Here is a 115,343-nt window from a genome sequence, read left to right as displayed (position 1 = left end):
AATTATCGCATTTGTCATTGGCTCGGTGATCCTTATTGATACCGAGGTGCCCGGTTTTGGTATCTCACTTCCCCTAATCGGTGCTTTCGCCCTCGTCAGCGCAGCTTTGCTCGTGTTGATTGTCGGTATGGCAATCAAGTCGCATCGACGCTCTGTAGTCAGTGGTGCTGAGGAGCTCGTGGGGATGCAAGCCGAGGTGCTGGAAGATTTTCTTGGTAAAGGACGGATTCGTGTTCATGGGGAACTGTGGCAGGCTCGTAGTCCTGTTCAAGTAACCAGGGGAGAGCAGGTACGTGTGACTGGCTTGGATGGTTTGATTCTGGATATAGAACCGGAAAATAAACAGGAGGATAGTTAAATGATCGCTTATCTAAGTTATATGGTTTTCGGCTTTATTGCACTGCTGGTGCTCTGGGCGATTTTTATTCTTCGTGAGTACGAACGAGGAGTGATCTTCACGCTGGGACGTTTCTGGAAGGTCAAGGGTCCCGGCCTTATTATCGTCATCCCGATAATCCAGCAGATGGTCCGGGTGGACCTGCGCACAGTTGTAATGGATGTACCTGAACAGAATGTTATCTCGCGTGACAATGTCTCGGTGAAAGTGAACGCGGTTATCTACTTTCGTGTCATCGACCCGGAGAGGGCGATTATCCAGGTAGAGAACTTCTACGAGGCAACAAGCCAGTTGGCACAGACAACACTGCGTTCCGTACTGGGACAACATGAACTGGACGATATGCTGGCCGCTCGTGAGCAGCTCAATGCTGATATCCAGAACATTCTTGATGCAGAAACGGATGCATGGGGTATCAAGGTGAGTAATGTCGAGCTGAAACACGTCGACCTGGATGACAGGATGATTCGTGCCATGGCGAAACAGGCCGAGGCTGAGCGTGCACGTCGTGCCAAGGTGATTCATGCTGAAGGCGAACGTGAAGCTGCTGAACAACTGACCGATGCTGCCGAAATCATGTCGCGACAATCAGAGTCACTACAGCTGCGATACCTGCAGACCCTGACCGAAATCGCCGGGGACAAGAATTCTACGATCGTATTTCCTGTGCCTATGGAAGTGATTGAAGCGGTAATGAGAAAATTGAAGGGTTGAACTCTGTCTCAATTGTTTCATCTGGAAGCTCGCGTTTTACGACGCACTTCGCCTGATTTATCTTGATAGGGACTTGCAAGGTGAGATGTGGTCTATACGCAAGGTGCTGGAGTATAGAGACGGGATTTATTTGCGTCTTTCTGCGTGTCTCTTTGCTCCATTATTTGTAAAGCCACAACTTTATGGCTTCATCAACATCTTCCATACTGATCGGCTTGGCCAAGTGTCCATCTATGCCGCTTTCATGATACAGCTCAATGTCATCAGGCATGGTATAGGATGTTATGGCGAGAATCGGTTTGTGTTTCCCCGTCGCAGATTCTTTCTCACGAATATTTCTGACCATTTCACAACCATCCATCATGGGCATGTTGATATCTGTCAGAATCATTGCATAGTGCTCCTCCTTCAAGAGTTCCAGTGCTTCTACGCCGCTATTAGCACCAACTCCTTCCAGTCCGAGGAATTCCAGGTGCTCCAGCAAGATAGACAGGCTGATATTATCGTCATCTACGACAAGTATCTTTGCATCCAGATTGTGCATATTCGCTTCTCCAAGTCTTTCGCTTGCTTAGATACAATACTATAGTCTAATAAATTTAGTGGTGATTCATAATTCAGAAAAAATGATCTTATTAAAATTGTATGCCTCAGGATATGATCATCCTGAGGTATTTTTTTTACAGTATGAGTAAAGCTACGGACCGTTCAAGATCTAAAAGATGATTGGTATTGTGTACAAGAAACGTGTACTAGAGTGGCAAATAAAAAAACCGCTAAGATATTGAATCTTAACGGGTTTATATATATGGTGCCGAGAAGAGGACTTGAACCTCCACTCTTCACGTTCGTGTGCGTAACCCTTTGTTTTATTGTATATACCATAGCCAATATAATCGGCCGGTGTAGTAGTAAAATGTAGCAGTAGCCAGGATATTAATCTACCGCCTGTAAAAAAGAACTGAACGTAATTTTGCAAATACTGGTTTGAAATATTGATTTTGAAATTCCTGATCTTCTGAGGTCAATTGCAACACATACATAGGTACTAGTTGCATGAGACTATCATGCCACTCTCTTACATTCTCATTATCTGCTTTTGCTACTGTCTGGAATGCTTCAAATCCATTTTACTTTTGAGGCGTACCAGATGCCGGATGAGATATACGGTGGTTATTTGATGTTCCTCCGGTACTCCAAGCTACCCGCAGTCGTTGAAATCATGTTGATACTCATAACAATTTGATACCAGCAGCTTTGTTAAAGGCGCCAGAAGACATCGGGTATTTTTTGCGTAAAATCAGAAATATAGAGCACTGCAACATAGCTGATTTTTATTCTAAACATAAAAGAACTGATTACCTGAATGGGTAGTGTGGCATCTAGACTCATCCTAGATGATCTCAGTCTGACATGTTTTTTAAAGACTGAAATTACTCATAAAAATATACTTATTTGGAGTAGAAGATGTCGGAGTATCTGATTTTTGCACTTGTTTGTGCGCTTATCGCCATCGCCTATGGCGTATGGTCTATCAGTTGGTTATTAAAGAAGCCCGACGGTAATGAGGAGATGCGTTCCATTGCCAGCGCAATTCAGCAAGGTGCTTCCGCCTATCTGAATCGCCAGTACACAGCAATTGGCCTGGTTGGTGTCGTGCTCTTCATTGCTATCTGGTATTTACTTGGTGCGACAACAGCAATCGGTTTTTCTGTTGGCGCAATTCTTTCAGGTGCAGCCGGCTTTATCGGTATGCACGTTTCTGTACGATCAAATTCACGTACAACAGAAGCAGCAAAAGGGGGGCTGAATGCTGCCCTGGCTGTTGCTTTCCGTGGCGGAGCGATTACCGGTATGCTGGTGGTTGGTCTCGGACTGATAGCAGTGAGCGGTTATTACGCAGTCCTGATATATATCACACCTGCTGGTGAATCAGTTCAACTCAGTCCACTTGTTGGCTTGGCTTTTGGCGGTTCACTGATCTCGATTTTTGCACGTCTTGGTGGTGGTATCTTTACCAAGGGTGCTGATGTTGGTGCTGATCTTGTCGGTAAAGTCGAGGCGGGCATTCCTGAAGATGATCCACGTAATCCGGCAGTTATTGCAGATAACGTTGGTGACAATGTTGGTGACTGTGCCGGAATGGCAGCTGATCTGTTCGAAACATATGCAGTGACAGTTATTGCCACCATGATGCTTGGTGCACTTGCTTTCGGCAGCACTGATGGCAATGCTGTCTTCTTTCCACTGGTTCTTGGTGGCGTATCGATTTTGACCTCAATCGTGGGATCCTTTTTCGTCAAGGTTAAAGAGGGTGGCAATATCATGGCTGCGCTCTATCGTGCCTTGATCGTTTCCGGTGGTTTATCAGCGATTCTCTTCTATCCTGTTACCAGCTTTATGATGGGAGATAATGCACAGTATTCTGTGATGAATCTTTACTATGCAGCACTTATCGGCCTTGCCGTAACTGCAGCAATTGTTGTCATTACTGACTACTACACTTCGACAAGTTACTCACCGGTGAAAAATCTGGCCGCAGCCTCAAGCACAGGTCATGCAACCAATATTATCGCTGGTCTTGCACTGTCGATGAAATCGACCGCAGCGCCGCTGCTGGTGATCTGTGCAGGCATTCTGTTTGCCTACAATGTAGCTGAACTGTACGGTATCGCGATTGCGGCGACCTCCATGCTGAGTATGACCGGTATTATCGTTGCTATCGATGCCTACGGTCCAATTACAGATAATGCGGGTGGTATTGCCGAGATGGCTGAATTGCCAGCCGATATTCGTAATACAACGGATGCGCTTGATGCTGTTGGTAATACAACCAAGGCTGTTACCAAAGGCTACGCAATTGGCTCAGCCGCACTTGCTGCACTTGTACTCTTTTCTGACTACACGCGTGAGTTGGCGATCCATACTGGCGGTGAGACAAGTTTCGACCTGTCGAATCACATGGTCATCATCGGCCTCTTCATCGGTGGCTTGGTGCCTTACCTGTTTGGCGCCATGGGCATGGAAGCTGTCGGACGTGCAGCCAGCGGTATCGTGCATGAAGTACGTCGCCAGTTCAAAGAGATTCCCGGCATCATGGATCGGACTGCAAAACCGGACTATTCAAGAGCGGTTGATATGCTGACTCGTTCAGCCATTCGTGAAATGATCGTGCCATCACTGCTTCCTATTGCAGTGCCACTTCTGGTTGGATTGATTTTGGGTCCTGTTGCTCTTGGTGGCGTTCTGCTCGGTTCTATTGTGACCGGTCTGTTTGTTGCTATCTCAATGACAACAGGCGGTGGTGCATGGGATAACGCCAAGAAATATATCGAAGACGATAATCATGGTGGTAAGGGTTCTGAAGCACATAAGGCATCAGTCACAGGCGACACAGTTGGTGACCCCTACAAGGACACTGCTGGTCCGGCAATCAACCCGTTAATCAAGATTATCAACATCGTGGCCCTGATGATGGTGCCGCTGCTTTAGTGCAATGCAATTGGAAATATTCATCAAAATAGCGTTCACTGAATCATATAGGGGAAAGAAACATGAGTAAGATACGCGTACAAATGGCGCCGGAAATTGAATTTAAAATGGATATCGAGGTGCCTGATGTTGAGGCAGACAGCCGCGATTATGACGTACAGCAACACAAGGCTGAGGTCTATGCCGAGTTCGAACGTCGTCTTAGATCAGTATTTCCGGAAGGATTGAAGTGCCACACTTTCGAGTTCGGACTTGATACCGGTTGGCACGAAGGTCTCGGCGAAGACTAGAAAGTGTCGTGTGTGCAGGCCAGATGATGGTCTGCACACATTCGCTTTACCTGGATTTGCAAGTCACTCATCATCATATGATTTCTGGCAATTATGACATTGCCGGGAGCGTGATTAATGTGTTGTTTGTAATGGTTGAAAGTTAATCTGGGATGCCACATAAAAAACCCTTTAGCGATCAATCACTAAAGGGTTTTTTATGTATGGTGCCGAGAAGAGGACTTGAACCTCCACGAGCTAATGCCCACTAGCACCTGAAGCTAGCGCGTCTACCAATTCCGCCACCTCGGCTAAGTGCGGTGCGAACAATAACAGCGACAAGAGCCTTCTGTCAACGTACAATAGTATAAATAATATAGCCTTAATGGAAAAATTGATTGAGTAATCAGAATCGGTCAAAGCGCAAATCCAAGCGTGACCCGAATTTCGCACGTGAAGCGAAGAAGTATGACAACCCCATCCCCAGCCGCGAATTCATTATGGAATCCATTAATGAAAAGGGCTGCCCCATCAGTTTTGCAGAAATTGCCAGTGTCCTGGCTATCAAGGATGAAGATCAGTTAATTGCTCTCGATCGTCGTCTGGGCGCTATGCTGCGTGATGGCCAGCTGATCAAGAACCGCAAGAAGGGTTTTTGCGTTATTGATAAAGAAGAGCTGATTGTTGGCCGTGTAACTGGCCATGCTGACGGTTTTGGCTTTCTGATCCCCGAAGAGGGCGGTGACGACCTGTTTCTGACGCATCGCGAGATGCGCAAGCTGATGCATGGCGACCGTGCCGTGGTGCGGGTTGCCGGTATCGATAATCGCGGACGCCGCGAGGGTACCATTGTCGAGGTGCTTGAGCGTGCGCATGAAAAAATCGTCGGTCGCCTGGCGATCGAGGGCGGTGTCGGTTTTGTCAGGCCTGACAACAAGCGCATGACGCAGGAGATTATCGTCCCCGGAACCGAGCTGAATGGTGCCGAAAAGGGCGATATCGTCGTTGTTGAGCTGATTGTACAGCCAAGCCGACGTACACAGCCGGTCGGTAAGATTGTCGAGGTGCTGGGTGAACACCTGGCCTCAGGCATGGAGACGGATATTGCAATCCGCAGCCACGAAATCCCGGTCGAGTGGCCCGCTGAGGTTCAGCAGGCTATTGCAAAGCTCTCCGAGAAGGTGCCGGAAAAGGCCAAAAAGGGCAGGGTCGACCTGCGTAAATTGCCGCTGGTCACAATCGATGGTGAAGATGCGCGTGATTATGACGACGCTGTCTACTGTGAAGCGACGCCAAAAGGCTGGAAGCTAATCGTCGCGATTGCCGATGTCTCACATTATGTTAAGCCCGGTAATCCGCTTGATAAAGAGGCGTCTTCACGCGGCACCTCGGTCTATTTTCCGGGACGTGTTGTACCCATGCTGCCCGAGATTCTATCCAATGGCCTGTGTTCGCTTAATCCTAAAGTCGATCGCCTCTGCATGTGCTGCGAGATGCTGATCAGCCGCGAGGGCAAACTGCTGCGCTCACGCTTTTATGAGGGTGTGATGCACTCACATGCGCGGCTGACCTATGACAAGGTTGCTGCCATGCTGGTTGATCGCGATAAAAAGCTGATCAAGGAGTATGCAGAAATTTTGCCACATCTTGAGGAGCTTTATGCGCTCTACCATGTGTTGCAGGCATCAAGGCGCGAACGTGGTGCGATTGACTTCGAAACTGTCGAAACACGTATCATTTTCGACGAGGGGAAAATCGCTGATATTGTTGCGGTGACACGCAATGATGCACACAAGATTATTGAAGAGTGCATGCTGTCCGCCAATGTCGCTGCGGCTCGCCTGCTTCAGCGCAAGAAGATTCCTGCGCATTTCCGTGTGCACGAGGGGCCTTCTGCCGAGAAGCTTATTGATCTGCGCCAGTTCCTTGGCGAAATGGGTCTGTCACTGCCGGGTGGTGCTAAACCCACCGCGGGGGACTACGCGAAGCTGCTTAACCAGGTGCGCGAACGTCCAGATGCACAGCTGATCCAGACGGTACTGCTGCGCTCACTGTCGCAGGCGGTTTACACCACTGACAATCTTGGGCATTTCGGTCTCTCTTATGATGCCTATACCCACTTCACATCCCCGATTCGTCGTTATCCTGACCTGCTGGTCCATCGCGCTCTTAAACACGCCGTGAATGGCGGCAAGGCGAGTGATTTTCACTACTCGAAGGGTGAGTTGCAGAGCTTCGCCGAACACTGTTCGACGACTGAAAGGCGCGCCGATGAAGCGAGTCGTGATGCACTCGATACGCTCAAGTGCGAGTACATGCTCGACAAGGTGGGTGAGAAGTTCGACGGCATCATTACCAGCGTGACCTCGTTTGGCCTCTTCGTGATGCTCGACGGCATCTACGTCGATGGTCTTGTGCATATCACGGCGCTGGATAAGGATTACTTCCATTTTGATCCTGTTGCACACAGGCTCAGTGGCGAGCGCACCGGCAAGAGCTACCGTCTCGGTGATCCGTTGCGTATCCAGGTGGCAGCAGTCAATGTGGATGAACGTAAAATCGATTTTGTGCTGCATGATGCGGCATCCAGAAAAGGGGCGGACTCACGTCCCGGTGGCAAAAAACGCAGTTCCGGCAAACGTCGCAAGGATGGCGGTGACAAGTCAAAGGCTCCACGTTCAAGACGTCGTAGTGGCGGCAAAAAGCCACGTAAACAGGGTAAATGAGCCGCTCAGAAACTCGCCTTGTTGGCGGTATCCACAGTGTCAGGAATATTCTGCGCCACGGCGCAGAGGCGATTCTTGAGGCGTGGATTGACAGCGGGCGTCGCGACCGCCGCCTGCGTGAACTGATCGATGAGTTTAACAAGCTGGGTATTGCGTTCCATTCCAGTGATCGCGACGAACTGGATCGTCTCGCCTCGGATCTGAATCACCAGGGTGTCCTGGTGCGTGCACGGGCACCGGCTGCGCTGGATGAAAATGCGCTGCGCCAGCTGCTCGACAGGATTGAGCCTCCCTATCTGCTTTTAGTCCTCGATGGTGTGCAGGATCCACACAACCTCGGCGCCTGCCTGCGAACTGCAGATGCTGCTGGTGTACACGCAGTGATAGCACCGAAAGATCGTAGTGTTGGCCTGACTCCGGTGGTCTGCAAGGTGGCAAGTGGTGCGGCCGAGAGTATGCCGTTTGTGCAGGTGACTAACCTGGCGCGCACACTCGAAATGCTCACGCAGGAGTTCCAGGTGTGGGTGACAGGTACCGCAGGCGAGGCCGATATGGGCCTTTATGACGCCGATTTGCGCGGATCGACGGCGATTGTCATGGGTGCCGAAGAGAAGGGCATGCGACGCCTGACCCGCGAGCATTGTGATCAGCTCATCTCGCTGCCGATGGCTGGTTCAGTTGAGAGCCTGAATGTCGCCGTGGCAACGGGTGTGACACTATTTGAAGCGATACGCCAGAGAAATGTAGCGAAATAGTGCAGAAAAAGCTCAGCTAAAGTAACAAATTGGGCTCCATTCCTAGTATAATGCTCCGCTAAATTTCATCTACTGCGGAATGTGACGACCATGCTGAGAATTGCCGAGGAAGCCCTCACTTTTGACGACGTACTGCTTCTGCCTGCCTACTCGAACGTTCTGCCCAAGGATGTCTCGCTGGCAACCAAGCTGACACGTGAAATCGACCTGAGTATTCCGCTGGTTTCAGCCGCGATGGACACGGTCACAGAATCGCGACTCGCGATTGCCATGGCGCTTGAAGGCGGTCTTGGCATTATCCACAAGAACATGACTGCAGAACGCCAGGCGTCTCGCGTGCAGAATGTTAAGCGCTACGAGAGTGGTGTGATTCACGATCCGATCACTGTTTCACCAACAACCTCGATTGGCGAAGTAATCCAGCTGACCCGCAAGCGCAAGATTTCAGGTGTTCCCGTTGTCGACGGCGATGCACTGGTCGGCATCGTTACTGGACGAGACCTGCGTTTCGAAACCCGTGTTGATGAGCCGGTCTCTTCAATCATGACGCCCAAGGATCGCCTCATAACGGTCAAAGAGGGTGCCAGCCGTGACGAAATCAAGGCACTGCTGAACCAGTATCGCATTGAGAAAGTTCTGGTTGTTAATGACAATTTCGAACTGCGCGGACTGGTAACCGTCAAGGATATCCAGAAAGCAACTGACAACCCATATGCATGCCGCGATGACCAGGAGCGTCTGCGTTGTGGTGCTGCTGTTGGCGTTGGTGCAGGAACCGACGAGCGCGTCGAGGCACTGGTAGCTGCAGGTGTCGATGCCATCGTTGTAGATACCGCACATGGTCATTCGCAGGGTGTGCTAGACCGCGTTGCATGGGTCAAAAAGAATTTCCCGCAGGTACAGGTAATCGGCGGCAACATTGCAACCGCATCTGCCGCCAAGGCGCTGGTCGAGGCCGGTGCTGATGCCGTCAAGGTTGGTATCGGACCGGGTTCAATCTGTACCACGCGTATCGTTGCCGGTGTCGGCGTACCGCAAATCACTGCTGTTGCCAATGTATCGGCTGCGCTCGATGGAACCGGTGTCCCCGTCATTGCTGACGGCGGTCTGCGTTACTCAGGCGATATTGCCAAGGTCATCGTCGCCGGTGCCAACTCGGTTATGATCGGCGGCCTGTTTGCCGGTACCGACGAGTCTCCGGGCGAGGTTGAGATTTTCCAGGGTCGTTCATACAAGTCTTACCGCGGCATGGGCTCACTGGGCGCCATGTCAGGACAGCAGGGATCTTCTGACCGTTACTTCCAGGAAGATACCAAGGATGCCGACAAGCTGGTTCCTGAAGGTATCGAGGGACGCGTTCCTTACAAGGGTCCACTGCTGAATGTGATTACACAGCTGACCGGTGGTGTGCGTTCAAGCATGGGTTACACGGGTTGTGCAAGCATCGAAGAGATGCGTACAAGGCCTGAATTTGCACGTGTGACAAGTGCCGGAATGCTGGAGTCACATGTGCATGATGTGACCATCACCAAGGAAGCACCAAACTACCGCCGCGATTAACAGCTAATCAGCTCCAGGAACGATACGCATGTCTGATATCCACGCGCACCGAATTATTATTGTCGATTTCGGTTCACAATATACGCAACTGATCGCGCGTCGGGTTCGCGAAGCCGGTGTCTACTGCGAAATCTGGCCATGGGATAACTGTGTTGATGCAATCAGCGCACAACAGCCTGCCGGAATTATCCTCTCGGGTGGCCCTGAATCAACAACCGGCGACGATGCACCTGTCGCACCCGGTATGATTTTTACCCAGGGTGTGCCTGTACTGGGCATCTGCTATGGCATGCAGACCATGGCAGCACAGCTTGGTGGTGAGGTAGAAACCTCCGACAAGCATGAGTATGGCTATGCCCAGGTACGTGCACGCGGCCACTCCAAACTGCTGAATCATATTGAAGATCACACATCACCTGAAGGCTACGGTCTGCTGGATGTGTGGATGAGCCACGGCGACCGTGTTGCGAAGATGCCAGACGGTTTCAAACTGATGGCCAACACTGATGATGCGCCAATCGCCGGCATGGCTGATGAAGAGCGCGATTTCTATGGTATCCAGTTCCATCCCGAGGTGACACACACGCTGCAGGGTGGACGTATTCTCGAACGCTTCCTGTTTGAAATCTGCGGTTGTGAAGCACTGTGGAATCCGGGCTCGATTATCGAGAATGCAATCCACACCATAAAAGAGCAGGTTGGTAACGGCAAGGTCGTACTTGGTCTTTCAGGTGGTGTCGATTCATCTGTTGTTGCCGGCATGCTGCATGAAGCGATCGGTGATCAGCTCACCTGCGTGTTTGTCGATAACGGCCTGTTGCGTCTCAATGAAGGTGACCAGGTGATGGCAACCTTTGCCGAGCACATGGGCGTCAAGGTGATTCGTGTCGATGCCGAGCAACGTTTCCTCGATGCCTTGAAAGGCGAGGCCGATCCGGAAAAGAAACGTAAAATTATTGGTAATCTCTTTATCGATATTTTCGAGGAAGAGGCAGGCAAGATCGAGGGTGTAGATTTTCTCGCGCAGGGAACCATCTATCCCGATGTGATCGAGTCAGCCGGTGCAGCATCTGGCAAGGCACACGTCATCAAGTCACATCACAATGTTGGTGGCCTGCCTGACTACATGAAGCTCGAACTGGTCGAGCCACTGCGTGAACTCTTCAAAGACGAGGTACGCCGTATCGGTGTGGAACTCGGCCTACCGTACGACATGGTTTACCGCCACCCGTTCCCGGGTCCTGGCCTTGGTGTACGTATCCTTGGCGAGGTCAAGAAAGAGTACGCCGATCTGCTGCGAGAGGCCGATCATATCTATATTGAAGAGCTGCGCAAGCACAAGCTCTACGATGAAGTGAGCCAGGCGTTTGCGGTTTTCCTGCCGGTTAAATCGGTCGGAGTCGTTGGTGATGCACGCCGCTATGAATATGTCGTATCATTGCGCGCGGTGAAGACGGTTGATTTCATGACGGCGCATTTTGCACATTTGCCGTTCGAGTTTCTCGAAACCGTTTCACGCCGTATCATCAACGAGGTGTCTGGCATTTCACGTGTGGCTTACGATATTTCAAGCAAGCCGCCTGCCACCATCGAGTGGGAGTAACATCCAACAGTTTTTTGCCCCGGTAGCTCAGCTGGATAGAGCAGCCGCCTCCTAAGCGGCAGGTCGGACGTTCGAATCGTCTCCGGGGCACCATTTTCTCAATATGTGCCATAATCTGTATAGAGCAGATCGATAGTCGACTAGCAAGAATTCGCAGGATAGATATGTCATGAATATGAAGCAATTTCTATTTACGCTTCTGATCGTTCCACTTGTAACGCTGCAACCAACTGTTGCGGTAGCAGGCAGTGATGGAATTGTCGGCGGCATCGTCGGCGGTATCGTCGGTGGTGCTGTGTCGGGCCACATCATAAAAAAGGACATGCAGAAACAGCAGAAGAAGCAGCAAAAGAAGCAACAAGTACAGACCGTTTATGTTGCAGACCGTACCGAGAATAAATCGATTCAAAATGCGCTGAACTACTTCGGCTTTCCTGCCGGTAGTGCAGATGGTGTTCTTGGCCCTTCTTCTCGCAATGCGATTTCGCAATACCAGGTCTACATGGGTTTTCCTGCGACCGGTCAGTTGAGCCAGTTTGAGAAAGATTATCTAATCAATTCTCATAACAAGGCTCAGGCTGGTGGATTTAACACCATGCAGAAGGTTGCCTCAATGCCTGAAGGCTCCAAAGGATTGTTGCTTGAATATCGCGTTGAGATGACTGGCGGCACGACTGCTGCAGCTTCGCAGCCGGTTCTGTTTGGCTCTGCATCTGTTCCGTCACAGTTCCAGGGTAGCTGGAAGGATGACTGTACCGGCGAAAGTGCCCAGCAACTTATGATTGATGCGAATGGGTTTAATGACGGCGTGAACAGCTGTTCAGTATCACAAGTCATCGCGTCTGAAGGTGATTCCTTTTCTGCCGAGTATGCATGTGGTACCGGGGATTCCCAATCCATGCACGAGGTAGAACTTGAGGTTGTTGGTGACAAGCTGATTACCAAGAGCCAGGATCCGAATGCAGGTGCAATGATCTTCGTTTACAGTAGTTGTGAATGAGTCATTCTTGAACGTTGGTGAAAAAGGGCCTCTCAGAAGGCCCTTTTTTGTGGAAAATGGTTAACCCTTAAAACCGACTTCTGCATGTGTTCCATCACAGAAGGGTTTGTTTTTTGAATGCCCGCAGCGGCACAGTGCGACCCTGTTACGGATTTCCAGGGGCGTATTGTCTGAACGGATGATCTTTATACCGCCTGTCACCCAGATTGGTCCGTTAGGCATCAGTGCGATTGACCTGGATAGCGCCGGTTCTATGCTTTGCCATGCCGCCTCACCGGTTTCATGATGTTTCCGTGCATTATCCAGTGCATAGGTGAGTGCACCGGAAGGGCAGTGTTCTACCATTGCGATGAGCTCGGTTCTTGCCTGGATATCGTCAGTTTTTCTGGATAGCTCCCATGCGTTCGTGGCACGGTTGCTGCAAAATCCTGCGTGGAAACAGAGGGAGCGCACGTCTTTCATCAGAATGCCCTTGCCGGGATACTCTTTTTGGGATTCCGAATAGCTTTTTCTATCTGCAGTTTCCGAGCCGTCAAATTCAATAGTCGCATGACTTCCGTCACAAAAGGGTTTGTTCCTCGAAGCACCACAGCGGCAGAGTGCATAGTCGGGCATCGTTTCAACATCACCATCCATAGACCATGCGAGTGATTCTCCACCCTCGGAGCGCATGATGCTTTTCCTGGTCAGGGGTATTTTCCCCTGGATGGCATAAGGACCATCGGGTAAGATTTTGATGCAGTAGTCACCGCCTGAAACATTGGCCGCAACATACTTCAAATCAATCTTCGTGGTCATTTGCAGCAACTCTATGGCATCCTGCTTGAGTTCATACATTGCACCGACAGAGCGACAAATCGATTTGGAATCACCATTGAAACCCTGTTCGATGAATCGCAATATCTCGCTGTACCTGCGGCAGAAGATCTCGTTTTGAGATTTAATCTCCTCCTCATGGAATTCGTCTGCGATGATGTCAGATGGTTTGTATACTGCCTCCCAGTCGACTTCGAACGCTTCTCCAGTGGGGCCTGATTGAGGCGTATCACCACGCTGGTAGAAGCGTCCCTCGAGAATTTGATTGAGTCTGAAATAGTGGCCAACTTCTTCCCGCTCGTGATGAAACATATTCTGGTCGCCATCCCAGATGGTGTCGAAAGACATACCTTCGCCCTGGTGCATGATTTCGTTGAGGGCAGCCAAGGCCGAATCAAGATCGGTTACGGGGACGATACTTCCACTTCCTGCATAGACAACAGTATCCGGATGAATCTGGCGGGATGGGTCACCGGTGAAAACAGCCTCTTCTCCAAGTTGCTGCGCGACTTCTTCCAGGCCAAGTTTGATCGCCTCGTAAAACTGACCGATTGTTTCATATTGCTCATCTTCAGGAGGTGCACCGGCTTGTTCCGGTCGTTCGATTTTCATCAGGGTAGCGATGGTTTCAGGGGAAAATCCCGTCAGGGGAACGATGAACGAATGGTCACTGTATGGAAGAAAGGAAGGGTAGGAGGGGATGAAATCAGGGGAGTCGAGAACAGGTGTGCCTCCAACTGCATTTAACACGTTTGCAGCCAGCGTCATATGCAACATCTCTTCCATAAAGATGCTGCGCAGAATTTCAGCTGACTCGGGATTATGCCCCTCTTTGATTGAATAGAGGGCACACAGGTAAGGTGTTAGCGTTGCATGCTCAAGCTCAATCGCCCATTGAAGGTGTTGCTGCAAGCTGGATATATCTTTGATAGACATGAACCAGTCTCCTGTTATGTGATTATCCGGGCGCCTGTTGGGTTGTTTTCCTTATAGGCACTAAGTATAGATAACAAAATCACCATGCGCGCACTCTTTACTACATTCTCACTACAGCTCATTATTAGCGTTAATTCAGCAATTTATTAATTATCGGCTCAAGAGGCGAGTTGTAAATTGAAGCATCATTGCCTACTTTCAATGTAGAGGGTACTTAATCTTACGGATATTATTGCCCCGGAGGATTTAATGGTTTTATCTCCGCTTTTGATAAAGAAAACGTTCACTTCCAAATGGGGGGTGCAATTTCTCCTCTGCATGGTCCTGGTGATGATTGCATCAGCAGGGCTGGCAACTGACGAGTACGCCGTTATGCGTGAAAATATGCTGAAGGAAATCGGTGCAGAAGCGCGTCTTACTGCTTCATATATTAAAAAGTCAGCGTTCGATGAGCGCGTGATGGAAGCCATGGGAAACGTCCCTCGACATCAATTCGTGCCAGAGGAGCAGCTTGATAACTCCTATAAGAACAGGCCGTTGCCGATTGGCCACGGGCAGACGATTTCCCAACCCTACATCGTCGCCCTGATGACCGACCTGCTTGAGATCAAGCCGGGTGATCGTGTGCTGGAAATCGGTACCGGCTCCGGCTACCAGGCTGCTGTCCTGTCGCAACTGGCCAAAGAAGTCTACACAATAGAAATTATCGAGCCCTTGCATCAACGGGCAACGCAAGTGTTTGAGCAGATGGGCTATGCAAATATTCATTCACGTCATGGTGATGGCTACTACGGCTGGAAAGAACATGCGCCGTATGACGCAATTATTGTGACCGCGGCTGCGGGCAATATACCGCCGCCATTGATTGAGCAGCTGAAGCCGGGTGGCAGCCTGGTTGTGCCGGTTGGCGGTGCATTCCAGACGCAACAACTGGTACTGGTGAAGAAGGGTGATGACGGAAAACTGCGTACGCGCCAGGTTCTGCCCGTCGTATTTGTTCCTCTTACCGGAGATCAGGGCCAGCGATAATGACAGGGGGCTGACAGGAGTATCAATATGGACACCAGTGCCAAACCTCCTGTCATTTCCATCATGCTGGTGTCTGCCTCGGCGCTCGCATTCGAAGTACTCCTGATTCGCCTCTTCTCGATCATCCAGTGGCATCATTTTGCCTACATGATTATCAGCCTGGCACTGCTTGGGTATGGCGTCAGCGGAACCATAATGACTCTTTTACGGGAAAGGGTGATGCCGCATTATGTGACCGCGTATATCGTCAACGGCATCGGTTTTGCACTTACGATCATCGCTAGTTTTCTGTTGGTACAGAAATTGCCATTCAATGCACTGGAAATCCTGTGGGACTCGGCACAATGGGGATACTTGCTTGCTGCATACCTGCTGTTGCTACTGCCTTTTTTCTTTGTAGCGAACTGTATCGTCCTGACGTTTGGTGCTTTTAGCGAGCAGATTCCCCGGATCTATGGTTTTGACCTGTTTGGCGCTGGTGTCGGTTCGCTTGTGTTGATCTATTCCCTTATGTTCTTGCAGCCTCAGCAGGTATTGCTGCTTATCTCTTTTACGGTTCTGATTGCGGTCGTCGTTGCGATGCTTGAGATGCGAACCGACTATCGTCTGACTGCAGTTGTCATTGTTGTCATCTCAATTGCAACTCTCTTAATGTTGCCGAAAGGGTGGTTGTCACTGCAGATGTCACCAAACAAGCCATTGAGCCAGTACATGCAGGTATCCGGTTCACATGTAGAGCGCGTGCTCTCGGGGCCGCATGGCGTTGTTACTGTGCTTGAAAACCGGCAAATCCCGTTTCGACTTGCATCAGGTATCAGTCTTAACAATAGTGCAGAGCCACCAACCCAGTACGCACTATTTGTCGACAGTGATGGCCCAAGTGCGCTGACCCGCTATGATGGCGATCGTTCGAAATTGATCTATCTCGATTACCAGACATCGGCACTGCCGTATCACCTTTCAAATCCGGCTCGCGTCCTGATTCTTGGTATGGGAGGAGGAAGCGACATACTGCAGGCGGAGTATCACGATGTGGGCAATATCGAAGCGGTTGAGATGAATCCACACCTGGTCGAGCTGTTGCAGGATGACTATGCAGATTTCGCCGGTTGGGCATTTCTGCAAGATCATACCCGGATTCATTTGTCGGAAACGCGTGCCTTCCTGGCGCACAATCAATCGACTTATGATCTTATCCAGATGTCGCTGCTGGATGCAGCAGGCGCATCTAGTGCCGGGCTTTACGCACTAAGTGAGAACTACCTTTATACAACCGAGGCTCTGGGGCTCTATTACCGGAGACTGCAGCCGGGAGGCATGCTTTCGATTACCCGCTGGATCAAGGTTCCACCACGTGATGCATTAAAACTCTTTGCTACGGCTGTGACTGCATTGAGGGAGGAGGGGGTAAGTCATCCGGAAAACCAGTTGGCAATGATTCGTGGCTGGAATACCAGCACACTGCTGATCAAACATGGTGTATTTACTGCGGAAGATATCCGCTCACTGCAGTAGTTTTGCGATGAACGCTCATTCGATGTGGCCTGGTACCCGGGCATCACAGATTCCGAGGTGAATCTTTTCAATGCTATCGATAAACCCTACTTTTATGAAGGCGCTCGCGCACTGCTTGGGAAGAGTGCGGCTGCATTTATAGATGACTACAAATTCTCTATTTCACCTGCTACTGATGACCGTCCCTATTACTTCAACTTTTTCAAGTGGGAGTCACTGGCCGAAATTCTTTCGCTGCAGCGCAGGGCCGGTTTTTCACTGATTGAACTCGGTTATCTCGTGTTGGTATTTACACTGATACAGGCACTGCTTGTCAGTGTTCTTTTGGTACTGCTACCGCTTCGGTTTGTGCCACGAGAGAATAACGCTCCAGATCGTCCGTACATTGCCGCTGTCATGCTCTATTTTGTGCTGATTGGCCTTGCTTTGCTGTTCGTCGAGATCGCATTTATCCAGCGCTTCATACTTTTCCTTGGTGATCCTGTCTATGCAGTGGCAGCTGTACTGTGCGGCTTCCTGGTCTTTTCAGGGCTTGGCAGCTTCACGGCTCCGTTTGTCAGGCGTTGTTGCAGGATAAATCCGGTGGTGCTCGCAGTTACCGGTATAACGATTGTCATACTTGCTTCGTTATGGCTTCACCCATTGGTTTTTCAGGCCTTGGCGATTCAGACAACTGCAATCAAGCTCATCGCATCCGTTGCTCTTATTGCGCCTCTCGCTTTTTTCATGGGAATGCCGTTTCCAATTGCATTGAATAGCGTATCTGAAAGGGCAGGATGGCTTTTACCGTGGGCATGGAGCGTTAATGGTTTCGCATCGCTTATGAGTGCAATTGTTGCAACCCTTATCGCAGTCCATTTCGGTTTCACTTCAGTCATGCTTCTGGCAGTACTGTTCTACTCTCTTGCAGCGCTGGTTTTTGCGTTGAATCTAACCAAACAGGTGCATTCTGACTCGGTAAATGCCTCATCATGAGGCAAATTAAAGAGAGAAACCCTGTAAATTAGCTTTTTAATGGCTGGCACGCATATTGCAGTAATTAAAAGCAGAGGGTTTGAGTGTCCACTTTCTGTGTCTGGAACTCAGGTTCTCGAGGTTAAGTCATGATCTCTTAACCTTTCCTTATTTAGAAACACTTCTCCTAGTTTTTGTCCCGGCTCCTCGCCGGGACTTTTTTTGATATCAACCGATTTTTCGGATGAATATCCGAACGCCTAAATGACTTTTATCTGCCTGTAGATATTGCACTATGCCGTTATGCTTACTAACCTATTAATAGGAGCGTTATCGCTTCTAAGTGCTTTGTTGCGGTAGCGCTCAATTGGCCATTTGGCTGGAATACAGATCAAGGTGAGCGCTATGAAATCAAAATCACTGATTGTCGGTGTCATCATTGGTTTCCTTCTCATGGGTGTTGCAGTGTGGTTTTCGATGCCACCGATGATGATCAACATACATAAAAGTACACAGGGATTCGATGAAACTGTCGCCGCAGTAGAGAGTGCAGTTGCTGCACAACCTGGCTGGAAAGTGGCAAAAGTCTTCGACATTCAGAAGAACATTACTGATGCAGGCCACGAGGGGATGGCTCGAGTCAAGATTGTCACCTTGTGTAATCCACATTATGCCAATCGCATTCTGACAGACGACAAAGACAAGGTTGTAACCACGATGATGCCGCTGGGAATTGGCGTATATGAGACTGGTGACGGCTCTGTTTACATGTCTGAAATGAATGTCGGTCTCGTAGGCATGATGTTTGGCGGAACCATTGCTGAAGTGATGGGGGATGCATCTGCTGATATTGGCAAGATGATGACAGCTGTTAGCCAGTAACGAACAGGTTTAATAACTGAAGCTATTGTTCAGTACGTTCAACTGGTAAGCCGGCTCTTTGCCATTCAGGAAAGCCGTCTTCAAGTCTTCTGGCCCTGATTCCGGCTGAGCGCAGATTGGCAACGGCGTCGAATGCGAGAATGCAATGAGGTCCCCGGCAGTATGCAACGATTTCCTGCCGGTGATCGAAATCATCCAGATGATGCATCAGTTCATTCAGAGGGATATTTACGGCCCCTGTGACATGGCCGTTGTTGTATTCCTCTACCGGACGCACATCTATCACTGTGACCAGTCCATCTTTCACCCGGGATAGCAATTCTTCGCGCGGAATGGGTTCAAGATCATCACGTGTTGTCAGGTAGGTTGTTACAAGCTGATCAACTTCATCCAGGTGGCGTTCTGCGACCTGGCGCAGGTGTGTCATCAGGTCAATTATATCATTTCCGCTCAGTCGATAGATGACCCTTTGGCTCTCTTTTCTACATTCGACCAGCCCTGCCTGGCGCAGTTGCTGCAGGTGTTGTGAGGTATTGGCAACCGTCAGTCCGGAAACCCTGGCAAGCTCATCGACACTGCGCTCGCCCTGTGCGAGAAATTCGATCAGTTCAAGTCGGTTGCCGTGACCCAGTGCCTTGCCGACGCGGGCAAATTGCGCAAACAGATCCTGCTTGAAGTGGTTTCTTGACATGTTTTCCTTATCCTATATGCTTTATTCAAGTAATTACTTGAATAATAGGTTGTGCTTAGTATAGCAAGTTCTTGTTATTTTGCTGAGGGGGTCTGATGGAATTTGTTGACTGGGTCGTTGCCAATGAAAAAGTGGTTCGGATGAGCTGTTTTTTCGGCATGATCGTGATCATGGCGAGCTGGGAATACCTCTCGCCATGCCGTGCTTTGTTGGTTCCAAGAGCAGTCCACTGGGCCAATAATCTAGGCATCGTGTTTCTTAACAGCTTCCTGCTGCGCCTCGCTTTCCCTGCGGCAGCTATCGGTGTTGCGATGACTGCGGTCGAACAGAACTGGGGGCTTTTCAACTACTACTCGGTCTCACCTGTTCTCGCGATTATTGTGTCGATCGTGGTGATGGATCTTGTTATTTATCTGCAGCATGTGATGGTGCATGCGGTGCCGCTGTTGTGGCGTTTGCACAGGGTGCATCATGCGGACATTGATTACGATTTCACTACCGGCGCACGCTTTCATCCAATCGAGATATTCCTGTCGATGCTGATCAAGTTCGCCACCATCATTTTGCTGGGACCACCGGTTGTTGCGGTCATCCTGTTTGAAGTGATTTTAAACCTGATGGCGATGTTCAATCACGGTAACGTACGCTTGCCGGCAGCTGTTGACCGGTTTGTTCGTTGGTTCGTCGTGACACCGGACATGCATCGAGTTCACCACTCGGTTAATGATGACGAGGCAAACAGTAATTTCGGTTTCAACCTGTCACTGTGGGACCGCCTGTTCGGAACCTACCGTGACCAACCACGTGACGGCCATGTCGGGATGACGATCGGTATTCGGAAATACAGGGACGCACGTGACGTCACCTGGCTTCCTGGTATGTTATGGCTGCCATTCCGAGGCAAGATCAGTGACTACGCGATCAATCGCCGTCAGTGGAGTGATGATGAATAAACGCATCACACAGGTTCTGTTGCTGCTGCTGATTGCTGCCGGTATTGCGCTCGCCGTGGTTTACCGTGAGCAATTGAGCGGAGATGCCCTGCAGGAGTGGGTGATAAGCCTGGGCAGTGCAGGGCCTGTCGTTTTCATGCTCATCTATATCGTTTCGACGCTGGTGTTCCTGCCCGGTTCTGTCCTTACTCTTGCCGGTGGCGCTCTGTTCGGACCTGTTTGGGGAACCTTTTACAACCTGACCGGTGCGACAATCGGCGCAACACTGGCATTTATCATTGCCCGATACATTGCCTCTGAGTGGGTCGAAAAGAACAGCGGAAAGAGAGTTGCAAAGCTGAAGGAGGGTGTCGAGGCGGAAGGATGGCGATTCGTTGCTTTCGTGCGTCTTGTTCCCCTGTTTCCTTTCAACCTGTTGAACTATGCGCTTGGACTGACCCGCATACGATTGCTCGACTATATACTTGCCACCTATCTGTTCATGCTTCCGGGGGCCTTTGCATATACTTATCTCGGTTACGCGGGTCGTGAAGCAATCTCAGGTGGTGAGTCCTTCATACAGAAAGGGCTGCTGGCTCTCGCCTTGCTTGCCGTTGTTGCATTTATTCCGCGCCTGGTGGGAAGGCTTCGCCAGGGTCCGATGATAGATGTTTCTGAACTTGCCAAACAGTTAAAAGAAAATGATCCGCCACTGATTCTTGATGTTCGCACAGTAGAAGATTATGTCGGCAAGCAAGGATATATCATTGGTTCATTTAATATCCCGCTTGAAGAGTTAAAGCAGCGTATTGCAGAGATATCCGATCATAATGACTCGCCAGTTGCGATCGTCTGTCGAACGGACAAACGCTCTGTAAAGGCTGCCAGGATACTAGCCCGAAATGGATTCTCGAATGTCCATGTTGTCAGAAATGGTATGACAGCCTGGAATTCGGCTGGGGAGCCTGTTTCACATGAGCCACCCGTGTAAAAGAGGGTAAAGATAATGTCTACACTGATTATTCTGAATGATCCACCATATGGAACCGAGCGCAGCTATAACGGCCTGAGGCTGGCCAAGTCCCTGCTCGGCAAGGATGAAAATGTCACGCTGTTTCTGCTTGCTGATGCAGTTTTCTGTGCGAAGGCGGGGCAGACGGTGCCACAGGGTTTCTATAATGTCGAACTCATGATCAATGCAGTTGTTCGCAAGGGCTCGGTTTTATTGTGTGGGACCTGTATGGATGCACGCGGTCTGAAAGAGAGCGAGGTCATTGCGGGTTGCAAGCGCAGCACGCTCGATGAACTGACCGAAAATACCCTGAATGCTGATAAGGTACTGACTTTCTGATTTTTGCCCGGCTGTACGTAGTAAAATCAGCTGATAAGTGAAAGATTACAGGCGTTTTTGTAAATGATAGATGTATTGCCAAAGCTCAACCCGGGCAAGAGCGATTTTCCTGTGTTGCACAGAAGCAGGCTGGAAACACTCCAGGTCAACCTAGGCTACAAGTGTAATCAGCAGTGCCAGCATTGCCATGTGAATGCCGGGCCAAACCGGACAGAAGAGATGTCTGCCGAAACAGCCGGAGATATTCTCAATTTTCTCGAGTCAGGCACAATCAGGCAACTTGATCTGACCGGCGGTGCACCAGAAATCCACGCGCCATTTCGGCAGCTTGTTGAGAAAGCGAGCGCACTGGGTGTACATGTTATTGATCGCTGCAACCTGACCGTTCTTTCCGAACCGGGGCAGGAGTCACTTGCTGAATTCCTGGCGCAATACAAGGTCGAGGTTGTCGCTTCCTTGCCATGCTACCTCGAAGAGAATGTCGATTCACAACGTGGCAAGGGTGTCTTTACCAGGAGTATCGATGCGCTCAGGCAACTCAACTCACTTGGTTATGGTGTTCCTGGCAGTGGGCTTGAACTGACCCTGATGTACAACCCTGTGGGTTCGCACCTGCCACCGTCACAGGAGAGCCTGGAAGATGATTACAGGCAAAAACTGAGAGCACAATATGGGGTTGAATTCAGTCGCCTCTTTACGCTTGTTAACATGCCGATACAGCGATTTGGCAGCATGCTGGTTTCAAAAGGGGAGTTTGACGGATACATGCAGCTGTTGCGCAGTTCCTTTGCAGCGGAGAATCTGCAGAGTGTTATGTGCCGTACATTGATCAGTGTCGATTGGCAGGGCTATGTCTATGATTGTGATTTCAACCAGATGATCGGTTTGCCATTGGGCAAAGAGAGACTTCACATCAAGGATATCGACACCGAGGGTTTGACCGGCAGTGATATCACGATGGCAGATCACTGCTACGGCTGTACTGCGGGGCAGGGAAGCAGCTGTGGTGGGGCGCTGGCCTGACTGCAGGGCCATCCAATCCGATACAGCATGCCCGCAATTTCGATTATCATTCCTGCCTTGAACGAGGCAGAAACAATTGAACAGACACTCTCTTGCCTGCAGATGATGAGAGGCCGAAACTGTGAGGTGATTCTTGTCGATGGGGGTAGTAATGACGCCACCATGGATTTGGCAGGGCCCCTGGCAGATAGAATTCTCACCTGCGAAAAAGGACGGGCTAACCAGCTCGAGCATGGTGTCAAACACTCAACTGCACCGCTGATCTGGTTTCTCCATGCCGATACACGTGTTCCTGAAAATACAGATGAAGTGATCGAGATTGCACTGGAGAAACAGGATGCGACATGGGGACGTTTCAACGTCAGGCTTGATGGACGGCACCCCCTGTTTCGGATTATCGAGAAGATGATGAACTATCGCTCCTGTATTACCGGTATCTGTACAGGCGACCAGGGTATTTTCGTGCGCCGCGATACACTTGAAGCGATTGGAGGTGTGCCTCGGCAGGCACTGATGGAAGATATTGAACTCAGCAAGCGTCTTAAAACAACAGCATCACCACTCTGTATGAAGCAGGTGCTGGTGACTTCCAGCCGACGGTGGCAGGAGAAGGGGGTTATCAGGACGGTTTTGTTGATGTGGTATCTGCGCGCCGCCTATGCATTCGGTGTCCCTGCCGGAAAGCTGGCAAGGTTGTACCGTTAAATGAATTGCAATAATAGTTCAGGCGGCGTTATCCAGGTTTTCTGCAAGGCCCCTGTGCCGGGCAAGGTAAAAACACGCCTGATTCCCGAGTTGGGTGCGGAGGGCGCGGCCAGGCTGCATGCACATTTGGCTAACAGCACTTTTACTAAAATCAGCGAGAGAATGACAGGTGTTGCCGAGCTCTGGTGTGCCCCGGATACATCCGATCCTTTCTTTCAGGAGGCAGGGGAAACACATGATTTTTCCCTGCATGAGCAGCACGGCAAGGATCTTGGTGAACGCATGGCATTTGCACTCTGCCAGGCGGTTGAAAAATACCAATGGGCCATATTGATCGGTACGGATTGCCCGGAATTGCACGCCGGAATCATTGACGAGGCAAAACGGAAACTCGAAGGTGGAGAAGAGATTGTATTTGGCCCAGCTGCTGATGGTGGTTTTTACCTTGTCGGGCTGAGGAGGTATCCGCAAGGTCTCTTTTCGAATATGCAGTGGGGAGATGAGAACGTGATGAAAGAGATTGAAGCGCGATTAGAGAGATCCGCTCTATCCTGCTGTATGCTAGACACCCTGAATGACCTGGACAGGCCAGAGGACCTGGCCCGTTTTCCTGAATTAATGCAACAAACTGGTATCAAGAACTATGAACTGGATTGATCGAATCCCACTCTCATCACTACTGCTTATTGCAGTTTTTCTCGGACTGGCACCATTTTCGCCCGAACCGCATTTATGGGAGAAGCTCAAGATGCTGGCAGCAGGAACCCTGTCACGTCCCATCGATATATTCGACCTGCTTATGCATGGTTCACCATTGATACTGGTCGGTATCAAGCTGGTTCGAATGAGAAGTAACGATGGTGAAGAGAATGTCTGACACGAACAGGCAGCTCGTTTTTGTTTACAACGCCGACAGCGGTATGTTCAACACGCTGAAAGACATCACCCATAAAATCGTTTCGCCTGAAACCTACGAATGCAATCTTTGCAGTATTACGCATGGCAATTTCAGCATGCACAGCGAGTGGAAGAGTTTTATCAACGAGATCGATTTTCCGGTCTTGTTCCTGCATCGAAACGAGGCAAGGGAACAGTATGGCGTGACTGACCAGTTGCCTGCGATCTACATGGAGTCTCCTGACGGGCTCGAATTACGCCTCGATGCCAGTGCAATCAATTCTTGCGAGAGTATCGAGGAGCTGAAAGAGAGGTTGCTCGAGTCCATTTCTGGATAAGTACGGCACCTGCAGACGACTATAGAATCAGGGTAGTACCAGTTAGCGTGACTCGACGTCGGCGTAGCCCATTCGTTCCACTGAAGAAGCGAAAGGTTGTTTGAGCAATCGGAGATTGCGAGTTCCTTTCGCGCTGTGGGGCGAATGATCAGGCGCAGCCGTGGAGAGGCACGCTAACTGGTACTGCGCACCACACCTGGTTTGTTGTTTCCATTGATGACTGGTGCGGGGCAGGTTGGTACAATGCAACGCTATCATTAGAGATTGAGTCTATTATGTCCGGGAATACAATCGGCAAGCTTTTCACAGTCACTTCATTTGGCGAAAGCCACGGTACGGCTATCGGCTGCGTCATTGACGGCTGTCCGCCGGGAATGGAGCTGAGTGAGGCAGATATCCAGGGTGACCTGGAGCGTCGCCGCCCGGGCAAAACACGCCACACCACGCAGCGTCGTGAACCCGACGAAGTGCAGATTCTTTCCGGTATTTTCGAGGGCAAGACCACGGGCACACCGATTGGGCTGGTTATCTTTAACCAGGATCAGCGCTCAAAAGACTATTCCGATATTTCTGACCGTTTTCGCCCCGGTCATGCCGATTACACCTATTTACAGAAGTACGGAACGCGTGACTATCGTGGCGGTGGCCGCTCCTCTGCACGCGAAACGGCAATGCGTGTTGCTGCCGGTGCGGTTGCCAAGAAGTATCTGAAGGAGAGCCTAGGTATCGAGGTGCGTGCCTGCCTGTCAGCATTGGGCCCGCTACGCCCTGCAAAGTTCGATTGGGATGTTGTCGAGAATGACGATAATCCCTTCTTTGTTCCGGATCTGGATGCCATTCCAGAGATGGAAGCCTATATGGATGATTTACGCAAAGAGGGTAATTCTGTCGGTGCGGAGATCACTGTTGTTGCAAGCGGCATGCCGCCTGGTCTTGGCGAGCCGATTTTCGATCGTCTTGATGCCGATCTTGCCCATGCATTAATGAGTATCAATGCCGCCAAGGGTGTTGAGATCGGAGCCGGTTTCAACTCGGTTGCGCAGAAGGGCACGGAACATCGCGACGAGATGACGCCTGAGGGTTTTCTGTCGAATAATGCCGGCGGCATCCTCGGTGGTATCTCCAGTGGTCAGGATATTGTTGCGCGGGTCGCCTTCAAGCCAACCTCGAGTATCAGGATTGGCGGCAATACGATCAATAAAGAGGGTGAACCTGTCGATGTCGTGACCAAGGGGCGTCATGATCCCTGCGTTGGTATTCGTGCAACCCCGATTGTTGAGGCGATGACTGCTATCGTACTGCTTGATCACCTGCTCAGGCAGCGTGGTCAGAACGCTGATGTCACTCCACCTGTTCCGGTAGTTCCTGCAGGCGAAAGCTGATTTCTCGATGCCATACTGGCGCCTCTCGGCATTCTATTTTTTCTACTTCTCGGCACTCGGTGTTCTTGCACCTTTCTGGGCGCTATACCTGAAAGATAGCGGTTATACTGCGATTCAGATCGGTGAGCTGATGGCGATACCGATGGCGACCAAAATGATCGCACCCTTCGTGTGGGGCGTGATTGCCGATCACACCAATAAGCGCATGCAAATAGTACGCAGCGGTGCACTCGCTGCATTTCTTACTTTTCTGCTGGTTTTCTGGGTATCGGGTTTCTGGCCCCTGGCAATTGCGATGACCCTGTTCAGTTTCTTCTGGAACGCTGTGTTGCCACAGGTAGAAGCGGTTACTTTCCGCCACCTGGATCAGGAAAGCGCCATGTACAGCAGGGTGCGTGTGTGGGGCTCAATCGGTTTTATCGCCATGGTTGTCGGCGTTGGTTATCTCATCGACCATCATGGCAGCAGGGTGATTCTCTACACGCTTGCAGTACTCTATGCCGGTATCTGGGTGGCGACACAACTGGTGCCTGAAGAGAGCACACCGGCTGAGCACGAGCACCAGCACCAGCCGCACTCATTTTTCTCGCTGCTGAAATCGCCGCCAATACTGACATTTGTTGCAGCCTGTTTCCTGATGCAGTTCAGTCACGGTGCCTATTACACCTTCTATACGATCTACATGCAGGGTTTTGGCTATTCGGAGACCCTGATAGGTGAGATGTGGGCACTCGGTGTGATTGCTGAGGTGGTGCTCTATATCTTTTTCATGCACAAGCTGCTTGAGCGTTTTGGAGCGCGCACGCTTTTAATCGCCAGCCTGGCTATTGCCGGCCTGCGTTGGTTGCTGATCGGCCATTTTGGCGATTCCCTGGCAATATTGCTATTTGCGCAGTTATTGCACGCAGCGACTTTTGGTAGTTTTCATGCGGCAGCAATTCACTATGTGCATCATGCATTTACACACAAATTGCAGGGTCGTGGGCAAGCACTGTACAGCAGCATCAGTTTTGGTGCGGGCGGGGCAGCCGGAAGCGTTGCCAGTGGCGCTACCTGGGAGCTTTGGGGGGCAACGACGGTTTTCTCTATTGCCGCAGTTATCGCTTTTTCAGGTATGCTGATTACAATAATAGGCATGGACAGACGCGGCGGGTGAGTCTATGGTTCTATATAATAATTAGAAGGTTGAAGTAAGAGATAAGCTGAGGAGTCTTCTTGATGATGTTGATGGCTGTGAATAGATGGTTTTCGGTAAAAGGGGCAATAGTTTCTCTCGTGTCTCTGTTGCTGCTCAGTGCTACAGCGCAGGCTGATAATAAGGCGGTATCCAGCAAGCCTGTTTTAAGTGATGAGGCCATCGAACTCAAGCAGGCAGTTCAGAAAGTTCGACCCAAAAAGCACAGGAAACTCCTGCAGAGTTTCTATACTCTTCGAAATTATCAACCAACATGGAAGAACTACTCCCAGGTAAGTGCACTGCTAAAGAATCTTCGCGAATCCGACAAGGAGGGTCTTAACCCTGCAGATTACCGGCTTGACGAGATCAAGCAGGCTTCCGGATTGCAGCAGGAGTTGATACTGACAGATGTATTACTCTCTTATGCCCACGACCTTCGTGATGGAGTCCATTCACCTCAGCAGGTCGATCGCAGGTGGCATATCAGGAAGCCGAAATTCAACCTGGTTGGAGAAGTATCAAAAGCCGTTGAATATGGCAGATTACGGGCTTTCCTCAAGGATCTGGCGCCTCCTCATGAAGAGTATGCTGCTCTTCGCGCACAGTTGCGTGAACACCGCAAAGTAGCCAAGAGAGGCGGTTGGCCCGATTTTCCTGCAAGGGGACCGAGACGTCTGGACCCTGGAGATCGACATCAGCAGGTTGAATCGCTTCGGGCGCGCCTTGCTGTGACCGATAAAGCGGCTTCATCGTCTGCTGATTCACAACTCTATGATGATGCGCTGGTGGAGGCCGTGAAACGTTTCCAACGTCGCCATGGACTTAATGACGATGGTGTTGTCGGCGGTGCAACCCGTGCGGCACTTGCCGTTCCAATTGAACAGCGTATCGAACAGATTATTGCCTCAATGGAGCGCTGGCGCTGGATGCCAAGAGAACTTGGCAGCAGCTACGTTATTGTCGATGTGCCTGCCTATCGCCTGTGGTTTCATCAGCCCGGAAAGAAGCCGCTGACGATGCGAACCATTGTCGGGGATTACAAAAACCAGACCCCGAGTTTTACCCAGAAAATGAAGTACCTGGTGATGAATCCCAACTGGTATGTTCCGAACTCAATTGCTTCCAAGGAGCTGGCACCGAAGATTAGCGAGGATCCGGACTATGTATACCGTGCAGGTTTCAAGGTGTATGACAAGCAGAGCAAGCAGCAAATCGATCCAGCATCGGTCGACTGGGCTAGCCTGGGCACCGGTTCTGAATTTCCCTACAGGATAGTTCAGTCATCGGGCAACACAAATGCACTTGGCGACATCAAGTTCATCTTTCCGAATCGGCATGGTATCTACCTGCACGATACCAGTGCGCCTTCGCTTTTCAGGAAGGACAAGCGTGCGCTGAGCCATGGTTGTATCAGAATCGAGAAGCCCTTGGAACTGGCAGCGAGAATACTCGGTACGAGTTCACCTGATGAAATAGCCAGTATGATCCAGTCATCTTCACACAATCGCCATGTCAATCTGAAAGGTGAGATTCCAGTTTACCTGGTCTACATGACAGCCTGGAGCGAAGGAAAGGGTGATATCTCTTTCTTTAATGATATCTACAAGAGGGACCGCCGCTTATTGGCGGCGAAATAAACGGCGAAAAACACGATAAGTTAATCCTTAATTAATCAATGGGTTACATTGGTATAAGCTTATACTATAGTTGCCCCTTGAAACTTTTTTCTATATCATTTGTCGAAATTTTTCGAATGCCACCAATTAACGCATGGAATTTATGACTAAAGAGACAGCTGTACATCTCCCTAGACGCCGATTCATACAGACAGCCTCACTTCTTGCTGGAACAACCATCGTTCCTCAGGCTATGGCTGCCCCGACTGATCTGAAAGAAATCAGTTCTTCTCTGCGCAACCTGTTTACTCTGCTGACCAAGGGTCCTGAGGCTGAACAGGCGGCAATTGAAAAAGCCAGGCCAAAAGATGTTCGCTCAATTTCACTGCACAACCTGCATACGGGCGAAAAGAGCAGTGTCGATTACTGGATTGACGGTCAGTACGAGAAAGATGCGCTGGCTGAGATCAACAAGGTATTGCGCGATCATCGCAACGATGCTGTGTGTGAAATCAATTGTGAGCTCATCGATTATCTCAGCAGCCTGCAACGCAAGCTTGGTGTGGAAGATAAGACTCTGGAAGTCATCTCAGGCTATCGTTCACCTGCAAGTAACGCAAAACTGCGTCAGAAGAGCAGGGGAGTTGCCAAGGAGAGCTTTCACATGAAAGGCATGGCGGTTGATATCCAGATTCCCGGTACATCTTCCGACCTGGTTTTCAATGCAGCCAAAGATCTCAAGACCGGTGGCGCAGGCTATTACGGCAAGAGCCGCTTCGTCCATCTCGACGTTGGTGGTGTACGCTCCTGGAGGAGTTGATCAACTCTTATCCTGTAGCTCATTATTCACCAGAAAAACCCGGTCTGACAGACCGGGTTTTTTGTTCTCCGGATTCGCCCTAAGTCCACACCGGGACAGTGCTTTTTTACCCAAATAATGGTATGATTTTCGAGCTGAAATTACAGCCAGACGATGGATAAGAAAAACAGCTAAAAACCATTGGCTGAATCGATCAACCAGAGAGGGTTTGTAACATCCCCCATGAGTGAATTTGCCAAGGAAATACTCCCCATCAATCTTGAGGAGGAGATGCAGCAGTCGTACCTCGACTATGCAATGAGCGTTATTGTCGGGCGTGCACTGCCTGACGTTCGTGACGGACTCAAACCTGTTCACCGGCGCGTTCTTTACGCCATGAACGTACTCAACAACGACTGGAACAAACCCTATAAAAAATCCGCCCGTATCGTCGGTGACGTGATCGGTAAATACCATCCGCATGGTGACACCGCGGTCTACGATACGATCGTACGTATGGCGCAGCCATTCTCAATGCGCTATATGCTCGTTGACGGACAGGGTAACTTCGGTTCGGTTGACGGCGATTCGCCGGCAGCGATGCGTTACACCGAAGTGCGCATGGCGAAAATCGCCCACTCCATGCTCGAGGATATCGACAAGGAGACGGTCGACTTCATCGCCAACTACGATGAATCAGAACATGAACCGGCAGTTCTGCCGGCGCGCCTGCCAAACCTGCTGATTAACGGCTCTGCCGGTATTGCTGTTGGCATGGCGACCAATATACCGCCGCACAGCCTGACCGAGACGATTAATGCCTGCGTGGCAATTATCGATACGCCTGATATCGATATCTCCGGTCTGATGGCGCATATCCCGGGACCTGATTTTCCTACAGCCGGCCTCATCAACGGTGCACGCGGAATTGTTGACGCCTATAACACCGGGCGTGGCAAGGTCTACATTCGCGCACGTACCGAGTTCGAGGAGCACGATAACGGCCGGGTTCGCATCGTCGTAAATGAATTGCCATACCAGGTCAACAAGGCGCGCCTGCTGGAAAAAATTGCCGAACTGGTAAAAGAGAAGAAGCTCGAGGGTATCAGTGCCCTGCGTGACGAGTCCGATAAGGACGGCATGCGTATGGTCATTGAGCTCAAGCGCGGTGAAGTGCCAGAGGTGGTGCTGAATAACCTGTTCAAGCACACGCAGATGCAGAATGTCTTCGGCATCAACATGGTGGCACTGGTTGACGGTCAGCCACGCACGCTGAATCTGAAGCAGTGCCTTGAGTATTTCCTGCGTCACCGTCGCGAAGTGGTGACACGCAGAACACTCTTCGATCTGCGCAAGGCACGTGATCGCGCCCACATTCTTGAGGGGCTCGCGGTTGCACTTGCCAATATCGATGAGATCATCGAACTGATCAAGACGGCTCCAACGCCTGCAGAAGCCAAGCAGAAACTGGTCGCGCGTACCTGGAAGTCTGGTGCTGTCGAGGCGATGCTAAAACAAACAGGCGCTGAATCAACGCGTCCTGAAGGGCTTCCTACCGAATTTGGCCTGACGGCTGATGGATATCAGCTGACAGAGATACAGGCACAGGCAATTCTTGATCTGCGCCTGCAAAAACTGACAGGACTCGAGCAGGAAAAAATCCTCAAGGAGTATGAAGAGATTCTCGCCAGGATTGCAGCCCTGTTGAATATTCTCTCAAGCCCGGATCGCCTGATGAAGGTAATTCGAGAGGAACTGGTCGCTATCAGGGAGCAGTTCGGAGACGAACGACGTACCGAGATCATCTTTAATCGGCTTGATCTGACGACCGAGGATCTGATTCCGGAAGAGGATATGGTCGTGACTATCTCGCACCTTGGTTATGCGAAATCTCAGCCACTTGCTGACTACCAGGCACAGCGCCGTGGTGGCAAGGGTAAGTCTGCGACAAAGACCAAGGAAGAGGATTTTGTCGACAAGCTGTTTGTTGCCAACACCCACGACACCATTTTGTGTTTTACCAGTCGTGGCAGGGTGTACTGGCTCAAGGTCTACGATTTGCCCCAGGCAGGGCGCACAGCACGTGGTCGACCAATGAACAACCTCTTGCCGCTCGAAGAGGATGAGCGCGTCAACGCTGTTCTGCCGGTACGTGAATATGACGAGAATCTGTTCGTCTTCATGGCGACCAGTTCAGGTGTAGTCAAAAAGACCTCCCTCGAAGCCTTCTCGCGTCCGCGTGCCAGCGGCATTATTGCTGTTGAGTTACGTGATGACGATAAGCTCATCGGGGTTGATATCACCGATGGCAGCATGGACGTGATGCTCTTCAGCACTGAAGGCAAGGCGATGCGTTTCAGCGAATCACAGGTTCGTAGCATGGGACGTACAGCAACAGGTGTACGTGGCATCAAGCTGGGCAAAGATCACCAGGTCACGTCCCTGATTATTGCGCGTGAAGGTTCACGCATTCTGAGTGCATCGGAAAACGGCTATGGCAAGTGTACGCCGGTTGAGGATTATCCTCAGAAAGGTCGTGGCGGCATGGGTGTGATCTCGTTGAAGACTTCAGAGCGAAACGGCAAGCAGGTGGGTGCTGTTATTGTTGATGAGGATGATGAGATTATGCTGATCACCGATGGTGGCACTCTTGTGCGCACACGTGTGTCGGATGTTTCAGTTACAGGTCGAAGCGCACAGGGCGTGAAGCTGATCTCGCTGTCTGCCAAGGAGCATCTCATCGGAATTGAACCTGTTGTCACGCTGGAATCTGATGAAGATGAGCTTGACGAGACTTCTGAAGAGGCCTCTGAGGAGACAGGCGCAGATGAATCAACAGGTGACGAAGCAGCGGAATAACAGGTTTCGTCATTTCCAATACATTTAATTAAATATCTAGCAGGATTAACTATGTCACGTGTTTTTAATTTCAGCGCCGGTCCGGCTGCTCTTCCTCAGGCTGTTCTGGAACAGGCGCAGGCCGAAATGCTCGACTGGAACGGCAGCGGCATGTCTGTCATGGAGATGTCCCATCGCGGCAAGGAGTTTATGTCGATTGCAGCTGAGGCAGAAGCCGATCTGCGTGAACTGATGGCAATTCCTGACAACTACAAGGTACTGTTCTTGCAGGGCGGTGCATCATCACAGTTTGCGATGATCCCGATGAACCTGTTGGGCGAAAAGAAAGGCGCTGACTATATCAACACCGGTGCTTGGTCAAAGAAAGCAATTGCCGAGGCCAAGCGCTATTGTGATGTCAACATTGCAGCGACAACCGAGGGAACTTCCTTCTCAAGCACGCCAACCCAGGCGGAACTGAACCTCTCTGCTGATGCTGCCTACGTGCACTACACGCCAAATGAAACTATTGGCGGTGTCGAGTTTCCATATATTCCGGAAACCGGCGACGCGCCACTGATCGCTGATATGTCATCCACTATTCTGTCGCGTCCAATCGATGTCAGCCGTTACGGCATGATCTACGCAGGCGCACAGAAGAATATTGGTCCGGCTGGCCTGACTATTGCCATCATTCGTGATGATCTGATTGGTGATGCACTGGAATCCACGCCGAGCATGTTCCGTTATGCAACACATGTCGACAACGATTCCATGTACAACACGCCACCCACTTACGGATGGTATCTTGCAGGGCTCGTCTTTAAATGGCTAAAGGGCCTTGGCGGACTCGAAGCGATGGCTGGTATTAACCAGGCCAAGGCGCAGCTGCTTTACGATGCTGTCGACGGCTCTGATTTCTACGCAAACCCTGTTGAAAAGGAGAGCAGGTCGTGGATGAATGTTCCGTTCACACTGGCCAATCCTGATCTCGATGCTGAGTTCCTCAAGGGAGCGCAGGAAGTCGGGCTGATGACTCTAAAGGGTCACAGGTCGGTTGGTGGTATGCGTGCCAGTATTTATAACGCCATGCCGCGTGAGGGTGTCGAGCGACTGGTTGAATATATGCAGGAATTTGAAAGCAAAAACGGCTGACAGGCTGATTTAACACAATATAACAAAAGACGTAAAAAAATAATGTATAAGATACTGACTTTAAACAATATTTCTGTTGCTGGGTTGGAGCGACTTCCACGTGATGCCTACGAGATTGCATCTGAAATAACACATCCGGATGCGATTCTGGTGCGCTCCTCGAAAATGCACGATATGGAGTTATCCGAGTCGGTCAAGGCGATCGGCCGTGCCGGTGCAGGTGTCAACAATATTCCTGTTGATAAGATGACAGAGCTTGGCATACCTGTGTTCAATGCACCGGGTGCCAATGCTAATGCGGTCAAGGAGCTTGTTCTTGCCGGCATGTTGATGGCTGCGCGTAATATCGGCCAGGCGTGGAGTTTTGCCCGTTCGCTCGAAGGCGATGATGCTGTCATCGGCAAGTCTGTCGAAGCGGGTAAAAAGAATTTTGTCGGATTTGAATTGCCCGGACGTACCCTCGGTGTCATCGGCCTCGGTGCGATTGGCGTCAAGGTTGCAAATGCCGCACGCTCGCTGGGAATGAACGTGGTTGGTTATGATCCAACTATAACAGTCAAGAGTGCCTGGGCACTGGAGGCTGGTGTCGAGCAGGCGATGAGCGTTGATGACCTGTTGTCACGTTCCGATTTTGTGACCTTTCACGTACCGCTTAACGAAGCGACCAGCAATATGATCAACGCAGAGCGTATCCGACTAATGCCGGACAACGCCGTCCTGCTCAATTTTGCCCGCAACGGCATCATTGATGATGAAGCGGCTGTTGAGGCGCTCGACAGTGGTAAGCTCTATGCCTATATATGCGATTTCCCAAGCAACCTGCTGAAGGATCATCCAAAGTGTCTGACCTTACCGCACCTTGGCGCGTCAACACGTGAGGCGGAAGAGAACTGTGCCATCATGGTCGCAGACCAGGTGCGTTGTTATCTCGAAGATGGCAATATCAGCAACTCGGTTAACCTTCCGGAGATCAACCTGCCACGTAATGGCGGACACAGGATGGCTATTGTTAACCGCAACGTTCCGAACATGCTCGGCCAGATCTCAACTCTGCTTGCAGATGACGGACGCAACATCGTAGATATGCTCAACAAGTCACATGACGAGATTGCTGTTACTCTTGTTGATGTGGATGATGAGCCAAGTGCAGGTCTGATCGACGCAATGGTCTCAATTGAGGGCGTACTCTCGGTTCGCTGTCTTGGATGCACTAAAAAGTGATTGAATGAGATGATGGAAAAACAGCAACTCGACGCAATTCGGCAGCAGATTGATGCAGTCGACGAGGAGATACAGGCGCGAATCAACAAGCGTGCTGCGCTTGCACAGGAGGTTGCGCGTATCAAGCTTGCCTCGGGTGATGATGCGCTCTTCTATCGTCCTGAGCGCGAGGCGGATGTTTTACGCACAGTCAAGGAGCGTAACCAGGGACCGCTGGACGGCGAGGAGATGGCGCGCCTGTTCCGTGAAATCATGTCAGCATGCCTGGCGCTTGAAAAGCCGATGTCGATCGCTTTTCTTGGTCCTGACGGTACCTTTACCCAGGCTGCTGCGCTCAAGCATTTTGGCCACTCCGTCACCACGACTCCATTTAATTCTATTGGCGATGTATTCCGCGAGATCGAATCCGGTTCATGTGATTACGGCGTAGTCCCGGTCGAAAATTCGACCGAGGGCGTCATCAGCCACACGCTGGATATGTTTCTCAATTCACCGCTGGTTATTTGCGGTGAGGTTGTCCTGCGCATACATCATAACCTGCTGTGTTCACCTGGCTATGACTGGAAACAGGCAGAAACAATATACAGTCATCAGCAGTCACTCGGGCAGTGCAGGCACTGGCTTGATCAGAATCTGCCGCATGCTGAGCAGATTCCTTATCCGAGCAATGCCGAGGCGGCACGTCATGTTGCCGAGTCGGGTAAAGATGTCGCAATTGCCAGCTCCGAGGCAGCAACAATCTACCAGCTGGATATCGCAACGCCTAATATCGAAGACGAGCCAGGTAATACCACGCGCTTCCTCGTTATTGGTAAACAGCAGGCGGCGCCGAGCAGTCAAAACAAGACCAGCCTGCTGCTGTCGACAAAGAACGAGGCGGGTGGCCTGCATCGTCTGTTGGCACCACTTGCAGAGCAGGGTATCAGCATGTCGCGGATTGAATCTCGCCCGTCACGTCGTGGCGTTTGGGATTATGTCTTTTTTGTCGATATCTGTGGGCACATCGATGATCCGCAAGTTGCTGAAGCACTGAAAATACTCGAAACCGAGGCTGGCATGTGTAAAGTGCTTGGCTCATACCCCGTAGCAGTTCTCTGACACATCATGAAAGAAACTACCTGGCTTGAAAAAGCAGCCCCCGGTATTGCCGATCTGCACCCCTATATTCCCGGTAAACCGATCGAGGAACTCGAACGCGAGTTAGGTCTGGTCGAAACAATCAAGCTCGCTTCGAACGAAAATCCACTTGGCCCGAGCCCACTTGCCTGGTCACAGGCGCAGATGGTGGTGGGTGATGTGAACCTCTATCCGGATGATTCTGGTTTCAGGCTGAGGAACTGCCTCGCAGAATTCCATGCGATCAGCCCAGATGCTTTCATTCTTGGCGCAGGCTCAAGTGATGTGCTCAACATGGTGGCACGCGCTTTTCTCAGCCCAGGTGTTAACGCGGTCTTTTCCGCACACAGCTTTGCTATGTATGCCATCTATACGCAGGCCTGTGGTGCAACCGCAAAGGTTGCCGATCCACTACCTGCTGATCATGCCGAGATGCCTTATGGTCATGACCTGGATGCGATGCTGGCCCAGGTAGATGAAAATACCCGCGTGATCTTTATCGCTAATCCGAATAATCCGACCGGCACCTGGCTGCAACGAGACGAGCTGAAACGGTTTCTCGACAGGATTCCTGCTGATGTTGTTGTGGTTCTCGACGAGGCATATACGCAATATGTCGAAGATGAACGCTTTCCTGATGGAATCGAGTGGATAGCAGACTATCCCAACCTGATCGTCACGCGTACCTTCTCTAAAATCTACGGACTTGCCGGACTGCGCGTAGGTTACGGTATCGCGTCGCCTGATTTACTTGGTGTTATTGGCAGGCTCAGGGCGCCTTTTAATGTTAGCCTGCCGGCACTCGCCGCTGCTGAGAAGGCGCTCGAAGACGTTGAGTTTCTCAAGCAGAGCATCCTGACAAACAGTGAAGGTATGCAGCAGCTCGAAGCAGGCTTTGATGCACTTGGTCTGAAAACGATTCCCTCGGTGGGTAATTTCCTCTGTGTCGAGTTTGAGCGTCCAGGTGGTGAAGTTTACGATGCCCTGTTGAATAAGGGAGTGATCGTGCGCCCGGTAGCGAATTACCAGTTACCCAATCATCTGCGCATTACCATCGGCAGCAGAAATGAAAACGAGGTGCTTCTTGAAGCACTTCGCGAGGTACTCTGAAGATGAAAATAGAACGTCTCGCGATAATCGGTGTTGGCCTGATTGGCGGCTCCCTGGCACGTGCCCTGAGAGAGAAGGGTGTGGTCGGTGAAGTGATAGGCTGTGGACGTGGTAAGGAAAACCTTGAGAAAGCCGTTGAACTCGGTGTGATCGATCGTTATACCCATGATATCGGTGAAGCAGTTGAAGGTGCCGATGTGGTTTTTCTAGCCGTTCCCCTGAGCGCCATGCGGACCACTTTTGCAGCGATGAAAGGGCATTTGTCAGACAATGCAGTGGTGACAGATGGCGGCAGCGCCAAGGGAAGCGTTATTGAGGACTGTAGTTCTGTGTTCGGTGAAGCGCTGCCAAACTTCGTGCCTGGTCACCCGATTGCCGGTACGGAAAATAGCGGTGTCGAGGCCTCTTTTGCCGAGCTCTACAAGGATCGCCGCATTATCCTGACACCTGTTAGCCAGACGGATGAGAGCGCAATTGCACGCGTAGAGACAATGTGGCGAGATTGCGGTGCAGAAGTGACGCGCATGTTGGTGGTCGACCACGACCGTATTCTTGCAGCAACCAGTCATTTGCCGCATATGCTGGCTTTTGCACTGGTCGATATGCTTAGCAGGCTTGGGGATACAGAGGATATTTTCCGATATGCAGCAGGTGGTTTTCGTGATTTCACACGCATTGCATCGAGCAATCCGGCGATGTGGCGGGATATCTGTATTGCCAACAGCGATGCTGTATCGACTCTTGTTGACAACTATGCAGAGGAGATGAAAGAGCTTGCCAGTGTGATACGTTCACGCGATGGAGAGAAGCTCCTGGCGCTATTTGACAACGCCAAGCAAGCGCGTGACCGTTATGTTGACGGTCTGAATCAGCAAGCAGAACCCCTGCCTACAGAATAACTATTTTTAATCGTATTCTTTCTCAATCGAGAAAATTAAAAATTATCATATTTACTACGGTGCAGATAACGGTAGAATGATTTTATAAGTCCTGATGTACATAAGTCAGGCGCAGCCGACAGGCTGTAAACAATACCGATAATCATACTGGAGTAAAATATGAAGCATCCATTTTTTCCACTTGCGATTCTTGCTGTAGCCCTGACTGCATGTGGACAGGCACCTGAATCAACCCAGACTACCGAACAGGCGGCACCTGCTGAAACACCGGCAGCAACAATGGCTGAAAAACCTGAAGCTACAACCTCTGAAAAGATTGATAAGGCAGCTGAAGCCACAAAAGAGGCAGCAATTGCCGTTAAGGATGATGTCGTCAAGGCTACAAGCGAAATGGTCGAAAAGGTCAAAAGTGACGAACGTGTCGAGAAAGCGACTGAAAAAGCCGCATCAATGGTCGACAAGGCAAAAGTTGCTGCAGCCGATATGGCAGTTGCAACAGGCATCGTTGATGACCCGATGGTTTCACATACCACAAGAGCTGTGGCAGGAATCAAGAAATTCGCAAGGACCCTGCAGGGTGAGCTGAAAGCAGCAATGTCAGCTGGTGGTGCAACAAATGCAATCCAGGTCTGTAATGAAAAGGCAGGGGGAATCGCCAGTGATATCTCTGCTGAAACAGGTTACAACCTGGGCCGTGTTTCTCTGAAGAACCGTAATCCTGACCAGGCAGCATCCGGTTGGAACAAGACAGTTCTTGAAGAGTTCGAAGCACGTCTTGCCAATGGTGAGCCAATCGACAAGCTGGTGTTCAAAACCATCGTTACCCGGGAAGATGGCAGCCAGGAGTTCCGCATGATGAAGGCGATTCCGACTGGTAAGGTTTGCCTCAACTGTCACGGTAGCGAGATCAAGGACGAAGTCACTTCGAAACTTGATGAGCTCTATCCTGACGACAATGCCCGTGGTTACAAGGAAGGCGATATTCGTGGTGCATTTGTTGTAACGAAGACTCTTTGATAAGCCACGAGTCATAGCTTTTGCAGGCATTCAGCCTGCATCTGAGACCCCGGTTCTGCCGGGGTCTTTCTGTTTCTGAATCTATTAGTAAGAATGGCGGTACACTCTATCGCCATGGTCAGAATTGATTATTTACTCTGACTCTTCAAAAGCGTAGGGCAGGTCAAGGAACCTGAGCACAGGCCCATTTTCATCAAGCAGTCGTACATCGCCTGATTCTGCACTGCTGACCTCGGTCACAATGAGCGCCTCGCACTTGTCGTCAGAGGCAGGAGCACTCATGACTATCTTGCCCGCACCCTGCCTGGACTGGCTGCCGGGAGCGTAGAGATCAGTTCCTGGAACAGGGCAATCGCCATCAATCTCAACCCGGTACATGCGGCGTTTCAACTTGCCGAGGTACTGCATGCGTGCAACAACTTCCTGTCCCGTGTAGCAGCCCTTGGTGAAACTGATTCCGTTTATCAATCCCATGTTGGTCATTTGCGGAACAAAGGCCTCAACAGTCGGCTCTTGAATCAGGGGTAAGCCAGCCCGAATATCATCGAGTTGCCATGTCGCATCATCGGCTGATTCAGCAGACTCCTGTAGTGACTGGCGTCTTGCCTCTATGGCATCAGCAGGGCCAACGATCATGTAGCGCGGTGATTCACCTGCGACACGAACAAGGGTACAGCCGTCATCGGCAAGTACGGCCTGGTCTGCTTGTGTCAATTGTGCAGCTTCCGGCAAAAGCTCTGCAGCTTCACCGCTAACACCGAGAAGGGCATAGTCATCACTGCCGGAACTGATAGTGACCTTTGAGCGCAAGATAAACATCCCGAGACGTTTCTGAATCGCTTCTGCAAGCTCTTTTGCCAGAACCAGGTAGTAGCGACTGTCACCTGGAAACATGCGCATGTTGGCGAGCATGCGTCCCTTGGGTGTGCAGATGCCGGTCAGTTGGCTCTCTCCCTGGGTAACCTCACGAACATCATTTGTCAGCTGTCCCTGCAGGAAGGTTTCACGCTCTTCTCCCTCGATGATGAGGATGGCGAGGTGTTTCAGTTCGTGTAGTTGTATGTTGCTCATGGTTGCCCGTATTGAAAAACTGTTGACTCGATTTTAACTCAGTATGGTGATGCGTGAGAGTTTTTCAAGCGTACATTTAGCCTGCTTTTGAATCCCGCTATTGCTGGCGCGGTAGCAGGGGCTCACGTTCGCTGTTGCGACCACGAGCAGCATTGATCCACCAGTTCTCATGTGAACCCTCGCTGTTGACTGATTCATGCGGTGTGAAACTCTCTTGGCTATTACCAATATTTGTCAGAAAGCCCCAGTCCTTGTGCTTTTTGCTGTGAGCAAAAAAGGTCCATGCCTCGCGCTGGTGTGGCAGCACGACACGATGGAAATCCGTGGCGGTGATCCTGTTGATAGCACCGGGCCCGAGGCTGCGTGTCACCACCTTGTTCTCGTCCAGACGCTCTTCCGTGTATCCGCCAGCCAACACCATTCCAATAGCTTTATCCCATGGGTGGTCGTGAAGACCGCGATCCGGATCACTGGCAAGAAAACGGTGGATATAGGCGCCACCACCACCAGGCAGACGGAACAGGTGATAGCGTTCTAGGTAGGGTTCACCATGGTTGCCGCGAATGATGCGACAGCGCAAAAGGCCAGTGAACCTGTAGAGTAGTTTATCGATGAAATGAATCTTTTTTGTCATAAATCCGTCAATCCGGTCGGGTAGAAAGGTATCATAAGGTATTAGTGACTCAATTCGTGAGCCCCGTGGGACAAAAAATACAGACAAACGGCCTGGTGCTTTACAAGAGCCGGCCAGCAGTAGTGCGCGCAATCAGCGATAAAATCGATATTGAATACGATGGTGGAAGCAAACGCGTGCGTGAAAAAGATGTGACGCCACTGCATCCGGGACCTGTTTCAGTATTACCGGGTGGCGTCGCCGATGCCCCCGGACTTGATGATGCACGCGAGCTGCTGCTCGATGAAGCGCTTCCTTTTGAGGATTTTACCGACCTGCTCTACGGCGAGTTTACGCCTGCTTCGGCATGGGGCGCCTGGCAGCTTCTCAATGAAGGTCTCTATTTCAGCGGCGAAGCGGATGCCGTCAAGGCCAGGCCGGCAGAGCTGGTCGAAGAGGATATTGCCAAGCGTGATGCCAAGGCACGAGAGAAGGCTGACTGGGAAGAGATGCTGGAACGCCTGAAGAAGAGGCAGATGGCAGAGAGTGACAGGCCCGCACTTGTCGAGGTTGAGCGGGTTGCACATGCAGAATCTGACAAGAGCCGAATTCTCGATGCAATTGACCTGTCGGTAACACCGGCCAATGCACACCGTTTGCTGGTTCAGATTGGTTACTGGAGCGAAGAGTACAACCCGCATCCACGCCGTCATGGTATTAGCCTTGACGACAACCTGCTTGATTTCGATGACCCGGCTGAACCGCAGCGTACAGATCTTCGCGATTTAATTGCCTGGGCAATCGATGATGCTGGTAGCCAGGATCCTGATGATGCCATCAGTCTTGATGGTGACCGGCTCTATGTACATGTCGCCGATGCAGCGGCGATTGTTCAGCCGGGTTCCAACCTCGATGAAGAGGCGCGTAGCCGTGGGGCAAACCTCTATCTACCGGACCGCGTTATTCACATGCTGCCGCACGCCATGACACAGCAGCTTGGTCTTGGTCTGCAGGAGACCAGTCCCGCACTCAGTATCAGCTTCATCGTCGATGATGCTGGCGAACTGGATGATATTCGCATTGAGACCAGCCTGGTTAGAGTGACACGCACCAGCTACGATGCCGCTGATCATGAACTGGATGGCAATCTTGCCGGTTTGAAGGTGCTGACAGACAGGATTGCTGCACGCAGGTTGCAGGCAGGTGCTGCCACGCTGGATCTGCCCGAGGTCAATGTTCGCGTCATCGATGATGAAATAGTCATTCAGCCTTACCAGAGGGGAGGCAGCCGACAACTGGTGACAGAAGCGATGCTTGCCGCAGGTGAGGCAGTGGCCAAGTATGCCCAGGAGCACACGATTGCGATTCCTTTCGCGAGCCAGCCTGAGCCTGACGAAGTGCGCCAGCCACAGACGATGAGTGAAACATTTGCCTACCGGCGCATGTTCAAGCCGTCCCGCGGTACAGTTGAGCCCGCACCGCATTTCGGTCTCGGCCTGCCACATTACACGCGCACGACCAGTCCTCTGCGACGTTATCCCGACCTGCTTGCGCATCAGCAACTGCATGCCTGGCTAAGAGGAGACACGCTACTTGATGAGTCACAGGTGAGTGAGCGCCTGTCGATTGCCGAATCTGCCAGCAGGTTGATTCGCAAGGGTGAGCGGCTCTCCAATCAACACTGGAAACTGCTCTATTTGCATCGTAACCGGGAGTGGCAGGGTGAAGCAGTCGTTGCAGAGCTGGATGAACGAAAGATGACGCTGATTATTCCGCAGCTGGCGCTCGAGATGAAGCAGCGCCGTGTTGCCGGTCTTGAACTTGACCAGCAGGTCAGGCTTGCCGTGGATTCCATCAATATCAGTGATCTTGAGGCGCGTTTCCGGATCCTGGGATAGCTCCTGCAAGTTGACAGTGGCAGGCAACTCTTACCTGAAATCTGTTCTGACTTTCGAATCTGCTGTGCTTGATTCAGGCTGCAATCCGGAGGTAAGGGCATCATTTAGCAGGGATTTTCTTTCCGCAAGTAAATTCCGGGAAAAGCAGTGTATTAATGATTTATAATATTCCCCCATTTAGTGCAATCCGGAGAAGAAAAAATGGATCAGGATCAATCCGAAAAGTCGCTTAAAGAGACGCTTGCTACCTTGTACGGCGTCTCTTCAGAACAGGATAATCCGAAAGAGATCAATGCCTTTCTTCATCACGCGTCACAGGAAAAAGAGCACTTGATGAGCACCGATAACGAATTTAATGTCCGCCTCTTTGATGAGGCTGTGGATATGACGGTGCATCGTCTGCGCAGTATGCTGGTGGAGGACGTGCTTTGATTATTACTCACCTGCGGGCGGAGAATGTTCTCAAGTATGCCCGTCTGCAACTCGATGATCTCCCGCGCCTGGGCCTTATCGGTATCAGTGGCTCGAATGAATCTGGAAAAAGTACCATCGGCGAGACCATCTGTTACGCACTCTTCGGACGTACTTTCTCTCTCGATGAAGATCACCTGACAAAAATTATCCGCTGGGGTGAGAACGCATGCCAGGTGACACTCGGATTCGTTGTCGGCGATGGCACTGAATACGAAGTGACACGTCATATCGACAAAAACCTGACGCAGGGTGCACGCCTGGTCAAGACATCAGATCCGGATAACATCCTGGCACGCGGTAACGATACCGTCACTGCAATGATCCAGCAGTTGATCGGACTCGGTTATCCCGAGTATGTTGAATCCTTCTATCTTGCACAGCGCGAGATTTCTGCTCCGCATCCTCACAGTGACGCGGTCAAGTCGATAGCAGGTGTATTGCCGCTGGAGCAGCTGCGTGACGAATTTCAAAACGAGATCGAACGCCATAAAGGCATCATGGTCGAGGCTGACGATAACCATATTCGCCTGCAGGGAGAGATCGAAGCACTCGGTGTCGTACCCGGACAACTCGAGGAAATGCAGAAGCGCCGCGGTGCGTTGCTGGAGTCGACAACGAGATGTCAGCAACAGGCGATCGATCTTGGTCAGAAGAGTGCTGCTTACCTGGTTGAGCTGGAAAAATACAAGCAGGCAATCGGAGCGAGATTCCGCAGTCGCTTGCTGCAGATGGCTTTCCTTTTACCCGGTGCAGTTGCCGCTCTCCTCTGGTTTGCGCTTGCCTACCTTGGCAGTAACGAGATGGTGACTGGTGTTGCCGAGCAATTGAAGCAGAGTGTTCAGCTTGGTTCAGGTCACTATCAATACCTGGTTTTTGCAGCTGCAGGTCTCGGCCTGATTGCATTTATCCTGTGGATTCGGGAAATGACGGCGAAATACCGCATTGCGCATTTCTCTGTCGTGACCAGTGGCTACCTGGAAGGGCTTGAAAAGGTTCAGCAACATCGTGCAAGTGGATATGATCTCGCTCTTCTCGATATTCCGGCCAGTGCGATCGACGTGGCCATCGACGATGCAGAGGCGCAAAACCTGCGCCACAAGATGGCGCGCCAACAGGCAAAGATCGACAATATACGTGAGGCGTCCGAGCTTGAGGTGACCTGGTTGAACGAGGTCAGCAAGGCAGAGTCGGAACTCGCTGCAGAAATGGTAGAGCAGATCAACAAGGAAGAGCAGCGCACCAAGATTGTTGATGGTCTGCGCTTTGAGCAGGGTGGCCACGAGCAGGCTCTCGAGCACAGTAATCATCAGCTCAAGGTACTGAAGACGGCGATCTCACTCCTTGATGGTGCAACAGAGAATCTTGCCACTGCTTTCAATCGTGAAGTCCGCGAGCGCACAGCCCAGCTGCTGCCGATGCTGACCCAGGGTCGTTATGAGCACATCAAGCTCGACGATAATCTGAATGTCGAGGTGCTGTCGACGGAGAAGGGTGACTTCATGGTTTTTGATGAGGTTTCGAGTGGAACACAGCGCCAGATTCTTTTGTCGGTGCGTCTCGTCATCTCCCAGGCCCTGGCTCGCGATTGCGTCAAGGGTGACCAGTTCCTGTTCCTCGATGAGCCTTTTGCATTCTTTGATGCAGAGCGTACGCAGGCTGGACTCAATGGTCTAACTGGCTTTAGACAGTTGCCACAAATATTTGTTATTGCACAGGAATTTGCCGAACATCCGCAGCAATTCGCCATGTGTATCGAAATCGACCGCACGGCGACTGAACTCATCGCCTGATTCTCTTTTCAGGGCCACAGATTGACGTATGAACATCGCTGCCGGTGTTCATGCGTTTTCATTTCCGCATGAATAAATAATAACTATCGGTTGCGTTAAGATAATCAATTAAAATAATTTTCATAAGGGGTAAACTTACTTCTGTCCCTGATTTAAGTCCGGTTTTCAATCGCGATTTGCAGAATATCAACAGGGCGACATATTCATGGGTATCCAGAGTGGTTCTGGATGATTAATCACAATAAAACAATCGAGGAACAAGTTATGTCACTGAAAGGTTCAAAGACAGAACAGCACCTGAAGGACGCCTTCGCCGGTGAGTCCCAGGCAAACCGTCGTTATCTCTACTTCGCATCAAAAGCCGACATCGAGGGTTACAACGATGTTGCAGCTGTATTCCGTTCAACTGCGGAAGGCGAAACAGGTCACGCACACGGCCACCTTGAGTACCTCGAAGAGGTTGGTGATCCGGCAACCGGTCTGCCAATCGGTAGCACTTCTGACAACCTGAAGGCTTCAATCGCCGGTGAGACTCACGAGTACACTGATATGTATCCGGGTATGGCAAAAGATGCACGTGACGAAGGTCACGACGAAATTGCTGACTGGTTCGAAACCCTTGCGAAAGCCGAGCGTTCACACGCTAACCGCTTCCAGAAAGCACTGGATAACCTCGACGGTTAATCCATTGAAGTGCTCCTCACCTTACTGGTGAGGAGCCTCCATAAATACAGAATTTATATTGTGCGAGGTCGATACGATGTCACGCGAGGGAAGCCTTGAGGCGCCAACACGCCACCCGCTGAATTGGCAGGATGAGAAGTTCTACGATAAGGAAGATCTCTTTAAAGAGCTGGAGCGCGTCTATGATATATGCCACGGCTGTCGACGCTGTGTCAGCCTGTGTCATGCGTTTCCGACACTCTTTGACCTGGTTGATGAATCAGATACCTTCGAGGTTGATGGCGTTGCCAAGGATGATTACTGGAAGGTTGTTGATCACTGCTACCTGTGTGATCTCTGCTTCCTGACCAAGTGTCCCTACGTTCCCCCGCACGAATGGGATCTTGATTTTCCGCACGTCATGCTGCGTGCCAAGGCAGTCAAGTTCCGTGAGGAGGGTGCCACATTCCGTGACAAACTGCTCTCAAGTACCGACACGATCGGAAAACTTGCCGGTATCCCTGTTGTTGCCGGTATTGTTAACTCCGTTAACAAAAACAGCTCAACGCGCAAGCTGATAGAAAACACCCTGGGTGTTGATGCTCGCGCGAAACTGCCTGAATATCACAGTTCAACCCTACGCAAGCGCCTCTCGAAAAATGATTCGGCGCAAGGCGAAGAGGCCGGTCCGACAAAGGGTAAGGTTGCACTTTTCGCTACCTGTTACGGTAACTACAATGCGCCTTCAAGCGGTGAGGATCTGAAAGCCGTATTTGAACATAATGAGATTCCGGTTACCCTGCTTGAAAAAGAGCAGTGCTGCGGAATGCCGAAGCTTGAGCTTGGTGATCTCGAGGCGGTTGCTGCTGCCAAAGAGGTGAATATCCCGGCAATGGTAAAAATGGTCGATGCAGGCTGGGACCTGGTCGCACCAGTGCCCTCATGTGTATTGATGTTCAAACAGGAACTGCCGTTGATGTTTCCTGATGATGCGGATGTCGCAAAAGTTGCAGAAGCGATGTTTGACCCGTTCGAGTATCTCATGCTGCGCCACAAGCACGGCAAGCTGAAAACAGATTTCAAACAGCCGCTGGGAAAAGTTGCCTGGCATGTTGCCTGTCATCAGCGTGTACAGCGTATCGGTCCCAAGACACGTGAACTGCTGGAGCTGATTCCGGATACATCAGTCGATACCATTGAGCGTTGTTCCGGACATGATGGCACATATGCAGTGAAGAAAGAGTTTCATGACGTATCGATGAAAATCGCGCGTCCGGTCGCCAAAAAGGTCACCCAGTCAGAGGCGGATCATTACACCTCGGACTGTGTCATGGCGGCACAACACATTTCAAATACGCTTGCTGACGATGGTGATCCGGAACATCCGATTTCACTGATCCGTAAGGCATACGGAATCTGACATGTAGAGACGCCGGGGCTCCTGCAGGAGTTCCGGTGTATAGACTATCAATTACCCACGACTGAATACTGATGCAAAAATTATCCCGCGAAACACTCTACTCACTTGAAGAATACGCAGAAGCCCGTCCGACTTTCAGGGCAGAGGTACTGCAACACAAGAAAAACCGCGCGCTCGCGATCGGTGAGCACGCCACACTCTATTTTGAAGATTACCTGACCATGAAATACCAGGTACAGGAGATGCTGCGCATCGAGAAAATCTTCGAGAAGGCGGGTATCGAGGAAGAGCTTGATGCCTACAACCCCCTGGTTCCGGATGGTTGCAACTGGAAAGCAACCTTCATGATTGAGTATGGTGATGTCGAGGAGCGCCGCAAGGCACTCGAGAAACTGGTTGGTATCGAGGACAAGACCTGGATGCAAGTTGAGGGTTTCGACAAGGTGTATGCAATTGCCGATGAAGATCTTGAGCGTACCGAGGCCGACAAGACCTCTGCCGTGCACTTCATGCGTTTCGAACTGACCCCCGAGATGGCAGCAGCCGCCAAGCAGGGTGCAGCTATCAACGGCGGCATTGATCATGATCACTACAATATTTCAGTTTCACCGATTCCTGCCAATATCCGTGATTCATTGAGCGAAGATCTCGACTGATAATTTTATAGTCGCTGCCTGCTGTTGCTTCGTCATCCCCGCGGTCAGTGTTTTGCTCCTGCAACACTGACACTTCCGCCATCCATGGCGGTCGAATGCGGGGATCTGAATGCTGCACAATGGCCAGATTCCGGTTCAAGCCAGGGATGACGAACTAACCACTACACTCGACCCGGTATTCCCACAAGCCATCTTGCAGTAAGCTTGCAGTATGAAATACAAAATCGTTATCACTATTGCTGCAAGCTTGCTGCTGCTCTCATCTGCACTGCAGGCAAATCAACTTAAGGGTCATTCCTCACCATACCTGGCGCTGCATGGAGATGATCCAATTGACTGGCATCCATGGGGACAGCAGGCCTTGGATGCAGCACGCAAGAGCAACAAGCCCCTGTTTATCTCCAGCGGATACTTCTCCTGTCACTGGTGTCATGTCATGCACCGCGAGAGTTTTGTCAACGACGAAGTAGCAAAGCTCATCAACAGCTTGTTCATTCCGGTGAAGATTGATCGTGAACTGGAACCTGCCCTGGATAGTTACCTGATCAATTTTGTTGAACGCACCAGGGGTGCCGGAGGTTGGCCGCTGCATGTCATCATGACTCCTGAAGGTTATCCGGTGACAGGTTTTACCTACGCACCGCGTAAGCAGCTAATGACTGCACTGACACGGATTGATGCGCGCTGGCAGCAGGAGTCGTTGCAACTTAAAAAACTTGCACGCGAGGCTTATGAGCAGATGTATCTCGCAGGTGAAGAGCAGCCGGCAGGGGATATTACTGTAAAGAGTGTCGAGACCCGCTTTATTCATGATGCCATGTCGTTGGCGAACGAACTGCAGGGTGGGTTTGGCCAGCAGAATCAATTTCCGATGGCACCGCAGTTAACGGCTCTGCTGACTGTGAATACCACCAGGAAGGATACGCATCTCGCAGAATTTCTTGAGCTGACACTTGACCAGATGGTACAGCAGGGATTACGTGACCATCTTGCAGGTGGTTTTTTCCGCTACACCATCGATCCGGCATGGAAAATACCGCACTACGAGAAGATGCTCTATACGCAGGCGCAGATGGTTCGCCTTTACCTGCTTGCAGCTAAACGCCTGGAACGTCCGGACTATATCCAGATCGCAACTGAAACCGCTGATTTTGTGCTGAAGTCTATGCGTGGGCGCAGTGGTGGTTACATCTCCAGCCTCTCTGCTGTTGATCAACACGACGTGGAAGGGGGTAGCTACCTGTGGAGTGCAGACAAGCTTTCGACTCTTCTCAATGAAGATGAGAAAAAATTTGCAGCGCAACGCTGGGGACTGGAGACAGCAGGGAGTGATGAACAGTTACCAACAGAGCTACTGACGATTGAGGCGGTTGCATCACAGCTGGAGATAGGTGAAGACGAAGCCTTGCGATTGCAGGAGCGGGTCAGGCAGCGTCTGCTTGGTGAGCGACGCAGAAATTCCCCGCCCGAGGACAACAAGCAATTGACAGCATGGAACGGCCTGATGCTCTCTGCCTTCAGCGAACTTGGACTGCTGACCGGTGAGAGACGTTATTCAAATGCAGCAGTGAGCCTTGCTCGTTGGCTGTTGCGTTCCTGGGATGGTGAAAACTTATCCCGTTCCATGGATGGATCGACACCAGTAGGAAGTGCGGCACTGGCAGATTATGCCTACGTTGCTGAAGGGCTTAAAAAGGCGTGGAAATTGAGTAATATTAATGAATTCAGTGAAAAATCCGATAAAATAGCCGAGGTGGCATGGTCACGCTATTTTGATAGTGCAGGATGGCATGCAAGTGATGCAATGCTGATTCCGGCCCCGGGTGGTGCTGGCGCTCTCCAGGGGGCACCGATGCCGTCACCGGCTGCTGTCCTGATATCACTTGGTGGTAACGATAAATCACTTCAGCGGGCATACAGCAGGCAACTGACAGCGATTGCAAATGAACCATTCTGGTATCCGGGACACCTGTTAGCGGCGCGACAATTCACTACGGAGGCAAAACCATGACGACGAGTGATCACACCCAACCAATGCACTCTGACGATATAGAGGCAGCACTGCTTGCCCTGAATGATGAGACGGGTGAATGGACAATCGTGGGGCAGACGCTGGAGAACCGCTATCAATTCAGTGATTTTGTCACTGCATTCGGTTTTATGACCCAGGTTGCGCTGGTTGCAGAGCGCATGAATCATCACCCGGAGTGGAGCAACGTCTATAAAACTGTCGATATACAGCTGACCACCCACGAGATTGGCACAATTACTGGTCTTGATTTCGAGCTGGCAAGAGAGATCAGTGCGATTGCAGCCAGATTCGCTGACTAAGTCAGAGGGAATAGGGCAGAGGTACCTCAGGACGCAGCATCATTTTTAGGCTAAAATAGCCGCTCCTGAAAATGGACGATTTTCGATGATAACAGCGATTTATCCCGGGACTTTCGACCCGATAACCAACGGACACACAGATATTGTCAGGCGCGCAACCAGGCTGTTTGACAAGGTCGTTGTCGCAGTGGCCTTGAATGCCGGCAAAGAGCCCGCATGTACGCTCGACAGACGGGTTGAGCTTGCAAAAACAGTTCTGGCTGAATTCGACAGCGTTGAAGTCAAGTCATTCAGTGGATTGCTGGTGGACTTGGCCAAGACGGAAGGTGCCGAGGTTATCCTGCGTGGCTTGCGGGCAGTTTCAGATTTCGAACATGAATTCCAGTTGGCGGGAATGAACCGCCGTCTGGCGCCGGAAATAGAGACCATGTTTCTGACACCGGCAGAGAGATACACTTTCACCTCCTCAAGCCTGGTACGAAATGTCGCGGCACATGGTGGTGATGTTTCAAGCCTTGTCCATCCGGTTGTGGAAGCGGCTTTGAAAGATAAATATTCAATTGAAACCGAGTAAATTTTACAAGAGAGAACTTCGATGGCACTGATTATTACTGATGAATGCATCAACTGCGATGTGTGTGAACCTGAATGCCCTAACGGTGCAATCTACCAGGGCGATGAGATCTATGAAATCGATCCTGATCTCTGCACCGAGTGTGTTGGTCATTATGAAACCTCGCAGTGTGTTGAAGTTTGCCCGGTTGACTGTATCCCGCATGATCCAGATCATGTTGAGAGCCAGGAAGAGCTGATGGCCAAGTACGAGCGAATTACTGCAGAAAGCGCCTGATTATCGAGTGCGGCAGAGTGACTTCTCTGTCGCACTATTTCTGGCACTTACTGCAGTAAAAACTGGAACGTTGACCAATCACCTTGCTCCTGATTGTTTCTCCACAACAGCTACACGCCTCACCAGCACGACCATACACTTGCAGTTCTTGCGCAAAATAACCCGGTTTACCTTCCTCGTTACGGAAATCCTTCAGGGTTGTTCCTCCCTGCCTGATCGCCTCTTCAAGTACTCTCCTGATATTCGTCGCCAGGCGTTCGTAGTCGGCTCTTGAGATTATTCCTGCCTGGCGGGTAGGGCGGATACCACACATAAACAGCGCCTCGTTTGCGTAGATATTGCCAACTCCGACAACGATGTGGCTGTTCATGATGAAGTTCTTGATTGCAACACGTCGCTTCCTCGACATCTTCCACAGATACTCACCTGTGAACGCATCATCGAGAGGCTCGGGACCGAGGTATTTAAGTAACGGGTGTTCAGCAAGCTCCTCTTCGCTCCACAGAAACAGGCCAAAACGTCGAGGATCACGCAGACGCACGGCCTGCTTGCCAACGACAAGATCGACATGATCATGCTTCTGCGCTGGCGTTTTGGCAGGTACGACGCGCAGGCTGCCTGACATCCCCAGGTGAATGAGGATATTGCCATTTGCTGTGGCAATCAGCAGGTATTTCCCACGCCTGGAAACAGAGAGTATGCGTTGTCCCTTGCAGCACTCGGCAATGTTTGCAGTAACAGGCTGGCGCAAGGAAGCGTTTCGCACCACGATATCTGTGATGCGTTTTGCTTCCAGGTATGGCTCGATGCCGCGTTTTGTTGTTTCAACTTCGGGCAGTTCCGGCATGGTGTTTTACGAGGCTTTATGAAAGAGAGGACAGGAGTCCCTAGTATAAAGGATGCTCCTGTCAGGTCTAGGTTGCGCAGAGCATGGTAATGCGATTTTCGTGTGAAATCCCTTTCCTTGTGTCGTGATATGTATACCTTGCGTTACTAAAAACTATAAGGATAAGAATTTATGCGGTTGATTTATGATGAAAATGCCCCTTCAATGCAGGTCTTGCAGATCGCCTGGCTATTGAGTCATCAGCACCGGGTTTTCAGCAAGTGTTTCCATCCCTAGTCGAATGCGACAATTTCCTCATTTGGTTTAATGAGACCTTTTTTCACTGCCCATTGCCTGACATGAAACAGTTCCATATCCAGGTTTCCCTTATGCATTTCTGCAATGGTGGCAGGTACATCATGAGTGTCTGATTCAGTGATTAACTGCCTCGTTATTTTTGAATAGATAACACTCGATTTCAACATGTCACTCTCCTTGTTATTTAGCCATGTTGTATGAGTAAATCTAGTGCTTTAACAAAGAAGTTGGTAGAGGGTTTTTCTGAACTTTTTGTAGGAATTTACCTACATGTATCGTGGATATGAGAATTGACAGGGTTTTCCTGCAAAATCCATCTGATTTGACACAATATGGCTAATCAAAGCAGTTTTTTCTGGAAGACAGCGCCTGTTACTTGTAGCTTTTATCTAAATTGATTATCGTCTCTGCATGAAACTTCTTCACATGTTGAACGAGAAGCTGCGCCAGTTGGGGCGTGCGATCCTGCGTTATACGCCAATGTCCCTGTTTGCTGCATTTTTCGGCTTACTGGCAGGATATGCACTGTGGGAAGTGATAGATACCGTTCAGAAAGATGCGGTTAACAAGATCTACGACGAACAGCTCCAAAGCAACCTCGATCAGCGCGCCCGTGAGGCACTGATACATTTTGATCACTCGGTACAGAGTTACGAGACCACCATCCGGCTGCTCTCCAATCACAGGAAACTGGCCAACTATCTTAATCCTGTCTACTGGTTCCCTGATGACCAGGAACCAAGACTTCTGTATACAGACAAACAACCCAATTGGTTGCCTGAGCCTGAGCGCTGGAAACCCCTTGCTTCACCGACTCATATCATGCTTCTTGATACCCAGGGTCAGATACGCGAGGAGTATCGCCTGCAACAAACGGTTCTTCCGGAAGAGTTGTTGTCACAGCTTGCCTCCTATATTTCATCACCACAGACCATTCTGACCGACATTGATGGTGAGCCTTACCTGCTGGCAGCGACTGTAGCGGAGGATGCGGCCTACAACATCATGGGCACCCTGGTGATGGTTGTGCCTGTTGATGCAATCTTTCTCTCTTCAGCACAGAGAGGTCTTGTCACAGAGGCACTCACGGCTGTTGTTGATGGTGCCACCCAGGTGATACTCAATAGCAGTGATCCGGAAGTAATTGGTAAGGGTGTGACACTGGATCAACTGGACAAAAAATACGCTGTAACCACACAATCATTTGCCGAATATGGTGGTGCGAACAGCAATTTGCTCTTTGCAACCATGATCCCGAAAGCAAGTGTGCGCGAACTGCGTCGCTCTGTTATCGCGCTTGAACGGCGTCAGCGTGCCATTGTTGCTTTCAGTTTTATTATCTTCTTCTCACTCCTTTTCATGCTGGTTTCAAATCGTCTCAGCCGGGCGTTGAAACGTCTCTCCGACTTCTCCCAGCGTGCCTTGGGGATCAGCCAGCCGGTAGCGCGCAGTGGTAACCAGTTGATGGTGCTGGAGGAGTGGATGAAGCAGTTTATCAACCTGGTACGCGAGGCCCGTGAGGATATGCGCAGCAGGCATGAATCCGAGATACTCGAGAAGGAAGCACTCACCAGTGCCATTATGGATGCCTCGGTTGATTCAATCATTACAACCACCAGTGACGGCACCATCATCGACTTCAATCCAACTGCCGAGGAGGAGTTCGATTATAGTGAAGATGAGGTCGTCGATAACCTGTCAGTTGAACGTCTCATCGCACCGGAAAGCAGGATCTATTTTCTCAACCTGTTCGCCGAGTGTCAGCGTGCGAAGGATTTCAATGATGCGCGTTCCGAACTGGTGGCACAGAGGTCAGACGGCAGTCGTTTTCCTGTCGAAATTGCTATCCAGTCAATTCAGCTCCGTGACGAGGTGCTGTTTACCTTTTACTTTCACGATATTTCAGAGCGCCGCAGGCAGGAAAATGAGATTCGTGCTCTTGCTGCTTTCCCGAGTGAAAGCCCGTCTCCCATCCTGCGTATCGACAAGCAGGGTATTATTCAGTATGCCAACCAGGCGAGCGAACCCTTGATGGCTTTCTGGCATAGTGGACGCATGCAGGAGCTACCGCTTGAGTGGCGTATTCGTGTTGCAGAGGCGCTCTCAAGCGGCGAAGACTTTGAGCGTGAAGTTAAAACGGAAGACGCCGTCTACTCGATCATGTTGTCACCGATACCCGAGCTTGAGTATGTCAACCTCTATGCACGTGATGTCACGGAGACGCGTCTTGCCGAGGAGGAGGCGCGACGCCACCAGAACGAACTGATTCATGTCTGTCGTGTCAGTAGCATGGGAGAGATGGCCACCGGGCTGGCACACGAACTCAACCAGCCGCTGTCGGCAATTATCAACTACGCCAATGGTGCCAAGCGTCGCTTTGTGCGTGGTGCAAGTGGTGAGGAGTTGCTCGAACCGCTCGAGAATATCACTGCACAGGCAACGCGCGCAGCACAGATTATCAAGTGGTTGCGAGGCCTGGTGGAAAGACAGAGCAGGGTGCGTCAATCAGTTGATGTTAACGAGATGATTCGTGAAGTCCTCTCATTTATGGATTTCGAAATCCGCAAGGCACGCCTGGATGTCGAATTTGACGCTGGCAGCGACTTGCCACCCATCCCGCTTGACCTGGTGCAGGTTGAACAGGTGATTCTTAACTTGTTGCGTAATGCCATTGATGCGATTGCAGCCAGCGGGGTTGAGGGTAAAATCCGAATCAGTACACGCTTTGAGAATGACAACCTGGTCATTCTGATCGAGGACAATGGTCCGGGAATTTCGGAACAGGCGATGGAACATCTGTTTGAGCCCTTTTTTAGTACCAAGACCACGGGTATGGGTATGGGACTGGCCATCTCGCAGAGCATTATCGAGGAACATGATGGTAGAATTCATGTCTCTTCTGGAGAATTGGGTGGTGCGACTTTCAGACTCTCTCTCCCGCTATTAGCAAGGAATAAACAGATCGCATGAGTGATAGTAGTGACAAAAAAATCACGGGCAAGGTTTTTGTCGTTGATGACGATGAAGCGATGCGCAGTTCGTTACGCTGGCTGATTGAGTCAGATGGGCTCGAGGTCGAGACCTTTGAATCAGCCCAGAAGTTTCTCGAAAGCTATTATCCGGGGCAGGCAGGCTGTCTGCTGTTGGATGTTCGCATGCCGGGAATGTCTGGGCTCAAACTACAATCGCAGCTTGAGGAGCGGGAAATACGCGCACCAGTGATCATCATTACAGGTCATGGTGATATCGCAATGGCAGTCAAGGCGATGAAGGCCGGCGCACGCGACTTTATCGAGAAGCCATTCGATGACGAGGTATTGCTCAAGGCAATAAGACGTGCACTTGTCGTGGATGCCGCACAGCGTGAGAGCAGGGCCAGTCAGTCAGAAATACTTGCACGCATGGCGCAGCTCACGCGGCGTGAGCAGGAAGTTATGGAGATGGTGACCAGTGGTCTCTCGAACAAGGAGATCGCCTCGCGACTTGATGTCAGCGCAAAAACTGTTGAAGCACACCGTGCACGCGTGATGGAAAAGATGGAGGCAGGTTCACTCGCGGAGCTGGTCCGTATGGCAATTATCTGCAGTGGCACGACCACGCCAGCTGTTGAGTAGGGCCGCTCTTTACGCCTGAATTCGGGTGCCGATACGCTCACCCATTTTTACTTCCCTGCCAGCAGCAATCATCCCGTCCAGATTCACCTGGTTCTTACCGAACAGCAGGATAACGGTTGAACCCATGTTGAAGCGTCCCATCTCTTCGCCTTTTTCAAGGCTGATTTCCGCATGTGGCTGATCGAGGTACTCCTGGTGGCTGATACGTTTTGATGACGGTGTGACAGTACCTGCCCACACGGTATCCATGCTGCCGACAAATATCGCTCCAACCATGATCAGGGCCATCGGTCCGGCTGGCGTCTCGAAGAGATTGATGATACGTTCATTGCGTGCAAACAGGCCCGGAATTAAAGATGTGGTGGTTTCATTTACACTGAAGAGCTCGCCAGGTACATGGGTCATGCTGGAGAGTTTTCCGTCAACCGGCATGTGTATACGGTGGTAATCGCGTGGTGACAGATAGATGGTTGCAAAATCTCCATCGGAGAAACGTTTTGCAGTTTCAGCATCGCCGCCGAGAAGGGCTGTAATCGAGTAGTGAATGCCCTTGGCCTGAAAGAGCAGGCCGCTCTCTATATGGCCTGCCTGGCTCACGGCGCCATCGACCGGGCTGATAATCGTGGTCGAATTGGAATCCAACGGCCTGCTTGCGGGTTCAAGTGCACGCGTAAAGAAGGCGTTGAAACTTGGATAGGCAAGCGGATCTTTGACAACGGCATCCTGCATGTTGATATCAAACATCCAGTTGACGATGCGAATGACGCTGTTCTTGATGAAGCCGATCTCACTACGTGCCAGTGCGTACATCAGGGACGACAGAAAGTGCTGTGGAATCAGCTGCTGCAGGAGGATGAACAGCCTTTTTCCGAGAGGTGCCTTATCTCCCGTTTGGATGACAGGAAGCCCCATTATTCTGCCTGGTTGGCGATCAGCTGAAAATCACCGGCAGCGACTTTAGGGTCTGTTATCGAACTATAGATAGCTGCGAGATTGCCCTCGGGATCGACCAGCATCACTGCAGATGTGTGATCCACCGGGTAGTGTCCATTCTCATCCGGCTCATGCAGCTTGTAATATACACCGAGGTCCTGCGTGATTGAATCAATCGCCTCGCGACTACCTGTCGCACCGATGAAACCGGGATGAAAGTGTGTCATATAGGCTTCAAGCTTTTCCGCTGAGTCACGCTCAGGATCGACAGAGAACATGATGAACTGGCTCTTGTCGAGCAGCTCCTTGTCACCCGAGAGACGGTTCGTTATCAGCACGAACTGTGTCAGGGTGGTGGGGCAGATGTCCGGACAAAATGTATAACCGAAATAGAGAAATGACCACTTGCCCAGCAAGTCTTCATTGTTGAACTCGCTGTCACTTGCGGTGTGCATCGTGAAGGGCTTCAGGGGTCGCCCGTTCTCGAACACGATCGCACTTTGCGGTTTCGCTTGGACCAGGTCTTTGTTGAGGTTGCCAAGGTAATAACCACCACCCAGGGCAGCAACTGCTGCAATGATGGTGATCAGCCGTTTGAGGCCGGAGTTTCGTCGCATCTGTTTCTCGTATCGATAGTATTAGCCAGCGGCCTTGAGAGCCGCCTCAATGTCGACATTATAACCCGACTCGTTGAGAACCGTCCCTAACGCATTCAGGCAAAGCTTGATATTGTCAGTGTTGCTTGCATAGCCCATCAGGCCGATACGCCAGATTTTACCCGCCAGCGGGCCGAGTCCGGCACCAATCTCAAGATTGAACTCATGCAGCAGCCTGGAGCGAACCTCGGCATCATTGACTCCGTCGGGAATGGCCACGGCATTCAGTTGTGGCAGGCGCTCCGCTTCCGGCACGATAAATTCGATACCCATGGATTCAAGACCCGCCTTGAGCATTTCGTGGTTCTTTTGGTGACGCGCCCATGAATTCTCGAGGCCTTCTTCCTTGAGAATCAGTAATGCCTCGTGGAGGGCGTAGAGTGAGTTGACTGGCGCAGTATGGTGATAGGAGCGAGGACCTTCTGAATTCCAGTATGCCATCACCAGGTTGAGATCGAGAAACCAGCTCTGAACAGGTGTTTTGCGGTTCGAGATTTTGTCTGTTGCCTTGTCGCTGAAGCTGACCGGCGAGAGGCCTGGAGTGCAGGAGAGACATTTCTGTGAACCGGAGTAGATCGCATCGATTCCCCATTCATCGACAAGTACTGGTGTACCACCAAGTGAGGTCACGGCGTCGACAATTGTCAGGCAGTCATACTTGCGCGCCAATTCACACAAGGCTTTTGCATCCGACTGGGCACCGGTAGATGTTTCAGCGTGGACGAAAGCGAGGATATTGGCATCAGGGTTTGCCTTGAGCGCATCTTCGGTCGCATTGAGGTTGATCGCACGGCCCCATTCAGTTTCCACCATCACGGCTGTACCACCACAGCGCGTGACATTCTCTTTCATACGACCACCGAATACACCATTCTGGCACACGATAACCTTGTCGCCTGCTTCCACCAGGTTGGCAAAGCAGGTCTCCATACCGGCTGAACCGGGTGCAGAAACGGGCATGGTGAGCCTGTTGCTGGTCTGAAACGCATACTGCAGCAGTGCCTTGGTCTCTTCCATCATGTCTGTAAATGCGGGATCGAGATGTCCGATTGTCGGGCGGCTCAACGCCTCCAGAATGCGGGGGTTAACGTCAGAAGGGCCGGGGCCCATGAGAGTCCGGAGCGGGGGTATGAATGAAGTTGTCATCTTGTCTGTTACTACGCTGAAATTTGATCAATGCTGAAGTATATGGGTGTGTTCAACGCTCGGCAACAGGAAAAAAACTATGGATATCAATGTGCAATGCAGCATTTTTACTTTCTTGTCATACAGTTAACATGTCGGTATTCATGAGTTGTTGCACATTTCGTGATGAACCCCGGGTCAAGCCCGGGGTGACGAGTCGTGTTTCCAGAGCAACAAGGAGTTGCTCGGGCTGGCGTGTGAGCTGCTATTGCAGTCGCAGTTCATAAGGACCGTAGGTTTTTTGCGTTCCCCAGGCTTCCTGCTCAATCAGCTGGTACTGGTAGTTTTGGCCGGTTTCTGCCTCGGGATCAAACAACATGTATTCACCTCCGAGTGGTGCATCGATGAGTCCGGGCAGAAGCTTTTCATTGATACGTTGCCATTGCGAATCCGGAGAATCCCTGCGCTCGGCATAGAAACCAACAGTTCCATTCTCTTCCACTGTTTCCCAGCGCAGCGCAGCCGTGGTGACATCGCTGTCGGGATCGAGATGGTTACGCAGGGCTTCAGCCAGTTCCGCGTGTGAGGCCTCTGCCATACTTGCTGCAACTTCAGGATTCCATATCGAGAGCAGGCCGAAGAGCTGTTGTGATGACATCGAGGCGATATCAAGCTGTGCCAGAATCTGATCCGGACGCATGCCATCGAGACGAATTGTGGTAATCGTGGCTGCAGTCGCATTGTAGGAAATCAGGTAGTCCTCAACCTCGCCGTTGCCGGCGACACCATCAGGGCCGTCGCAGTCACCTGTATTGGTACCGGGCAGGTCACATAGGCGAAAGCGGCTGTAGTAGTTGCCGGTACCCCCTGTCAGCGTCCAGTCAAAGTCGCCGCCCGGGTCTGCAGCAGTTGAACACTGCCTTTCACCTGCTTCGAATGTGCTGTCGGCATCAGCATCAAGCCAGGCGCACAGTCTGGCGTCTTCTCCCGTGTTGTTAGTCACTGAGACAGTTGCAGTGACCACATCGCCTAAAGAGGATGTAAAGCTGACACCCTCCTCGGAGCCATCTGCAGTAGCGGCAGCATTGGATGCGGCATCTTCCTCTACATCGATACTGGAACCGATCATCAGGTCTGTCACGCTGCTACTTAGGCCGATGACTGCGTGGCGTGGGCCGTCTTGCTGCAGTGATGTATTGATGCCGAGAGCATTGATGTCTCCAAAATCCCTTTCTAACGGGGTAGGCGGCTTGACCGTACTTGACAGACAGCGGGTACCGTCATTCTCAGTGGATGTTGAGCCATTTGCGATGATTACTGTGTTTGCATTATTGAAGCCTGATCCGGAGACATCACGCAGATCGAGGCGATATAGAAATCCTGTGCCATTGCCCTGCGCATAGAAATAGCCGTCGTCATCAAAATAGACGCCGCCGAAGACATCCTTGACGCCATCATTCAGGGCAATGCCGAGGTTGTTGACGGTGGCTGTCTCCATGGTTGACGCGTCTCCATCAAGTACGGGTACAACGATTTGCAAGAGCTTGGGAAAATCACTACCAACGCTCGAATTGTAGTTGATGGCGTAGAGATGATCGTCAATCGGGTTAAAGGCCCAGTCCGGGGTTTGACCGCTTGGCCAGGTCACTGAAAAGTTATCAATTTTCATCAGGTAGTTCGCCGATGCAGGGTCAAGGTCTACGACCTGAACCGTGTGGATGCCTGATGTGCTGGGTGACAGGCAGTAGCGCCCCTGGTCATCGACAGTGCCGACATTGAGGTTGCTGAGCGAGTCGAGGTCGACTGCCTTGCCAATGATTTGCGTCGTCCAGTTGCCAACGTTGTCAACAACGGAAACGCTCAGGCTGCCATCACCATCTTCCTTGTTGTATCCCCAGACCCGGTTGTCCATGACGTTATAGCCAATGGCATTGATGGTGCTGTCAAGATTGTCATCGGACTGGGTATAGGCGCTGGTGATCAGGTCTACGGTCCGCCAGGTTGACTTGGTCGTCGCAGTGGTGTGCACCAGGTAGCCGTCTGAACCGCACTCCATGGTGCCCTGTTCTGTCAACAGGTCTGCAACCGTGGCTTCACCAGCGCCACCACCACTGCCTCCACAACTGGTGATATCCAGCATGTTCTTCGGCGTCAGGGCAGCTGAGAAGATCGTGACTTCATCCATCTGCCCGGTATATTGAGACGCAGTTATTGCGCCGGCTGCCTGGCCAAATTGCTCAAACAAGCCACCTCCATCAATATGCGGAGACAAGTTGCCTACAGAGGAAGCAGAATTGACCGGATAGCCATCGAGATAGATCCAGGAAGTATTCACCGCCGCGTTTCCATCATAAACAAAGCCAACCTGATGCCAGTTGCCATCTGTAGGAAACGGCGATTCAATGGTTCTGATTCCGGAATTACTTTCAACAGTCAGTTGAATATTCCCGCTACTGTTGAGTAGCAATATGATGCCATTGACTGCATTTCCCTCTTCAAAGAGCACCTGGTCAGTGCCTGTCAGTGTTGATGGTTTGATATACATCGAAAGGCTTTTCGTTATGAAACCGTCTTCCAGGAAGGTACCGTCATTGAGTTGCATGCCAGCAGTATTACGTCTGGCTGAATGGGTGCCTTCGACAAAATCTGTACTGTTGTAGGTCAGGGATGGTGAGTTGACAGGATTATGGCTGTTTCCCGAGGAGTCCGCAGTGGTGCTATCGAGTGTGTAGCGTGCTTCCGGTGTGACAGGATAGGAGCAGGTTTGTGCCTGTAGCGTACTTACTAGTGCCAGTGAGGCAGTCAGTGCGAGAAAACAGCAGGAAAAGAAACGAGACGAGTGTGAGCAGGCTATATTATTCATTTGATCAACCATCCGTGTTGAAGTGCCGGTCGAAACCGGTATACCGTCCTGGTGAAATAGTTGTGACTGCCTCGTGAATTCACTGGCTGTCACAGCTTCATAAAGCTGATTATAGGTAGGGTATCAACAAGAAAGCAATGCGTTTAATGGAATAAAAGTGCAAAGCATAAAGTTGTGACTAAAGTAGAAAGTTAGGCATTTGAGTCATTTTATTGACTAGTCCTGTTCAATCCGTGACCAAGGGGGCCAAAGAGCAATGACTAACGAGGCATCTCCAGGATGTAAGGCCCGTAGCTTTTTTGTGAGGCCCAGGCCTCCTGTTCAATTATCTGGTAGATGTAGCTGCCTCCCTCTTTAGCATTCGGATCCAGTAGCATGTATTCAGCACCGAGCGGTGCATCTATTAGTCCTGGAAGCAGGTTTTTATTGATACGTTGCCAATTCCACTCCTGCTCACCCTTGCGCTCGGCAAAAAAGCCGACGGTGCCGCTTTCGTCTGCTGTCTGCCAGCGCAGTACCGCGATACGGTCATCGTCGTCCGGGTCGAGAAAGTTGCGCAGTCCATTTAACAGTTCTTCGCGAGATTTTTCGACACCGTTGCCCGCAGCTTGCGTATCCCATGAAGAGAGCAGGGCGTGCAGGTCAGGGAGAGTCATCGATTCAATGCCCAGTGAAGTGAACACCTGGCCGACCGGCATGCTGGTGAGCCTGATGACTTCAATTGTCGTCGAGGTGGCATCATAGGCGATAACGTAATCCTCAACTTCGCCAATGCCTGCAACTCCGGTGGTTGCCTGGCAGTCTGCAGAGATTGAGCAGAGACGAAAACGACTGTAGTGGTTGGTAACACCGGTTCCGGTCAGTGTCCAGTTGAAACTGCCTCCCGGGTTGGCCGCTGTTGAACACTGCCTTTCGCTGGTTTCGAGTAAACCGTCGGCATCAGCGTCAACCCATCCGCACAGGGTGGCATCACTGCGGGTACTGTTTGTCACTGTGACCGCGGCTGTGAGGATATCGCCAAGCGATGTGTTGAAGATAACGCCACCTTCATCGGCACCATCTGCAGTTGCGTCTGAATCAGGCGTCACATCGAGTTCAATATCGATACCGGTACCAATCATCAGATCGGTGGTTCCGCCGGAAAATCCGATCACCGCATGCCTTGGCCCGTTGTCAGCCAGCGTGGTGTCGATATTGGCGGCATCGATGTCACCGAAGTCCATAAAGAGTCCTGCGGTCACACAGCGTGCGCCGTCGTTGTCGGTTGACGATGTGGCTGTCGACAGTTGTAGAGTCCTGGTCTCGTCGTAATCAGAACCGGGATCGTTTCTCAGGTCGATGCGGAAGATATCACCGTCACTGTTTGCAATGGCGTAGATGAAGCCGTTGACGTCTCCGAAGATGCCGCCGTAGGTGTCGTCGTCTGCACCCGATGTTCCAAGGTCAGTGACGCTGCCGTCAGACGGATCGACCTGGATCAGGTTTGCTCCTGTATCGTTGTTGACGGCGTAGAGCATGTCGTCCGTATTATTGAAGACCCAGTCAGAGTTAGAGCCGGTGGGCCAGTTGATGGTGCGGGTACCGGTGCGTGTCAGGTAGGTGGCCGATGTTGGGTTGACGTCGATGACGTGGGCTGTGACGCTTCCACTGTGCGGCGCGAGGTAAAGATTACCGTTGTCGTCGACATCACCGACAACCAGGTTGTTGATACCGACCAGCTCGGGAATGGGGCCGACCAGTTTTGTATTCCAGGTGAAGCCGCTCTTGATCGAAACGCTGAGACGCCCGTCAAAATTCTCCTTGTCATAACCCCAGATGCGGTTGTCCTGGCGGTTGTAGCCGATGGCGTTAAGGCCGGAACCATGATCATCCGTTTCTGATGTAGAGACACCCGTATGAAGGACAACAGAACTCCATGCGGATTCTGTAGCACCCTGCACGATATAGGCATCTGAACTGCAACTCATGGCGGTGAGGTCTTTGAGGAAATTGTCCGCCGCTGGCGTACAGCTATTAGCGACATCCAGCATCTGTTTCGGTGTCAGTGCCGCGTTGAAGATGGTGACTTCGTCCATCAGGCCTGTGTAGGGTCCATAGCCTGTGATGTTTCCGACAAGGCCGTCAAAATAGTCAAATATGCCGCCGCCTTCGCCGCCAGCATGCCCGCGAATGTTGTCAACTCCACTGGACGCATTTACTGGATAACCATCGAGGTAGATCCATGCCATATTCGGGGAGGGCGTCGTGCCGTCATAGACAAAGCCAACCTGATGCCAGTTACCGTCAGTTGGAAATGGAAAGCTTGAGGTGTTGATGGTTCCGTGGTCAGCCACGTTCAGTTCGAGGTTGCCTGATGAGGTAAGGCGCAGAGAGATGCCGGTAACACCGGACCCCCCCTTAGGGCCACCCTCATCATACAGTACCTGGCCTGTATTGAGTGCCGAGGGCTTGATGAACATGGAGAGGCTTCTGGTTGTTATTACTTCGGTCAGGAAGGTACCGTTCGCCCCGGTTGTCAACTGCATACCGGCTGTATTGTACTGGCCTGAATGTGTGCCCTCGATCATGTCCGAGTTGTTGAAAGTCAGGCCGGGCGTATTGACAGGATCATTCCCGTTTCCGGAGGAGTCTGTGGTGACATTGTCGAGCGTGTAGCGAGCTGCAAGTGTGAGCCCGGAGTAATCGCAGGTTTGTGCCTGCAGGTTGGTTGTGAATAGCAGCAGTAATAGGGTACCAACCCAGCCAGCCGTGATCAGGCTGTTTCTACTTGGCATTGAGGCTTCTCTGGTCTCTTGTTGAACTGGTTTTTTTCATGCACAGAAAGTCCCTTGTTTGCTGCAAAGATAAACATAAACAATAGTACATTGTAATGAGACTAGACTAAACATATACATATGAACAGTGTTTAGTTATATAGCGTTGAGTATCGCTGTTGGAGTCATTGCGGTATTGACTTCAACATGGAAGGATCTGGCGTATGGAGCTATCGGGAGAGACGTGTTGTCAGGAATTCTGCCGCCGCTTCCCGGTTTCCTGAGAAGATGATGCGTTCCTGTTTTTTCGACAGCTGGTAGTCGTACATGGGGTCGTAGTAGTTTTCGAGCAGGTCGGCAATCCACGCCTTGTGGGTATCCGGCCTGTTTTGGTTTTGATGTAGTTGCATAGCCGTTTCGATCTGCTGCATCATGATCTGATGTCGCTCACCGCCGAGTCGACGGCGAATACGTGTAAAAGCGTCTATAACGTAGCTCTTCCATGCATCGAAGCCAGTATCGTCACCATGTAGATTGGTGAACTCGGCCAGCGCCTCGGTGACATATTCATCGAAAGTGATCTCGACACGCTCATCGAGCGATGCCTCAAGAATCACCAGCGGTGCTGAAGCGAAGCGGTCGTGCAGTTCCTGGTTAACGTGCACACGGCCGACATTGCGGCTTTCGTCTTCCACGGCGAAGGCTTGATGGCCACTGTCAATCAGGCGAATCAACTCGATTGCGAGGCTGTTCTCAAAGTCGATCTGGGTCGGCTGCGGGATGGCATAGTTGCCAAAGGCTGAACCGCGGTGACACGCGAGTCCTTCGAGGTCGACAAAATAGGGCAGGGTAACCAGCAGGCGGGTTTTACCGACACCGGTACGCCCGCCGATAACGACTGGATCAATCTGCTGCGGAATCTCGTCTTCAAGCTGGTCGACAAGATAACGCCGAAGCGCCTTGTAGCCACCTTCGATACGCGGATAGGCGATGCCTGTCGCTTCCTCTATCCACATCTGCGTGATGCGAGAACGCATGCCGCCGCGAAAGCAGTAGAGAGCGCCTTCGGGGTGTGCCTTGACGTATTCTATCCAGGCCGCGACACGTGCGTCCTTGATTTCACCACTGATGAGCTCCTTGCCTAGATCCACCGCAGCATCGTGTCCCTCTTCCTTGTACTCGATGCCAATCTGGTGGCGCTCTTCGTCGGCCAGCAGTGGCAGGTTTGTGGTATCCGGAAATGCACCTTTTTCAAATTCGACCGGTGCGCGCACATCCAGCAGCGGCGTGCCGTCACGCAGCAGTTTGCGGTAGACGGAAATGACGGGAAGTTCCCTGGTTGAGTCTGGCATTGAACCTGGCACCGAAACTGTTATCGCACCTGGATTAGCGGATTGGTCGCTGCAATGGTTTCACCAATCGGCTGTAACTCCAGCCCATGTGCCTTGGCGCACTGGTGGAACTCTTCAAGCGCTTCGGGGCGAACCACGGCGAGCAGGCCTCCCGAGGTTTGTGGATCACACAGTAGTGAACGTTGCCTGTCACTCATGTCACCGATTTTGCCACCATAGCTGTCAAAATTGCGTTGTGCGCCGCCGGGGGAGCAGCCGAGGTCGAGATAGGTGTGCGTATGCGGCAGTGTTGGCACAGAGTCAAAATCGACCATGGCCGAGATACCACTGCCTTCACAAATTTCAGAGAGATGGCCGAGCAGGCCAAACCCGGTGACATCAGTGAGCGCCTCAATGCCTTCAATTTGAGCCAGCTCAGAGCCAATCTTGTTCAATTGGCACATGGTATCGGGAGCGATGCGGCTGTGGTCGTCTTCGAGCAGCTTTTTCTTTTGCGCAGTCGACAGAATGCCAATGCCGAGCGGCTTGGTCAGAAACAGCTGGCAGCCGCTGGAGGCAGTGTTATTCTGCTTCAGGAAGCGGTTTTCCACCAGGCCGGTTACGGCGAGACCGAACATGGGCTCGGGAGCATCGATTGAGTGGCCACCGGCGAGTGGAATACCGGCATCGGCACAGGCACTGCGCCCGCCTTCTACGACACGCTGCGCAACCTCGGGTGGTAGTTTGTCGATGGGCCAGCCGAGAATCGCAATCGCCATCAGGGGTTTGCCGCCCATGGCATAGATGTCGCTGAGTGCATTGGTTGCTGCAATCCGGCCAAATTCAAATGGATCATCAACAATTGGCATGAAAAAGTCGGTTGTGCTGAGGACCGAGGTGCCGTTGCCGAGATCAAATGCTGCCGCATCATCCTTGCTCTGGTTGCCTACCAGCAACTCCGGGAAGGGCGCTTGTGGAATCTCTGTCTTGAGAATCTTTTCGAGTACGCCGGGCGCGATTTTGCAGCCGCAGCCTGAGCCGTGGCTGTATTCGGTTAGTCGTATTGGTGCTGAATCCATGCTTGGAAGGTTAATTTATCAAGGAATCGGATATTCTATCTTAATCACGGCGAGTGCGCCGCTCCTACAGGGTTGGATGAGGATTGTAGGAGCCCCGTCACCGGGGTGATTGGATCTTAATGCGCCATTTCCAGCATTTTGCTGATGACCGTCTCGTCACGCATTCGCTGTGCTTCGGCCTCATCCTTTCCAACCGTGATGGTTTCCCAGCTGTCGGACCTGGAATTGTAGACAGAGAAAGCATAGACGCGCCCCTGCTTGAAAACACTTGAGACTTTCTTCTCAGCATTTTCACGCAGCGCAGGATCCATACCGTAGGGGTCTTCTAGATCCATTCCCATGCTGGCACCGGGTGGCATGCCGAAAGAGACAGGCGCCGCCTGCTCCTTGAAAGTGATTTCTGTACCCTGCATTTCGCCGGATGTATCCAGGTCGATGGTGTCGATATTGGGTGCACGCGACAGGATATAACCAGCCATCATGCGCCCGAGATTCTCATTTTCGTTCTCGATGGCTGTGAGCAGTTTGTTGCCGACAAGCTGCAGGCGCTCTATGAGCCCGGGTTTCTGTACCCACTGGCGGCTCATCTGGATGCCTTTGTCCATGTCTGCATCCATCTTGTCGAAAAATTCCGCTGCCTTTTGCAGCAACTCTTCGGGGACATTCAGCGTATAGAGCTGATCCTCAATAATTACCTTAAGTTCCATATCTGTGCTTTTTTACATCTTCGAATTGTGACATTCTAGCAAGAGAACACTGACTGGAGACACTACTCATGTTGCTGGAATTACCAGGCCTCCTCAACGAGGCGCAAATCAGTAAGATTTTCATGATCGCAAAACGTGCCGCTTTTCACGACGGTCGCATGACAGCAGGCACGGCAGCGACCAAGGTCAAGTACAACGAGGAGCTGGCGGCAACCCAGGAGGGGCAGGAGCTGATCAACCGCATTCTGATGAGTAGCCTTGGTCATAGCACGATTTTCAACAATGCTGCTTTGCCGGCAAAAATGGCCGATTTCATCATTGCACGTTACACATCCGGCATGACTTACGGTGATCATATCGATGAGCCAGTGATGGGCTCGGGCGGGCCACGTTTCAGAACCGATGTCTCGATGACCATATTTCTCAATCCGCCTGAGACTTACGAGGGTGGCGAACTCGTGATTCGCACGACCTTTGGCGACAAGATGGTCAAACTCAATGCCGGTGATGCTGTACTTTATCCATCTTCAAGTCTGCATAAGGTTGCGGAAGTCACCTCTGGCCAGCGCACAGTCGCGTTGACATGGATTCAGAGTATGATTCGTGACCCTGCACGCAGGGAAGTGTTGTATGACCTGGTGACAGTACGTGACCAGCTTAACGAGCAGGAGTCGGGTAGTGAGATGCATCAGCAGATTGACCGCTCCTATGCCAACCTGTTGCGTATGTGGGCTGAGGTTTAGAAGTATAAAACCGTCATTCCGGGCAGAGCGAAGAGGCGGCCCGGAATCTGAACAGTATGCCCGGACTTCTCAGACTCCCGCTTTTGCGGGAGTGACGAATTGAGTTCATAACTTTCTACACAGTTCTAACGCACTTTCCAACATCCGCGGCGAGGCACGATGCAGTTTCAATGTATCGACCCTGACAACAGGGAGCCCATTCGGATTGACGGGCTCGATCTGACCTTTCTCATCGACGGTGATGGCGTCAATTTCTGCCGTGTACATCTGCTCTTTCGACAGAGTTGCCGAGAGCCTGTTCTCGACGTGAACCGGTGTCTCGATACCGCACAACGCAAGTACCGAAGAGACCATCGAGCTATCTGTCAGCGCCATCAGGGGAGAGTTCCACAGCTGGTGTATCACGCGTACAGGACGTTGCCGCGCTGAAGCTATCATTTGTAGTTCGAGACGTGTTTGATTCATCCTGTCGATACTCTGTTGCGCAGATTTCTTCGTATTGAGTATCTCCCCAAGCTTGTCGATTTCATCTGCAATCGCATCCAGCGACATGGGATCACTGAGAAATAGCCGGAATGACTCTTTTTGCAGCCATGCAATATCGTGGCTGTCGAGGCTCTGTTTCCAGGCAATGACCAGGTCCGGTTTCAGTGTCAGCAACAGCTCGCGATCAAAACCGTTGGCATCGCCGACAATTGGCAGCGTGTTGATTGATGCCGGAAAGTCACTGAATGCTGAAACACCAATGAGCCGATTCTCTCCACCGGCAAAATAGACCAGTTCTGCAGCATGCGGCGACAAGGCCACAATTCGTTGAGGGGAGGGCTCTTGAGCCTGAATGGGCACGTATGCAAGCAATAGCAGTAGAGCAAAAAGCTGTTTCATACGCTGTGCTTGGGTTCTTCCCTGAGCATTTCCTGATATTTTTTCCAGTCAAATGCCGGTCCGGGATCTGTCTTGCGTCCGGGTGCTATGTCGCTGTGACCGGTGATCTGTTTCGGTGTAATGGCCGGGTAGATTTCCATGATTTCAATTGTTACGTCGACCAGTCGGCGATACTGCTCATCTGTATAGGGAGTCTCGTCTGTGCCTTCCAGCTCAATACCGATGGAGAAATCATTGCAGGCTTCACGACCGCAGTAGTTCGACACACCTGCATGCCATGCACGCATGTTGAGAGGGACGTATTGAACCAGTTCACCATCCCTGCGGATCAGCAGGTGAGATGAGACCTTCAGATTTGCGATCTCTTCAAAATAGGGATCAGCCCCCGGGTCAAGGCGATTGAGAAACAGGTCGGTTATCCATGGGCCACCGAACTTGCCGGGTGGCAGGCTGATGTTGTGAATAACCAGTAGCGAGATCTGCTCATCAGCAGCACGCTCATCACAGTTGGGCGAAGGGCAACACTCGGCATTGTCGAGCCAGACAGGATTCTCAGGCATCAGGGCTCTTCCTCGGCAGGCAGTGCACTGAATGTTTCGATAGCATGAGCCATTGAGTCCGGATTTGCCTCGGACTGAATCTGTGCATGATAGTCGCCGTCGATATAGAGATAGAGTGATGGCAGGTGGAAAAAACCGAATTCATTCGTCAGCGCAGGATTCATCACGGCATCGACCTCGTAGACTTGCAGGCCACTCTTTTCATGCAATGATGAAAGCGCAAAGCGTGCGGCACGACAGGCGCCACAGTCAGGGGAAGTGAAAAACACCACTGTGCGCCCCGTCATCTCGCTGATGCGGTGATGAAAATTGTACTGGTCGAGCTCGGGCAAGCTGTTTTCGTTTTGCATTCCGCCGTGTTTTCCCGCCTGTTTTGGCATAAAATCAGCTTCTGTTTTTAATATTGGGTATGTGCAGCATGATTTGCGAAAATACCACCATGGAGATGATTATGTCACAACGTATAACAGATTCGGGACTCAAGATTGAAGACCTGGAGGCAGGATCGGGCGACGAGGCCGTATCTGGCGCACGCGTTACCGTTCATTACACCGGCTGGCTTGAGGGCGGCGACAAGTTTGATTCCAGCCACGATCGTAACGACCCGTTTCAGTTCACACTTGGCAGAGGCATGGTTATCCGTGGCTGGGACGAGGGTGTCGAAGGCATGAAAGTGGGTGGCAAGCGCCAACTGACAATCCCCCCACAGCTTGGTTATGGTGCGGCGGGAGCGGGTGGTGTGATTCCACCCAATGCAACACTGGTATTTGATGTCGAACTGCTCGCGGTCGATGCCTGATATGCCGCAACTACCTCCGGGTGAATTAATTTTTCGGCAGGTTGCTGATGCACTAGCCGAGGATATCGGCGACGGTGATCTAACTGCTGAACTGGTGCCGGAGAAAGCGCTCGACCGTGCGACCATTCTCGCTCGTGAACCGGGCGTGCTCGCCGGCAGCGCCTGGGTCGATGCGATTTTTTACGAGCTGGGCAGAGAAGTTGAGATCGAATGGCTTGCCCGGGATGGTGACAGACTGGTAGAGGATCAACCGATCTGTTACCTCGCAGGGCCGTCGCGAGTACTCTTGAGTGGTGAGCGTACGGCGCTCAATTTTCTGCAGACCTTGAGTGGCACAGCAACCACTGTTGCGAGCTATGTTGATGCAGTTGCGGGAACCGGGGTTCGAATTCTGGATACCCGCAAGACGATTCCCGGCCTGCGACTGGCACAGAAATACGCCGTATTGTGCGGTGGTGGCGCCAATCACCGGATTGGTCTCTATGATGCGATCCTGATCAAGGAGAACCACATAGCTGCAGCAGGTTCCATTCACAGCGTGATGGAGCGTAGCAATTCCTTCGATGTTGAGGTCGAGATCGAGGTGGAGACGCTTGAGCAGCTGGAGGAGGCACTTGATGCAGATGCAAAACGCGTGCTGCTGGACAACTTCTCAATCGAGATGCTGAAGCAGGCGGTCGAGCTGAATGCCAGGAGGGCACGCCTCGAGGTGTCTGGCAACGTCACGCTTGAGACAATTCGTGAACTGGCCGAGACCGGGATCGACGACATCTCTATCGGTGCGCTGACCAAACATGTCAGGGCGCTGGATTTGTCGATGCTGTTCGAGGATTGATACGACAAAAAATGAGGGTTACCCTTTACAGGCAACCCTCATTTTTAATACTGCTGTGTCAGCTAAAGGCTGAACGACTACTTCCAGCTTATGGGCGCTTTGGAGTCTGGTAGTCAGCTTCTTTCTGGAAAGATTCCCAGATGGTTTCATAGCCGACGAAACCTTTTTCATTTGCTGGTTTCTGACGTGTTACCAGAAAACGGGATTTGCCTTCAGGAACTACAGGTCTGGTCTTAGCTGGTTCGCTCATAAATCACCTTTTGCTTTGAAGTTGTGATTGCCACTACATGAGTAAGTAGTTGATAACGATCACAACAACATCAATAAAAATTTAGAAACTGAATTTTATAGCAGAATGTCTCGGCTGACCAGTATGATTGAGTATCTTAATATTTCTATTCAGATCAATATTATTTATGGCAAATTTCCCTGATTACACAGGCCGTTTCCGTTAAAATTCGGTAAATTTTTGAATTTACTAAATTTTGGGCCCTCTGACCTGTTTTTATAGATCTGAAGGTCCTTTTACACAGGAGCGTCAGCTATGCCACAGTACATGGTCTTTTACCTGGGAGGAGAGCTCCCGTCCAGCCCGGGAGAAGGGCAAAAGCATTTTGAAAGATACCAAAAGTGGCTGGCTTCACTCGGGGATGCAGTAGTGAGTGCTGCGATACCCTTCAAAGATACCCATACAGTTCACCCTGATGGCAAGACCGAGCTTGGAACAACGACAGGCATGTCGGGCCTTAGCATCATCAGAATGGGCTCTATGGAAGAAGCACTGACTGCTGCACGCGACTGTCCATTTCTGGAGATCAAAGGCACGCTGGAAATATCAGAGATGCTTGAGATGCAAGGCGATCCTGGTGAAGGTGGTAGCGACAAGGCTAACTAGCCCGATTATTGCACCAGTTGGACTGATCAGAGATGGAGTTTGTCTGTTACGCTGACTGGAAGCAGTTGCCAGAGAGTGCCAATGCCCTTTTTACAGAGGGTAGCAAGCAGAGTGTTTTCTTTTCCCGTCCATGGTTTGAGAACCTGGTCACTACTGTTCTGGAACCTGGCCAGACTATGTTGCTGGCCTGTGTCGTGGATGGGCAGAATGTGCTGGCTATTCTGCCACTGATGAAGCGCGAAGGTGAGCAGTGGACAATCCTCACGCACTTGTACTCCTCGCTCTATAGTCTCCTGCTTGCAGAGACAAACCGACAGTAAATTCTCGAATGCCTGGTTCAAGGTTTGACTGAATTACCGGTTTATCCATTGCGACTGGCTCCCGTGGATGAAAATGATGACAACCTGGAAAGCCTGCAGCGAGTCATTGAAGCATCAGGAGCCGAATGCCATTTCAAATTACGTTTCTACAACTGGATCTATCGGGTCAATGGGCAATCTTTTGAAGAGTACCTGGCTGCGCGGCCGGCCAGGGTGCGCAATACGATAGCTCGTAAAAAGCGCAAGCTTGAGCGTGAGCATGGATATGAAATCCGCCTTTTTATTGACCAGGAGTTGGAGCAGGGCATCGCTGATTTCAATGCCGTTTACAAGGCGAGCTGGAAAGCGACTGAACTCTATGACGATTTTATTCAAGGCCTGGCCTGCAGTTTATCGAAGCCGGGCTGGTTGAGGCTGGCAGTTCTCTATATCGATGGGCAGCCTGCAGCAGCCCAGTTCTGGTTTGTGGTCCATGGCAAGGCGAGTATCTTCAAGCTGGCTTACGACGAGGCCTGGAAGCGGTATTCACCAGGCACTATTCTCATTAGTTACCTGATGGAATATGTGATTGATACCGACAAGGTCGAGGAGATAGACTTCCTGACCGGTAATGATGCCTACAAACAGGACTGGATGTCGGAACGCAGGGAACGTTTCAGCCTGTTTTGTGGAAAACCACGCATCTCGAATAGCGGGAGAGGGTGGTTAGATTCTTTTTTCAGAAAATGGGTAAAGCTGCTTAAAGCTTCCCTGGTTAGCAGTTAATTAATTGCCGCCATTTACAAATTAAATTCGGATTCACTATGGTCACCAAGCTTGTACAAAAACACCCTTTAAAAGGAACCCAGACAATTGAAATCATTGATGACACCGTCAATGTCCAGATCAAACTGCCTTTCAAGAAAGAAGAGTCATTGACAGTGATGCTGACGGTTTTGAACCAGGAGCCGGTCATCAGTAAATCCCGACTTGAGTTTACCAGTCGCGTCAACAATGAAGCCTTGCTGTCACTTTTCCTGGATAAACCAAATGCCAAGGAGTTCAACGCTTTCGTCGCGCTGCTGAAACAGAAGATTCAAGAAGAATTCAGCGCGTTTGCAGGGCTGAAAACAGGTACATCTTCCGGATTGGAAGGGAATGTGTTTGAAGAACCACCGACATTCGACGAGCCTGATACTGCGCGTACCGCAAAAAACAAGGAGATCACGGCTGAAGGGGTTGAGGAAGCCATCAATATGCTCAGGGAGCATCTTGGCGGTGAAGAGATTGGTCCGTTTTTGACAGCCCTCGAATCGCTTAAGTCAAACCCGCAGAGTGATGAGTCTCTTTCACAAGTACTGAATGAGTTTCATGCCCTGGGCTCAACACAAGGTGCCATTTTGACCTATGCGCCCTATATTGCCACCTTGCTATCGGACGATCCTTTTTCATTTTAGCCAGGGCAGAGGCTACTTGATTCCTGCGAAGGCGTTGTACTCTTTCAGCGCTTTCTCTTTTACTGCTTCCACAAAAGCGTTGAACTCCTTGGCATTTGGTTTATCCAGGTAAAGCGACAGTAGCGGGCCACATTTAACCCGGCTATGGAAATTCAGGCGCGAATTTTCAATAACGGGTTCCGGATTCAGAATCGACAATGGCACCGATTTCTCTTTCTCTTTGAAGGGGGCCTTGATGCGTACACGCACCTCATCATCCAGCAGTTCAAACTCCTGGGTGCCTTTAAGAATATGTTTTTGTACCAGTTTCATAGTATCTTTCTAGTGTGATGAATTAAAGGGCCATTTTTCTGCGTACTGGCTTATCAGTTGATTCACTTCCTCGGGTACGTCCTGAGACTCCATCTGTCTTTTCCCATCAGCAAAAAAGCCGGGCAGGTCATAAGGAAGACGGCGTTCCATGTGTTCAAAAGTGGTTTGCATCAGCTGCGTATCCAGGGCGCGTGTGGCTGCCACGCCTGAATTGAGATTAAGCACTCGCCAGGGGCGCCAGGGATCGCTTTTGTCCTCGTCTGTCTTGATTTCGTCCGAGGCCGACTCAAGCACTTCATCAATAAAACGACTCAGGTTGGCGAGTTCATCAGAGTCCTGTTCTCCATTGACCAGGATGGCAAAGCTGTCTGCTGTCGCCTGCAGGTTATCCTGTACTGCGTTATGACGTGCAAACCAGACCGCAAGGGAGACAAACAGACGCGCCATATTGTCGCGCTGGTCATGGATATCCAGGTGCCATATTTGGGATGCGAGGCGGTCGAGCAGATCCAGTGTGTAATGGCCTAGCTCTGAAATTGCCTCGCTTTCAGGTTTTTGTTCTTCCTGTTCCAGACCGGAAGCAAGCTGGAAAAAATCTGACAAGGCCGATGCGAGAGGCAAGGGGCCTGATGCCTGGTCAGTAATTTTTTGCGTTTTCTCGTTTTCGTCGATAACGCGTTTCATTATTCCAAGTGCCTGGTCGGCAATGGTTGGTATTTCGATGACAAGTGAACTCATAATTTGTGAAGTCGTAAAATGCTGCTGATCAATAAGGGAATAATAGCATCTCTATTGTCCCGCAAATGGGCTGAATTAGTACATGAATAGAGAGGCAATTAGTCGTAATCTGTTAAATTGCGGGATTTTTCAATCTCCCTGATATGTTAAAATTGCGCAAATTTATCAAGAGCTTCCACAAGGGTTCAAAATGGAACTTACTCTAGACACTGAAAAATACGAACAACTCCAGAAGGCTTTCATTGCCGAAATTACCCAGACAGTCATGGTCAAGCTGGTCGAAGCCGGCCTGGAAGGGGATCAGCTGGAAGATGCAACGGCGAGTATTACGTTCAACGTTGCCAGTATTATCGATGATACCACCAGGATTGATGCGGATGGCATCGAGGTGAGGCCATATCTGACCTTCAGGGAAGGTGATAACGAGTTAGTCCATTGCGGCGAGAACTCGTATACCTACGATTTGATGATGGGCGTGATGAAAAAGCTGTTCCATGCGAAGGAAGGGTAAGCCGGGAGCTCCCGGCTATTCAGCTCGATTCTGACTCAGGGTCAGATAGGAACAATACGGTCAGGATCGTGGTCGATATCCGGCCCGTTAACCACTTTTGTTCCAGCCTCGATCTCTTCTGGCGTAGCTTCCCGGACTTTCAGAATTTCAAGCTTGAAAATCAGGTCTCTGCCGCATAGCGGGTTGTTACCATCGATAGTCAGGGTCTTGTCATCCATGCGCGTGACAATGAATTCCTTGGGCTCGCCTTTTTCACTTTCCATCAGGATTTTCATACCGATTTCGCGGTACTCTTCCGGCACATTTTCGATGTTATCAGTAAAAACGAGTCCTTCATCACGGGCACCGTAAATCAGGTTTCCATCAATCGGAATCTCGATGACCTCACCTTCAGTCCGACCTTCAAGTTGAGCGGTGACCTGTGTTGCGAGTACCTGGTCTGCACCATGGACATAACCAATCGGGAATTCTACTGTTGATAGAACCTGGCCGGTTTTTTCGTCAAGAACCTTGTAATTCAGTTCGACGTATTTGTCATGCTGGATGGTTTCTTTCATAGAAATTTACTTCTAATAATAATGAAAAGTATCGATTCAGTCTGTCTCGAATGGGTATTAGAAGATTGATGCACCAAAAATCTTCACTTCACCCTCTTTATCGTGTCCGAGAACCATTCTGCCCAGCCATTCGCCTTCTTTCTTGGTGCTGCGAACTCTGAACAGAAGAGTCACGTGTTCACCACGGCGGATAAAACCCAGGAAGTCATAATCTTCGGAAAGACTGCGCGTCAATTCGCTTCTGGAAAACTGTTTGCCGAGTTCAACTTCATTCAGGCCCAGTAGCAGGTCATAGGAGAAGTTGCGGATGAATTTTCCGTATTGCCCCTTGTTGGAAAACTTGATCAGCTCTTCCCACCAGGGGAGGCCGATTTCCAGGAGCTCTTCATCTGTCTTGTCAATAATATTCATCTGTTGCTCTTGCTTAACTTGCTAACATGCAATGAAAAAGAGGCCAATAATACTATTGGCCTCTTCAAAGTCAAACAGAAGTCCCCGGAAGGGGACCCCCGTTTGCTATTTTATGCACCCTCTTTGGCTTTCATATCAGCCAGGGCTTTATCCTCGATATCTCCAACCAGGTGATACAGAGGAGCTTTTTCCATGGTGTATTCGCCAGTTTTAGGATCACGACGTGAAACTGTCAGTACATGCCAGTTTGTATCGTCAACCTTCATGTGGTCACCACGGTAGTAGTAACCAGGCCAGCGAGTCTCTTTACGGAACAAGGTGTGATGCATAACAGACTCAGAAGCGAGTTGACGATGCTTCAGTTCCCATGCACGAAGCAGTTCGTGAACGTTTTCAGCAGCAACCTTCTGAAGATCCTCTTCGAGAGTCTTCATCTTCTTCAGACCGATGTGAAGCAGCTTCTCGTTGGTCATGTAGTTAACTGTTACACCACCAGCGTACTCGTCCATAAGCTTCTGCAAGCGATCAAGACCCTGACGTGGGTTGATGTAGTTAGGCGCTACAGTACCTGCAACGATTTCATTGCGGTAGATCTTGTAATGCTCCATAGGCTTGAAGATCTCTTCCTTGCGGCGATCGATCTGCTCCTGTGAAACATTAATGCCTTCAGCTTTACCATCGTCGATGTACTTACATGCAGCTTTAGCAGCCAGACGACCTTCAGTGAATGAACCTGAAGAGAATGCGTGTGGAGTACCACCAACAGCGTCACCAGCACCGAACAGGCCTTCAACGGTAGTCATACGGTTGTAGCCCCAGAAGTACTCATCAGGTGAGATATCTTCAGGACCGGAACACCATGCGCCACAACCTGTAGCGTGTGAACCCATAACGTATGGCTCAGAAGTAGTCAGCTCAGGGTTTTCGTACTTGGGGTTAACGTCTGTAGCAGCCCACAGTACAGCCTGACCAACAGTCATGCCGAGGAAGTTGTGCCAACCGATCTCTTCGAGATGCGGATCCTGGAACGCTTCCATGGTAACCATGTGGATAGGACCTTTACCAGATGCTACCTCGTTGATGAATGCGTGGTTACGCAGACAGGTAGGAATCGGACGGTGAGAAACGTGTGAAGCTTCAACGTCGAGGTATTCCTTGCCTACCATTTCCTGCAGGGCAGGGAACCACTTTGATTCATACTCTTCACCATCACAGTTCTGAGTGTAGGTTTTCAGATGCAGGAAGTAAGCACCAACAGGGCCGTAACCGTCTTTGAAACGAGCCAGTACGATACGGTTTTCCATCTGGGTCATCTTTGCACCAGCCTGGATCATCAGGCCGTAAGCTGAACCGGAAGACCATGGCGCATACCATACACGACCGGCACCTTCACCAACTGAACGTGGCTTGAAGATGTTTGAAGCACCACCAGCACCAACGACAACAGTCTTGGACTTGAATACGTGGTAATCACCAGTACGTACGTTGAAACCAACGGCACCTGCTACGCGGTTTTCCTTGGCGTCATCCATCAGCAGGTGGGTAACACAGATACGGTTGTAAACCTTGTCAGCTGACTTCTTCGCTGCCGCAGCAACGAGAGGCTTGTAGGATTCACCGTGGATCATGATCTGCCAGCGGCCTTCACGCAGGTAAGAGCCGGACTTAGGATCACGCATGATTGGCATGCCCCATTCTTCGAACTGGTGAACAGCCGAGTCAACGTGGCGAGCCATGTCAAACAGCAGGTCTTCACGAACCATGCCCATCAGGTCGATACGAGCGTAACGAACGTGATCTTCAGGGTTGTTCTCACCGAAGCGGGTACCCATGTAGCAGTTGATCGCGTAGAGACCCTGTGCAACAGCACCGGAACGGTCAATGTTTGCTTTTTCAGCAACAACGATCTTCTTGTCTTTGCCCCAGTAGCGAGCTTCCCAGGCAGCACCTGTACCGCCAAGGCCGGCACCGGCTACGAGAACATCAATATTGTCTTCAACAATTGTTTTAGCCATTAGTAGTACACCCCTTTTTCCATATGCAGTCCATTAGACTCCAAAGTATGAATATCGCCATCATCCATACGGATGTATTTTGGCTCGTTGAACAGTAACTGACTGTCACGCATTTCCTGGCTGGGAGCAGGCGCATCAGCCAGCTGAGGAATGTGCTCTCTCCATGGCTTGGTCGTAATAGGAGCCAGCAGGTTCAGGTCATTTTCACCGTTACGTGATTTGATACGCCAGGCGATTACACCTTTCTCTTCATCACGGATTACACGTACTGAGTGACCCAGCGGTGCGAAGTCTGCATAACCACGAACGTCAATCGCGTGGTGAGGGCAGGCTTTTACACATGAATAGCACTCCCAGCACATGTTTGGTTCGATGTTGTAAGCACGACGGTAAGTCGGGTCGATATGCATGATGTCTGAAGGGCAGATATCAACGCAATGTCCACAACCATCACAACGTGTCATATATACGAAAGTTGGCATCTCGTTTCTCCTTAACTATTAATAGTGTTGTGGGGCTTCGCTTTTGATACCAGGACCCATGTTAGGTGGGTTGGTGCCCATGTATTCGGGGATGTCCGGATAGCGTGCCTGCAGCTCAGGATCGGTCAGATCACCAAGATCAGGCAGGTTTTCCTGCGAGCCGTCAAGCTTGGTCATACGCTTCTGGAATGCAGCAGCTGGCTTGAAGAACATGTGTGCAAACTTGGACCAAAGAACTGTGCTGAACAGTGTGGTAGCAGAAAGGATGAACAGTGCGAGGAAGAGTGCATTGATACCTTCTTTACCTGCACCTGACAGAGACCAGACCAGAGCCCAGGTAACAGTCATCAGGGCTGAAACGATAAACAGGTCGGCTTTAGCCAGCTGATACCATTTTTTGCCTTCTGCAGATACGTCTACACGGATGATGAACCAGAACCAGTAGCCACCGATAGCCAGTGCAGCTGCACCCAGGTGCCAAAGCATTGGCCAGATACCAGCATCAGCTGAAGTCGGGTAGCCGAAAATCAGAACGGCAGTAGATGCGACGAAAAGAATGAAACCATACATGGTGAAGAGATGTGAAATCCTGCGCATCGGGTTTTCAAACTCACCTGAAGTCAGAACTTCGTTGAGCAGAACGCCAATCATAGCGCCAATTTTTTTACCGCCGCCTACTGAGCGCTTGGCATTAGCCTGCTGTTTCTGGGAATTCTCAAAAAAGTACTGAGCACTCTTTTTGTGAATCATGTCGATAATGGTTCCACCAATAACCAGCAGGATCATTACGATAACGTATCCCTGCATGATTGCGTCTGGAAAAAGTCCATTGAATGGGTTAGCTGTGATCATTGTCTCTCCTCAAGGATTGCATAGACGAATGTGTCTTTGATCTCGTATGTTTCGATGCACGCATGATTACTCAGCGTGGCCTGTCTCGCGGCTACGGCCCTATTAACCGTCAATCGGATAAGGATAATATTAGTAACAATTAATGTTAGCTAATCAGCATTCCTTTTTCTTCTATCAATCTTTTCAATGGCCCTTCAGGCCCGATTTGTGATTCAGTCATGGACATCGTCAGGAATGGCTCTCTAGCAAGGATCAGGGCTGTTTCAGACAGCTTTTGAGGGCATGTTGGCATTCATTCGGGGATTCCTGCTGCGTCCTAAATGACACAAGTTCTCATTTTCCTGCCAATATCTCACTTTCACCTGACATCCAAACCGTTCGGGGTTAGAATATCCGGCTTTTCGGGAGCCCCTGGCGTCCGGGCAAGAGCGCATTTATATAGGTGTGTGCTCGAGTGTCTTCAAATTAGGAGAATAGACCTTGTCAGATAGCAATTTACTCAATGAAATCAGTAAGAGACGTACGTTTGCTATCATCTCCCACCCTGATGCCGCCCAGCCTTTCAACGCTTAAAATCACCTTTCATTGCACACCACAATCACATCTCTACGTACTGAATTTAAAGGCTTTTTGTCTTTTTCTCGTTTCTTTGCTTTTCAATGATGTTCAAGCGTAACCTCGGAAAGTGTGTACATGTGGGATTCAAATAAAGTAAGTTACTTTTAAATATAGTTGGTAACTTACAAATAAATATGGTAACTTAGCTCCGTATACTTTATGCGCAAATGTCGGAGGTACGGAGCTTGACCAGCTTATCCCTTGACTCTCGTTCACTGAAATGGGTTAAACAAGGTCGTGGAAAGGGGTCAGGAAAAGACTACCAACCATGGTTGACCGTCAGAGACCTACCTTCTGCCGGACGATCTCACCGCATCTGGGGATTCCAGACTCAACGAACCCACCATCTGTTGTCAGACCTAGAGCTGGCGGCTTTTTTCCTGTTTGACTGGAATCCATCTGTCACTGATATCCGGGAGCAATATCCTCTCCGACTAGAGGATACCATTGAACTTGCGGCGCAAGCGCGTATCCGTCATCCCGAAGTACGAGGACAAATTCAAGTTATGTCCACGGATTTTCTAGTGGACACCAATAAGCCTGAGCGTCCAAGAATGGCTATTCAGGTAAAAACCTCTTCAGATCTTTCAAATCCTAGAACTATTGAAAAACTGGAACTTGAACGGCGTTATTGGGCGTTGAAGGAAGTTCCATGGTATTTGCTGACAGAAAAACAAATTCCCAAAACCGTCACCAAGAATATTGCCTGGCTGTATCCAGCGCAATTGGTTCTGGATGGGATCGAAGATACTCTGAATATGGCTTCCCTTTATCTGAGCTGCTTTATAAATCATCCGGCTTTGCTGATTTCTCAGGTTGCAATGATGCTAGATCAAGCCTATTTGCTCTCTCCAGGCGAATCCCTCCAAAAGATACGTTCGTTGTTAGCCTTAAGGGTTTTCTTATTCGATATCCGAAAGCCTTGGTCAACGCTGACTGTAGGGGAGCTACAAGCATCTTCAGACATTGAATCATTGAGGAATTATTATGTTGCGAATCAATGATGTCGTGGTATTCGGGGAGGCTCGGTATCGTATTCTTGATGTCTCAGATATTCGATATACATGGATTAATATCGATTCTGACAAAGCTTTCCCTGAGCGGGTTTCTCTGGCAGAGGTGGAAGACTTCATCCTTTCTGAGACTTTAAAAAAAATTGATGATCCTTATTCTCATCTTGTAGCTCAGCTCCCGGAACACGGCTCAGTAGCACAGCAAATCCGGGACAAGCGTATGGCCATTATGGCGCCTTTAATACACCAACCGGATATCTATTATCGCAGCGGTCGAGGCGCACTGGTTCAGCAGATTGTTACTGAATCTGGAACGGCCAAAAAAACAATATATGCCTATCTTCGGCAATATTGGCAGCGAGGTTGCACACCGAACGCGCTTCTGCCGGATTACGATAAATCAGGTGGGCGAGGAAAGAAACGCACAGCTTCAGGAAAAAAATTAGGGCGTCCGAGAAGTATAGCGCCGGGTACCGGCGCCATTGTAGATACTGGAGTTGAACACATGTTTCGCATTGTGCTTGATCGCCACTATCTGACGGAGAAGAATCATTCTCTACCCTATGCTCATCGACGCCTCGAAGGCATGTTTGAAACGGCTCATCCCGATGTACCGAAAGAGAATTTCCCGACAGTTGCTCAACTACGCTATTTCTACGAACGGGAATATGTCCGGCCTGAACGTATCCGGCTGAGAGCCAATAAAATTGAATATCAAAAGGACATCAGACCGTTACAAGGAACAGCCACAACCGGGGTTCACGGTCCTGGTGCACGCTACGAGATCGACGCGACTATTGCCGATATCTATCTGCTTTCCGCTGACAGACAAAAGATTATTGGCCGACCAACCTTGTACGTGGTTGTCGACGTCTATAGCAGATTGATTGCTGGTTTCTATGTGGGACTTGAAAACCCCTCCTATGTGACGGCTATGTTGGCATTGGTGAACGCCATGATCGATAAATCTCAGATATGCCAGTCTTTCGGTTATGACATCGGGGCTGAGGATTGGCCGTCGATTGGACTGCCGGACGCCATTTTGGCTGATCGCGGTGAGCTGCTGGGTCATCAAATTGAATATCTGGTGCAGGCTTTTGGTGTTCGGATTGAAAATACACCACCGTATCGTGGGGATGCGAAGGGTATCGTTGAGCGGCATTTTCGTACGATTCAAGCGGACTTCAAACCGTTTGCACCAGGAGTGGTTGCTGGAACCACCATTAAAAAGCGGGGCGGGAAAGATTATCGGTTGGATGCAACACTTACATTGGAAGATTTCACTAAAATCATTATCGGCTCTATTCTGCATCGCAACCAGAGTTCGGTATTGGTCAAGTATGACCGCGATCCGGATATGCCGGATACACTCGCACCTGTACCGATGAATATCTGGCAATGGGGTATTCAAAATCGTAGCGGACGGTTGCGTAACACATCAGAGTCGGCGTTGAAGTTGGCATTGTTGCCTCGTCAAAAAGTAACGCTTTCCGATTACGGCATTCAATGCTTCGGTGTCTTTTATACCTGTAGGGAGCTGCTGGCCTCTGGCTGGCTGCATAGAACCGGGCAACAGCGACCTGGCCCCTTTATGGCTGCGTATGACCCCTCGGTAGCCGACATCATTTATGTCTTCCCAGATGCAACAAAAACAGATTACTGGGAGTGCTCGCTAACCGACCGCTCAAGGGAATTTAGGGGCCGGTCGATGTGGGAGTTATGGGACAGCCAGCAGCAACAACGAAAATCAACAGCGGCAGCTAAATTGAAAGAGAGGGAAAGCAAAAGATCGCTGGAAAATGTGATTCAGGAAACCATCCAAAACGCAGAAAAGCTACGTCCTTCCTACTTTGGTGAATCGAAAACAGAAACTTTGGCTGGCATCAATCAAAACCGATGGGAAGCCCGTGAGCAGGAACGTCAAAAACGTCGAGCGGATAACAAGCCTACTGAGCCGAAACCCAAAGCAGATGTCAGGTATTTGACTGATCAGCCTGAAGATGGGGCTTTCCCAGATTTTCTGGATGACCTGTTTGGAGATGATGAATGAGGCTACCCAAAGGCATGGTACAAGCAATTTATAATGATACTGGGATCAGTCAGTACCAAGGAAACCCGCTCATTGAAGCTTTGCCGCCGATCCTGGACCGGCGTCAGCTAAAGGGCGGGTTATCGGGTCAAATTACGTTTCGTCCAACCGACGTTTATCTTGATGGCCAGACCCGTATTCATGTCATATCTCAATTACTTGATAATTTTTTCCAGCCGCTATCTCGTCACATTGAGCTGGAGTCAAAATTATCGGTCATGCTTCGACAAGGGTATGTTGGCAGGAATCTGGCGACAGGCGAACTGAATGCCCACATCCAGAATGGTTATGAGCGTGTCATGCAGGGGGATTTGGCTGTTTTCCGGTTCGAGCATGTGGAATCCACCGCTAAGAGTCTGGCTTTCATCGGTTGTTCTGGTTCAGGCAAGACAAGCTCATTGAACCGTATTCTGGCAACCTATCCCCAGTTGATATATCACGAAACCTACAACTTCACTCAGATCGTTTTCCTTAAAATTGACTGCCCACATGACGCTTCCTTGAAAAGCCTGTGTCATAACTTCTTTCGGGAAATTGACGCCGTACTCGCCACGAATTACGTACGCCGCTACGTGGAAAAACGACATAGCGTGGAAACCTTGATTGCGGTAATGGCACACATTGCCAACACCCACGCAATTGGACTGTTAGTGATTGATGAAATCCAGCACTTGAGTGTTAAGAACTCAGGTGGTGCCGAGCGCATGCTCAATTTCTTTGTCACACTGGTTAATGAAATTTCGGTCCCGGTTGTCATGGTGGGGACACCAAAGGCCATATCTGTCTTTGAACTGGATTTGCGGTCCGCTCGTCGTGGTGCAGGTTTTGGTTCAATACTATGGGAGCCTTTAAGCAAACCCTCAGGCGAGCAGGAGGTCTCCCGTAGCGAGTGGGGAGCTTTCACTGGCCGTTTGTGGAAGTATCAATGGCTGACTAAAGCATCCTCTGAAGTGACAGATGAAATTAGAGATACTTGGTACGAACTTTCTCAAGGCATCATGGATGTCGTCATCAAATTGTTTGTTCTGTCACAGATCCGAGCTGTTGTCACAGGCATTGAGCGCATTACCCCAGCTTTGATGCGAAAGGTATATCAGGATGAGCTAAAACCTATCCATCCCATGATTGATGCGTTACGGTCGGGCGATGTAACAAAAATAGCGCGTTACTCAGATCTGACTATCCCCGACGTGGATAGAAAAATACTGGAACTTAGCCACCTGCTGCGTTCCAACCAGGAAAGCATTGATACCGCAGTCAAGTATGGGGGTAATGAACAAGCTGTTCGTTTGCACAATATGCTGGTTGATATGGGGTATGCCTCTGAGCTGCTTGAGCCTTTGATCAATAGAGCGTTTGAGGATCATCCGGGCCTTGTGATGAAGGATCTTATGCCGCTGATCCTCTCTTGGTATCAGAGTGCAGAGATAGAAAAGCCAGTGTCATCCAAACCCAAACTTAAGGCGGTGAAGAAAGCTGACTGGCATACCCTGGATTCAGAAGACTTGCGCTTCCTATTCTCGCAGTCCGCCAATGAGGAAACCTTTCAGGAATCACTTGGCCGCAACGGCCTGTTTTTTGATGCCCAGGACTGGGTTAATTCCTTTGGGTGATGGCTGTGCTGAATTTTCCTATCCCTTACACAGAGGAGTTGATGTATAGCACTGTGGCCAGAGCAGGTGTCCGGCAAGGGCTGACCAGCCCAAAGCAATTGTTGGATGAGGTCTTCGAATCTCGCAGTATTATCGCAACGATAGACTTACCTAACCATCTTGTAATGCTCTCTCGTTGGCTTCCTGAGGAGTTTAAACCTGATAAGTTGATCTATAGTCATAGCTTATTTCCGCTTTACGCACCTTTTGTACCAGAGGCTCGACGGCTTCAGTGCATGAATTGGTTATACCAGGGTACTCAGGGTGCCGCTCATCTGGCATTAGGGGTTGCCGCCTCTCGTATTAAATCCCCGCGTTTTGTCAGGTACTGTCCCGGTTGTATAGCCGCTCAACGTGAACAATATGGTGAGTATTTTTGGCTACGAGAATGGCAGGTTGCCGGGGTTGAATCGTGCCCTGAACACGGTGTGCTGATGGATACGCGGATTGCTCGCCCCCTGATTGAACGTCATCGCTTTATCGCTGCGGCACCTGAACACTGTCATATAACTAAGCAGCAAAAGGGAATGGGAGTTTCTGACTGGATAACCGCTCAGGTGCGGCAGTTGTTGGTTCGGCCTGCGCAAGCGTCACCCAGCTTTGAGCAATGGACGGAGTATTATCGCAGCCTTGCTTATCGACTGGGTTTTTACCGGGGAAAAGCACAAATTGATCACTCGGTGATAAAAAATAAGGTATTAAAGGTGTGGCCTGCCGCTTGGTTAATCCGAAACCGTCTGATGCCTCCCAGTTCCGATATTGATGACTCAGACTGTCTGAAAGCAATCTTCCGCAAGCATCGAAAAAGTTTCAATTATCTTCAGCATATTGTTGTTCATCAGGCATTGCTGGATAGCCGCTGGCAGATAGACGATGTACTTGATGAAGTTAGCCGGAAACCAACACGTAAAACGCCACAACAAGTTAAGGTGGTGATACAAAAGTCGAACAGTCAAACGCCAGATCAGGAAGCTTGGTTTGCATTGCTATCTTCCTGTCCCCCCAAACAAGCCAGAAAAACATCACCGGCCTTGTATGCCAGACTTTATCGAAGTCATCGCGACTGGCTGTTGGACATTAACGATCGTCATGCAGAAAACAAGGCAAAGGCGAACGCACCACGCGTCGATTGGGAAAAGCGGGATCGGGAATATCTGCAAGCGCTCCGACAACTGGCAACGTTTCTGAAGGCAAATCAACAAGGGCCCAGGCGCTCAAGAACCTACTACCTTAAGTTGCCTGGTAATCTCTCAACCCTTGAGAAAAATCTCCATCAAATGCAACGTACATCGGCATTTTTGGTGGCTAATTCGGAAAGCGTTCCCCAGTACCAGATCCGACGCTTGCAAAATGCCTACGACGATTTGCGGGCTCTCTTTGACTCGCCGCCAAGATGGCGATTGTTGCGAAACGCCGGATTGAGTGAAGAACGAATGATGGAACCTGCCAGGCAGTATTTGGAAAATTTAGTGGATACGGAACATGAAGTTCAAAGGTGTAGAAAATAACAGCGTTATCCGGGAGATTGGCTCTTTATTCCGCCGCCATGATGGTTCTGACTGGCACATTAATGTCAAATTGGCACCTGGCCAAAAGAAACAATATTTTGGTATCTCTCAAATTCCGGTTTTAGCAAGACGCAGGGTTGTCAATGCAAGCGAGCAACCGCGCCCTGCCGGATTCCAGTCCCGTGTTGTGATAGAAAATGCTCGGCATTGGCGTACTGAACCGATTGAAGCCTGTCCAATTCCGGCGGTAAACCGGCAGGATGATGGACAGCAATGGTGCTTTAACTTTGAATTTGGTGGAACGCAGTATTATCTTCCTCAGCTCGAATTGGCACGAGTACTGTTTTTTCACCATGCTTATATAACGCGTTTAGCCTTGATCCCCAACGGAGTCTCTCAGGAGTTTGATGTCCAGCGCTTAGATAAGTTGAGCAAAGCGCTCATCAATATTCTACCAATCTGCACGCTACCGCTGTACGTCAGAGGTGACTATGCGTTAAGACGTTTGTTAGCTTGGATCTTATTGGATGATGATGTGCGGCAATCTTTTGAAAGTATTGCCCGTTACCAACTTCAGAACGGTTATGACACAGACAAATACCGTCTATGGTGTTTCCAATTTGAACCACCGCCGCTCGCAGGTGCTGAGCTGACACTTCGAGGCCATTTCGATCAGGAGCGAAAAGTGTTTTTTGTATATGAAATTTATGGTGTTTCCAATCTAATTTGTGATTGTCCCGCTTACGTCGATTTTGTCGATCCCCGATTCGCTGAGAGGCGAACTGGTCAGGGGTGTGCTGTTCGACCCGGTTCACAATCCGGTCCGGAATTGGAAATTGATGACGAACAAGAGCCAGATTCTGATCACACGGAAATCCGGATTGAAACGCCAGCCGTCGCATTTGAGTTTGCTAATCCCATTCAGACAACTCGCGTTGGTAAGAGAAAAGGTCAGACGGGTCGTCTGGGTCAGGAAGAGGACTCGTCAGACTCTACAGAAAATACTGGCTTTGACGTAAGTACTGATGAGGCCAGTACTCAAGGCACATTACCTTCAGCAGATTATGATGGCCTGGAAGACAAGAGCGACGACACACATCTCTATACAGATAAATTTGCAGCCTTTAACGCTATGGTACGGCAATTGGTTAGTATGTCTGGTTGCCGCCATATCCACAGGGAGATCCGAAAGCTTCCCACTATAGATGGTTACTCCAAGCATTTGCTTGCTGATGGTAATCCACGCTGTCTTGCCTTTCATCTAATCAATAAAAGCGGTGAAGTCTACGCACTGCTCGAAGTCGATACATCAGATAATAAGAATCGCTTATCAACTTTGCTGCTGAAACAAGCACGCTCATATATGGGCTGGGATGAACATCTTAGTGAGCTTGAGATTCGACTACTGAAGCGATCGCTGGTTTGGCCAACACCATTTCTCAAACAGGTATTTGGAAGTGATTGCAAAAGAATTCCTCACCAAAAGACTAAGGACAAGTCATTGCTAGAACAGGAATCAGTCCAACGGTGGGCAGAGAGGGTTTATTTGGAAATCTTTTGAGATGAGATGTGAAATTAATCGTATTTCGAGTAAGTCGAGACTGTAGGCGATTTGTATATCTATGGTATTCTACAGGTTATACGCCCGAGCTTATTCGCAAAGTCCTCCCTTGGTGAGCTTGTCTTCTTTCACAACCATCCTGCGGATAGCTTTAGAAATTGAGATTAGTTTGAGAGATGGATTAGGTCCAAACTTCTACATATTGGAGGTGGACAGTGTTCGAATGTCGACAATTACTTTACTAATTGCGTCAAAAAACCTTTTTAAGCAGCGCAAGATCGTATACTGTCAAACTTTCCGCTCATTTGCGCCATGGTTTTCAGATTATTTCCAAAACGATTCACCGTAAACAGTGCTCTGTGCTTGTCCGCAATCAAATGTGGCAGTACGTTAGCGAGACTGCCACTTGCGCCAAGATCGATATATGTCGGTTGCGCGATTTCAGATTCGATCATGCGAATAGTCTGTGCAAACTGCACCGGCTCACGGGCAATTGACCAGAGTCGGATCGGATCGATTTCACTTAATGTCGATGTCGTTGCACATGAATAGTAGGGTCTTGATGCAGAACTGAACCTGAGCGTTTCAGCTAGTGCCAGAAAGTTTTGTTTGGTAGCGTCAATGAAAGTGGAATGGAATCCTCTTGAGACCGGAAGACGCTGAAATAGAATACGTTCAGTTTTAAGAAAATCTTCGCAATCATTTAAGTGATGTTCGCTGCCGGTCAAGATAAATTGAGTGTCGTGATTGACAGCGGCAAGCGTCAATCTACTGATCCTTGTCAGTAGTTGCTCTAACAGTTTCAGGGGGGCGAATATGGCCAGCATACCCGCGGGCGATGTCAGTTGCTGGAACAGTTCGCCCTGTTCAAATACCAGTTTCAATGCGCTTTCAAGATCTAGTATGTCGGTAGAGACAAGGCAATTGTATTCACCCAGACTGTATCCCAGATAATAATCCGCAGTAATGCCTCGTGCCTCCAGTGTTTTAGACATGGCGTAATTGAACGCGAAGCAGGCCGGATGAGTCGCTCTGGTTTCGTTAAAATCCTGGAACGGATTGTTCTGCTGGTAAACGATGTGAGCCAGAGAAAAACCCGCAAGGTCTGCAATGATTTCGTCACACTGATCGAACGCACGTTTAAATGCCTGATCGTCGGCGTAAAGTTCCTTGCCCATGTGGTAATAATGACTACCCTGTCCCGGATACATGAAAACAGTTGCCGGTGCGGATGTGTCACGGTTAACTTGGTGCTGCACAGTGCGATCTCCTTTGGGCAGCGTTTTAACGTGTTCAGTCCACATGCGCGTCAGTGTTTGTCCCGGGCCCACTTCGCGAATATATTCAACACTGTAGTCGGTAAACAGATTCGTCATGATATCCAGCCAGTACACGGATGACGATAGCTGAGTGACCAGCGTGTTCCTGATCTCTTCCGGCGCAGATGAATAGGATTGTGCAGTAATATTGGCCAGTACCGGTGTGCGCGGACTATGAAAACTAAATGCCTGTAAAAACTCGTCAAACTCGACAGCGGCCTGTTTCATCAGGCGTGAATGAAATGCGCCACTCACGCGAAGCGGAATGTACCGAGCGCCCGGTTTTTGTTCTACGTATTCGGCAAATGCCAGGATTTCCGTTTTATCGCCGCTGACCACGGTTTGCGTTGGCATATTGATGTTTGCAATATCGATGTTGTTTAGGCCTGATTGACGAATCAATGTTGCGATTTCATCGAGTGACAGTCCCAATACCGCCGCCATGCCACCCTTTGGTGCGCGAGACATAATCTCGCCGCGTTTACGCACCAGTTGAATACCGGTTTCAATATCGAAGCAACCCGCCGCGAACAATGCGTTATATTCACCCAGGCTGTGACCGGCGAAAAAATCAGCTGTTTTCACGCCGTCCTGTTGCAGTTTGAGAAAACTCAGCGCGTTAACAAAAAACAGTGCTGGCTGAGAATACTGCGTCAGGTTTAAATGATTTTCAGGGTCGTTGACACAAAGTTCCCTGATCGAATAGCCAAGGATGTCATCGGCCAGTTCGACCTGATGAGGAAACAGTTCGAACAGCTGTTCTCCCATACCTTTATGTTGCGAGCCCTGTCCCGGAAACAGCCAGGCGGTGCTTTGATGATCCATATCGTGTTATCTCAGTGATTTGATGACGGTTTCGATGTTGTCTGCACCGGATTCGTTGTACAGGGAAATAAACCTCGACCCGATGACCGCGATGTCTGTCTTGCCTTTAAGGAAATTGATGTGTTCGGGCTGTTGTACGCCAAAGCCAAGTGCGATGGGCAGATGCGTTGCATTGCGATAGCGTTGCAGCAGTGCAGCCAGCTCCTCATTAAAATGAGTGGCCTGTCCGGTTACACCTTTTCGGCCTACGCAATACACCAGTCCTGATGAAACCTTGCCCAGGAACTTCAGTCGCTCATTGTCGCAGCTGGGTGCAAAAATTAGAATGGGGTGCAGCTTATGCTGTTCGCAGCTAGAAAAATATTCCTCTGCTTCGATTTCTTCAGGCGGCAGATCGGGAACGATCAGGCCATCTGCACCGGCTTCCTTGAGCGAGCGAACAAAGTTGTTGATTCCCCGCATGAATACGATATTGAAATAAGTCATCGCAATAATGCAGGTGTCGGGATGCCTGCGCTTGACATCAGTAATGAACCCGAAACAGTCATTGATGGTGGTGCCGTTTTGTAGTGCGATATGGCTGGCTCTTGAAATGGTATGACCATCCGCCATGGGTTCGCTGAACGGCAGTTGCAGTTCGATAATTTCGGCTCCGCCAGCAATCATCTTTTCCACCACTTTGTATGTTTCTTCAAGCGAGGGGTAACCAATGACCCAGTGAGTCATCAGTGCAATGCCTCGCTCGTCAACGGCGCGGTCGATCATTTGTTGCAGATTAGTACTCATCGGCGCGTTCCTTTATAAATTGTTGCCATTTGCTGTCGCCAAATGCTTCGGCGATGGTAAAGATATCCTTGTCGCCACGGCCAGACTGATTAATGATCACGCTCTGCTGTGGTGACATATCAGGAATTTCCGCAAGGGCTGCGGCAAACGCGTGCGCCGATTCCAGTGCCGGCACGATGCCTTCATGGCGTATCACGGTTTCCATCGCGGCAAGCACTTGCTCGTCGGTTGCGGCGGTAAAGCGCACGCGTCTGGTTTCGGATAAATGTGCGAGAATCGGTGATACACCGACATAGTCGAGACCGGCTGCAATCGAATGGGTGTCCAGCATCTGGCCGTCATCATTCTGCAGGAAACAGCTTTTATAACCCTGTACCACGCCGGGTTTGCCCTGCACGGAACTGAGTCGCGCAGCATGCAGGTCGCTATCCAGTCCTTTGCCCCCCGCTTCAACGCCGACCAGTTCAACCTCCTGGTCATCCATGAAAGCGGAGAAAATTCCGAGTGCGTTCGATCCGCCGCCGACGCATGCATACACTTTGTCCGGTAATTGTCCGGTTGCTGTCATGATCTGCTGGCGCGCTTCCTTACCGATGACCGACTGGAACTCGGCCACCATTTCCGGGAACGGTGATGGACCGCAGGCTGTACCGAATACATAGTGAGTATCGTCGAAACTGTTTACCCAGTCCCTGAATGCATCGTTTACCGCATCTTTGAGCGTTCTGCTGCCTTCTTCTACAGCAATGACTTCAGCGCCCAGTTTTTCCATCCAGAACACATTGGGTCGTTGTCGGCGAACGTCTTTTGCACCCATATATATAGTGCACTCAAAACCGAATTTGGCTGCCATGGTGGCAGTGGCCAGGCCGTGCTGCCCCGCACCGGTTTCGGCGATCACCCGTTTCTTGCCCATTCGTTTGCACAGAAGTCCCTGTCCCAGCACGTTGTTCACTTTATGGGAACCGGTGTGGTTGAGGTCTTCCCGTTTGATATAAACCTGGGCGCCACCAAGATGGCGTGTGAGGTTGTCTGCAAATGTCAGCGGAGTGGGGCGAGAAGAATAATTGGTCAGAAGCGTTTCGAACTCCTGCCAGAATGTTGCATCCTGAGAAATGTCCCGATAGCTGTTGCGCAAACCTTTCAGGCATACGCGCAAAACTTCCGGTGTATACGAACCACCGAATTTCCCAAAGTAGCCTTTACCGTCGTTTTTCATTTTGATCATCGTTCCAAAATATGCTGTTTAAGAAAAGCATTGCTTGCGTGTTCGCATTCCAATGCGTAGCGCTGCTATTTTACATACTACGGCGCATTATCGCGAACTGCAAGGCTCATAAGTTCATCGCTTAAACAGCAGAAAGGACATACTGACAGCGCTTTGTATTCTTTCTCAAAAGTCCCTGCGTCGATGCTGTCCGCTGTCAAAACCGGACAGTATACCCCCGGCTGCCGGACAGGGTGGGGGGCAGCCTGTCCAGCCGGGGATAAATGCCATTGCCTTCGGTTTACAGGTAGCCCAGGCCGATGAAGAGTTCCCGGTTGGTATCGGTGATTTCACGTCGACCGTGCATGACGCGCGTATTGTCGATCATGACCACATCACCGTCCTGCCACTGGACTTCCTTGGTGACCGCTTCAGTCACCACCCGAATTTCTTCCAGTATCTCATCGCTGATCGCCTGGTCGTTGTCAAAAGTGATCAGGGGCTTTTCATAGTTGTAAGACGGGCCCATGATGCTATTGGCAAACGCCCATTGTTTGCTGACCAGTGACTTGCGGGCGCCGGGCGCATCCAGGCTGTAGAAGATACTCATATCATCCTGCAGTTCGATTTTCTGGTTGGGTACACGATGCCTGAATGCCTCGAAATGTTCCATGGTGACTTCGTCGGCGCTATTGAGTCCCTCGGTTTCAAAAGCGACGTATTCTTTCCAGTGCGGCTCGGAAATGTTTCGCGAAATTCGCAACTGGTGGTCACGGAACAGGCTGCGCGTATCATCTGAAAGAAAACGCCATACCACCTGGCCATCGCACAGTGTGGTTTGTGATCCGTTGGATGCCGCTTTTCGGCAGTAGAAAAACACCAGGTCCGGCGGGAAAGGTGTGTTGGAGTTTTCGGTGTGCAAACCAACCGGGGCGGTGCCGGCATCGACTTTCTGCACATTGCTTTCAAAGAAAGTTCGGGCCGGGTCCAGTGTCACCTTGCTGCACATTTTTCCTACAAATTCCGAGAAACTGCCAAGGTCGACATCAAAGCCGCGAAGTAGTAGTGCGCCGGATTTTTCCAGGCTATTGAAAGCCTGATCTTTTTGCACGTCTGTAATCGGCTGTCCCTGCTCACCGATCATGATGGTTGCATTTCCTGTTTCAATGTCTTTAATCTGGATTCCCATGATAATGTCCTGTTAAGGGTTAGATTTGAGTCATGTAGATGGTTTAGTTTCCGGTGAAAACATGTCCCAGAGACTGCCAAAGCTGTTGCCTCTGCGGTCTACCCGTGATGGTGAAATATTCGCTGCCCTGCTGTGCATCGAGAAGATGAAATTCGAAAACGCGAGCGTATTCCGGTAATTGATCTTCAGCGAGTTCAGTGAGATCGGAGATCAGTTGACTGTCGTCAACTACATCGGCGGAAGGAATAATAAAAGCCACCAGGTGTTCAAGTGAGTCACCGAATACGGCGATATTGTGAACCCCCGCGTTTTGTCTGTATGTCGCCTCAACCCACTCCGGCGCAACATTCCTGCCTGCCGAGCTGATAATTAAATTTCGTTTTCGACCGCGTATATATAGAAAACCATCGGCGTCAAATTCAGCGATATCGCCTGTTTTCAACCAGCCATCGTCAGTGAGAGAAAGAGCCGATGAATCGCTGCCTTCGTAGCCATCGAACAGGGTTGGCGTTTTTACCAGTAGCTCACCGTCATCAGCAATTTTCATTTCAACCTGTGGAGCCGGCATGCCCGCACTGCCAAATCTAAAACGATCCGGTTTGTTCCATGACACCACAGCGGTCGCTTCGCTAAGGCCGTAGCCTTCATAAGCGTTAATGCCTTTCTCTGCCAGGGCATCTAATGTCGATTTTGAGATCGGTGCGCCACCGCAGGTCAGGAACGGCAGACTGGGACCGCCGAATATCTCATTGCTTAATGCGTCGCGAGCGATACCGCTGGCAAGCAGTGTATCCGCGCGGTTGTTTATCGATTCGACGATCGCTGGCGGCACCGAGTTTGACCAGGCTGATGCCTTTCTGCTTGAACAGTTCCTGGACATAGCTGCCTATGGTGATCAGTACGTAGCGGTAACCGTTCTGGTAGGCAATTTCAGGAATGTCGTTGAACAGCAAAACCGAAGCGTTGGTATCGATTGCAGAAAACGAACCGACTTCAGCAATCAGCTTTCGATCGACGACTTCATTTTGCGCTTCGCCAATGAGGGCTTCACAAGGTGCATCCAGATAGCGTTCTGAAAATAATGCAGCGGACTCGCCACCGGTTAAACTGAAGCAGGCCAGCAAGCGATCGTTTTTTTCCACGGCGATGAAACTGTTTGCTTTAACGCTCAGCTCCGCGCCGTATTTTTCCCGATAGCTGTTTTTAACCAGGTCGATCGCCTGCTGGAACCGATGATCATCCCGGTCCAGTTCAATGAGTCTGTATCCTGCACCGCTTGCCGTATGGGACTGATCCGGGTGAGGTTCAAATATTTCCCGCACTCCGGTCACAGCGGTGTTGATACTGGAAAGTTTGCCGGACAGGTGGCTCAGTGACTTCTTCGGTGAACTGTCGATAACTGACAACAGGTCTCCGGACAGAGCGGCATGATCGAATGCGCTCCAGAAATTAGTGGGATGGAACAGGCTCTGTTCCCAGTACTGAAGAGCATCCTGTTCAAAAGACGGTTGCGTCTCTGCTGATGGTATAAAACCGCAGTGCTGATTTTTGGGCAGGGTTCCTAATGCCGGAAAACTGATGCCCGGATTTCGCAACAACGGGCTGTTGATGGCGAGGCTTGAGCGCAGATACCGATGAAAAATCCGGCGTTCGTTTAATAGCAACTCGAGCTGTGAAAGTTCACGACTGCTACCCTGCACAACAAGCCGTTCGGGATGTTCCTGAGCGGAGATCATCACATCCATGTGATGCGCATCGATTAATGATTGCACAATATTATGCGATGCATGGATTACCATGCGGTTTACATTCAGCCGCGTTGCGGCGGCAAGCAGGCGTCCGTGATACTGGGCAAGGAGTACAGCCTGGCGGGCATCGATGGCGCCCGCAATATAAGCAGCGGCGACTTCGCCAATATCGCGACCGATGCAATAGTTAATCGAAAAGCCACGTTCCTGCAGTTCGGCTGCAAGGCCGGCATGTACCATCAGATTGATGGCTGGAATCTGTTCCGGCCGTGTCGATACGAGAACGCTGTGTGCGATTGCATCGCTGCGATCAGTGATGTCGATGTTCAGTTCGGGTGCAATGCTGGCAAACAGCTGGGCAAGTGCGCTCCATTCCCGGCGAAAATATTCGCCGGAAATGGTTTGCGGTAAGCGCGTTCCTGCCCAGTGGTAGCCGATACCATTCAATACCAGTATGTGCCTGTTGTTACCGTGTTGTGTTGCGAGTTTAGAATTCAACACGGCAGTGGTACCAGCGCCCGTAGTGGTGTTTGACGATCTCACAACTCGAGACCGGCAAACACTTTTCTGGCTGCTTCAACAAGCATTGCAGTATGTCGGGGTTCCATTAATACATTAGTCTTGAAAGTAATAACCCTAGACATTTCAGCAATGGAGTTGCTGATCAGTTGCAGCGGCTTTTCGGGTTCCGGTATGCCTGCAAGTGTCCATGGGTTCAGGCCAGTGGTTGGGCCAACATGTTTGCTGATGCAATGCCAGGTGGAACCAATACCCATGAGGCCAGACTCGGCAGGGTCCATGCCTGACTCGCGAATCATTTCAACGGTGCCGCGCGACTCGCCGCCGCCAAAAGAATGCGCCATCGAAGTAATTTGGATTAATGGATGGAACTTTGCTCAGTCTATTGAAGCAATCGGCCAAGTTCTGGGTATTCAACCCGGACAAGTACCAACTCGGGTAATACCGAGTAACGCTGTTGACTGGAAGACTAAAAAGCAGGAAGAGGACAAAGCAATTATCCATCGCTTGAATCAAACCTGGGGAGAAACGTTATCCCTTACAGATACTCGTGCGCAACCTGTTTGGAACTACTTGCATCGTCGTGGCATTGTTACGCGGCTTCGTCCTGAATGGGATTCGGTGCTGAGGTTTCATCCAAACTTGCCTTACCATGATGAAGATGGTCTGTTTATCGATAGCTACCCAGCGCTGCTAGGTAAAATCGTTACGCAGCAAGGGCGTTCGGCCACGTTTCATCGGATCTACCTAAGTGAAGATGGATTCAAAGCGCCGGTTGAAAAGCCTAAAAAGATGATGCCGATACCAAGTGACAGAACAATCACAGGTGGTGCCATTCCTATAGGTGAGCCTGGTGAGGTACTAGGTGTGTCTGAAGGCATCGAAACAGCTTTAGCGGTTACCAGAGCTACGGGGCAAACATGTTGGTCGGTTGTGAATGCAACCCTACTGGCTAGGTTTGAACCACCAAGTAATGTGAAAATGCTGTACATCTGGGCAGACCACGATCTCTCTGAGAGCGGCCTGAATGCAGCGAATGAACTCAAGAAAAAAGCCTGGCAGAAAGGCATTCTGACGCAAGTGTTGATCCCCCCGATACCAACGTCACTTGGCGTGAAAAGTTGGGATTGGAATGATGTGCTGAATGTTTACGGTGCCATAGGCTTTCCGAAAGTTCATATCTGATCCAAGGGGCTTCGGCCCCTTTTTTTGCGCCTTGCATATTTGAAAAAACATGGAGAATGAAAAATAGATAACCAATAGGAGAACAAACATGATGGTATTAACCCTGTTAACAAAGCAGATTGATGGTGAGTTTACGGTTTACTGGAAGACCGGCCTTCGAAGAGGTGGTGAGCTAAAGGTCGATTTAGGTGAGCAATACGACAAGCTAACTGAGCAGCAAAAGCCAATTGCAGCTGAGCTTTATGCTATTCATCACCTACTGTCAGTGAAAGAGGTGATGGGGAGTAACCGAAGCGGTAATGGGCTTCAAATCCGGGTCAGTAAAGGAGCTATCAAAAAGTTACAGAAACAACGCTCAACTCAGCATTCACTTTACAGCCTGACTAGGTTTTTGCTCACTCGATACCAAGAAGCACAGTTCTCGGTAGAGAAGCGGGACGATTGGCTCTCACATTCCTTCGAAGAATACAGCGTCGATAATGCTACAGTGAGAGAAATCGATGAGGTCATCAACGTTCCGAACATTGGACCCGTCGTGGTGACTCGTCACGCGCTTGAAAGATTCATGGAACGGCTTTCAGACGGCGTACCTAAGCATCCTTGGAAGGCTTTGTGCTCAAAGCTGCTATGTTCGGGGCTAACTAAAGCCCAGTTACCAGAAAGCGTCGCCATCCAAAAATCAAAAAAATATGCACAAGAGGCTGAGTTCTGGCAGCATGTGGGGAGCAAGATATACTTTGTTATGATTCCTGGTGGCTCAATTAAAACGTTGGTGACGGTTTTCAAAGTTAAGTGAAAATAATGTGGTATTAGCCAATCCTCAATATTTATTCTGTCTCAGAAGTGGAAGCTTGTTGTAAACCTGGTTGAATATATCTTGTTATTTTTTATATCAAAAAACATGACGCTTTGGGTAAGTCAACAGGCTCAAGAATTTATTGCTGAGGAAGGGAAATCATCAAATTTAGTGAATTAAAATGGACCGATTAAGAATTAACAGGCTAACAATAATCAATACTATGCTGGCGCAATATACAACTTTTGTTTTATGTGAAAAGCACCTATTAATAATGGAAAATATTAAAAATGACTAAAGATATGGACGACTTCTTAGATTTCATACGTAATGAGTTGGGTGAGGGAACCTGGGTTCCGCTTTACAAAAACCTAAATAAAGACGATAAATCTGAGGATGGTTCGCTATACTCTTGCTTAGTTTCACCAGAAAATACCCAAAAAGCAATGGAAGGCTATGGGTGGGATTTACTCCCTGGCAGTGGAGGCCCGTCAATAGTATGGAGTGGGGAGGATAATATCAGTTATGCTCCAAATGGCTCCGAATATCTACCGCTTGTTATCTATAGAGATTTTCATGGCACAAGAAAGCCTTACAGAGAAATATTACAAGAATTAGTATTATACCTCGAGCTCTACCATGACAGGGATAATCATAAATATGTTGTTGATGATGCCAATGGAACTGAAATTCAGGTTGTTAGGTATACAGATGATGAAATCCTTATAAGAAAATCATTTTTGAAAGCATTTATGTCTGCTAGACAAATGAACCTGCTTTTGTTTTTTGAAAATTCGCGCCACAAAGCTACAAGTACTCGGTTGCCGGATGAGTATGTGAATGATCCTTTCGTTTCTTACACTCGGTTTTGGGATAGTTCGTACGTAGAGGGCTATAGCACTTTCACTAGAGTGCTAGGAAAAAAGCTTTTCAATTGCTCACCAAGAAAAGAAGAGTACTACAGCCCATTTAAAGTAGAGAAGAGCTATGAATCCTTCATTATCGAAGGTGATGCTCATGATCATCATCTCCATTCATGTGATCCGTCTTTGCTAGCCGACTATTTCGGGAAAAATAGAGGTGCGCCTCATTACTTAACTCCGGTTTACTTCGATAAAGCGGTTCTTCAAAAGTATTTTGGGTCTTCATCAGAGTATGAAGTACAAGATAGCGTAATCCATAAGCATGGATATTGGAGGTTGCGCTTTGACAATAATTCGTCAGGACATGTTTGTGTTTTTTTAGGTGATCTTGGCCGAGATATACCTCATTCCGAGCAGATTTACTGGAAAAGCTTTAATCTTGCTCCAGAGGGACGAGCTATGAGTAATACATATTTTAAAAGAAGTATGCTCGGAGCCTTTGCTGATGCGGAAAGCCCAGATTTGGTTTTCAAGTCATATTTTGAAAGGTTTCAGAAGTATTGGTTAAAGGATAAAGGCTGGCCACTTTTTTTGCCGCTCGCCGAAGCTGATGCACACTGCTTAAAAACGCTACATTCCCTAACCAAAAATGAACAGTCAGAATTTGATGCACAGATACTATCATTGGTAAAAGTTACAATTGATTCTATTAATGTTAAAGATCTTAAAAAGCATGTTTCCATTGAAGAAAATGGTTCTATTAAGTTACTTGCAGAGTTTCTAAATGGTGGTGGTGTGAAATTTGACGTCGCAACCTTCTTAGGAGGGTTACAGGGCGTTCGATCGACAGGTGTAGCACATAGACGTGGTTCAAAGTATGAGAAAACGATTGCACGTCTTGGTATAAAAGACGACGAGCTGATTAAAGCGTTCGATAGCATTCTTGAACAAATGACAGACTTGTTAATTGATGTTGAGAAAGCCTTTCTAGCACAGGGGGGGGATGGTGAAAAACTCACATAATAAGGCTCTGCTGACGTTCAAATTTTCTGCTGCGTTCCAAATTTGCCGCAGAGTGGCATTTACGTCCCGAGTCAGCTTTCTTTACGCTTCACCCAGCTAGTCAGAAACACACACGATTCATTCATCTATCTGGCTAATCGCCCTGACGGGGATCTTTAGCATGTTAGCTCTATGAAATCTTCTGGAGCTGACAATGAGAACGCCTTTGTTACCTTGGTTCATCCTATGGTTGACCATCCCAATCATTATTTTCTTTCTATTCATCTTGCCCGCCCATGCCAGTGATGGGCCATTCTATCAGCGTGGTCAGGAAGGCTGGTTTTGGTATCAGGTCATTCCTGAGCCAGCGGAGCCTAAAGAGCTTTTAAATCAGGAATTTGGTTCCGTTGAGTCCAGTCAGGACGAGCTAAAGCCCTTCAGTGCCGCATGGTTCCGAGAGCATATGCAGTCGTTCATGGACAAGGCAATTGATGAGCCAACGAATGAGAATGTCAGAGCCTATCTTTATCTACAGCGCGTCATGATGGATAAGGGCTCACTATTTGCTGATGTTAGTCAGCAAGTGGTCATGGGCGATCCAGTTTTGGATGAAATCAGTCGCAGACCATTGGCTACCTATGCTGCCAATCGGATGGATCGAGAAGCAGGCGCTCAACGAGATATTGCTTTAAGTGAAGTAGCAAAACGGGCTGGCTTATTCTTCTTCTATCGTTCTGATTGCCCTTACTGCCATGCTCAAGCGCCTATCATCGAATCTTTGGCTTTGAACTATGGTTTCGAGGTTTTTGCTATTGCAGTCGATGGCTTGCCTTTACCTGGTGGAGAGTTTCCTCATTACAAAGTCGATTCAGGACAAGCCCAATCCTTGTCCGTTACGACTGTCCCTGCCGTGTTCTTAGTTGATCCGCCTAATGTCATCACTCCGATTGGCCAAGGCGCAATGAGCCTTGATGAGCTCAATAATCGAATCATTCTTGCAGCCCATCAAGCCGGTTGGATTGACGATCAAACTTACTATGCCACCAGACCTGTTCAACCCGGCGTGTCACTCGCGATGTCAGCCCAAGAGCTTAACGAGAAGATATTGCAGGACCCTGAGTTCCTTGTTCGCTATCTGCGTGCACAAGGAGGGTTATAACGATGAAAAAAGTATTTCAAGTATCTCTAATCGCCTGTGCGATTGGTTTTTCGTCTATGAGCCAAGCAAGTTTGCAACAGGAGATGAACCAGTTGTTTGGTTCAATGACCAACAGCACTGCGCCTGGTGTATTCGAGAGTCAACGACGTGGCGTTATATCTGGAGGAAGCGTTGTTGTCCGTAACAGGATCATGAACGAGAACCTCGTTTCTATGGTGCCACCGTCATTCCAAGCCGGTTGTGGCGGCATTGATATGTTCGCTGGAAGTTTGTCATTTGTTAATGCAGATCAGTTTGTTCAATTACTTCGCTCTGTAGCGGCAAATGCCAAGGGGTACGCATTCCAATTGGCGCTCAGTGCTATGTGTGAGAAATGCTCCCAGCACATGGAGACACTGCAAAAGAAAATCCAGCAGTTGAACGAGTATTTTGGCAATTCCTGTCAAATGGCTCAGGGAGTCGTGAACGATACCCTGGCTGCTTTTGGTAAAAAGGGGCAAACAGAAGCCAGCATGTTGAGCTCACTTAAAGGGGCTGGAGACGTTTTTACCAGTTGGAGTGAGTCCAATGGTAAGAACCCATATGAGAACGCTTCGAGTGTCGCGGCATCGGATGTGAACAAAACGATTAAAGGTAACTTGGTTTGGCGAGCACTGAAACGTCACTCGGCATCAAGCTGGTTTGCATCGGGGGATGACCGTTTTCTTGAAGCGGTTATGTCCGTGACGGGCTCGATCATCGTTGGTGATTTAGCGAATGCCGCTGATGGCCAAGGTAAAGCCCCAAAACTGACCAGACTGAATGGCAATAAAGTGACTATTGAGCATCTAATTCATGGCGGTAACGTCGCTATGTACCGATGTGACACAGTGACACAAGACGGCTGTCTAAATCCGACAATCACTAACGTGACCCTAACCGGGTTATCAACTCAGGTCGAAAATTTACTTCTTGGTACAGGTTCTAGTAACGGCATTATTTTTAAGTTTGCTCGAAATACAGGGGCTGCTAGCACCACCGAAAAGGCTTTTATGACCTCGGCTCCTGCGAGCATTGGCGGCATGATTCGAACACTTTCTGCATTAAATGAAGGAGCTGCTAGGTCGTTTGCTTCAAGAGCTGCGCCATTTATTGCTGTTGAGATGGCCCGAGCATTGGTTGAAGACATGCTCAATGCTGCTAGAAGCACCTCTGGTGTGGAAGATCATGCCTATGCGAAGTTGTTAACTGAAGACCTTGAACGTGCACGTCGCCAAATCAATGAGGAATACGCCGCGTTACAGCGAAGATACGGTTCAGAGCAAGAATTGCTGGCGCATTTTAATCAGGTGATTCAGACCATTCGCAAGCAGCGTTATTACACAGTTAAATCTACGGCACTGGGGGAATAGGTCATGTGGGAGATCTATTCCATCGGGGATTCGGCATTTTTAGAGCAGGTCTTGAACGCTGTCTCGATGATCACTGGTACAGGCGATTTTACTTCAATGGTTCGGATTGGCTTGCTCATTGGGGTATTGATGGTCTCTGTCCAGGCCTTAATGCAAGGCGGTCGTGGGATTAACTTTCAACACGTTTTAGTCTCATGGCTAGTCTTTGCAACCATGTTTGGACCCAGTACCCGAGTGAGCATTGAGGATGCGTACACGGGACAAGTTCGAGTGGTTGATAATGTGCCCATCGGTGTTGCTGCCGCAGGTAGTACGATTTCGACTGTTGGCTTTCAAATCACGCGATTGTTTGAAACGGCGTTCTCAACTCCCGCCATGACGGAATACGGCTTTGCATCCAGTTTACAGTCACTGATTAAAGTGAGAAAACAGGTGATGGATCGCTCTGGGTTGGGTGATGCAAATCGTGTCGGCGGTTCGGACATAGAGCAATCGTGGTTTAACTACATCAAAGAGTGCACCTTGATTGGTATCGACATCGGCCAAAAGAACCTCGATCAGGTGCTGAGTGATCCTAACCCGATGACTGCGATTAGGTTTGATTCGCGCATTTATGGCACGCGAATCATGCTCAGTGGTAGCAGTAGCGATCTGGACTGCACCGATGCCTATAGCCAACTGAAACTCATGACAGAATCAACCTTCATTCCGAGGCTTAAACAGGTTCTGTCAGCCTCATTGGGAACTTCGTCAGCAACGGACACTGATGACGTAATCCGAAATGCACTGAATAACCTTGGTTTGGCTTCGGTTAACACCCAAGAGTACATGACCGCGTCGGTGCTTTTGCCTATTTATGAGCAAAGCGTGACGGGCAAGTATATGGATGATCAAGCTTTCACCGCAGCCGTTATGGTTAACCAAGCGATTGAGCAGCGCAATACACAATGGGCGGCGGAGCAGACGCTGTTCCAAAGTATTGTTCGTCCGATGATGACGTTTTTTGAGGGCTTCATTTACGCCATCACCCCATTGATGGCCTTTGTGATAGCCCTTGGCCAAATCGGGATGCGAATGGCCGGGAAGTACTTGTTAATCCTGCTTTGGATTCAACTTTGGATGCCTGTCATGGCCATCATTAACCTGTATATTCATTTAACCGTTGCAGGGAAAATGTCGGCACTTGATGCTTTTGCAGGTACGGAAGTGCCATCTTTTGCCGGGATGATGCAGATGGATTCAGTGCTGCAAACTTGGATAGCTACTGGCGGAATGTTGGCGTCGAGTGTTCCAGCGATTTCGCTCATGCTCGTGTATGGCTCAGCAATAACCGCTACCCACTTGGCTGGGCGTCTTCAAAACGGTGATGCCATTGATGAAAAACTGGCAAGTCCAGATGTCGCGAAAAATGCCCCGGTAATGCAATCACAGTCAATGTTCCAAAATTCAGCCCTTACGGGTTCTGCTATGACCGGCGCGTCAAACCTACTAAGTAGTTTCTCTGTCGGAAACGCAGTGGGTTCAATGGTCGGCTCTGCAAAAGAATCCATGACTCAGGCAACCCAAGCCTTTAGTCGTCAGGTTGGGAATACCATGAGTCGAACTTTTGGTGAAAAGCTAAGTTACGACAACCTGTCATCGGTTGGACGTCAGATCGGCTCATCTAACTCCGCATCTAGCGCCGTTGTTAATCAGGTTACTGATGACCTGCAAACTCGGTATGGTTTTGGAGACGATAAAAAAGATGCTGTACGTGGCTTGGTATCGGGCGTGCTATCGGGAGGCCTAAGGGTCGGTGGCGATGGAACTATTACTAATCCCGGTGAGAAAGAAGTTGCTGATAAGGGTTTTCTTGGAAGGCTTCTTGGTACTGGCGGCAATGATTCTCCACAGGGCAACTTGCCAGGAGTCGATAAGCCAGACTCATCTCGTGTACCAAAACTATCAAGGGTACGAGCAGGGCTGGATTTAGGTGGTAACTTTAGTGGCCAAGTTGAGTCGTCAGAAGGCAGTTCTCGATCTACGACCGCAAATACGCTCACAGGGGAGATGCAAAGCTTGGCATCGAGTGATTCACGACGCGCTGAGTATCGCGATGCGATGGTTAAGGACCTTTCAGATTCAAGACGTTCTGGTGTTGAGATGTCCTTGTCTAACCAAGACTATCAGTCACTTCAGAGTTCAGCACAAGACGTTGTCACGGCATCAAATCGCTTTAGTGAGCTTGATCAGGCCAGCTACAGTCTATCAGGACAAAGAAATACTGATGGTGCGACGTTAACCCGATTAGCGGCGGACAATCCTGAAGTCATGGATTATTTAGGTCGCTATATAAACCAGCATGTTGAAGCAGGTAACCGTTTACGTGAAAACCTTCCAATGTATCAGCGCTTGCTACCTGATGATAATCAGGCGTATGTAGCGGCAGCTATGGAGTCTTTAACCTATAGCAACTCTTCAACGCCCGCTGAACGCGACAATGATTATCAAGCTGCAATGACGGTTATGGCCATGGCTACCGGAGCCGATTTACGATCAATTCAGCCGCGCTCAAATGAAGGCTTGTCATCAACTGCACCTACTTTTGGTGGTACTCAAAGCCAAGTTGAATCGGGTGTATTGGGCGGCTACGAGGATGCAGCAACAGTTCAAACTCAGTTCAACGCAGCTCAATCGGCTTACCAAACCAATCTGTCTGGTATAGATGGACAGTTGAATGCGCATCAGCAGCAAGCCCAGCAGGCCGTAGCTTCTGACACAAGTACCTATCAATCTGGACTAAACAGTGAAGCTGGATCTCAGTGGCGATCTCGCATTATGGCTGATGATAGCGGAGTCTCGGGTGCTGAAATGTTCTTCAACAGCGCCAGTGCTATTGGTGATTTCAGTGGCAAGCATACTGATGCAGCACTGCATACCTTGAATCACTTTGGCGAAGACTATGAGAGTTACAAAGAACAAGCGCTTGAAGATCCTGGCTCACGAGGTTTCTTGCACAATGCAACGGTGGCCAGCAAATCAACCTGGGATGGCTTAAAAGCCGCCGTTGATGCCGGAACCTCTTTGGAAAATCCATTGACGGCGTTTAATGATGCATACAGTGGATCGAGTTCGCAGTATGCCTCCGAAGTAAACTGGGGCACTAAGTCTGAAGCCATGTTGGCTGGGGCATTCGGTGCGGCAGTTAACAATCGATATGGTGAGTTCTTAGAACAGTATGCCGATGATTTTAAACAGGAAGCATACAGCGAAGGGCAGAGAATGGGATTGACCCCGATTCAAAGTCAAGTGTTCGCTCAAGCTTTCAATGAAGGTTTGGCGGGGCGCGTTTTCAACTCTGAAGACTCATCGAGTTGGTCGCCTGAAATGCTTGGCCTAAGGGAACAAATGCTAAATGAGTATCGTCAAAAGGATGAGAGTGGCGCTTACATCCCCGACACTGTGTCCGAAGAAGATAAAGAATTTGTGGATAAGCAGATAGCGGTGATCTCAAATGCATCCCTTGCGGGAGATTATGCTCAGAACAACTTGATCGATATTAGGGCCTATAACCAGGCATCAGGAAGGAACTAAAAACAGAAGGTAGCCAGCTTGTGGTGGGCTGGCTATTTTTTTGGCTTTTTGGGATACCTAGGATAAAAGCCATCAAAAAACGAATGGAGCTTATACCAATACCATTTTTTTTCAATGCTCAAAGTTCTACCCGAATCTTTAACTTGGCTGCTCAAGAATCTAATTCCAGTACAAATAGCTAAGAAAAAGAGTCCCAAACCAACAATTGTCCAACTCGCTTGCCAATATGCGATTACTAAAAACATAGTGGTGATGGCTATAAGGCCGATGGGGTTACAGGTCGCTTTGAACCCCAAGTAGCTGAAAAAAACGATGGTGCAAATCAGAAATGGCAAAGCCGCTAACTTGGCAGATGCTGTTAATATTTCTGAGGGAAAAAAATGAGCCGCAGCCAAAGTCGCCAGAAAAAGCCCCAGTGATATAACCCAGCAGCGTGCTGGTAAAGATTTAAGTAAGTTTGTCATCTTAGTTGTACTCTCAAAGTGCACGGGCGGTGCACAATCAAATCATGCATCAGCATGTTAGTTCTCAAAAAGTGCTCTAGTGGTTTGCTCGGCCATAATCTCGCACACAGGACATTTAAGCTGAATGCGCTGTTGAGATACCGTCAAATACAGACTGCCGCATCGACACCGGTGTAAGGATGCCAGCTGTGATCTTAAATCACGAGCTAGAACCCAACCTTCATTAATGGTTAGTTTTTTCCAGGGGATCTCAGCTGGAAGCTCTGCTTCTTCTCTTGCAACCAAGTACGCATCGTAAGCCTTCATCAAAGCATCAATATTTAATTGTTTGTAGACATTATCACCACCAATATTGACATAAAGCGCCATCAGCAGGGAGCCTTCAACTAAGGCTCTTCTGCTTTTAACAATGGCATCAGATTCTGGCAATTGACCAGGACAAGGTGACTTTCCAGTCACTTCTTTGTGCAGCCTTCTGATAATGTGGATTGGCAAACCAGTATCGAGCGCGATAATGGTTGTTCGAAATCCGTACTTAATAAGCAGCGAGGCTCGGGTAAACAGCTCACTTTTGGACAGGTTATCAATCATGCATCCCCCTTGTTGTTTAGGGTTGATAATAAATAAGCGATTCTTGGGATACCTGTGCCTTTGCTCTTCACCATCTCAATCAGTTGGCTTTGGTTACCCCGTGGTTGAAACAGCATGAATGATGAGGTCGCCACTCGTTGCAGGTCATCAACACCGGCATTAATCAGTGCATCCACCACGTCGCGTGTAAGACCAAAGCGCAAGACCGCCTCTTGCGGATCAATTCGCGCTAATTCTCGTGCTGCGTGTAGGTACGCCAAATTTAATTGATAGAAGTCTTGTTGATTGGTTGTCATTGACGGACCTCCAGTTCATGTAAAAGATTGCGATAGATAGAAAGTACTCTTTGCCCATACCAGCGTGCACGCTCTTCGTTCCAACTGTGATAGCGGCCTATGCCAAGCTCTAAATCGTTTGGTGAAGACTTGATTGCTTCGGCCAAAATACTGGAGCCGACGGCAAGGTTGGTGATGGGGTCTAGCAGTTCCGTCGCTGTGCTCACCCGATGCCCATGCCAATGCAGATTGATTTGCATTAGGCCAATATCGAGCTGGTATTTTTCACTCTCTTGAAGTGCCTGGTTTAACAGTTGCTCAGCTTCTGTCTTAGATTTGGCGTAGGTTGCATTTGAACCATTGCGAATTGCGTATGGCCATGGACTGGTCATGTTAAGACCACGATGTGAGGCCGACTCAGCCAAGGCAACGGCGTAGAGCATGACTGGATCAATACCAACGCTTTGTGCTGCTTTTTCCCACTGATAGCCCGGAAACGCATAGACTGAAGTGCTTGCGGACATGGCTATCACTAGGGCAATGGTTTTTGCTTTAATCGTTTTCATTTTTGTCCTCTAATTCATTTCCGCGAAGCACCTGAATGGCTTTCGGGCTTATTCTTTTCAAAGGCACTGCGCTAAAGTCAGCGATGCCTCTCGTATAAACTTGTGCCGCTTTTGACCAGTCGCCCACGGCAACAGGCGCTTGCATATCAAATCCTTTTTGCTGGTTCTGATGGTCTGCAATACCCTGTAATAGCCTTGGGTATTCACCCACTTCGTCCAGTAACAAGTAAGCCTGGTAGCGTGTTAAAAACTCTTTTTGCTTAAAGGGGTATTCCCTGTCATCTACCTTGCAGAGTTCAACCCATCCCCCCATGTCTGAAATCACGCGGTGTATAAGTGCATCGTCAAACATCACGGATGTCCAAGCGCCAACCTGACGAACAGCCTTGTCAACTTTGTTCCAAGCAACCATGGCTCTTGAACCCGAGTTGCCATCGATATGCTTGATGACGTCAGCGGGCTTTGGAAAAAATTGCCCAGTATCCGGTGATTGAATATGCCGAGTCAGACCGATTCGCACTTCTTCAATGCTATAAGCACGAAGGGCTTCAAATGCGATGGATAGCAATTGCGGTGATACGCTTTTGCCATACATGGCCCAAGCTGCTCCCCAAACATCAGCAAACTCGCGTTTATCAACCTCCTGCACTTGAACGAACCTCCCGAATACCTGGTCCGGCCCAGCTTTCAGCAATGCGGCGATTGCTTTCTTCAATATTCAATTGGTGATTGCTGACCTTTAGGCTCGTCGATGATTGCTGTACTTCATCAATGCGAACGTACTCGTCTTCCCATTGCCGGTTTAAAAGCCAGTTATGTGGCATAGGGGTCTTAGTCCGATCTTGATACTGCAATCGGTTGTCTCGTTGCTCTTTCCAGCGTGTTAGGACTTCCAAGGCGAGTTCATGATCTTCATTGAGGCCCATGCGCAGCCATTCTTCTTTGGCTTTTGCTTTTTTTTCTTTGCGTATTTGTACATCCCAGAAGTCTTCAAACTGTATGTGGTCAACAGTTTTAACTGTTGGTTTATTGCTTCTCTCAGAGTCATCCGACCGTTGAGAGTCCCTTACCGGGTTGCCATCAGGCATAAACAATGATGAAAATTCTTCTGGAAGCCGAGCTTGAAAAGCGGCAAGAGATTTCAAAAGCGATGCAATACCAACGAAGTCGGCAGGTACATCTTTAAGCAACCGAAAGGCTGCCTTACCTTGGTTTGGGTTTTCGATTGGGTTGTGCTTCAGAAAGCTTCGAATCAAAGTCCAACCAGATTCCTCGCAACGAATCAGGAACTGATCTTGTTCTAACTCACTTAACGCCTTGGCAACCTGTTGCTCATCCCAGTTCAAGTCAGAAGCAACGTAACCAATCGGCAGTCGAAAGCAGCCAAGCAAATTACAATGCGGGCATGTAAGCAAATACAGTCCTAGCAACTTCGCTGAATCACTCCAGGACAAAACATTTTGCTTTAGCCAAAAGCGGGTATAGACCTTGCCATAATCACGCATGGAAGTACTCGCTTTTGTGTTTACGTAAAATGCTGACCATTACTTGCCCTTAATCCTACTGGTTACTGGCTTTCAGCTCGCTTTGGCCTTCGGGATAGATGTCCGGTCTTAACTGAGATCGGGTTACCTGTCCTTGCGTAGCTTGTTCGATGGGTAAAACGAATTCAGCGGGAACACGCCCTGATTTATTCAACCAAAACCAGACGTTTTGCTGTTTTGAGTTGATGGCTCGTGCTAATGCTGATTGCCCGCCGACCAAGTCAATGGCACGGCGGAGATGTTTTTGTGTCGTGTTGAACACTTCCATACCGTCTCCTGTTACAATAATAACTGTTACAAGATTGAATGTAACAGTATAAACTGTAGATAAGTCAACAGTTAAAATTGTTGAAAGGCTACAGTTTTATTTGTAGAATACGGGCTTATGAAAACTTTATCCGAACGACTAAACCATGCCTTGCAGCTTACTGGGGTGACTCAGTCTGAGTTGGCTCGTCGCATTGGTATCAAACAGCAGTCGATCAGCCAGATTTGCTCTGGTAAATCGGCTAGGTCTCGTTACACCATGCAGATCGCGGAGGCGCTTCGCGTGAATGCTCATTGGCTCGCCACAGGTGATGGCGAGATTGGCTTGGGGGTCGGTAATGTAGAAGTAGGGCCTGACATTAAAGGGAGTATTCCTCTTATTAATTGGGTTCAGGCTGGGGATTGGACTGAAATAGCGGAGGGATTTGCCTTTGAAGATGCAGAGGAGTGGCGTGAAGTCACTGGGAAAGCACATGAAGGTTGTTTCGCGCTTCGCGTAAAAGGCGACAGTATGGAAAATCCAAGCGGAAAAAAATCCATACCTGAGGGAGCAGTGATCGTTGTTGATCCTGAGTTACCTTACTCATCAGGTTCATTGGTTGTTGCGCGTTTGGATGATTCGAAAGAAGCAACCTTTAAGCAGTTGGTTATTGATGGTGAACAGAAGTACCTAAAACCTTTGAACCCGCAATACCCTGCAATACCGATCAACGGCAACTGCACCATCATTGGTGTAGTACGACAAGCTATCATCGATTTTTGGTAGCGAAGGAATTTGTGGTTTAGCCACAGTTGTTCATGAGCTGAAGAAGCAACGATTGCAAACAGCTACAACTGAGCATTGGCGCACGCTGAGAGTAAATGGTAACCGATTAGATAACCATTGATTGTTTATAAAGTCAAGATCAGCGAAAATAGCGGCCAATTACGATTAACACGACGGATTTGACAAGCGAAGAACTGAAAAGAGAGTACTTCCAAAAGTGTGTACAAATCCGTGTACAAACTAAAAGAATTTATACATGGCAAACCAAGATTTTCTTAATGAAATCAATAAGCGAAGGACCTTTGCTATCATCTCCCACCCTGATGCCGGTAAAACCACACTGACCGAAAAGCTGTTGCTGTTCGGGGGTGCGATCCAGCTTGCCGGAACCGTCAAGGGGCGCAAAGCCGCGCGCCACGCGACATCAGACTGGATGGAGCTCGAGAAACAGCGTGGTATCTCGGTGACCTCGTCGGTGATGCAGTTCGACTATAACGATCGGGTCGTGAACCTGCTCGATACCCCAGGACACGCTGACTTCTCCGAGGATACATACCGTACCCTGACAGCAGTTGACTCGGCGCTGATGGTGATTGACGTTGCCAAGGGTGTCGAGGAACGTACGATTAAATTGATGGAGGTGTGTCGCATGCGCGATACGCCGATACTCACATTCGTCAACAAGCTCGACCGTGAGGGACGCGATGCGATCGATATCATGGACGAAATCGAGGATGTATTGAAAATGCCTTGTTCGCCGTTGACATGGCCGATTGGCATGGGCAAGCGATTTAAAGGGGTGTTTGATCTCCGTAGTGATACCACGCATCTTTATAATCCGAATCACGGTGGCAAGATTGCGACCGGTGAAATGATCGGGGGGCTGGACAATCCACGCCTCGATGAAGTCATCGGAGATATGGCTGACGAGCTCCGCGAGGAGGTTGAGCTTGTACGTGGTGCAACCCGCGAGTTTGATATTGAAAGCTACCTCCAGGGTGAGCTGACACCTGTCTTTTTCGGCTCTGCAATCAATAACTTCGGTGTACAGGAGCTACTCGATGCGTTCGTTGAATATGCACCTGCACCGCTTGCTCGCCACGCAGGCCAGAGAGACGTCAAACCGGAAGAGGAGGGTTTCAGTGGCTTTGTCTTCAAGATACAGGCGAACATGGATCCTTCACACCGTGACCGTATTGCCTTTATGCGCGTCTGCTCTGGCAATTACAGCAAAGGCATGAAGATGAAGCAGGTGCGCATTGGCAAAACAGTGCAGATCAGCAACGCGATCACCTTCCAGGCCGATAGCCGCAAGCAGGTTGAAGAGGCCTGGCCAGGCGATATCATTGGTTTGCATAATCATGGCACCATCCAGATTGGCGATACATTTACATCGGGTGAGGAGCTCAAGTACGAGGGCATTCCCTATTTTGCACCGGAACTCTTCCGTCGTGTCGTCCTCAAGGATCCGCTCAAGATGAAGCAGCTCCACAAGGGCGTTCTGCAGCTGTGCGAGGAGGGTGCGACCCAGGTTTTCCGTCCACTGAAGAATAATGACCTTATCCTGGGCGCAGTTGGAGTGCTGCAGTTTGATGTCGCCGTACACCGTCTCAAGGGTGAATATGGAGTTGAGGCAATAGTAGAGGCAATTGGCGTTCAGACGACGCGCTGGGTCAGCTGTGACGATGAAAAGATGCTCGAACAGTTCAAAATCAAGAACCATGACAACCTGGCCGAGGATGGTGACGGGCAGCTGGTCTACCTGGCTCCAACACGTGTGAATCTCACGCTTGCACAAGAGCGCTGGCCTGAGGTGACCTTCTCAACATCAAGAGAATTATAATAAAAAACAAATAGATAAAGAAAACAGTTAATTCATATTATTCTTTAAATTCAGCACATAAAAAAAGGCGCGGTAAGATACCGCGCCAAAAACCACCATAAGAAGGATGGAGGAATATACGCTAATTTAAAGGAGGGGGATTAGCGTATGCAGATATACTAATATAGGTGCTTTCGAAAAGTCAAGTGAATATTGCGATGCAACAAAACATACATGCCAGAGATGCCGGTTCTCGTCGCGGGCAGTTGGTATTTGAGCGTGGTTCGGTAGAAACTCCCGCGTTTATGCCGGTTGGTACCTATGGCACAGTCAAGGCGATGACACCGGAAGAGTTGCGTTCAGTCGGTGCCGAAATGATTCTTGGCAATACCTTTCACCTCTGGCTTCGCCCAGGTACAGAAATAGTCCGTTTACATGGGGATCTGCACGATTTTATGCATTGGGATGGACCGATATTGACGGATTCAGGTGGATTCCAGGTCTACTCACTCGGTGCCATGCGCAAGATTACCGAAGAGGGTGTCCATTTTCGTTCTCCGATTGATGGAGACAAGGTCTTCATGGGTCCGGAAGAGTCGATGCAAATCCAGCGTGAACTGGGCTCAGATGTGGTCATGATATTCGATGAATGTACGCCATATCCGGCAACCCACAAGGTGGCAGAAGAGTCGATGGAGTTATCGTTGCGATGGGCTAAACGCAGTAAAGAGGCGCATGGTGACAACCCCTCTGCACTGTTTGGAATTGTTCAGGGTGGAATCTACGAGGATTTGCGACAGCGTTCGCTTGAAGGCCTGATGGAGATCGGTTTCGACGGCTATGCAGTAGGTGGGCTCTCGGTTGGCGAACCGCCTGAGGATCGCTGGCGCATACTCGATTTTCTCTCTGACAAGCTGCCAACTGACAAGCCACGCTACCTGATGGGTGTCGGTACGCCTGAAGACCTGGTCGAGGCGGTACAGCGTGGTATCGACATGTTTGACTGTGTCATGCCGACCCGCAATGCGCGCAATGGCGACCTCTTTACCCACACAGGCAAGGTACGCATCAAGAATGCAAAATATGCAAAGGATACCGGGCCACTTGATTCTGATTGCGATTGCTATACCTGCCAGAACTACAGCCGCGCCTATTTGCGTCACTTGCATCGTTGCAATGAAATACTCGGTGCGAGGCTGAATACAATTCACAACCTGGCTTACTACCAGTCACTCATGCATGGTATCAGAAGCGCAATTGAAGAGCAGCGTCTCGCCAGTTTCGTGGATGACTTTTATGCAATGAAGAGAACCGGGTAACGCAAGCCAATGGAAAGTATCCTTGTCGTTCTTGGCATCATCTTTCCGGTCTTCGCGGTTGCTGTCAGCGGCTATCTGTATGCACGTTTCCGACGCGGCGGCACTGATCTTTCAGTCACCAACAGGGTTAACCTGGAGATATTCACCCCGGCACTGATTTTCTCGGTGATGTCCGATGCCGAATTTGATCTGCTCAGCTACACCAGCCTGACGGCAGCCGGAGTTGTAGTGATTCTTATCACGGGCGTGATCGCTGTAGCGGCAGCAAAAGTGATGAAGACAGACGTCAAAACACTCGTACCGCCGCTGATGTTCAACAACTCTGGCAACATGGGATTGCCACTGGCAGTGTTTGCATTTGGAGAGGAGGGGCTGGCCGCTGCGACCGTACTCTTTATTGTCGAAAACTTCATGCATTTTACTTTCGGCAGCTGGATACTGGCGGCGCATTTTCATATCAAACCGCTGATTCGCCTGCCGATGTTCTGGGGCGCTTTTCTCGGCATCGTCGTCAATCTTGCAGGTATCAAGCTGGTTGAGCCACTTGGGGATGCAATCAGTATGCTTGGACAGATCTCGATACCGCTGCTGCTGTTCTCACTCGGTGCACGCGTGGCACAGACGCACGTTACCCACTTTCGTCTCGCAATAGCGGCAAATGTGCTTAATGTCAGTGCCACCCTGCTTGTCGGTCTTTTGTTAATTTCACTGTTTTCACTCGAGGGAATGCAGGCAGCGCAATTCATCCTCTTTTGTGCCTTGCCGCCGGCGGTTCTCAATTTCATGCTTGCAGAGCAATATGGGCAGGAACCGGATAAGGTTGCATCGATCGTGTTACTGGGAAATGTCTCCAGTATTCTCGTGATACCCGTGGTGCTCTATTTTATTCTGTAGGAATTGTTACAAATTTGAAAAAACAGGCTTGACATGGAGGCCGGAAACCGTACAATTTGCGGCCTCAACGCGGGAATAGCTCAGCTGGTAGAGCACAACCTTGCCAAGGTTGGGGTCGCGAGTTCGAATCTCGTTTCCCGCTCCAAACAAATCAAGCACTTATGAGAAATCGTAGGTGCTTTTTTATTGCATATGTGAAAAAGGGGTGATGATGAAAACACGATTTCACAAGTCCACCCAGACTTAGGAGTTCGGGGTGCGCAATACCCGCAATACAGCGTCTTACCCAGTACCTTGAATGCACCGATCGGTTGAGGTGGCAGTCGGAAGAGCTCATTCAATCAAGGGGCACTTCGGCGCGCCTTTTTCATATCGGAACAGGCCGCTGACCATACCGCTCCTTTATCATTCCAATTGCTTCACCCACAATCAGCGATGCCTGACGTTCACTGAGGTTAAAGCCTTTTTTCAGCAGTTTGATTGGTTTCTCGACTGAGTCATTCATCGATGCATTAACAAAAGCCACCCAGAGCGCAGCGTTGTTCTGCTTCAAAATCCCTTGCTTGAACATGTCATAGCCGACCTGGAAGTTAATCACTAGTGGCGCCAGGTATAGATTCGTTTTCCTGTCGCCTAATTTGAAGGGTAGTCCCTTGGAATGCCATTCGTTGATTGTGACGCGGGACACATCGAGCAGATCGGCAATCTGCCGCTGGGTTGCCCAGTTATCATTGTCCAGAATCGCCAGGGCTGTGTCCTCACGCCCTTGAAACATCGTACTAGCCATATACCACCTTGTCGTTGTAAGCCCCCTATAGGGCTTAGAAACTGGATAGTCACGGTGCTGCGAATTACCCGTAAACTAATGGCCTAGCCAGTACCTTTTGCCCTGAAGGGCTGCCAGTCATGCTAGGTAGATCATGAGGCATCATGCGAGTAGTTTAATGCCGTCCATAATTGTAGAACAATTATAGTACGTTTTGTGAGTGTGGGTAGCGTCGTAAATGTCCTCTTTCGGCCAAAAGCGGACATTCGTGTTTAAAACCGTAATACTCAGAAACCTGTATCTCGTAAGTGATTATCGATTAATTTCTTTCGACGGAGGTTCAGGCATAGGGTGCGCTTTTAGTGGTGCTGGCGAGGCAGGTGTCGAGTCACTTGGCGTTGGTGCTATCTTCATCGGCTCGTCAGGTAATGTAGGCCTAGATCCACCGGTCATTGTTACCACCGCCGTACAATCTTCAAGCTTGCCGAGGGCAGTTGTCCCATCCGGTCGTGTATTGCGGCAGCTCGTACCGTTCATCCCGCCACATCGTTCCGGATCGCCACTAGGAGCAGCAAACGTCTTATCTCTAATCATCGGCGGACGTCCCTCGCGCCGAACTGCACACTTGCACTCGCAGTTAATTTGACTCAAAACACCTTCACGTGGCTTCGCATTAGCTTCTGATAGCCAAGCTAGGTTTGCAATAAATACACAGGTGCCCCCTATAACAAAGCGCGGATTCAACTCACTAGTGCAACGGATGGGTTAATCCCGAAAAATACTTGATTGGGCGTTTTAATGCCAAGACATTTTCGGGGACGATTGTTCA

107 protein-coding genes, 3 tRNA genes and 1 pseudogene (1 of these 111 running past the window's edge) are annotated in these 115,343 nt (G+C 50.0%); 69 read left to right on the top strand and 42 right to left on the bottom strand.

The window, feature by feature from the left end:
- Both BOW06_RS13315 and BOW06_RS02630 read left to right on the top strand, forming a co-directional pair.
- Nucleotides 1–358, top strand: partial view of an NfeD family protein gene (locus BOW06_RS13315; RefSeq protein ID WP_438363281.1) — the 3' portion only. 212 nt of this gene lie to the left of the window's left edge; the window shows 358 of its 570 coding nt (coding positions 213–570); its start codon lies beyond the left edge, outside the window; the stop codon is at nt 356–358.
- A 21-nt stretch (nt 359–379) separates the two neighbouring features.
- Nucleotides 380–1,111, top strand: a complete 732-nt coding sequence (locus BOW06_RS02630; protein WP_230209769.1) for a slipin family protein — start codon at nt 380–382, stop codon at nt 1,109–1,111.
- Nucleotides 1,112–1,271: 160 nt separating this feature from the next.
- Here the strand turns inward: BOW06_RS02630 and BOW06_RS02625 are convergent, their stop codons facing one another.
- Nucleotides 1,272–1,655 carry a response regulator gene (locus BOW06_RS02625; RefSeq protein ID WP_078453071.1) on the bottom strand — a complete coding sequence of 128 codons (384 nt, stop codon included), beginning with the start codon at nt 1,653–1,655 and terminating at the stop codon, nt 1,272–1,274.
- 923 nt (nt 1,656–2,578) lie between these two features.
- Here BOW06_RS02625 and BOW06_RS02620 point away from each other — a divergent pair.
- Both BOW06_RS02620 and BOW06_RS02615 read left to right on the top strand, forming a co-directional pair.
- Complete coding sequence (locus BOW06_RS02620; protein ID WP_078454282.1) at nt 2,579–4,603, top strand: sodium-translocating pyrophosphatase; 2,025 nt, start codon at nt 2,579–2,581, stop codon at nt 4,601–4,603.
- Nucleotides 4,604–4,686: 83 nt separating this feature from the next.
- A complete protein-coding gene (locus tag BOW06_RS02615; protein ID WP_179115097.1) occupies nt 4,687–4,893 on the top strand; it encodes a hypothetical protein in 207 nt (68 codons plus the stop codon).
- Nucleotides 4,894–5,097: 204 nt separating this feature from the next.
- Here the strand turns inward: BOW06_RS02615 and BOW06_RS02610 are convergent.
- Nucleotides 5,098–5,184: transfer RNA gene (locus BOW06_RS02610), tRNA-Leu, on the bottom strand.
- Between the two features lie 86 nt (nt 5,185–5,270).
- Here BOW06_RS02610 and rnr point away from each other — a divergent pair.
- The 6 genes from rnr to BOW06_RS02580 all read left to right on the top strand — a co-directional run bounded on the left by rnr (nt 5,271) and on the right by BOW06_RS02580 (nt 12,516).
- A complete protein-coding gene (gene rnr / locus BOW06_RS02605; RefSeq protein ID WP_052132142.1) occupies nt 5,271–7,598 on the top strand; it encodes a ribonuclease R in 2,328 nt (775 codons plus the stop codon).
- On the top strand, nt 7,595–8,353 hold the full coding sequence (rlmB, locus tag BOW06_RS02600) for a 23S rRNA (guanosine(2251)-2'-O)-methyltransferase RlmB (protein ID WP_043117004.1): 759 nt from the start codon (nt 7,595–7,597) through the stop codon (nt 8,351–8,353). Before rnr ends, rlmB begins: the two co-directional genes overlap by 4 nt.
- A 93-nt stretch (nt 8,354–8,446) precedes the next feature.
- Complete coding sequence (gene guaB, locus BOW06_RS02595; protein WP_043117804.1) at nt 8,447–9,913, top strand: IMP dehydrogenase; 1,467 nt, start codon at nt 8,447–8,449, stop codon at nt 9,911–9,913.
- Nucleotides 9,914–9,941: 28 nt separating this feature from the next.
- Nucleotides 9,942–11,516, top strand: a complete 1,575-nt coding sequence (gene guaA / locus BOW06_RS02590; protein WP_078453070.1) for a glutamine-hydrolyzing GMP synthase — start codon at nt 9,942–9,944, stop codon at nt 11,514–11,516.
- A 16-nt stretch (nt 11,517–11,532) separates the two neighbouring features.
- Nucleotides 11,533–11,609 (top strand) — tRNA-Arg (locus BOW06_RS02585).
- 76 nt (nt 11,610–11,685) lie between these two features.
- Complete coding sequence (locus tag BOW06_RS02580; RefSeq protein ID WP_078454947.1) at nt 11,686–12,516, top strand: peptidoglycan-binding domain-containing protein; 831 nt, start codon at nt 11,686–11,688, stop codon at nt 12,514–12,516.
- A 60-nt stretch (nt 12,517–12,576) separates the two neighbouring features.
- On the opposite strand, the gene BOW06_RS02575 is transcribed toward BOW06_RS02580, so the two are convergent.
- Nucleotides 12,577–14,268: a ferritin-like domain-containing protein gene (locus tag BOW06_RS02575; protein WP_052132140.1), complete on the bottom strand. Its 1,692-nt coding sequence runs from the start codon at nt 14,266–14,268 to the stop codon at nt 12,577–12,579.
- 318 nt (nt 14,269–14,586) lie between these two features.
- On the opposite strand from BOW06_RS02575, the gene BOW06_RS02570 reads away from it, so the two are divergent.
- The 4 genes from BOW06_RS02570 to BOW06_RS02555 all read left to right on the top strand — a co-directional run bounded on the left by BOW06_RS02570 (nt 14,587) and on the right by BOW06_RS02555 (nt 18,648).
- Complete coding sequence (locus BOW06_RS02570) at nt 14,587–15,297, top strand: protein-L-isoaspartate(D-aspartate) O-methyltransferase (RefSeq protein ID WP_370606171.1); 711 nt, start codon at nt 14,587–14,589, stop codon at nt 15,295–15,297.
- Between the two features lie 27 nt (nt 15,298–15,324).
- Nucleotides 15,325–16,812: a spermidine synthase family protein gene (locus tag BOW06_RS02565; RefSeq protein ID WP_078459446.1), complete on the top strand. Its 1,488-nt coding sequence runs from the start codon at nt 15,325–15,327 to the stop codon at nt 16,810–16,812.
- 24 nt (nt 16,813–16,836) lie between these two features.
- Nucleotides 16,837–17,787, top strand: a complete 951-nt coding sequence (locus BOW06_RS02560) for a spermidine synthase family protein (RefSeq protein ID WP_078459445.1) — start codon at nt 16,837–16,839, stop codon at nt 17,785–17,787.
- Nucleotides 17,788–18,171: 384 nt separating this feature from the next.
- A complete protein-coding gene (locus BOW06_RS02555; RefSeq protein WP_078453068.1) occupies nt 18,172–18,648 on the top strand; it encodes a DUF302 domain-containing protein in 477 nt (158 codons plus the stop codon).
- A gap of 22 nt (nt 18,649–18,670) precedes the next feature.
- Here BOW06_RS02555 and BOW06_RS02550 read toward each other — a convergent pair whose 3' ends face one another.
- Complete coding sequence (locus tag BOW06_RS02550; RefSeq protein ID WP_043116999.1) at nt 18,671–19,339, bottom strand: ArsR/SmtB family transcription factor; 669 nt, start codon at nt 19,337–19,339, stop codon at nt 18,671–18,673.
- Nucleotides 19,340–19,434: 95 nt separating this feature from the next.
- On the opposite strand from BOW06_RS02550, the gene BOW06_RS02545 reads away from it, so the two are divergent.
- The 19 genes from BOW06_RS02545 (at nt 19,435) to BOW06_RS02455 (ending at nt 38,915) form a co-directional block, all read left to right on the top strand.
- Nucleotides 19,435–20,292, top strand: coding sequence for a sterol desaturase family protein (locus BOW06_RS02545; protein WP_043116998.1), 858 nt, complete (start codon nt 19,435–19,437; stop codon nt 20,290–20,292).
- On the top strand, nt 20,285–21,262 hold the full coding sequence (locus BOW06_RS02540; RefSeq protein WP_043116996.1) for a VTT domain-containing protein: 978 nt from the start codon (nt 20,285–20,287) through the stop codon (nt 21,260–21,262). Before BOW06_RS02545 ends, BOW06_RS02540 begins: the two co-directional genes overlap by 8 nt.
- A gap of 15 nt (nt 21,263–21,277) precedes the next feature.
- Nucleotides 21,278–21,622, top strand: a complete 345-nt coding sequence (locus tag BOW06_RS02535) for a DsrE/DsrF/TusD sulfur relay family protein (protein WP_043116995.1) — start codon at nt 21,278–21,280, stop codon at nt 21,620–21,622.
- 63 nt (nt 21,623–21,685) lie between these two features.
- Nucleotides 21,686–22,645 carry an arsenosugar biosynthesis radical SAM (seleno)protein ArsS gene (gene arsS / locus BOW06_RS02530; RefSeq protein WP_078453065.1) on the top strand — a complete coding sequence of 320 codons (960 nt, stop codon included), beginning with the start codon at nt 21,686–21,688 and terminating at the stop codon, nt 22,643–22,645.
- Between the two features lie 27 nt (nt 22,646–22,672).
- Nucleotides 22,673–23,350 carry a TIGR04283 family arsenosugar biosynthesis glycosyltransferase gene (locus tag BOW06_RS02525; RefSeq protein WP_078453064.1) on the top strand — a complete coding sequence of 226 codons (678 nt, stop codon included), beginning with the start codon at nt 22,673–22,675 and terminating at the stop codon, nt 23,348–23,350.
- Complete coding sequence (locus BOW06_RS02520; RefSeq protein ID WP_043116993.1) at nt 23,351–24,007, top strand: TIGR04282 family arsenosugar biosynthesis glycosyltransferase; 657 nt, start codon at nt 23,351–23,353, stop codon at nt 24,005–24,007. It begins immediately after the preceding gene.
- Nucleotides 23,994–24,227, top strand: coding sequence for an RND transporter (locus BOW06_RS02515; protein ID WP_078453063.1), 234 nt, complete (start codon nt 23,994–23,996; stop codon nt 24,225–24,227). Before BOW06_RS02520 ends, BOW06_RS02515 begins: the two co-directional genes overlap by 14 nt.
- Nucleotides 24,220–24,585, top strand: a complete 366-nt coding sequence (locus BOW06_RS02510) for a hypothetical protein (RefSeq protein ID WP_043116990.1) — start codon at nt 24,220–24,222, stop codon at nt 24,583–24,585. The genes BOW06_RS02515 and BOW06_RS02510 overlap by 8 nt, the downstream gene beginning before the upstream one ends.
- Before the next feature lie 275 nt (nt 24,586–24,860).
- The gene (gene aroC / locus BOW06_RS02505; protein WP_043116988.1) at nt 24,861–25,967 is read left to right on the top strand and encodes a chorismate synthase; all 1,107 of its coding nucleotides are present in this window, start codon (nt 24,861–24,863) and stop codon (nt 25,965–25,967) included.
- Nucleotides 25,968–25,974: 7 nt separating this feature from the next.
- Nucleotides 25,975–27,123, top strand: coding sequence for an MFS transporter (locus BOW06_RS02500; protein WP_043116987.1), 1,149 nt, complete (start codon nt 25,975–25,977; stop codon nt 27,121–27,123).
- 71 nt (nt 27,124–27,194) lie between these two features.
- Nucleotides 27,195–28,781, top strand: coding sequence for a L,D-transpeptidase family protein (locus BOW06_RS02495; RefSeq protein WP_179116069.1), 1,587 nt, complete (start codon nt 27,195–27,197; stop codon nt 28,779–28,781).
- Nucleotides 28,782–28,923: 142 nt separating this feature from the next.
- The gene (gene mepK / locus BOW06_RS02490) at nt 28,924–29,580 is read left to right on the top strand and encodes a peptidoglycan L,D-endopeptidase MepK (protein WP_179115395.1); all 657 of its coding nucleotides are present in this window, start codon (nt 28,924–28,926) and stop codon (nt 29,578–29,580) included.
- Nucleotides 29,581–29,802: 222 nt separating this feature from the next.
- Nucleotides 29,803–32,418, top strand: a complete 2,616-nt coding sequence (gene gyrA / locus BOW06_RS02485) for a DNA gyrase subunit A (protein WP_043116985.1) — start codon at nt 29,803–29,805, stop codon at nt 32,416–32,418.
- Nucleotides 32,419–32,469: 51 nt separating this feature from the next.
- Nucleotides 32,470–33,552 carry a 3-phosphoserine/phosphohydroxythreonine transaminase gene (gene serC, locus BOW06_RS02480; RefSeq protein ID WP_043116984.1) on the top strand — a complete coding sequence of 361 codons (1,083 nt, stop codon included), beginning with the start codon at nt 32,470–32,472 and terminating at the stop codon, nt 33,550–33,552.
- 42 nt (nt 33,553–33,594) lie between these two features.
- Entirely contained in the window at nt 33,595–34,773 is a 1,179-nt protein-coding gene (locus BOW06_RS02475) for a phosphoglycerate dehydrogenase (protein ID WP_043116982.1), read from the top strand.
- Nucleotides 34,774–34,782: 9 nt separating this feature from the next.
- Nucleotides 34,783–35,871 (top strand): prephenate dehydratase, encoded by a 1,089-nt coding sequence (gene pheA, locus BOW06_RS02470; protein ID WP_179115091.1) that lies wholly within the window; start codon nt 34,783–34,785, stop codon nt 35,869–35,871.
- A gap of 6 nt (nt 35,872–35,877) precedes the next feature.
- The gene (gene hisC, locus BOW06_RS02465) at nt 35,878–36,999 is read left to right on the top strand and encodes a histidinol-phosphate transaminase (RefSeq protein ID WP_043116980.1); all 1,122 of its coding nucleotides are present in this window, start codon (nt 35,878–35,880) and stop codon (nt 36,997–36,999) included.
- Between the two features lie 2 nt (nt 37,000–37,001).
- Nucleotides 37,002–37,898 carry a prephenate dehydrogenase gene (locus BOW06_RS02460; protein WP_043116979.1) on the top strand — a complete coding sequence of 299 codons (897 nt, stop codon included), beginning with the start codon at nt 37,002–37,004 and terminating at the stop codon, nt 37,896–37,898.
- Nucleotides 37,899–38,057: 159 nt separating this feature from the next.
- Entirely contained in the window at nt 38,058–38,915 is an 858-nt protein-coding gene (locus tag BOW06_RS02455; protein ID WP_230209645.1) for a Tll0287-like domain-containing protein, read from the top strand.
- A gap of 132 nt (nt 38,916–39,047) precedes the next feature.
- Here BOW06_RS02455 and ygfZ read toward each other — a convergent pair whose 3' ends face one another.
- The gene (ygfZ, locus tag BOW06_RS02450; RefSeq protein ID WP_043116978.1) at nt 39,048–39,986 is read right to left on the bottom strand and encodes a CAF17-like 4Fe-4S cluster assembly/insertion protein YgfZ; all 939 of its coding nucleotides are present in this window, start codon (nt 39,984–39,986) and stop codon (nt 39,048–39,050) included.
- A 97-nt stretch (nt 39,987–40,083) separates the two neighbouring features.
- Nucleotides 40,084–40,620 (bottom strand): hypothetical protein, encoded by a 537-nt coding sequence (locus tag BOW06_RS02445; RefSeq protein ID WP_052132135.1) that lies wholly within the window; start codon nt 40,618–40,620, stop codon nt 40,084–40,086.
- Between the two features lie 65 nt (nt 40,621–40,685).
- Between BOW06_RS02445 and BOW06_RS02440 the strand changes: the two genes are divergently transcribed.
- The 10 genes from BOW06_RS02440 to BOW06_RS02395 all read left to right on the top strand — a co-directional run bounded on the left by BOW06_RS02440 (nt 40,686) and on the right by BOW06_RS02395 (nt 50,681).
- On the top strand, nt 40,686–42,497 hold the full coding sequence (locus BOW06_RS02440) for a ribonuclease catalytic domain-containing protein (RefSeq protein WP_230209644.1): 1,812 nt from the start codon (nt 40,686–40,688) through the stop codon (nt 42,495–42,497).
- 201 nt (nt 42,498–42,698) lie between these two features.
- Nucleotides 42,699–42,929: a hypothetical protein gene (locus tag BOW06_RS02435; RefSeq protein WP_043116976.1), complete on the top strand. Its 231-nt coding sequence runs from the start codon at nt 42,699–42,701 to the stop codon at nt 42,927–42,929.
- Nucleotides 42,926–44,761 carry an AAA family ATPase gene (locus BOW06_RS02430; RefSeq protein WP_078453057.1) on the top strand — a complete coding sequence of 612 codons (1,836 nt, stop codon included), beginning with the start codon at nt 42,926–42,928 and terminating at the stop codon, nt 44,759–44,761. The genes BOW06_RS02435 and BOW06_RS02430 overlap by 4 nt, the downstream gene beginning before the upstream one ends.
- Before the next feature lie 264 nt (nt 44,762–45,025).
- Nucleotides 45,026–45,445, top strand: coding sequence for a rubrerythrin family protein (locus BOW06_RS02425; protein ID WP_043117790.1), 420 nt, complete (start codon nt 45,026–45,028; stop codon nt 45,443–45,445).
- A gap of 76 nt (nt 45,446–45,521) precedes the next feature.
- Nucleotides 45,522–46,844: a heterodisulfide reductase-related iron-sulfur binding cluster gene (locus BOW06_RS02420; RefSeq protein ID WP_043116972.1), complete on the top strand. Its 1,323-nt coding sequence runs from the start codon at nt 45,522–45,524 to the stop codon at nt 46,842–46,844.
- A gap of 71 nt (nt 46,845–46,915) precedes the next feature.
- On the top strand, nt 46,916–47,500 hold the full coding sequence (locus BOW06_RS02415) for a DUF3501 family protein (protein WP_043116970.1): 585 nt from the start codon (nt 46,916–46,918) through the stop codon (nt 47,498–47,500).
- A 211-nt stretch (nt 47,501–47,711) separates the two neighbouring features.
- Complete coding sequence (locus tag BOW06_RS02410) at nt 47,712–49,511, top strand: thioredoxin domain-containing protein (RefSeq protein ID WP_052132133.1); 1,800 nt, start codon at nt 47,712–47,714, stop codon at nt 49,509–49,511.
- The gene (locus BOW06_RS02405) at nt 49,508–49,831 is read left to right on the top strand and encodes a 4a-hydroxytetrahydrobiopterin dehydratase (RefSeq protein ID WP_052132132.1); all 324 of its coding nucleotides are present in this window, start codon (nt 49,508–49,510) and stop codon (nt 49,829–49,831) included. The genes BOW06_RS02410 and BOW06_RS02405 overlap by 4 nt, the downstream gene beginning before the upstream one ends.
- An 85-nt stretch (nt 49,832–49,916) precedes the next feature.
- Nucleotides 49,917–50,405, top strand: a complete 489-nt coding sequence (gene coaD, locus BOW06_RS02400; protein ID WP_043116969.1) for a pantetheine-phosphate adenylyltransferase — start codon at nt 49,917–49,919, stop codon at nt 50,403–50,405.
- A 21-nt stretch (nt 50,406–50,426) separates the two neighbouring features.
- Nucleotides 50,427–50,681: a YfhL family 4Fe-4S dicluster ferredoxin gene (locus BOW06_RS02395; protein WP_043116968.1), complete on the top strand. Its 255-nt coding sequence runs from the start codon at nt 50,427–50,429 to the stop codon at nt 50,679–50,681.
- Between the two features lie 34 nt (nt 50,682–50,715).
- Here the strand turns inward: BOW06_RS02395 and mutM are convergent, their stop codons facing one another.
- Both mutM and BOW06_RS02385 read right to left on the bottom strand, forming a co-directional pair.
- The gene (gene mutM, locus BOW06_RS02390; protein WP_043116965.1) at nt 50,716–51,528 is read right to left on the bottom strand and encodes a bifunctional DNA-formamidopyrimidine glycosylase/DNA-(apurinic or apyrimidinic site) lyase; all 813 of its coding nucleotides are present in this window, start codon (nt 51,526–51,528) and stop codon (nt 50,716–50,718) included.
- A 272-nt stretch (nt 51,529–51,800) separates the two neighbouring features.
- Complete coding sequence (locus BOW06_RS02385; RefSeq protein ID WP_179116185.1) at nt 51,801–51,989, bottom strand: hypothetical protein; 189 nt, start codon at nt 51,987–51,989, stop codon at nt 51,801–51,803.
- 247 nt (nt 51,990–52,236) lie between these two features.
- On the opposite strand from BOW06_RS02385, the gene BOW06_RS02380 reads away from it, so the two are divergent.
- On the top strand, nt 52,237–54,795 hold the full coding sequence (locus BOW06_RS02380; RefSeq protein ID WP_078455108.1) for a PAS domain-containing sensor histidine kinase: 2,559 nt from the start codon (nt 52,237–52,239) through the stop codon (nt 54,793–54,795).
- Complete coding sequence (locus tag BOW06_RS02375) at nt 54,792–55,439, top strand: response regulator transcription factor (protein WP_052132131.1); 648 nt, start codon at nt 54,792–54,794, stop codon at nt 55,437–55,439. Before BOW06_RS02380 ends, BOW06_RS02375 begins: the two co-directional genes overlap by 4 nt.
- 9 nt (nt 55,440–55,448) lie before the next feature.
- Here BOW06_RS02375 and asd read toward each other — a convergent pair whose 3' ends face one another.
- The 8 genes from asd to BOW06_RS13025 all read right to left on the bottom strand — a co-directional run bounded on the left by asd (nt 55,449) and on the right by BOW06_RS13025 (nt 66,886).
- The gene (gene asd / locus BOW06_RS02370; RefSeq protein WP_078454287.1) at nt 55,449–56,351 is read right to left on the bottom strand and encodes an archaetidylserine decarboxylase; all 903 of its coding nucleotides are present in this window, start codon (nt 56,349–56,351) and stop codon (nt 55,449–55,451) included.
- Nucleotides 56,351–56,989, bottom strand: coding sequence for an SCO family protein (locus BOW06_RS02365; RefSeq protein WP_052132129.1), 639 nt, complete (start codon nt 56,987–56,989; stop codon nt 56,351–56,353). Before BOW06_RS02365 ends, asd begins: the two co-directional genes overlap by 1 nt.
- A gap of 21 nt (nt 56,990–57,010) precedes the next feature.
- On the bottom strand, nt 57,011–58,174 hold the full coding sequence (locus BOW06_RS02360; protein WP_078454288.1) for a pyridoxal-phosphate-dependent aminotransferase family protein: 1,164 nt from the start codon (nt 58,172–58,174) through the stop codon (nt 57,011–57,013).
- A 244-nt stretch (nt 58,175–58,418) separates the two neighbouring features.
- Nucleotides 58,419–61,016, bottom strand: coding sequence for a LamG domain-containing protein (locus tag BOW06_RS02355; protein ID WP_179115092.1), 2,598 nt, complete (start codon nt 61,014–61,016; stop codon nt 58,419–58,421).
- Nucleotides 61,017–61,276: 260 nt separating this feature from the next.
- Nucleotides 61,277–63,790 carry a DUF6923 family protein gene (locus tag BOW06_RS02350; RefSeq protein ID WP_078462823.1) on the bottom strand — a complete coding sequence of 838 codons (2,514 nt, stop codon included), beginning with the start codon at nt 63,788–63,790 and terminating at the stop codon, nt 61,277–61,279.
- A 209-nt stretch (nt 63,791–63,999) separates the two neighbouring features.
- Entirely contained in the window at nt 64,000–65,121 is a 1,122-nt protein-coding gene (gene mnmH, locus BOW06_RS02345; protein ID WP_043116959.1) for a tRNA 2-selenouridine(34) synthase MnmH, read from the bottom strand.
- A gap of 20 nt (nt 65,122–65,141) precedes the next feature.
- A complete protein-coding gene (gene selD / locus BOW06_RS02340; protein WP_078454290.1) occupies nt 65,142–66,179 on the bottom strand; it encodes a selenide, water dikinase SelD in 1,038 nt (345 codons plus the stop codon).
- Between the two features lie 116 nt (nt 66,180–66,295).
- A complete protein-coding gene (locus BOW06_RS13025) occupies nt 66,296–66,886 on the bottom strand; it encodes a hypothetical protein (protein WP_179115093.1) in 591 nt (196 codons plus the stop codon).
- Between the two features lie 68 nt (nt 66,887–66,954).
- Between BOW06_RS13025 and BOW06_RS02330 the strand changes: the two genes are divergently transcribed.
- Entirely contained in the window at nt 66,955–67,629 is a 675-nt protein-coding gene (locus tag BOW06_RS02330) for a Fe2+-dependent dioxygenase (protein ID WP_078454291.1), read from the top strand.
- Between the two features lie 105 nt (nt 67,630–67,734).
- On the opposite strand, the gene BOW06_RS02325 is transcribed toward BOW06_RS02330, so the two are convergent.
- From BOW06_RS02325 to BOW06_RS02315, 3 genes are read right to left on the bottom strand one after another with little or no spacing between them, the layout of a single operon-like run.
- Nucleotides 67,735–68,514 (bottom strand): helical backbone metal receptor, encoded by a 780-nt coding sequence (locus BOW06_RS02325; RefSeq protein ID WP_052132128.1) that lies wholly within the window; start codon nt 68,512–68,514, stop codon nt 67,735–67,737.
- On the bottom strand, nt 68,511–69,074 hold the full coding sequence (ampD, locus tag BOW06_RS02320) for a 1,6-anhydro-N-acetylmuramyl-L-alanine amidase AmpD (RefSeq protein ID WP_078453053.1): 564 nt from the start codon (nt 69,072–69,074) through the stop codon (nt 68,511–68,513). Before ampD ends, BOW06_RS02325 begins: the two co-directional genes overlap by 4 nt.
- Nucleotides 69,074–69,454: a thioredoxin family protein gene (locus BOW06_RS02315; protein ID WP_052132127.1), complete on the bottom strand. Its 381-nt coding sequence runs from the start codon at nt 69,452–69,454 to the stop codon at nt 69,074–69,076. The genes ampD and BOW06_RS02315 overlap by 1 nt, the downstream gene beginning before the upstream one ends.
- A 71-nt stretch (nt 69,455–69,525) precedes the next feature.
- Here BOW06_RS02315 and BOW06_RS02310 point away from each other — a divergent pair, with 71 nt between their 5' ends.
- Together BOW06_RS02310 and nadC are read left to right on the top strand one after the other, a co-directional pair.
- Nucleotides 69,526–69,873 carry an FKBP-type peptidyl-prolyl cis-trans isomerase gene (locus BOW06_RS02310; RefSeq protein WP_043117776.1) on the top strand — a complete coding sequence of 116 codons (348 nt, stop codon included), beginning with the start codon at nt 69,526–69,528 and terminating at the stop codon, nt 69,871–69,873.
- A 1-nt stretch (nt 69,874) separates the two neighbouring features.
- Nucleotides 69,875–70,708, top strand: a complete 834-nt coding sequence (nadC, locus tag BOW06_RS02305; protein ID WP_078453073.1) for a carboxylating nicotinate-nucleotide diphosphorylase — start codon at nt 69,875–69,877, stop codon at nt 70,706–70,708.
- 88 nt (nt 70,709–70,796) lie between these two features.
- Here the strand turns inward: nadC and BOW06_RS13020 are convergent, their stop codons facing one another.
- The gene (locus BOW06_RS13020; protein ID WP_179115094.1) at nt 70,797–70,958 is read right to left on the bottom strand and encodes a hypothetical protein; all 162 of its coding nucleotides are present in this window, start codon (nt 70,956–70,958) and stop codon (nt 70,797–70,799) included.
- Between the two features lie 294 nt (nt 70,959–71,252).
- Here BOW06_RS13020 and BOW06_RS02300 point away from each other — a divergent pair, with 294 nt between their 5' ends.
- The 4 genes from BOW06_RS02300 to BOW06_RS02290 are packed head-to-tail and all read left to right on the top strand — an operon-like array spanning nt 71,253 to nt 73,359.
- Complete coding sequence (locus tag BOW06_RS02300) at nt 71,253–71,603, top strand: YciI family protein (protein WP_043116948.1); 351 nt, start codon at nt 71,253–71,255, stop codon at nt 71,601–71,603.
- A gap of 32 nt (nt 71,604–71,635) precedes the next feature.
- Nucleotides 71,636–71,923, top strand: coding sequence for a GNAT family N-acetyltransferase (locus BOW06_RS13185; protein WP_230208775.1), 288 nt, complete (start codon nt 71,636–71,638; stop codon nt 71,921–71,923).
- A gap of 24 nt (nt 71,924–71,947) precedes the next feature.
- On the top strand, nt 71,948–72,688 hold the full coding sequence (locus BOW06_RS02295) for a GNAT family N-acetyltransferase (protein WP_230208774.1): 741 nt from the start codon (nt 71,948–71,950) through the stop codon (nt 72,686–72,688).
- A 38-nt stretch (nt 72,689–72,726) separates the two neighbouring features.
- On the top strand, nt 72,727–73,359 hold the full coding sequence (locus BOW06_RS02290; protein ID WP_043116947.1) for a hypothetical protein: 633 nt from the start codon (nt 72,727–72,729) through the stop codon (nt 73,357–73,359).
- Between the two features lie 12 nt (nt 73,360–73,371).
- Here BOW06_RS02290 and BOW06_RS02285 read toward each other — a convergent pair whose 3' ends face one another.
- Together BOW06_RS02285 and BOW06_RS02280 are read right to left on the bottom strand one after the other, a co-directional pair.
- Entirely contained in the window at nt 73,372–73,671 is a 300-nt protein-coding gene (locus BOW06_RS02285) for a hypothetical protein (protein ID WP_052132125.1), read from the bottom strand.
- A 9-nt stretch (nt 73,672–73,680) separates the two neighbouring features.
- Entirely contained in the window at nt 73,681–74,409 is a 729-nt protein-coding gene (locus BOW06_RS02280) for a hypothetical protein (RefSeq protein WP_078453050.1), read from the bottom strand.
- Nucleotides 74,410–74,599: 190 nt separating this feature from the next.
- On the opposite strand from BOW06_RS02280, the gene BOW06_RS02275 reads away from it, so the two are divergent.
- Nucleotides 74,600–74,920: a hypothetical protein gene (locus tag BOW06_RS02275; RefSeq protein ID WP_043116945.1), complete on the top strand. Its 321-nt coding sequence runs from the start codon at nt 74,600–74,602 to the stop codon at nt 74,918–74,920.
- Nucleotides 74,921–74,961: 41 nt separating this feature from the next.
- Here BOW06_RS02275 and BOW06_RS02270 read toward each other — a convergent pair whose 3' ends face one another.
- The 5 genes from BOW06_RS02270 to BOW06_RS02250 form a co-directional block, all read right to left on the bottom strand.
- Nucleotides 74,962–75,477, bottom strand: coding sequence for an FKBP-type peptidyl-prolyl cis-trans isomerase (locus tag BOW06_RS02270; RefSeq protein ID WP_078453049.1), 516 nt, complete (start codon nt 75,475–75,477; stop codon nt 74,962–74,964).
- A gap of 57 nt (nt 75,478–75,534) precedes the next feature.
- Complete coding sequence (locus BOW06_RS02265) at nt 75,535–75,888, bottom strand: hypothetical protein (RefSeq protein WP_043116943.1); 354 nt, start codon at nt 75,886–75,888, stop codon at nt 75,535–75,537.
- A gap of 110 nt (nt 75,889–75,998) precedes the next feature.
- Nucleotides 75,999–77,903, bottom strand: a complete 1,905-nt coding sequence (aprA, locus tag BOW06_RS02260; RefSeq protein WP_043116942.1) for an adenylyl-sulfate reductase subunit alpha — start codon at nt 77,901–77,903, stop codon at nt 75,999–76,001.
- The gene (aprB, locus tag BOW06_RS02255) at nt 77,903–78,385 is read right to left on the bottom strand and encodes an adenylyl-sulfate reductase subunit beta (protein ID WP_043116941.1); all 483 of its coding nucleotides are present in this window, start codon (nt 78,383–78,385) and stop codon (nt 77,903–77,905) included. Before aprB ends, aprA begins: the two co-directional genes overlap by 1 nt.
- Nucleotides 78,386–78,403: 18 nt before the next feature.
- Entirely contained in the window at nt 78,404–79,237 is an 834-nt protein-coding gene (locus BOW06_RS02250) for an adenylyl-sulfate reductase (RefSeq protein ID WP_179115095.1), read from the bottom strand.
- A 785-nt stretch (nt 79,238–80,022) separates the two neighbouring features.
- Here BOW06_RS02250 and BOW06_RS02245 point away from each other — a divergent pair.
- Genes BOW06_RS02245 through BOW06_RS02225 form a run of 5 tightly spaced genes read left to right on the top strand, consistent with a single transcriptional unit; the run spans nt 80,023 to nt 87,678 of the window.
- Nucleotides 80,023–80,859: a TnsA endonuclease N-terminal domain-containing protein gene (locus BOW06_RS02245; protein WP_078459443.1), complete on the top strand. Its 837-nt coding sequence runs from the start codon at nt 80,023–80,025 to the stop codon at nt 80,857–80,859.
- On the top strand, nt 80,843–82,918 hold the full coding sequence (locus tag BOW06_RS02240; RefSeq protein WP_078454302.1) for a TnsB C-terminal domain-containing protein: 2,076 nt from the start codon (nt 80,843–80,845) through the stop codon (nt 82,916–82,918). Before BOW06_RS02245 ends, BOW06_RS02240 begins: the two co-directional genes overlap by 17 nt.
- Nucleotides 82,915–84,570, top strand: a complete 1,656-nt coding sequence (locus BOW06_RS02235; RefSeq protein WP_078454303.1) for an AAA family ATPase — start codon at nt 82,915–82,917, stop codon at nt 84,568–84,570. The genes BOW06_RS02240 and BOW06_RS02235 overlap by 4 nt, the downstream gene beginning before the upstream one ends.
- Complete coding sequence (locus BOW06_RS02230; RefSeq protein WP_078454304.1) at nt 84,570–86,117, top strand: TnsD family Tn7-like transposition protein; 1,548 nt, start codon at nt 84,570–84,572, stop codon at nt 86,115–86,117. Before BOW06_RS02235 ends, BOW06_RS02230 begins: the two co-directional genes overlap by 1 nt.
- On the top strand, nt 86,092–87,678 hold the full coding sequence (locus tag BOW06_RS02225; protein WP_078454305.1) for a Tn7-like element transposition protein TnsE: 1,587 nt from the start codon (nt 86,092–86,094) through the stop codon (nt 87,676–87,678). The genes BOW06_RS02230 and BOW06_RS02225 overlap by 26 nt, the downstream gene beginning before the upstream one ends.
- Before the next feature lie 263 nt (nt 87,679–87,941).
- On the opposite strand, the gene fabD is transcribed toward BOW06_RS02225, so the two are convergent.
- The 7 genes from fabD to BOW06_RS02190 form a co-directional block, all read right to left on the bottom strand.
- Complete coding sequence (gene fabD / locus BOW06_RS02220; RefSeq protein ID WP_078454955.1) at nt 87,942–89,822, bottom strand: ACP S-malonyltransferase; 1,881 nt, start codon at nt 89,820–89,822, stop codon at nt 87,942–87,944.
- Between the two features lie 6 nt (nt 89,823–89,828).
- Nucleotides 89,829–90,608: a tryptophan synthase subunit alpha gene (gene trpA / locus BOW06_RS02215; protein WP_078454221.1), complete on the bottom strand. Its 780-nt coding sequence runs from the start codon at nt 90,606–90,608 to the stop codon at nt 89,829–89,831.
- On the bottom strand, nt 90,598–91,827 hold the full coding sequence (gene trpB / locus BOW06_RS02210; RefSeq protein WP_078454325.1) for a tryptophan synthase subunit beta: 1,230 nt from the start codon (nt 91,825–91,827) through the stop codon (nt 90,598–90,600). Before trpB ends, trpA begins: the two co-directional genes overlap by 11 nt.
- A gap of 289 nt (nt 91,828–92,116) precedes the next feature.
- Nucleotides 92,117–93,004: a TauD/TfdA family dioxygenase gene (locus tag BOW06_RS02205; protein ID WP_078454308.1), complete on the bottom strand. Its 888-nt coding sequence runs from the start codon at nt 93,002–93,004 to the stop codon at nt 92,117–92,119.
- 43 nt (nt 93,005–93,047) lie between these two features.
- On the bottom strand, nt 93,048–93,836 hold the full coding sequence (locus BOW06_RS02200) for an AMP-binding protein (RefSeq protein WP_078464371.1): 789 nt from the start codon (nt 93,834–93,836) through the stop codon (nt 93,048–93,050).
- The gene (locus tag BOW06_RS02195) at nt 93,751–95,199 is read right to left on the bottom strand and encodes a thermostable hemolysin (protein WP_179115096.1); all 1,449 of its coding nucleotides are present in this window, start codon (nt 95,197–95,199) and stop codon (nt 93,751–93,753) included. The genes BOW06_RS02200 and BOW06_RS02195 overlap by 86 nt, the downstream gene beginning before the upstream one ends.
- Nucleotides 95,200–95,291: 92 nt before the next feature.
- Entirely contained in the window at nt 95,292–95,570 is a 279-nt protein-coding gene (locus BOW06_RS02190; protein WP_078459440.1) for a hypothetical protein, read from the bottom strand.
- 55 nt (nt 95,571–95,625) lie between these two features.
- On the opposite strand from BOW06_RS02190, the pseudogene BOW06_RS02185 reads away from it, so the two are divergent.
- The 6 genes and pseudogenes from BOW06_RS02185 to BOW06_RS02160 form a co-directional block, all read left to right on the top strand.
- Nucleotides 95,626–96,456, top strand: a pseudogene (locus BOW06_RS02185) (DUF7146 domain-containing protein); the annotation flags it as partial.
- Nucleotides 96,457–96,544: 88 nt separating this feature from the next.
- Nucleotides 96,545–97,252: a hypothetical protein gene (locus BOW06_RS02180; RefSeq protein ID WP_078453872.1), complete on the top strand. Its 708-nt coding sequence runs from the start codon at nt 96,545–96,547 to the stop codon at nt 97,250–97,252.
- Between the two features lie 290 nt (nt 97,253–97,542).
- Nucleotides 97,543–99,138, top strand: coding sequence for a hypothetical protein (locus tag BOW06_RS02175; RefSeq protein ID WP_078454956.1), 1,596 nt, complete (start codon nt 97,543–97,545; stop codon nt 99,136–99,138).
- Nucleotides 99,139–99,331: 193 nt separating this feature from the next.
- A complete protein-coding gene (locus tag BOW06_RS02170; RefSeq protein ID WP_043116927.1) occupies nt 99,332–100,276 on the top strand; it encodes a thioredoxin family protein in 945 nt (314 codons plus the stop codon).
- 2 nt (nt 100,277–100,278) lie between these two features.
- On the top strand, nt 100,279–101,667 hold the full coding sequence (locus BOW06_RS02165; protein WP_043116926.1) for a conjugal transfer protein TraH: 1,389 nt from the start codon (nt 100,279–100,281) through the stop codon (nt 101,665–101,667).
- A 3-nt stretch (nt 101,668–101,670) separates the two neighbouring features.
- Nucleotides 101,671–105,240, top strand: a complete 3,570-nt coding sequence (locus BOW06_RS02160) for a conjugal transfer protein TraG N-terminal domain-containing protein (RefSeq protein WP_078454314.1) — start codon at nt 101,671–101,673, stop codon at nt 105,238–105,240.
- A 32-nt stretch (nt 105,241–105,272) separates the two neighbouring features.
- Here the strand turns inward: BOW06_RS02160 and eexS are convergent, their stop codons facing one another.
- Genes eexS through BOW06_RS02125 form a run of 7 tightly spaced genes read right to left on the bottom strand, consistent with a single transcriptional unit; the run spans nt 105,273 to nt 108,948 of the window.
- A complete protein-coding gene (eexS, locus tag BOW06_RS02155; RefSeq protein WP_078454315.1) occupies nt 105,273–105,704 on the bottom strand; it encodes an entry exclusion protein EexS in 432 nt (143 codons plus the stop codon).
- A gap of 57 nt (nt 105,705–105,761) precedes the next feature.
- On the bottom strand, nt 105,762–106,295 hold the full coding sequence (locus BOW06_RS02150; RefSeq protein ID WP_043116920.1) for a FlhC family transcriptional regulator: 534 nt from the start codon (nt 106,293–106,295) through the stop codon (nt 105,762–105,764).
- The gene (locus BOW06_RS02145; RefSeq protein ID WP_000210563.1) at nt 106,292–106,591 is read right to left on the bottom strand and encodes a flagellar transcriptional regulator FlhD; all 300 of its coding nucleotides are present in this window, start codon (nt 106,589–106,591) and stop codon (nt 106,292–106,294) included. The genes BOW06_RS02150 and BOW06_RS02145 overlap by 4 nt, the downstream gene beginning before the upstream one ends.
- Complete coding sequence (locus tag BOW06_RS02140) at nt 106,588–107,136, bottom strand: lytic transglycosylase domain-containing protein (protein WP_043116919.1); 549 nt, start codon at nt 107,134–107,136, stop codon at nt 106,588–106,590. Before BOW06_RS02140 ends, BOW06_RS02145 begins: the two co-directional genes overlap by 4 nt.
- The gene (locus BOW06_RS02135) at nt 107,123–107,785 is read right to left on the bottom strand and encodes a DUF6475 domain-containing protein (RefSeq protein WP_043116918.1); all 663 of its coding nucleotides are present in this window, start codon (nt 107,783–107,785) and stop codon (nt 107,123–107,125) included. The genes BOW06_RS02140 and BOW06_RS02135 overlap by 14 nt, the downstream gene beginning before the upstream one ends.
- Nucleotides 107,772–108,641, bottom strand: coding sequence for a hypothetical protein (locus BOW06_RS02130; RefSeq protein WP_078454317.1), 870 nt, complete (start codon nt 108,639–108,641; stop codon nt 107,772–107,774). Before BOW06_RS02130 ends, BOW06_RS02135 begins: the two co-directional genes overlap by 14 nt.
- 55 nt (nt 108,642–108,696) lie before the next feature.
- Complete coding sequence (locus tag BOW06_RS02125; protein WP_011788534.1) at nt 108,697–108,948, bottom strand: transcriptional regulator; 252 nt, start codon at nt 108,946–108,948, stop codon at nt 108,697–108,699.
- Between the two features lie 117 nt (nt 108,949–109,065).
- Here BOW06_RS02125 and BOW06_RS02120 point away from each other — a divergent pair, with 117 nt between their 5' ends.
- From BOW06_RS02120 to BOW06_RS02100, 5 genes are all read left to right on the top strand, one after another.
- Entirely contained in the window at nt 109,066–109,713 is a 648-nt protein-coding gene (locus tag BOW06_RS02120) for a LexA family protein (protein WP_025673255.1), read from the top strand.
- A gap of 256 nt (nt 109,714–109,969) precedes the next feature.
- Nucleotides 109,970–111,556, top strand: coding sequence for a peptide chain release factor 3 (locus tag BOW06_RS02115; RefSeq protein ID WP_078454318.1), 1,587 nt, complete (start codon nt 109,970–109,972; stop codon nt 111,554–111,556).
- A 197-nt stretch (nt 111,557–111,753) separates the two neighbouring features.
- Nucleotides 111,754–112,854, top strand: coding sequence for a tRNA guanosine(34) transglycosylase Tgt (gene tgt / locus BOW06_RS02110; protein WP_078454319.1), 1,101 nt, complete (start codon nt 111,754–111,756; stop codon nt 112,852–112,854).
- 9 nt (nt 112,855–112,863) lie between these two features.
- The gene (locus BOW06_RS02105; RefSeq protein ID WP_043116911.1) at nt 112,864–113,748 is read left to right on the top strand and encodes an AEC family transporter; all 885 of its coding nucleotides are present in this window, start codon (nt 112,864–112,866) and stop codon (nt 113,746–113,748) included.
- Nucleotides 113,749–113,817: 69 nt separating this feature from the next.
- A tRNA-Gly gene (locus BOW06_RS02100) sits at nt 113,818–113,893 on the top strand.
- A gap of 222 nt (nt 113,894–114,115) precedes the next feature.
- Here the strand turns inward: BOW06_RS02100 and BOW06_RS02095 are convergent.
- On the bottom strand, nt 114,116–114,535 hold the full coding sequence (locus BOW06_RS02095; RefSeq protein WP_143556143.1) for a hypothetical protein: 420 nt from the start codon (nt 114,533–114,535) through the stop codon (nt 114,116–114,118).
- Nucleotides 114,536–115,343 lie beyond the last annotated feature (808 nt).

The sequence above is a fragment of the Solemya velum gill symbiont genome (assembly GCF_002020255.1).
Classification (GTDB): Bacteria; Pseudomonadota; Gammaproteobacteria; order Chromatiales; family Chromatiaceae.
Note: the sequence above shows the minus strand (reverse complement) of the source record. Positions and strands in the feature narration are given on the sequence as shown.

Coding starts and splice junctions, on each gene's coding strand:
- BOW06_RS02245 (WP_078459443.1), top strand. CDS start 80,023: ATGTCGGAGGTACGGAGCTTGACCAGCTTATCCCTTGACTCTCGTTCA.
- BOW06_RS02550 (WP_043116999.1), bottom strand. CDS start 19,339: ATGTCAAGAAACCACTTCAAGCAGGATCTGTTTGCGCAATTTGCCCGC.
- BOW06_RS02405 (WP_052132132.1), top strand. CDS start 49,508: ATGACGACGAGTGATCACACCCAACCAATGCACTCTGACGATATAGAG.
- BOW06_RS02620 (WP_078454282.1), top strand. CDS start 2,579: ATGTCGGAGTATCTGATTTTTGCACTTGTTTGTGCGCTTATCGCCATC.
- BOW06_RS02415 (WP_043116970.1), top strand. CDS start 46,916: ATGCAAAAATTATCCCGCGAAACACTCTACTCACTTGAAGAATACGCA.
- BOW06_RS02275 (WP_043116945.1), top strand. CDS start 74,600: ATGGAACTTACTCTAGACACTGAAAAATACGAACAACTCCAGAAGGCT.
- BOW06_RS02165 (WP_043116926.1), top strand. CDS start 100,279: ATGAAAAAAGTATTTCAAGTATCTCTAATCGCCTGTGCGATTGGTTTT.
- BOW06_RS02455 (WP_230209645.1), top strand. CDS start 38,058: ATGAAGCATCCATTTTTTCCACTTGCGATTCTTGCTGTAGCCCTGACT.
- BOW06_RS02205 (WP_078454308.1), bottom strand. CDS start 93,004: ATGGGAATCCAGATTAAAGACATTGAAACAGGAAATGCAACCATCATG.
- guaA (WP_078453070.1), top strand. CDS start 9,942: ATGTCTGATATCCACGCGCACCGAATTATTATTGTCGATTTCGGTTCA.
- BOW06_RS02095 (WP_143556143.1), bottom strand. CDS start 114,535: ATGGCTAGTACGATGTTTCAAGGGCGTGAGGACACAGCCCTGGCGATT.
- BOW06_RS02130 (WP_078454317.1), bottom strand. CDS start 108,641: ATGCGTGATTATGGCAAGGTCTATACCCGCTTTTGGCTAAAGCAAAAT.
- BOW06_RS02545 (WP_043116998.1), top strand. CDS start 19,435: ATGGAATTTGTTGACTGGGTCGTTGCCAATGAAAAAGTGGTTCGGATG.
- BOW06_RS02615 (WP_179115097.1), top strand. CDS start 4,687: ATGGCGCCGGAAATTGAATTTAAAATGGATATCGAGGTGCCTGATGTT.
- arsS (WP_078453065.1), top strand. CDS start 21,686: ATGATAGATGTATTGCCAAAGCTCAACCCGGGCAAGAGCGATTTTCCT.
- BOW06_RS02290 (WP_043116947.1), top strand. CDS start 72,727: ATGGTCACCAAGCTTGTACAAAAACACCCTTTAAAAGGAACCCAGACA.
- hisC (WP_043116980.1), top strand. CDS start 35,878: ATGAAAGAAACTACCTGGCTTGAAAAAGCAGCCCCCGGTATTGCCGAT.
- BOW06_RS02285 (WP_052132125.1), bottom strand. CDS start 73,671: ATGAAACTGGTACAAAAACATATTCTTAAAGGCACCCAGGAGTTTGAA.
- BOW06_RS02500 (WP_043116987.1), top strand. CDS start 25,975: ATGCCATACTGGCGCCTCTCGGCATTCTATTTTTTCTACTTCTCGGCA.
- nadC (WP_078453073.1), top strand. CDS start 69,875: ATGCCGCAACTACCTCCGGGTGAATTAATTTTTCGGCAGGTTGCTGAT.
- eexS (WP_078454315.1), bottom strand. CDS start 105,704: ATGACAAACTTACTTAAATCTTTACCAGCACGCTGCTGGGTTATATCA.
- serC (WP_043116984.1), top strand. CDS start 32,470: ATGTCACGTGTTTTTAATTTCAGCGCCGGTCCGGCTGCTCTTCCTCAG.
- BOW06_RS02160 (WP_078454314.1), top strand. CDS start 101,671: ATGTGGGAGATCTATTCCATCGGGGATTCGGCATTTTTAGAGCAGGTC.
- BOW06_RS02325 (WP_052132128.1), bottom strand. CDS start 68,514: ATGAAACAGCTTTTTGCTCTACTGCTATTGCTTGCATACGTGCCCATT.
- aroC (WP_043116988.1), top strand. CDS start 24,861: ATGTCCGGGAATACAATCGGCAAGCTTTTCACAGTCACTTCATTTGGC.
- BOW06_RS02580 (WP_078454947.1), top strand. CDS start 11,686: ATGAATATGAAGCAATTTCTATTTACGCTTCTGATCGTTCCACTTGTA.
- BOW06_RS02225 (WP_078454305.1), top strand. CDS start 86,092: ATGAAGTTCAAAGGTGTAGAAAATAACAGCGTTATCCGGGAGATTGGC.
- BOW06_RS02120 (WP_025673255.1), top strand. CDS start 109,066: ATGAAAACTTTATCCGAACGACTAAACCATGCCTTGCAGCTTACTGGG.
- BOW06_RS02380 (WP_078455108.1), top strand. CDS start 52,237: ATGAAACTTCTTCACATGTTGAACGAGAAGCTGCGCCAGTTGGGGCGT.
- BOW06_RS02555 (WP_078453068.1), top strand. CDS start 18,172: ATGAAATCAAAATCACTGATTGTCGGTGTCATCATTGGTTTCCTTCTC.
- BOW06_RS02630 (WP_230209769.1), top strand. CDS start 380: ATGGTTTTCGGCTTTATTGCACTGCTGGTGCTCTGGGCGATTTTTATT.
- BOW06_RS02180 (WP_078453872.1), top strand. CDS start 96,545: ATGATGGTATTAACCCTGTTAACAAAGCAGATTGATGGTGAGTTTACG.
- BOW06_RS02270 (WP_078453049.1), bottom strand. CDS start 75,477: ATGAAAGAAACCATCCAGCATGACAAATACGTCGAACTGAATTACAAG.
- mepK (WP_179115395.1), top strand. CDS start 28,924: ATGACTAAAGAGACAGCTGTACATCTCCCTAGACGCCGATTCATACAG.
- BOW06_RS02105 (WP_043116911.1), top strand. CDS start 112,864: ATGGAAAGTATCCTTGTCGTTCTTGGCATCATCTTTCCGGTCTTCGCG.
- BOW06_RS02235 (WP_078454303.1), top strand. CDS start 82,915: ATGAGGCTACCCAAAGGCATGGTACAAGCAATTTATAATGATACTGGG.
- BOW06_RS02230 (WP_078454304.1), top strand. CDS start 84,570: ATGGCTGTGCTGAATTTTCCTATCCCTTACACAGAGGAGTTGATGTAT.
- BOW06_RS02170 (WP_043116927.1), top strand. CDS start 99,332: ATGAGAACGCCTTTGTTACCTTGGTTCATCCTATGGTTGACCATCCCA.
- trpB (WP_078454325.1), bottom strand. CDS start 91,827: ATGAAAAACGACGGTAAAGGCTACTTTGGGAAATTCGGTGGTTCGTAT.
- BOW06_RS02125 (WP_011788534.1), bottom strand. CDS start 108,948: ATGGAAGTGTTCAACACGACACAAAAACATCTCCGCCGTGCCATTGAC.
- BOW06_RS02575 (WP_052132140.1), bottom strand. CDS start 14,268: ATGTCTATCAAAGATATATCCAGCTTGCAGCAACACCTTCAATGGGCG.
- BOW06_RS02520 (WP_043116993.1), top strand. CDS start 23,351: ATGAATTGCAATAATAGTTCAGGCGGCGTTATCCAGGTTTTCTGCAAG.
- BOW06_RS02565 (WP_078459446.1), top strand. CDS start 15,325: ATGGACACCAGTGCCAAACCTCCTGTCATTTCCATCATGCTGGTGTCT.
- ampD (WP_078453053.1), bottom strand. CDS start 69,074: ATGCCTGAGAATCCTGTCTGGCTCGACAATGCCGAGTGTTGCCCTTCG.
- BOW06_RS13020 (WP_179115094.1), bottom strand. CDS start 70,958: ATGAGCGAACCAGCTAAGACCAGACCTGTAGTTCCTGAAGGCAAATCC.
- BOW06_RS02495 (WP_179116069.1), top strand. CDS start 27,195: ATGGCTGTGAATAGATGGTTTTCGGTAAAAGGGGCAATAGTTTCTCTC.
- BOW06_RS02140 (WP_043116919.1), bottom strand. CDS start 107,136: ATGAAAACGATTAAAGCAAAAACCATTGCCCTAGTGATAGCCATGTCC.
- BOW06_RS02115 (WP_078454318.1), top strand. CDS start 109,970: ATGGCAAACCAAGATTTTCTTAATGAAATCAATAAGCGAAGGACCTTT.
- BOW06_RS02475 (WP_043116982.1), top strand. CDS start 33,595: ATGTATAAGATACTGACTTTAAACAATATTTCTGTTGCTGGGTTGGAG.
- BOW06_RS02445 (WP_052132135.1), bottom strand. CDS start 40,620: ATGACAAAAAAGATTCATTTCATCGATAAACTACTCTACAGGTTCACT.
- rlmB (WP_043117004.1), top strand. CDS start 7,595: ATGAGCCGCTCAGAAACTCGCCTTGTTGGCGGTATCCACAGTGTCAGG.
- BOW06_RS02350 (WP_078462823.1), bottom strand. CDS start 63,790: ATGCCAAGTAGAAACAGCCTGATCACGGCTGGCTGGGTTGGTACCCTA.
- BOW06_RS02420 (WP_043116972.1), top strand. CDS start 45,522: ATGTCACGCGAGGGAAGCCTTGAGGCGCCAACACGCCACCCGCTGAAT.
- ygfZ (WP_043116978.1), bottom strand. CDS start 39,986: ATGAGCAACATACAACTACACGAACTGAAACACCTCGCCATCCTCATC.
- BOW06_RS02145 (WP_000210563.1), bottom strand. CDS start 106,591: ATGACAACCAATCAACAAGACTTCTATCAATTAAATTTGGCGTACCTA.
- aprA (WP_043116942.1), bottom strand. CDS start 77,903: ATGGCTAAAACAATTGTTGAAGACAATATTGATGTTCTCGTAGCCGGT.
- BOW06_RS02360 (WP_078454288.1), bottom strand. CDS start 58,174: ATGACAACTTCATTCATACCCCCGCTCCGGACTCTCATGGGCCCCGGC.
- BOW06_RS02355 (WP_179115092.1), bottom strand. CDS start 61,016: ATGAATAATATAGCCTGCTCACACTCGTCTCGTTTCTTTTCCTGCTGT.
- BOW06_RS02300 (WP_043116948.1), top strand. CDS start 71,253: ATGCCACAGTACATGGTCTTTTACCTGGGAGGAGAGCTCCCGTCCAGC.
- BOW06_RS02570 (WP_370606171.1), top strand. CDS start 14,587: ATGGTCCTGGTGATGATTGCATCAGCAGGGCTGGCAACTGACGAGTAC.
- BOW06_RS02250 (WP_179115095.1), bottom strand. CDS start 79,237: ATGATCACAGCTAACCCATTCAATGGACTTTTTCCAGACGCAATCATG.
- BOW06_RS02240 (WP_078454302.1), top strand. CDS start 80,843: ATGTTGCGAATCAATGATGTCGTGGTATTCGGGGAGGCTCGGTATCGT.
- mnmH (WP_043116959.1), bottom strand. CDS start 65,121: ATGCCAGACTCAACCAGGGAACTTCCCGTCATTTCCGTCTACCGCAAA.
- BOW06_RS13185 (WP_230208775.1), top strand. CDS start 71,636: ATGGAGTTTGTCTGTTACGCTGACTGGAAGCAGTTGCCAGAGAGTGCC.
- BOW06_RS02190 (WP_078459440.1), bottom strand. CDS start 95,570: ATGATTCGCGAGTCAGGCATGGACCCTGCCGAGTCTGGCCTCATGGGT.
- BOW06_RS02395 (WP_043116968.1), top strand. CDS start 50,427: ATGGCACTGATTATTACTGATGAATGCATCAACTGCGATGTGTGTGAA.
- pheA (WP_179115091.1), top strand. CDS start 34,783: ATGATGGAAAAACAGCAACTCGACGCAATTCGGCAGCAGATTGATGCA.
- trpA (WP_078454221.1), bottom strand. CDS start 90,608: ATGAGTACTAATCTGCAACAAATGATCGACCGCGCCGTTGACGAGCGA.
- BOW06_RS02330 (WP_078454291.1), top strand. CDS start 66,955: ATGTTGCTGGAATTACCAGGCCTCCTCAACGAGGCGCAAATCAGTAAG.
- BOW06_RS13025 (WP_179115093.1), bottom strand. CDS start 66,886: ATGGAACTTAAGGTAATTATTGAGGATCAGCTCTATACGCTGAATGTC.
- BOW06_RS02540 (WP_043116996.1), top strand. CDS start 20,285: ATGAATAAACGCATCACACAGGTTCTGTTGCTGCTGCTGATTGCTGCC.
- BOW06_RS02525 (WP_078453064.1), top strand. CDS start 22,673: ATGCCCGCAATTTCGATTATCATTCCTGCCTTGAACGAGGCAGAAACA.
- aprB (WP_043116941.1), bottom strand. CDS start 78,385: ATGCCAACTTTCGTATATATGACACGTTGTGATGGTTGTGGACATTGC.
- BOW06_RS02150 (WP_043116920.1), bottom strand. CDS start 106,295: ATGATTGATAACCTGTCCAAAAGTGAGCTGTTTACCCGAGCCTCGCTG.
- BOW06_RS02460 (WP_043116979.1), top strand. CDS start 37,002: ATGAAAATAGAACGTCTCGCGATAATCGGTGTTGGCCTGATTGGCGGC.
- fabD (WP_078454955.1), bottom strand. CDS start 89,822: ATGGATCATCAAAGCACCGCCTGGCTGTTTCCGGGACAGGGCTCGCAA.
- BOW06_RS02510 (WP_043116990.1), top strand. CDS start 24,220: ATGTCTGACACGAACAGGCAGCTCGTTTTTGTTTACAACGCCGACAGC.
- BOW06_RS02365 (WP_052132129.1), bottom strand. CDS start 56,989: ATGCGACGAAACTCCGGCCTCAAACGGCTGATCACCATCATTGCAGCA.
- coaD (WP_043116969.1), top strand. CDS start 49,917: ATGATAACAGCGATTTATCCCGGGACTTTCGACCCGATAACCAACGGA.
- BOW06_RS02280 (WP_078453050.1), bottom strand. CDS start 74,409: ATGAGTTCACTTGTCATCGAAATACCAACCATTGCCGACCAGGCACTT.
- BOW06_RS02315 (WP_052132127.1), bottom strand. CDS start 69,454: ATGCCAAAACAGGCGGGAAAACACGGCGGAATGCAAAACGAAAACAGC.
- BOW06_RS02310 (WP_043117776.1), top strand. CDS start 69,526: ATGTCACAACGTATAACAGATTCGGGACTCAAGATTGAAGACCTGGAG.
- BOW06_RS02625 (WP_078453071.1), bottom strand. CDS start 1,655: ATGCACAATCTGGATGCAAAGATACTTGTCGTAGATGACGATAATATC.
- gyrA (WP_043116985.1), top strand. CDS start 29,803: ATGAGTGAATTTGCCAAGGAAATACTCCCCATCAATCTTGAGGAGGAG.
- tgt (WP_078454319.1), top strand. CDS start 111,754: ATGCAACAAAACATACATGCCAGAGATGCCGGTTCTCGTCGCGGGCAG.
- BOW06_RS02435 (WP_043116976.1), top strand. CDS start 42,699: ATGGATCAGGATCAATCCGAAAAGTCGCTTAAAGAGACGCTTGCTACC.
- asd (WP_078454287.1), bottom strand. CDS start 56,351: ATGGGGCTTCCTGTCATCCAAACGGGAGATAAGGCACCTCTCGGAAAA.
- BOW06_RS02425 (WP_043117790.1), top strand. CDS start 45,026: ATGTCACTGAAAGGTTCAAAGACAGAACAGCACCTGAAGGACGCCTTC.
- BOW06_RS02375 (WP_052132131.1), top strand. CDS start 54,792: ATGAGTGATAGTAGTGACAAAAAAATCACGGGCAAGGTTTTTGTCGTT.
- BOW06_RS02515 (WP_078453063.1), top strand. CDS start 23,994: ATGAACTGGATTGATCGAATCCCACTCTCATCACTACTGCTTATTGCA.
- BOW06_RS02535 (WP_043116995.1), top strand. CDS start 21,278: ATGTCTACACTGATTATTCTGAATGATCCACCATATGGAACCGAGCGC.
- selD (WP_078454290.1), bottom strand. CDS start 66,179: ATGGATTCAGCACCAATACGACTAACCGAATACAGCCACGGCTCAGGC.
- BOW06_RS02265 (WP_043116943.1), bottom strand. CDS start 75,888: ATGAATATTATTGACAAGACAGATGAAGAGCTCCTGGAAATCGGCCTC.
- BOW06_RS02410 (WP_052132133.1), top strand. CDS start 47,712: ATGAAATACAAAATCGTTATCACTATTGCTGCAAGCTTGCTGCTGCTC.
- mutM (WP_043116965.1), bottom strand. CDS start 51,528: ATGCCGGAACTGCCCGAAGTTGAAACAACAAAACGCGGCATCGAGCCA.
- BOW06_RS02175 (WP_078454956.1), top strand. CDS start 97,543: ATGACTAAAGATATGGACGACTTCTTAGATTTCATACGTAATGAGTTG.